General features: G+C 42.5%; 93 protein-coding genes, 1 rRNA gene and 2 pseudogenes (2 of these 96 running past the window's edge). 17 read left to right on the top strand and 79 right to left on the bottom strand.

Annotated features, from left to right (window positions below):
* The 8 genes from aspS to purF all read right to left on the bottom strand — a co-directional run.
* On the bottom strand, positions 1-433 hold the beginning of the coding sequence (gene aspS / locus AC04Q4_RS00490; protein WP_022426749.1) for an aspartate--tRNA(Asn) ligase. The gene continues 899 nt to the left of window position 1, outside the view; 433 of the gene's 1332 nt are visible here — the first part of the coding sequence; it begins with the start codon at positions 431-433; the stop codon falls past the left edge of the window.
* Positions 434-564: 131 nt separating this feature from the next.
* Positions 565-1119, bottom strand: coding sequence for an ANTAR domain-containing protein (locus tag AC04Q4_RS00485; RefSeq protein ID WP_476388270.1), 555 nt, complete (start codon positions 1117-1119; stop codon positions 565-567).
* Between the two features lie 38 nt (positions 1120-1157).
* On the bottom strand, positions 1158-2480 hold the full coding sequence (gene glnA / locus AC04Q4_RS00480; RefSeq protein ID WP_476388269.1) for a type I glutamate--ammonia ligase: 1323 nt from the start codon (positions 2478-2480) through the stop codon (positions 1158-1160).
* Between the two features lie 228 nt (positions 2481-2708).
* Positions 2709-4196: a glutamate synthase subunit beta gene (locus AC04Q4_RS00475; RefSeq protein WP_288245409.1), complete on the bottom strand. Its 1488-nt coding sequence runs from the start codon at positions 4194-4196 to the stop codon at positions 2709-2711.
* Positions 4197-4209: 13 nt separating this feature from the next.
* Complete coding sequence (gltB, locus tag AC04Q4_RS00470) at positions 4210-8763, bottom strand: glutamate synthase large subunit (protein ID WP_476388268.1); 4554 nt, start codon at positions 8761-8763, stop codon at positions 4210-4212.
* Complete coding sequence (locus tag AC04Q4_RS00465) at positions 8760-10388, bottom strand: CTP synthase (RefSeq protein WP_476388267.1); 1629 nt, start codon at positions 10386-10388, stop codon at positions 8760-8762. Before AC04Q4_RS00465 ends, gltB begins: the two co-directional genes overlap by 4 nt.
* 321 nt (positions 10389-10709) lie before the next feature.
* The gene (locus AC04Q4_RS00460) at positions 10710-10943 is read right to left on the bottom strand and encodes an HPr family phosphocarrier protein (protein ID WP_456298181.1); all 234 of its coding nucleotides are present in this window, start codon (positions 10941-10943) and stop codon (positions 10710-10712) included.
* Positions 10944-11221: 278 nt separating this feature from the next.
* On the bottom strand, positions 11222-12616 hold the full coding sequence (gene purF, locus AC04Q4_RS00455; protein ID WP_119239956.1) for an amidophosphoribosyltransferase: 1395 nt from the start codon (positions 12614-12616) through the stop codon (positions 11222-11224).
* A 391-nt stretch (positions 12617-13007) separates the two neighbouring features.
* Here purF and AC04Q4_RS00450 point away from each other — a divergent pair, with 391 nt between their 5' ends.
* Positions 13008-15110, top strand: coding sequence for a glutamine synthetase III family protein (locus tag AC04Q4_RS00450; protein WP_173737607.1), 2103 nt, complete (start codon positions 13008-13010; stop codon positions 15108-15110).
* A gap of 302 nt (positions 15111-15412) precedes the next feature.
* Positions 15413-17137, top strand: a complete 1725-nt coding sequence (locus tag AC04Q4_RS00445; RefSeq protein WP_476388266.1) for an ammonium transporter — start codon at positions 15413-15415, stop codon at positions 17135-17137.
* A gap of 106 nt (positions 17138-17243) precedes the next feature.
* Here the strand turns inward: AC04Q4_RS00445 and AC04Q4_RS00440 are convergent, their stop codons facing one another.
* The 5 genes from AC04Q4_RS00440 to AC04Q4_RS00420 all read right to left on the bottom strand — a co-directional run bounded on the left by AC04Q4_RS00440 (position 17244) and on the right by AC04Q4_RS00420 (position 22474).
* Complete coding sequence (locus AC04Q4_RS00440) at positions 17244-17894, bottom strand: trimeric intracellular cation channel family protein (RefSeq protein ID WP_044961278.1); 651 nt, start codon at positions 17892-17894, stop codon at positions 17244-17246.
* 232 nt (positions 17895-18126) lie between these two features.
* Positions 18127-18993, bottom strand: coding sequence for an ABC transporter permease subunit (locus tag AC04Q4_RS00435; protein ID WP_476388265.1), 867 nt, complete (start codon positions 18991-18993; stop codon positions 18127-18129).
* Positions 18990-19958 carry an ABC transporter permease subunit gene (locus tag AC04Q4_RS00430; RefSeq protein ID WP_476388264.1) on the bottom strand — a complete coding sequence of 323 codons (969 nt, stop codon included), beginning with the start codon at positions 19956-19958 and terminating at the stop codon, positions 18990-18992. The genes AC04Q4_RS00435 and AC04Q4_RS00430 overlap by 4 nt, the downstream gene beginning before the upstream one ends.
* Positions 19959-20062: 104 nt before the next feature.
* Positions 20063-21415: a hypothetical protein gene (locus tag AC04Q4_RS00425; RefSeq protein WP_195454973.1), complete on the bottom strand. Its 1353-nt coding sequence runs from the start codon at positions 21413-21415 to the stop codon at positions 20063-20065.
* 45 nt (positions 21416-21460) lie between these two features.
* Positions 21461-22474 carry a LacI family DNA-binding transcriptional regulator gene (locus AC04Q4_RS00420; protein WP_195454976.1) on the bottom strand — a complete coding sequence of 338 codons (1014 nt, stop codon included), beginning with the start codon at positions 22472-22474 and terminating at the stop codon, positions 21461-21463.
* A 437-nt stretch (positions 22475-22911) separates the two neighbouring features.
* Here AC04Q4_RS00420 and AC04Q4_RS00415 point away from each other — a divergent pair, with 437 nt between their 5' ends.
* Positions 22912-25347 (top strand): GH36-type glycosyl hydrolase domain-containing protein, encoded by a 2436-nt coding sequence (locus AC04Q4_RS00415; RefSeq protein ID WP_476388263.1) that lies wholly within the window; start codon positions 22912-22914, stop codon positions 25345-25347.
* 141 nt (positions 25348-25488) lie between these two features.
* Here the strand turns inward: AC04Q4_RS00415 and AC04Q4_RS00410 are convergent, their stop codons facing one another.
* The 8 genes from AC04Q4_RS00410 to AC04Q4_RS00375 form a co-directional block, all read right to left on the bottom strand.
* The gene (locus AC04Q4_RS00410; protein WP_195454981.1) at positions 25489-26001 is read right to left on the bottom strand and encodes a transcription repressor NadR; all 513 of its coding nucleotides are present in this window, start codon (positions 25999-26001) and stop codon (positions 25489-25491) included.
* A gap of 192 nt (positions 26002-26193) precedes the next feature.
* Positions 26194-27048: a carboxylating nicotinate-nucleotide diphosphorylase gene (gene nadC / locus AC04Q4_RS00405; protein ID WP_118625355.1), complete on the bottom strand. Its 855-nt coding sequence runs from the start codon at positions 27046-27048 to the stop codon at positions 26194-26196.
* A gap of 103 nt (positions 27049-27151) precedes the next feature.
* Positions 27152-28411, bottom strand: a complete 1260-nt coding sequence (locus AC04Q4_RS00400; protein ID WP_476388262.1) for an FAD-binding protein — start codon at positions 28409-28411, stop codon at positions 27152-27154.
* 24 nt (positions 28412-28435) lie between these two features.
* Positions 28436-29341, bottom strand: coding sequence for a quinolinate synthase NadA (gene nadA, locus AC04Q4_RS00395; protein ID WP_476388261.1), 906 nt, complete (start codon positions 29339-29341; stop codon positions 28436-28438).
* A gap of 254 nt (positions 29342-29595) precedes the next feature.
* A complete protein-coding gene (locus tag AC04Q4_RS00390; RefSeq protein ID WP_476388260.1) occupies positions 29596-30516 on the bottom strand; it encodes a TIM barrel protein in 921 nt (306 codons plus the stop codon).
* Positions 30513-32621: a glycoside-pentoside-hexuronide (GPH):cation symporter gene (locus tag AC04Q4_RS00385; RefSeq protein WP_476388259.1), complete on the bottom strand. Its 2109-nt coding sequence runs from the start codon at positions 32619-32621 to the stop codon at positions 30513-30515. The genes AC04Q4_RS00390 and AC04Q4_RS00385 overlap by 4 nt, the downstream gene beginning before the upstream one ends.
* 45 nt (positions 32622-32666) lie before the next feature.
* A complete protein-coding gene (locus AC04Q4_RS00380; protein WP_173737600.1) occupies positions 32667-33500 on the bottom strand; it encodes a sugar phosphate isomerase/epimerase family protein in 834 nt (277 codons plus the stop codon).
* A gap of 201 nt (positions 33501-33701) precedes the next feature.
* A complete protein-coding gene (locus AC04Q4_RS00375) occupies positions 33702-34706 on the bottom strand; it encodes a Gfo/Idh/MocA family oxidoreductase (protein ID WP_476388258.1) in 1005 nt (334 codons plus the stop codon).
* Positions 34707-35139: 433 nt separating this feature from the next.
* On the opposite strand from AC04Q4_RS00375, the gene AC04Q4_RS00370 reads away from it, so the two are divergent.
* The gene (locus tag AC04Q4_RS00370) at positions 35140-36423 is read left to right on the top strand and encodes an O-acetylhomoserine aminocarboxypropyltransferase/cysteine synthase family protein (protein ID WP_173737599.1); all 1284 of its coding nucleotides are present in this window, start codon (positions 35140-35142) and stop codon (positions 36421-36423) included.
* A gap of 107 nt (positions 36424-36530) precedes the next feature.
* Here AC04Q4_RS00370 and AC04Q4_RS00365 read toward each other — a convergent pair whose 3' ends face one another.
* The 3 genes from AC04Q4_RS00365 to AC04Q4_RS00355 all read right to left on the bottom strand — a co-directional run bounded on the left by AC04Q4_RS00365 (position 36531) and on the right by AC04Q4_RS00355 (position 38717).
* Complete coding sequence (locus AC04Q4_RS00365; RefSeq protein WP_476388257.1) at positions 36531-36824, bottom strand: phage holin family protein; 294 nt, start codon at positions 36822-36824, stop codon at positions 36531-36533.
* A gap of 150 nt (positions 36825-36974) precedes the next feature.
* Positions 36975-37985, bottom strand: coding sequence for a GGGtGRT protein (locus AC04Q4_RS00360; RefSeq protein WP_015525727.1), 1011 nt, complete (start codon positions 37983-37985; stop codon positions 36975-36977).
* A 39-nt stretch (positions 37986-38024) separates the two neighbouring features.
* Positions 38025-38717: an iron-sulfur cluster assembly scaffold protein gene (locus tag AC04Q4_RS00355; protein ID WP_118071121.1), complete on the bottom strand. Its 693-nt coding sequence runs from the start codon at positions 38715-38717 to the stop codon at positions 38025-38027.
* A gap of 247 nt (positions 38718-38964) precedes the next feature.
* Here AC04Q4_RS00355 and AC04Q4_RS00350 point away from each other — a divergent pair, with 247 nt between their 5' ends.
* Entirely contained in the window at positions 38965-39702 is a 738-nt protein-coding gene (locus AC04Q4_RS00350; protein WP_173737597.1) for a TraX family protein, read from the top strand.
* Between the two features lie 167 nt (positions 39703-39869).
* Here AC04Q4_RS00350 and AC04Q4_RS00345 read toward each other — a convergent pair whose 3' ends face one another.
* The 7 genes from AC04Q4_RS00345 to AC04Q4_RS00315 all read right to left on the bottom strand — a co-directional run bounded on the left by AC04Q4_RS00345 (position 39870) and on the right by AC04Q4_RS00315 (position 47278).
* On the bottom strand, positions 39870-40538 hold the full coding sequence (locus AC04Q4_RS00345; RefSeq protein ID WP_173737596.1) for an LbetaH domain-containing protein: 669 nt from the start codon (positions 40536-40538) through the stop codon (positions 39870-39872).
* Positions 40535-42583 carry a DNA topoisomerase gene (locus AC04Q4_RS00340; RefSeq protein WP_476388256.1) on the bottom strand — a complete coding sequence of 683 codons (2049 nt, stop codon included), beginning with the start codon at positions 42581-42583 and terminating at the stop codon, positions 40535-40537. The genes AC04Q4_RS00345 and AC04Q4_RS00340 overlap by 4 nt, the downstream gene beginning before the upstream one ends.
* A gap of 1 nt (position 42584) precedes the next feature.
* Complete coding sequence (locus tag AC04Q4_RS00335) at positions 42585-43340, bottom strand: formate/nitrite transporter family protein (RefSeq protein WP_173737594.1); 756 nt, start codon at positions 43338-43340, stop codon at positions 42585-42587.
* A gap of 210 nt (positions 43341-43550) precedes the next feature.
* Positions 43551-43787, bottom strand: coding sequence for a putative Se/S carrier protein (locus tag AC04Q4_RS00330; RefSeq protein WP_173737593.1), 237 nt, complete (start codon positions 43785-43787; stop codon positions 43551-43553).
* A 164-nt stretch (positions 43788-43951) separates the two neighbouring features.
* The gene (gene asd, locus AC04Q4_RS00325) at positions 43952-45037 is read right to left on the bottom strand and encodes an aspartate-semialdehyde dehydrogenase (protein ID WP_173737592.1); all 1086 of its coding nucleotides are present in this window, start codon (positions 45035-45037) and stop codon (positions 43952-43954) included.
* A gap of 93 nt (positions 45038-45130) precedes the next feature.
* Complete coding sequence (gene argH, locus AC04Q4_RS00320) at positions 45131-46510, bottom strand: argininosuccinate lyase (RefSeq protein ID WP_476388255.1); 1380 nt, start codon at positions 46508-46510, stop codon at positions 45131-45133.
* A gap of 117 nt (positions 46511-46627) precedes the next feature.
* Positions 46628-47278, bottom strand: a complete 651-nt coding sequence (locus AC04Q4_RS00315; RefSeq protein ID WP_173737590.1) for an epoxyqueuosine reductase QueH — start codon at positions 47276-47278, stop codon at positions 46628-46630.
* A 212-nt stretch (positions 47279-47490) separates the two neighbouring features.
* Between AC04Q4_RS00315 and AC04Q4_RS00310 the strand changes: the two genes are divergently transcribed.
* Together AC04Q4_RS00310 and AC04Q4_RS00305 are read left to right on the top strand one after the other, a co-directional pair.
* Positions 47491-48258: an ATP-binding cassette domain-containing protein gene (locus AC04Q4_RS00310; protein WP_476388254.1), complete on the top strand. Its 768-nt coding sequence runs from the start codon at positions 47491-47493 to the stop codon at positions 48256-48258.
* Positions 48251-49045, top strand: a complete 795-nt coding sequence (locus AC04Q4_RS00305; RefSeq protein ID WP_173737588.1) for an ABC transporter permease — start codon at positions 48251-48253, stop codon at positions 49043-49045. Before AC04Q4_RS00310 ends, AC04Q4_RS00305 begins: the two co-directional genes overlap by 8 nt.
* A gap of 65 nt (positions 49046-49110) precedes the next feature.
* Here the strand turns inward: AC04Q4_RS00305 and AC04Q4_RS00300 are convergent, their stop codons facing one another.
* Positions 49111-49764: a DUF3786 domain-containing protein gene (locus tag AC04Q4_RS00300; RefSeq protein ID WP_173737587.1), complete on the bottom strand. Its 654-nt coding sequence runs from the start codon at positions 49762-49764 to the stop codon at positions 49111-49113.
* A 327-nt stretch (positions 49765-50091) separates the two neighbouring features.
* Here AC04Q4_RS00300 and AC04Q4_RS00295 point away from each other — a divergent pair, with 327 nt between their 5' ends.
* Positions 50092-51231: a glucose-1-phosphate adenylyltransferase gene (locus tag AC04Q4_RS00295; RefSeq protein ID WP_119239971.1), complete on the top strand. Its 1140-nt coding sequence runs from the start codon at positions 50092-50094 to the stop codon at positions 51229-51231.
* Between the two features lies 1 nt (position 51232).
* On the top strand, positions 51233-52354 hold the full coding sequence (glgD, locus tag AC04Q4_RS00290; RefSeq protein ID WP_476388253.1) for a glucose-1-phosphate adenylyltransferase subunit GlgD: 1122 nt from the start codon (positions 51233-51235) through the stop codon (positions 52352-52354).
* An 86-nt stretch (positions 52355-52440) separates the two neighbouring features.
* Here the strand turns inward: glgD and AC04Q4_RS00285 are convergent, their stop codons facing one another.
* Positions 52441-53151 (bottom strand): hypothetical protein, encoded by a 711-nt coding sequence (locus AC04Q4_RS00285; RefSeq protein ID WP_476388252.1) that lies wholly within the window; start codon positions 53149-53151, stop codon positions 52441-52443.
* 170 nt (positions 53152-53321) lie between these two features.
* Complete coding sequence (locus AC04Q4_RS00280; protein WP_476388251.1) at positions 53322-54320, bottom strand: acyltransferase family protein; 999 nt, start codon at positions 54318-54320, stop codon at positions 53322-53324.
* Positions 54321-54554: 234 nt separating this feature from the next.
* Here AC04Q4_RS00280 and AC04Q4_RS00275 point away from each other — a divergent pair, with 234 nt between their 5' ends.
* From AC04Q4_RS00275 to rfbD, 4 genes are all read left to right on the top strand, one after another.
* Positions 54555-55736 (top strand): methyltransferase domain-containing protein, encoded by a 1182-nt coding sequence (locus AC04Q4_RS00275; protein WP_476388250.1) that lies wholly within the window; start codon positions 54555-54557, stop codon positions 55734-55736.
* A 123-nt stretch (positions 55737-55859) separates the two neighbouring features.
* Entirely contained in the window at positions 55860-56756 is an 897-nt protein-coding gene (rfbA, locus tag AC04Q4_RS00270; protein ID WP_173737582.1) for a glucose-1-phosphate thymidylyltransferase RfbA, read from the top strand.
* Between the two features lie 28 nt (positions 56757-56784).
* Positions 56785-57819, top strand: coding sequence for a dTDP-glucose 4,6-dehydratase (gene rfbB, locus AC04Q4_RS00265; protein WP_015525710.1), 1035 nt, complete (start codon positions 56785-56787; stop codon positions 57817-57819).
* Positions 57816-58748 (top strand): dTDP-4-dehydrorhamnose reductase, encoded by a 933-nt coding sequence (gene rfbD / locus AC04Q4_RS00260; RefSeq protein WP_476388249.1) that lies wholly within the window; start codon positions 57816-57818, stop codon positions 58746-58748. Before rfbB ends, rfbD begins: the two co-directional genes overlap by 4 nt.
* 138 nt (positions 58749-58886) lie before the next feature.
* Here the strand turns inward: rfbD and AC04Q4_RS00255 are convergent, their stop codons facing one another.
* Together AC04Q4_RS00255 and AC04Q4_RS00250 are read right to left on the bottom strand one after the other, a co-directional pair.
* Positions 58887-60500 (bottom strand): LCP family glycopolymer transferase, encoded by a 1614-nt coding sequence (locus tag AC04Q4_RS00255; protein WP_476388248.1) that lies wholly within the window; start codon positions 60498-60500, stop codon positions 58887-58889.
* A 116-nt stretch (positions 60501-60616) separates the two neighbouring features.
* Positions 60617-62062, bottom strand: coding sequence for a hypothetical protein (locus tag AC04Q4_RS00250; protein ID WP_476388247.1), 1446 nt, complete (start codon positions 62060-62062; stop codon positions 60617-60619).
* 179 nt (positions 62063-62241) lie between these two features.
* Here AC04Q4_RS00250 and AC04Q4_RS00245 point away from each other — a divergent pair, with 179 nt between their 5' ends.
* The 3 genes from AC04Q4_RS00245 to AC04Q4_RS00235 are packed head-to-tail and all read left to right on the top strand — an operon-like array spanning position 62242 to position 65336.
* Entirely contained in the window at positions 62242-63741 is a 1500-nt protein-coding gene (locus AC04Q4_RS00245) for a hypothetical protein (RefSeq protein WP_476388246.1), read from the top strand.
* 51 nt (positions 63742-63792) lie between these two features.
* Positions 63793-64698 (top strand): winged helix-turn-helix domain-containing protein, encoded by a 906-nt coding sequence (locus tag AC04Q4_RS00240; RefSeq protein ID WP_173737577.1) that lies wholly within the window; start codon positions 63793-63795, stop codon positions 64696-64698.
* Positions 64698-65336, top strand: a complete 639-nt coding sequence (locus AC04Q4_RS00235; protein WP_173737576.1) for a hypothetical protein — start codon at positions 64698-64700, stop codon at positions 65334-65336. Before AC04Q4_RS00240 ends, AC04Q4_RS00235 begins: the two co-directional genes overlap by 1 nt.
* A 47-nt stretch (positions 65337-65383) precedes the next feature.
* Here AC04Q4_RS00235 and AC04Q4_RS00230 read toward each other — a convergent pair.
* From AC04Q4_RS00230 to AC04Q4_RS00075, 32 genes and pseudogenes are all read right to left on the bottom strand, one after another.
* Positions 65384-65771: pseudogene (locus AC04Q4_RS00230) on the bottom strand (PD-(D/E)XK nuclease domain-containing protein); the annotation flags it as partial.
* A 58-nt stretch (positions 65772-65829) separates the two neighbouring features.
* A complete protein-coding gene (locus tag AC04Q4_RS00225) occupies positions 65830-65979 on the bottom strand; it encodes an AAA family ATPase (RefSeq protein ID WP_476388245.1) in 150 nt (49 codons plus the stop codon).
* A gap of 111 nt (positions 65980-66090) precedes the next feature.
* Entirely contained in the window at positions 66091-67929 is a 1839-nt protein-coding gene (glmS, locus tag AC04Q4_RS00220) for a glutamine--fructose-6-phosphate transaminase (isomerizing) (RefSeq protein ID WP_195455045.1), read from the bottom strand.
* A gap of 64 nt (positions 67930-67993) precedes the next feature.
* On the bottom strand, positions 67994-69382 hold the full coding sequence (gene glmM / locus AC04Q4_RS00215) for a phosphoglucosamine mutase (RefSeq protein ID WP_476388244.1): 1389 nt from the start codon (positions 69380-69382) through the stop codon (positions 67994-67996).
* 1 nt (position 69383) lies between these two features.
* Complete coding sequence (locus AC04Q4_RS00210; protein WP_476388243.1) at positions 69384-69935, bottom strand: VanZ family protein; 552 nt, start codon at positions 69933-69935, stop codon at positions 69384-69386.
* 19 nt (positions 69936-69954) lie between these two features.
* The gene (locus tag AC04Q4_RS00205; protein WP_476388242.1) at positions 69955-71193 is read right to left on the bottom strand and encodes a nucleotide sugar dehydrogenase; all 1239 of its coding nucleotides are present in this window, start codon (positions 71191-71193) and stop codon (positions 69955-69957) included.
* 22 nt (positions 71194-71215) lie between these two features.
* Positions 71216-72412 (bottom strand): polysaccharide biosynthesis C-terminal domain-containing protein, encoded by a 1197-nt coding sequence (locus AC04Q4_RS00200; RefSeq protein WP_173737570.1) that lies wholly within the window; start codon positions 72410-72412, stop codon positions 71216-71218.
* Between the two features lie 50 nt (positions 72413-72462).
* A complete protein-coding gene (gene wecB / locus AC04Q4_RS00195; RefSeq protein ID WP_173737641.1) occupies positions 72463-73641 on the bottom strand; it encodes a non-hydrolyzing UDP-N-acetylglucosamine 2-epimerase in 1179 nt (392 codons plus the stop codon).
* 64 nt (positions 73642-73705) lie between these two features.
* Complete coding sequence (locus AC04Q4_RS00190; RefSeq protein WP_476388241.1) at positions 73706-75100, bottom strand: hypothetical protein; 1395 nt, start codon at positions 75098-75100, stop codon at positions 73706-73708.
* 13 nt (positions 75101-75113) lie between these two features.
* Positions 75114-75644 (bottom strand): hypothetical protein, encoded by a 531-nt coding sequence (locus tag AC04Q4_RS00185; protein WP_476388240.1) that lies wholly within the window; start codon positions 75642-75644, stop codon positions 75114-75116.
* A gap of 30 nt (positions 75645-75674) precedes the next feature.
* Positions 75675-76712, bottom strand: coding sequence for a polysaccharide biosynthesis protein (locus AC04Q4_RS00180; RefSeq protein WP_476388239.1), 1038 nt, complete (start codon positions 76710-76712; stop codon positions 75675-75677).
* Positions 76712-77986 carry an oligosaccharide flippase family protein gene (locus tag AC04Q4_RS00175; RefSeq protein WP_476388238.1) on the bottom strand — a complete coding sequence of 425 codons (1275 nt, stop codon included), beginning with the start codon at positions 77984-77986 and terminating at the stop codon, positions 76712-76714. The genes AC04Q4_RS00180 and AC04Q4_RS00175 overlap by 1 nt, the downstream gene beginning before the upstream one ends.
* Complete coding sequence (locus tag AC04Q4_RS00170; RefSeq protein ID WP_021860377.1) at positions 77987-79102, bottom strand: hypothetical protein; 1116 nt, start codon at positions 79100-79102, stop codon at positions 77987-77989.
* Positions 79103-79128: 26 nt separating this feature from the next.
* Positions 79129-80250: a glycosyltransferase gene (locus tag AC04Q4_RS00165; protein ID WP_476388237.1), complete on the bottom strand. Its 1122-nt coding sequence runs from the start codon at positions 80248-80250 to the stop codon at positions 79129-79131.
* Between the two features lie 79 nt (positions 80251-80329).
* Positions 80330-81547 carry a glycosyltransferase gene (locus AC04Q4_RS00160; protein WP_476388236.1) on the bottom strand — a complete coding sequence of 406 codons (1218 nt, stop codon included), beginning with the start codon at positions 81545-81547 and terminating at the stop codon, positions 80330-80332.
* Between the two features lie 24 nt (positions 81548-81571).
* Complete coding sequence (locus AC04Q4_RS00155) at positions 81572-82195, bottom strand: sugar transferase (protein WP_476388235.1); 624 nt, start codon at positions 82193-82195, stop codon at positions 81572-81574.
* 23 nt (positions 82196-82218) lie between these two features.
* The gene (locus tag AC04Q4_RS00150) at positions 82219-83310 is read right to left on the bottom strand and encodes an ATP-binding protein (protein WP_476388234.1); all 1092 of its coding nucleotides are present in this window, start codon (positions 83308-83310) and stop codon (positions 82219-82221) included.
* Between the two features lie 33 nt (positions 83311-83343).
* Positions 83344-84627 (bottom strand): DegT/DnrJ/EryC1/StrS family aminotransferase, encoded by a 1284-nt coding sequence (locus AC04Q4_RS00145; protein ID WP_476388233.1) that lies wholly within the window; start codon positions 84625-84627, stop codon positions 83344-83346.
* A gap of 30 nt (positions 84628-84657) precedes the next feature.
* Positions 84658-86601, bottom strand: a complete 1944-nt coding sequence (locus AC04Q4_RS00140; RefSeq protein WP_476388232.1) for an SDR family NAD(P)-dependent oxidoreductase — start codon at positions 86599-86601, stop codon at positions 84658-84660.
* Between the two features lie 60 nt (positions 86602-86661).
* Positions 86662-87171 carry an LbetaH domain-containing protein gene (locus tag AC04Q4_RS00135; RefSeq protein ID WP_476388231.1) on the bottom strand — a complete coding sequence of 170 codons (510 nt, stop codon included), beginning with the start codon at positions 87169-87171 and terminating at the stop codon, positions 86662-86664.
* A 56-nt stretch (positions 87172-87227) separates the two neighbouring features.
* The gene (locus tag AC04Q4_RS00130; protein ID WP_173737557.1) at positions 87228-87791 is read right to left on the bottom strand and encodes a GNAT family N-acetyltransferase; all 564 of its coding nucleotides are present in this window, start codon (positions 87789-87791) and stop codon (positions 87228-87230) included.
* Entirely contained in the window at positions 87775-88863 is a 1089-nt protein-coding gene (locus AC04Q4_RS00125) for a hypothetical protein (RefSeq protein WP_173737556.1), read from the bottom strand. The genes AC04Q4_RS00130 and AC04Q4_RS00125 overlap by 17 nt, the downstream gene beginning before the upstream one ends.
* Positions 88864-88865: 2 nt before the next feature.
* On the bottom strand, positions 88866-89723 hold the full coding sequence (locus AC04Q4_RS00120) for an SDR family oxidoreductase (RefSeq protein WP_173737555.1): 858 nt from the start codon (positions 89721-89723) through the stop codon (positions 88866-88868).
* Between the two features lie 12 nt (positions 89724-89735).
* Entirely contained in the window at positions 89736-90887 is a 1152-nt protein-coding gene (locus AC04Q4_RS00115; protein WP_173737554.1) for a radical SAM protein, read from the bottom strand.
* Between the two features lie 295 nt (positions 90888-91182).
* Positions 91183-91560 (bottom strand): annotated as a pseudogene (locus AC04Q4_RS00110) (sugar transferase); the annotation flags it as partial.
* Positions 91561-91692: 132 nt separating this feature from the next.
* Positions 91693-92976, bottom strand: a complete 1284-nt coding sequence (locus AC04Q4_RS00105) for a DegT/DnrJ/EryC1/StrS family aminotransferase (RefSeq protein ID WP_173737553.1) — start codon at positions 92974-92976, stop codon at positions 91693-91695.
* Positions 92977-93026: 50 nt separating this feature from the next.
* The gene (locus tag AC04Q4_RS00100) at positions 93027-95075 is read right to left on the bottom strand and encodes a polysaccharide biosynthesis protein (protein WP_173737639.1); all 2049 of its coding nucleotides are present in this window, start codon (positions 95073-95075) and stop codon (positions 93027-93029) included.
* A 265-nt stretch (positions 95076-95340) separates the two neighbouring features.
* The gene (locus AC04Q4_RS00095; protein ID WP_173737552.1) at positions 95341-96759 is read right to left on the bottom strand and encodes a sugar transferase; all 1419 of its coding nucleotides are present in this window, start codon (positions 96757-96759) and stop codon (positions 95341-95343) included.
* A 99-nt stretch (positions 96760-96858) separates the two neighbouring features.
* On the bottom strand, positions 96859-97653 hold the full coding sequence (locus AC04Q4_RS00090) for an immunoglobulin-like domain-containing protein (protein WP_173737551.1): 795 nt from the start codon (positions 97651-97653) through the stop codon (positions 96859-96861).
* 52 nt (positions 97654-97705) lie between these two features.
* Positions 97706-98440 carry a Wzz/FepE/Etk N-terminal domain-containing protein gene (locus AC04Q4_RS00085; RefSeq protein ID WP_476388230.1) on the bottom strand — a complete coding sequence of 245 codons (735 nt, stop codon included), beginning with the start codon at positions 98438-98440 and terminating at the stop codon, positions 97706-97708.
* Positions 98441-98452: 12 nt separating this feature from the next.
* Positions 98453-99169 (bottom strand): CpsB/CapC family capsule biosynthesis tyrosine phosphatase, encoded by a 717-nt coding sequence (locus AC04Q4_RS00080; RefSeq protein ID WP_173737549.1) that lies wholly within the window; start codon positions 99167-99169, stop codon positions 98453-98455.
* A 36-nt stretch (positions 99170-99205) separates the two neighbouring features.
* Positions 99206-99937 (bottom strand): polysaccharide biosynthesis tyrosine autokinase, encoded by a 732-nt coding sequence (locus AC04Q4_RS00075; protein ID WP_173737548.1) that lies wholly within the window; start codon positions 99935-99937, stop codon positions 99206-99208.
* 331 nt (positions 99938-100268) lie between these two features.
* Here AC04Q4_RS00075 and AC04Q4_RS00070 point away from each other — a divergent pair, with 331 nt between their 5' ends.
* Positions 100269-101147, top strand: a complete 879-nt coding sequence (locus AC04Q4_RS00070; protein ID WP_173737547.1) for a homocysteine S-methyltransferase family protein — start codon at positions 100269-100271, stop codon at positions 101145-101147.
* A gap of 145 nt (positions 101148-101292) precedes the next feature.
* On the opposite strand, the gene ptsP is transcribed toward AC04Q4_RS00070, so the two are convergent.
* The 11 genes from ptsP to AC04Q4_RS00015 form a co-directional block, all read right to left on the bottom strand.
* Entirely contained in the window at positions 101293-102945 is a 1653-nt protein-coding gene (gene ptsP / locus AC04Q4_RS00065) for a phosphoenolpyruvate--protein phosphotransferase (protein WP_173737546.1), read from the bottom strand.
* 30 nt (positions 102946-102975) lie between these two features.
* Positions 102976-104016 (bottom strand): polyamine ABC transporter substrate-binding protein, encoded by a 1041-nt coding sequence (locus AC04Q4_RS00060; protein ID WP_173737545.1) that lies wholly within the window; start codon positions 104014-104016, stop codon positions 102976-102978.
* Between the two features lie 34 nt (positions 104017-104050).
* Positions 104051-105904, bottom strand: a complete 1854-nt coding sequence (locus tag AC04Q4_RS00055) for an extracellular solute-binding protein (RefSeq protein ID WP_173737544.1) — start codon at positions 105902-105904, stop codon at positions 104051-104053.
* A gap of 12 nt (positions 105905-105916) precedes the next feature.
* Positions 105917-106735: an ABC transporter permease gene (locus tag AC04Q4_RS00050; protein ID WP_173737543.1), complete on the bottom strand. Its 819-nt coding sequence runs from the start codon at positions 106733-106735 to the stop codon at positions 105917-105919.
* Positions 106735-107781, bottom strand: coding sequence for a spermidine/putrescine ABC transporter ATP-binding protein (gene potA / locus AC04Q4_RS00045; RefSeq protein WP_119240823.1), 1047 nt, complete (start codon positions 107779-107781; stop codon positions 106735-106737). The genes AC04Q4_RS00050 and potA overlap by 1 nt, the downstream gene beginning before the upstream one ends.
* Positions 107778-108563, bottom strand: coding sequence for an ABC transporter permease (locus AC04Q4_RS00040; protein ID WP_173737542.1), 786 nt, complete (start codon positions 108561-108563; stop codon positions 107778-107780). Before AC04Q4_RS00040 ends, potA begins: the two co-directional genes overlap by 4 nt.
* Positions 108560-109414 (bottom strand): ABC transporter permease, encoded by an 855-nt coding sequence (locus AC04Q4_RS00035; RefSeq protein WP_173737541.1) that lies wholly within the window; start codon positions 109412-109414, stop codon positions 108560-108562. The genes AC04Q4_RS00040 and AC04Q4_RS00035 overlap by 4 nt, the downstream gene beginning before the upstream one ends.
* Positions 109407-110669 (bottom strand): ABC transporter ATP-binding protein, encoded by a 1263-nt coding sequence (locus AC04Q4_RS00030; RefSeq protein WP_173737540.1) that lies wholly within the window; start codon positions 110667-110669, stop codon positions 109407-109409. The genes AC04Q4_RS00035 and AC04Q4_RS00030 overlap by 8 nt, the downstream gene beginning before the upstream one ends.
* Before the next feature lie 67 nt (positions 110670-110736).
* A complete protein-coding gene (locus AC04Q4_RS00025; protein ID WP_173737539.1) occupies positions 110737-112047 on the bottom strand; it encodes a peptidase dimerization domain-containing protein in 1311 nt (436 codons plus the stop codon).
* Positions 112048-112088: 41 nt separating this feature from the next.
* Positions 112089-112916 carry an HAD family hydrolase gene (locus tag AC04Q4_RS00020; RefSeq protein WP_173737538.1) on the bottom strand — a complete coding sequence of 276 codons (828 nt, stop codon included), beginning with the start codon at positions 112914-112916 and terminating at the stop codon, positions 112089-112091.
* Between the two features lie 197 nt (positions 112917-113113).
* Positions 113114-115343, bottom strand: a 23S ribosomal RNA gene (locus tag AC04Q4_RS00015); it runs 658 nt beyond the window's last position.

Raw genomic sequence — 115343 nt, 5'->3', positions numbered from 1 at the left:
TCTTGAATTTTGCACGCTCCTGCACATTACGCAGGGCGATAGGACGATAATTCAGCTTTGCCTCCAGGGAAGTGTTCAGCTTCCATTTGTCGATAGCCAGTGGAAGAGGCTCTGCAGGTGAGGAAAGGATCTCCACATGGCTGATGCGGAGCTCTCTTCCGTGAGGCGCTCTTTCTTCCTCATGAAGAGTTCCTGTGAGACGCACACACATTGCCTCCTTCAGATCATGAATGGAAACATTTGTCTTGTCATTCTCATATACAGTCTGAAAAAGCCCTTCTTTTTTTCGAAGTATCACAAATGCCACATCACCCATATTACGGATGCTGTGTATTGCACCTTCCACTGTTGCTTCCTGGTCTTTCATGCTCTCGGAAAGAAGCACATCCCAGGCACATTCTCTAGTCTTACAGATTCCATCCATAAATTCCATTCCCTCATCCTCCAATTCAAAGTAGTTTCACCGAATCAGGAAATCCCCTGCGGAATTTTCCCCGATCCGGTGTGATATCAGGCATTCAGAGCAGATCATTTCTGTCCGCTCTGTTGTTTTTTTGTTGTTTTTTACACAGAATCATATAAAAGCATCAGAACCATCTGGGCTGTCTCAACCATATTGGTTCCGGAATCCATACTGCATTTCTGGATATAGCGGTATGCGTCATCCTCACTCAGATGATTTCTTTCCATTAAAAGCATCTTTGCATTTGAAATATAATTCTGCTCTTTCCATGAACGCTGCTTCGGCTTTTTCTTATCTTTTTTCCAGCGCCTTTCTATCTGGGAAAGCATCATGCTCACCGTATTTACCAGATCTCCGGCCTTCAGAGGCATTCCCACACATAAAACGGAGGTTGGTGCCTCGCTGATCACTCCCTGGGAGGCCATAAGCAGCATTTCAAAATAATCCGGCATATAGTCCAGAAGATCACGGTAATACATATCCTGAAGGTGATAACCGCAAAGCAGAACACCGCCATCAAGCTCCGAGATACTGGCAAGGGCATTTGCACCCGAATTACATACCGCCGTTACCGTGAATCCATATCTGTTAAGGACTGTGCGGATCTTTTTTGCATCTTCTATTTTCGGTAATGCAATCACGATACTCGTGTTCATAAGCCGCCACTCTCTTTCGTCCTATTATGCCTCGTTCATCAGATCCGATACAGATACTCCTCGATCTCCCAATCGGAAATCTCCTGGGAATAACGCAGCCATTCTTTTCTCTTAGCCTGTGCATACTGTTTGCAGAAAGTCTCCCCAAGGATTTCCTTCATCCAGCTGCTGTCCTCAAACAGCGTGATCGCTTCCCGCAGGTTCTCCGGTAAATTCTCGATACCCTGTTCCTTCTGATCCGACTCTGAAAGAGAACGATCAGAAGCTTTTGTAGGATAGATCTTCTTCTGGATTCCATCCATGCCCGCTGCCAGGCATACCGCAAAAACAAGGTACGGGTTGGATGCAGCATCCGGACTTCGAAGCTCGATCCTGGTATCAGCACCATTAACTCTCGGGATCCTTACAAGTGAATTCTGGTTATTTCTCGTCCAGGTCAGTTCTGTCGGTGCATCAAATCCAGGCACAAGACGTTTGTAGGAATTTACAAGCGGATTTGTGACAAGAGCCATCTCCCGGCTATGTGCCAGAAGACCTCCGATAAAGAAACATGCTTCTTCACTGAGTTTGGACGGATCATCCTGATCCACGAAAATATTTTTTCCATTTTTAAACAGTGAAAAATGGATATGCATGGCTGAACCGTTTACTTCCCGTCTTGGCTTCGGCATAAATGTCGCATGAAGTCCATGACGTTTGGCTACAGTTCTTACTGCCATCTTAAAGGTCATAACTTCGTCTGCCATCTCACGTGCTTCCCCGTAATGAAGGGCGATCTCATGCTGTGCAGGTGCTGTCTCATGATGAGAGGATTCCACCTCAAATCCCATATCCTCAAGAGTCAGTACCATGTCACGTCTTGCATTTTCGCCTAAATCCACCGGACTTACATCCAGATATCCGGCCTTTTCGTGAGAAACCGTTGTAGGCATTCCGTTATCATCAATATGAAACAGGAAAAACTCGCATTCCGGGTCAACATAGCAGGTGTAGCCTGCCTCTTCTGCTGCCTGCGCTGTTTTTTTCAGAATGTATCTGGAACTCATCTCATGCTCTGATCCGTCTGCACGGCGCATATCGCAGATCAGTCTTGCAACCTTTCCCTGCTGAGGACGCCATGGGAGAATTGAAAAGGTATCATAGTCCGGATACAGGATCAGATCCGGCTCCTTCTCTCCCACAATGCCCGCAATATGAGAGCCATATACAACGCACTGGTTATCCAGGGCTCTTGGAAGCTCTCTTGCTGTGATCGCAATATTTTTCAGAGTTCCAAACATATCCGTAAACTGGAGGCGGATGAACTCTACGTCTTCCTCCTCTGCCATTGCAAGAATCTCTTCTCTGGTATAATTCCCCATAGTATTCTCTCCTTTATTTCCTCATCACACAAAATAATTACCCTCAAAATCAGAAAAAGGGTGCACTTCAGAGAGCTTCCGCTCCTGAAGAACACCCTTGTTCATGGACGTAATTATAGCAATCGGTCAATTCTTTGTCAACCATTTTTTAAAAGGGGCAAAAGTTCAAAAGCTTTATCGCGGAAACACGAACAGTTTTTTGACCTTTTGCCCCTGGTATCTGTTATTTTACTGTAAATATGAATAGCTCATCAATGATTCGTCAACTGCCTTCGCAGCCTCACGTCCCTCATGAATCGCCCATACAACAAGAGACTGTCCACGGTGCATATCACCTGCTGTGAATACACGGTCTACACTTGTTGCATACTGCTCCGGTTTTGTTTCCACATTGGTTCTTGGTGTAAGTGCTACACGGAAAGCATCTGTCACATATTTCTCGCTGCCAAGGAAACCGGCCGCAATAAGAACCAGATCTGCCGGAATTACTTCCTCGCTGCCTTCAATCGGTACCATGTTAAATCTTCCGGTCTTTTCATCCTTTACACTTTTCAGCTTTACGATCTTGGCCTTGCAGACATTTCCTTTTTTGTCCTTGATAAACTCGGTAACGGTTGTCTGATAGATCCGAGGATCATGGCCAAATACTGCAATAGCCTCTTCCTGGCCGTAATCGGTTTTCAGGACCTTCGGCCACTCCGGCCATGGATTGGAAGGAGTTCTTGCTGCAGGAGGCTGCGGCATCATCTCAAGCTGTGTTACAGATTTTGCGCCAAGACGGATGGAGGTTCCCACGCAGTCATTACCGGTATCTCCGCCACCGATAACCAGAACATTTTTGCCCTTTGCAAGCTCATATGGGAATTTTGCAAAATCTGTATCCAGAAGACTTTTTGTTACCTGCTTCAGGAAATCCACTGCAAAGTAAATTCCCTTGGCATCTCTTCCCGGAACATTGATATCTCTCGGATGAGAAGCTCCGCAGCAGAGAAGAACACGGTCATAATCCTTCAGAAGCTGTTCTGCAGTAATGTCAACACCAACATTGATATTGGTAACAAATTTCACGCCTTCCTCTTCCATCAGCTTCAGTCTGCGGTCAATGACCTTTTTCTCCAGCTTCATGTTCGGAATGCCGTAGCGGAGAAGTCCTCCGATACGGTCGTTTCTCTCAAATACTGTTACGCTGTGACCACGGCGGTTCAGCTGCTGCGCTGCTGCCAGTCCGGAAGGACCACTTCCGATAACTGCGATTGTCTTTCCTGTGCGGACAGGCGGAATCTGCGGCTTTACCCATCCCTCTGCATAGGCTGTCTCAATAATAGCTTTCTCATTCTCCTTTGTGCTGACCGGCTCTCCGTTCAGGTTACAGGTACATGCAGCCTCACAAAGTGCTGGACACACTCTGGATGTAAACTCCGGAAAACTATGTGTCTTGTTCAGACGAAGGAATGCCTGCTTCCAGTTTCCTGTGTACACAAGATCATTTGTCTCAGGAACCAGATTGTGCAGCGGACAGCCGGAAGCCATTCCGCCAATCATCATACCTGCCTGGCAGAAGGGGACGCCGCAGGCCATACAGCGTGCTCCCTGAAGTTTCTGTTTTTCTTTATTTAACGGAACTCGAAATTCGTTGAAATTCTGAATACGTTCCTTTGGCGGCAGAACCTTTGCCGTTTCTCTTTCATAATCTAAAAATCCAGTTGGCTTTCCCATTTCCTCATCCTCCTTAATGTTTCACGCCGATGCTCTCATAGAACGCTTCCATCTGTGCCTGCTGGCTGGTCAGACCTTTTTCTTCCAGCTTTGCACTTAATGTGATCATTCTCTTGTACTCATCCGGAATGAGTTTTTTGAAGTGAGGCAGATAGGAATCAAAATCAGCCAGCACCTTCTTACCGATCTCGGAGCCTGTTGCTTCCACATGAGCCTCGATAAGATCACGAAGCTCTTTTTTATCATATTTATTATTCACTTTTTCAATGGAGATCATTGCTTTATTGAGGTTCTTGTAAAGAACGTTATCCACATCAAGAACATAAGCGATACCGCCGCTCATACCTGCTGCAAAGTTCTTTCCTGTTTTTCCAAGAACTACCACACGGCCACCTGTCATGTACTCGCAGCCATGCTCGCCAACGCCCTCAACAACTGCAACCGCACCGGAGTTACGTACTGCAAAACGCTCACCTGCAACACCATTGATAAATGCAGTTCCACTGGTTGCACCATAGAGTGCTACGTTTCCGACGATGATGTTCTCTTCAGCCTTGTATCCGGCCTTCTCCGGAACCTTAACGATCAGCTTACCGCCGGAAAGTCCCTTTCCGAAATAGTCGTTGCTGTCACCGGTCAGTTTCAGTGTCAGTCCCTTCGGGATAAAGGCGCCGAAGCTCTGTCCGCCTGCACCTGTACAGTTTACAGTTACAGTATCCTCCGCAAGTCCGTCCTTATGGTTTCTTGTGATCTCAGATCCGAGAATGGTACCAAATGCACGATCTGTATTAGTAACGTTTACATCAACAGAAACCTTCTCACCCTTCTGGATCGCCGGTGCACATTTTCTGACCAGAACTTTTTCATCCAGAGTTTTCTCAAGATTGAAATTATATACAGCCTTCGGATCAAAGGTTACTTTACCCTTTCCTGCATATGGGTTGTTCAGGATGGCACTTAAATCAACCTTACCCTTATGCGGCTCCTGCACACTGTCAGAAACTGTAAGAAGGTCTGTACGGCCTACCATCTCATCAATGGTGGCAACACCAAGGCGTGCCATGTACTCTCTCAGCTCCTGTGCGATAAAGCGCATGAAGTTCTCCACATACTCCGGTTTTCCGCGGAATCTCTTACGAAGCTCCGGATTCTGGGTAGCCACACCAACCGGACAGGTATCCAGGTTGCAGACTCTCATCATCACGCAGCCCATAGTTACAAGCGGTGCTGTTGCAAAACCGAATTCCTCTGCACCGAGAAGTGCTGCAATGGCAACGTCCCGACCGCTCATCAGCTTACCGTCTGTCTCGATACGTACACGGTTACGAAGTCCGTTCATGATCAGTGTCTGATGTGTTTCTGCAAGTCCAAGCTCCCATGGAAGTCCTGCATTATGGATGGAGCTTCTTGGCGCTGCTCCTGTACCTCCGTCATATCCGGAGATCAGAACAGTCTGTGCTCCGGCCTTTGCAACACCGGCGGCTACAGTACCAACACCAGCCTCAGAAACCAGCTTTACGGAAATATCCGCATATTTATTTGCATTTTTCAGGTCATAGATCAGCTCTGCAAGATCCTCGATAGAGTAGATATCATGATGAGGCGGCGGAGAGATCAGGCTGACTCCCGGTGTAGAATGACGGGTTTTTGCGATCCACGGATATACCTTCTTTGCAGGAAGATGTCCACCTTCACCAGGCTTTGCACCCTGTGCCATCTTGATCTGGATCTCTTTTGCAGAAACCAGGTAACGGCTGGTAACACCGAAACGTCCGCTTGCTACCTGTTTGATCGCAGAGCAGCGGTCATTGTCTGTTCCTGCGGAATCCAGACGCTCATCACTTTCACCACCCTCACCTGTATTTGATTTTCCATGGAGATGGTTCATTGCAATAGCCAGAGTCTCATGAGCTTCCTGGGAAATGGAACCGTAGGACATGGCACCTGTCTTAAATCGTTTTACAATGTCGTCAACACTCTCAACCTGGTCGATGGGAAGAGGCTCTTTTGCAAACTTGAAGTCCAGAAGTCCTCTTAAGTTCCCATGACCTTCTTCGTCTACCAGTTTTGTATATTCTTTGAACATCTCATAGCTGCCCTGTTTTGTGGACTGCTGAAGAAGATGGATAGTACGTGGATTGTATCTGTGCTCCTCGCCCTGACTTCTCATCTTGTGAGCACCTACGCTGTCTAAAGTAAGGTCTGTGGCAAGTCCCAGCGGGTCAAATGCCTCAGAGTGGAGTTTTTCTACGTTATCCTCGATATCTTCCAGTGTGATTCCGCCTACACGGCTTACTGTTCCTGTAAAGTAGCGGTCGATCACATCCTGGGAAATTCCGATTGCCTCAAAGATCTGAGATCCCTGATAGGACTGGATGGTGGAAATGCCCATCTTGGAAGCGATCTTTACGATACCGCTGATAACCGCATGATTGTAATCATCAACCGCTGCATAGTAATCTTTGTCCAACATATGGGTATCGATGAGTTCATGGATGGTATCCAGTGCCAGGTATGGATTGACAGCACTTGCGCCATAACCAAGAAGTGTTGCGAAATGATGAACTTCTCTTGGCTCACCGGATTCCAGGATCAGGGCAAGGGACGTGCTCTTCTTTGTTTTTACAAGATGCTGATGTACTGCGGAAACCGCCAGCAGGGACGGGATCGGCATATGGTTCTCATCAACACCGCGGTCAGAAAGGACCAGGATGTTTGCTCCCTCACGGAAGGCTTTGTCAACCTCTACGAACAGACGGTCAATGGCACGTTCAAGCTTTGTGCTCTTATAATATAATGTAGAAATTGTTACAACCTTGAAGCCGTCCTTTTTCATATTCTTGATCTTCAGCATATCGGTGTTGGTCAGGATCGGATTGTTGATCTTCAGCACCTGACAGTTCTCCGGCTTCTGGATCAGAAGATTTCCGTCTTTTCCTACATATACACTTGTGGAAGTAACGATTTCCTCACGGATCGCATCGATCGGCGGGTTTGTTACCTGTGCGAAAAGCTGTTTAAAGTAGTCGAACAGCGGATAATGTTCCTTGGAAAATACTGCAAGCGGAGTATCATGTCCCATGGCTCCGATGCTTTCTGAGCCGTTTAATGCCATGTTGCGGATGGAAGTACGGTACTGCTCATAAGTATATCCGAATGCTTTCTGAAGGCGTGCTCTCTCCTCCGGTGTGTACTCGACAACTCTCTGGTTCGGGATCTTGATATCATGAAGCTGTACCAGATTGCTGTCCAGCCACTCACCATAAGGCTGTTTTTTCGCATATTTTTCTTTGAGCTCATTGTCGTCAATGACACGACCCTGAACGGTATCAACCAGAAGCATTTTTCCCGGATGAAGACGTTCTTTTAATACGATCTTCTCTTCATCTACAGGAAGAACACCAACCTCTGAGGAAAGAATCATATAACCATCAGAGGTGATATAGTATCTGGATGGACGAAGACCGTTTCTGTCAAGAACTGCTCCCATCACATCACCATCTGAGAACAGAATGGACGCAGGACCGTCCCATGGCTCCATCATGGTCGCATAGTACTGATAAAAATCTCTCTTCTCCTGAGAGATCGTATCGTTGTTTGCCCATGGCTCCGGAATTGTAATCATCACTGCAAGTGGAAGATCCATTCCACTCATAACTAGGAATTCCAGGGTATTGTCAAGCATTGCGGAGTCAGAGCCATTGCGGTTAACTACAGGAAGAACCTTGTGCAGCTCATCCTTCAGATACGGAGACTCCATGTTTTCCTCACGGGCAAGCATCTTATCGGCATTGCCACGGATCGTGTTGATCTCACCGTTATGTACAATGAAACGGTTCGGATGTGCTCTCTCCCAGCTCGGGTTCGTGTTGGTACTGAAACGGGAATGTACCACTGCAATGGCAGACTCGTAATCCTGGCTCTGAAGATCACCAAAAAAGGTGCGGAGCTGTCCTACCAGGAACATACCTTTGTATACGATGGTACGGCTGTTCATGGAAACCACGTAGGTATTGTCATTACTCTGTTCAAATTCACGGCGTGCGATGTAAAGCATACGGTCAAAGGCAAGGCCCTTTTCCACATCCTCCGGCTTCTTAACGAATGCCTGCATGATGCACGGCATGCACTCTTTCGCTTTATGGCCGAGTACCTCCGGAAAAACCGGCACTGTACGCCATCCCAGAAGCTCCAGTCCCTCTTTTTCCACGATGATCTCGAACATCTTCTTTGCCTGGGCACGTTTGATCTCCTGCTGCGGGAAAAAGAGCTGGGCTACACCGTATTCTCTCTCACCACCAATGTCAAAGCCCTCTTTTTTACAGACCCTCTTAAAAAATTTATGGGAAATCTGAAGAAGGATACCGACACCATCACCGGTTTTTCCTTCTGCATCCTTACCAGCACGATGCTCAAGATTCTCTACGATCTTAAGAGCATTGGCAACTGTATCATGTGTTTTCTTTCCTTTTATATTAACAACGGCTCCGATACCGCAGTTGTCATGTTCGAATTCAGGGCGGTAGAGGCCCTGCTGCTGATTTGCTACTTCTCTCATTTTTCTCATCCTTTCATTGCAGCTTCTTCTGCCGTCTTTTTATCAACTGCCGCCTGCACAAATCCACGGAACAGAGGATGTGCATGGTTTGGTCTGGATTTAAATTCCGGATGTCCCTGTGTTCCCACAAAGAACGGATGTCCGGCAATTTCGATCATCTCAACAATATGAGCATCCGGGGATGTTCCCACAATGGACATTCCCTTTTCGTCCAGTTCCTTACGGAATGCGTTGTTTACCTCATAACGATGTCTGTGGCGTTCCTGGATCTCTTTCTTTCCAAAAAGCTCATAGGATCTGGAGCCTTCGGCAAGCACACACGGATAGCTTCCAAGACGAAGGGTTCCTCCAAGATCTTCCACATCCTCCTGATCCGGCATCAGGGCAATGACCGGATGCGTTGTTTCCGGTGCCAGCTCAATACTGTTGGCATCTTCATACCCAAGCACATGGCGGGCAAATTCCACAATAGCCATCTGCATTCCCAGGCAGATTCCAAGGTACGGGATCTTATGAACTCTTGCATACTGCGCCGCAAGGATCATTCCTTCTGTACCACGGTTTCCGAATCCTCCCGGAACCAGAATACCATCTACGGAATGAAGGGTCTGATCCAGGTTCTTCTCATTGAGTTCTTCAGAATCTACCCACACGATATCAACCTTTGCACGGCAGGAGATTCCTCCATGCTTCAGTGCTTCCACAACACTTAAGTATGCATCATGAAGCTGTGTATATTTACCAACCATGGCAATCTTCACCGTTTTATCAGGGTGACGGAGATTTTCCACCATATTCTCCCAGTCTGTAAGATCCGGTTTGCGGTTCTCAAGTCTTAAGCTCTGCAGTACCACGTCTGCAAGCTTTTCTCTCTCCATTGCAAGAGGCGCTTCATATAAATATTCCACATCCAGATTCTGAAGCACATTGCTTACAGGCACATTACAGAACAGGGCGATCTTTCCACGGATATCCTCGGTAAGAGGATACTCGCTTCTGCATACCAGGACATCCGGCTGGATTCCCATTCCCTGAAGCTCTTTTACACTGGCCTGGGTCGGTTTGGTCTTCATCTCTCCGGAAGCACGGAGATATGGGATCAGAGTTACATGGATAAGGACTGCATTGTCATGCCCCACATCATGCTGGAACTGACGGATGGATTCCAGGAACGGCTGGCTCTCAATATCACCGACTGTACCGCCAACCTCGATGATGGCAATTCTGTCTTCGTCTGCGGATTTTGCTCTGTAAAAACGACTCTTGATCTCATTGGTAATGTGCGGGATCACCTGAACGGTACCTCCGCCAAAATCACCGTGACGCTCTTTCTGAAGAACAGACCAGTAAATCTTACCGGTTGTCACATTGGAATTCTTGTCAAGGCTTTCATCAATGAAACGTTCATAATGTCCAAGGTCAAGATCAGTCTCTGTACCGTCATCGGTTACAAAAACCTCTCCATGCTGAATGGGGTTCATAGTTCCCGGGTCAATATTAATGTAGGGATCAAATTTCTGCATGGTCACCTGATACCCTCTGGCTTTCAGAAGGCGCCCAAGAGACGCTGCGGTAATTCCTTTTCCCAGACCGGAAACAACTCCACCCGTTACAAAAACATACTTTACTGCCATCTTCGATTTCCTCCTCCATTTTGTGTTCCACAACAAAAAGGCGTCCGGAACAGGTTCCAAGGGGCGAGAATTCCCCTGTGGTATCCGTTCCTGACGCCTTTGTCAGTTATCTTTCATATAAAATATGGTTTACTATAAACTATTTTTTTTTATTTGTCAATAACTGATTTTTCATATAATCTGCGGAATTTCTTCCTATGAAATGGTTACAAATAAAAAACAGACGCCTGCCGAGGATTTCCATCTGATTTCCTGTCTCTGCAGCCACGTCTGTCTTTTCTTTTTATGTCTTTTATATCTTGTCTGTCTCTGCACTGTCTGTCAGGCAACTGCATATTTCTGAAGGAAACAATTAAACTCATGGTCCTCACCATGACAGGTTACTGTAAGAACCTTGGTCAGATCCATGCTGAGTATCCCAAGGATAGATTTTGCATCAATTAAAATTCTGTTATATGAAATATCTACATCAAAATCACATTTACTTGCAGCCTTAACAAATTCTTTAACATCCTCTGTCGCATTCAATCTAATTTTTTTAGACATAAATATCATCCTCTCTTTTATCTCGGTAAAAACCGGCATTATTCCGGCCTCGCTGTTTTCCTGTATTTTCCAGACCAGCGGCCTTTTCTCATCTGGTTGTCCCACATTATGTCTCATATTGTCAGATTTGTCAAGTTGATATTTTTTATCGTTTTGGACATTTTTCCTATAGAAACCCGAATTTTATATGATAAAATCCGGGTTTCTTAGATATTTATTGTGCAGTTTTCATATTTTCATTTTTCAATCCATCATTTTTAACTGTGAGATTAATTCCATATAGTTCATTAATCCTGTTTGATTTCTTCTGGTATCTCCATCGGATAATTACCATCAAAGCATGCTTTGCACAGCGGAAGTCCACCCGCCATGCCTTCCAGATAATCAATCTGCATGTAGCCAAGAGAATCCGCACCGATCATCTTGCGAATCTCTTCCGTGCTATGCTGTGCCGCGATCAGCTGATCATTGGACGGCACATCCGTACCGAAATAACAGGGATGTAAAAATGGCGGGGAGCTGATACGTACATGTACTTCTTTGGCTCCGGCTTCTTTCAGCATGTGGATCAGATTGGCAATGGTAGTTCCACGGACAATGGAATCATCCACCAGAACGATTCTCTTACCCTTCACCACTGATTCCAGAACGCTCAGCTTCAGATGAACGCTTGACTCTCTCTCCTGCTGTGTAGGCTTAATGAAAGTTCTTCCAATGTAACTGTTTTTATAGAATGCAAAGCCAAACGGAATCCCGGATTCCTCCGAATAGCCTTTTGCTGCCGGAAGTCCGGATTCCGGTACACCGGTTACCAGATCCGCTTCCACCGGATAGGACTTTGCAAGAGATTTTCCTCCACGAATCCTTGCATCATAGATTTTTACGCCATCCATGGTGCTGTCCAGTCTTGCAAAATAAATATATTCAAAAACACAATGAGCATGCTTTTTCTGTTCAGCCAGTTTGCTAGATTTCAGTCCGTCCCTGGTGATCGTGACAATCTCACCCGGTTCAATATCACGGATAAATTCCGCTCCTACAGATGTCAGTGCACAGCTCTCAGATGCCAGAACATAAGCATTGTCTCTCTTTCCAAGACAAAGTGGTTTCAGTCCGTACGGGTCACGGGCACCGATCAGCTTCCTCGGGCTCATGATCACAAGCGCATATCCGCCCCTGATCTTCTCTACTGTTTTATGTACTGCTTCCTCTACTGTTGCAGAATGAACACGCTCTCTTGCAATATGGAAAGCAATAACCTCTGAATCTGTCGTTGTATGGAAGATCGCTCCTGTCTGGATCAGTTCCCATTTCAGAGCTTCTGTATTAACCAGATTTCCGTTATGCGCCAATGCCAGACTTCCCTTAATATAAGAAAGTACCAGCGGCTGTGCATTCTCCGCAACAGACTCTCCGGTGGTGGAATAACGAACATGTCCGATTCCGATGTCACCATTCATATTATGTACAACATCTTTTCGTAAAACTTCGCTTACCAGTCCGAGATCTTTATGAAACTGTACGTTTCCTCTTTCTCCGTCCGTCCTTGAAACGGCCATTCCGCAGGACTCCTGTCCCCTGTGCTGCAGCGAAGTAAGACCATAATAAATAGATGGTGCAATATTCCCTCCATCCAGATCATAAATCCCGAATACGCCACATTCTTCCTTTACTCCTGACATATTTTCCTCCATCTGTTTTTCCGTATTGTGTATCTTTGTAACTGGTCAAAAAGCTTCTTTTTCCATGATCACTTATGGCGATCACTGACTTTTCGAATGTATAACTACGATATCAGATTATAATAAAAGGACAAGATTTGTCAACCCTGCCTATTTTCCGACAGTCCGATCGCCCTGATCGATTTTTTAGATTTTTTTTAAAAAAGCTCTTGACAATCTTTAATTTTGGTGTATACTGCAACACATAAAGCAAAGGCGCTTTGGATACGAGAGGTATCTGAAGCGCTTTTTTTGTTTTTTTCGGCCCGTAATACCGGTCATTCCGGCAGCGGTCCTTATAAGATAATTAAAAATTATAATGAATGAGTGAAATCGAAAGGAGTGTACCTATATGGCACAGAGTATCCCGGAAATGTATGGCAGTCTTGTATTCAATGACAAAGTGATGCGAAGCAAACTGCCAAAGGACATGTACAAAGCATTAAAGAAAACAATTGAAAACGGAACTCATCTGGAGCTGGATGTTGCAAATTCCGTAGCAGTTGCAATGAAAGAATGGGCTACCGAAAACGGTGCAACACATTACACACACTGGTTTCAGCCGATGACAAACGTAACAGCAGAAAAACATGACAGCTTCATCTCCCCTACAGGTGATGGACAGGTGATCATGGATTTCTCCGGTAAAGAGCTGGTAAAAGGTGAGCCGGATGCATCCAGTTTCCCGTCAGGTGGTCTTCGTGCTACTTTCGAAGCAAGAGGATATACAGCATGGGATCCTACTTCACCAGCATTCATCAAAGATAAGACACTTTACATTCCTACAGCATTCTGTTCCTACAGCGGAGAGGCACTTGATAAGAAAACTCCTCTTCTCCGTTCCATGGATGAACTTAACAAAGAAGCAGTTCGTATTCTTCACATCCTTGGAAACAAAGAGGTTCGTCATATCAACACAACAGTAGGACCTGAGCAAGAGTACTTCCTGGTTGACAAGGATCTCTATAAAAAGAGAAAAGACCTGATTTTCTGCGGACGTACACTTCTGGGAGCTTCCGCACCAAAAGGACAGGAGATGGAGGATCATTACTTCGGAGCTCTGAAACCTCGTGTTGCTGCTTACATGCATGATCTTGACGAAGAGCTCTGGAAGCTTGGCATTCCGGCCAAAACAAAGCATAACGAGGTTGCTCCTGCACAGCACGAGCTGGCTCCTGTATTTGATACCACAAATGTTGCTGTCGACCACAACCAGCTGACCATGGAAATTATGAAAAAAGTTGCTGACAAGCACAACATGGTCTGCCTCCTTCACGAGAAACCATTTGAGGGAATCAACGGAAGCGGTAAACACAACAACTGGTCCATGAGCACAGACACAGGTGTAAACCTTCTTGATCCTGGAAAAACACCGGCAGAGAATACACAGTTCCTGGTATTTTTGGTAGCTGTTATTAAAGCCGTTGACGATTACGCTGATCTTCTCCGTGTATCCGTTGCAAGTGCCGGAAACGATCATCGTCTCGGAGCAAACGAGGCACCGCCTGCGATCGTATCCATCTTCCTCGGAGACGAGCTGACAGACATACTGAAATCCATTGAAAATGATACCTTCTTCAACAACAAGCATGCAGTACAGATGGATATCGGAGCAAAGGTACTTCCTCACTTCACAAAGGATACCACAGACAGAAACCGTACTTCACCGTTTGCATTTACAGGAAACAAATTTGAGTTCCGTATGCTTGGTTCCGCGGCATCTGTTGCAAACCCGAACATCGTACTAAACACTGCTGTTGCAGAGGTTCTTGCTGAATTCAGCGCAGCTCTTAAGGATGTTCCGGAAGAAGAAATGGAAAGCGCAGTACATGCACTTCTTAAGAAAACCATTGAAGAGCATAAACGCATCATCTTTAACGGAAACGGCTATACAGACGAGTGGGTTGAAGAGGCTGAGAAACGCGGTCTCTACAACCTGAAAACAACTCCTGATGCTCTTCCTCATTTCATTGCCGAGAAGAACATTGAGCTGTTTACAAAGCATGGCATCTTTACAAAGGAAGAACTCTTCTCCCGTTACGAGATCTGGCTTGAAAACTATTATAAGACCATCAACATCGAGTCCAACACTCTTGCTGAGATGATCCAGAAACAGGTAATTCCTTCTGTATATACATATGTTGAAAAGCTTGCAGATACTGCAGCTGCAAAGAAATCTGTAGTAGCTGACGTTTCTGTAGCAAGCGAAGTTGCTCTGATCTCCAAACTGAGTACACTTGCAGACACCATGGCAACGGATCTGGAAACTCTGAAAGCAGATACAGCAAAAGCTCTTGCTTCTTCTGACGATGTACTTGCATGCTCTAAGGCTTATCAGGGAACTGTTCTGGAAGACATGGAAGCTTTAAGAAAATCCGCTGATGAGGCAGAGGCTCTGATCCCGGATGAGTTACTTCCATATCCGACTTATGACGAGCTGTTATTCTCTATCTGACAACTGATATCAGATAACAATTTCATACGGTAAATACAGGGGATATCCCTTATGAACTCTACTTCATAATTCATTATCGATTTCCTCATCCATTAATCACACGATACAGATATCCCCTGTTTTACATATACTTATTTTGATTTCGTAAAGGCGCGGAAGAGAATTTCCTCTCTCCTGCGCTTTTTCGTTATACTGATACTGGATAAATTCTGTCTGTTTTTCTCCTGTCCGGTATTATAAAAATCCTTTCTGTATATATCTTATATAATAGGAAAGAAAAAATTGGGAAAGGGAGTGTTACTATGTATTCTTCAGCAAACACATTATGGGTCCTCGTCGGTGCCGCACTGGTCTTCTTCATGCAGGCTGGCTTTGCAATGGTTGAAACAGGATTCACAAGAGCAAAAAACGCAGGTAATATCATCATGAAAAACCTGATGGATTTCTGTATCGGAACTCCGGTCTTCTGGCTGGTTGGATTCGGCATCATGTTCGGTGCAGGAAACGGTTTCTTCGGTAAGATCGGAGGAATCGCCTCAGAGGCAAACTACGGAAACGCAATGCTTCCGGATGGAGTTCCTTTCTGGGCATTTCTCATCTTCCAGACAGTATTCTGTGCTACCTCTGCAACTATCGTATCCGGTGCCATGGCAGAACGTACCAAATTCATTTCCTACTGTATCTACAGCTTACTGATCAGCCTCGTTGTATACCCTGTATCCGGCCACTGGATCTGGGGCGGCGGATTTATCAGCCAGATGGGATTTCATGATTTCGCAGGTTCCTGTGCCGTTCATATGGTAGGTGGTGTTGCTGCACTAATCGGTGCCATCATCCTCGGACCTCGTATCGGAAAATATTCCAAATCCGGTAAATCCAGAGCGATCCCGGGACATAACCTTACTGTTGGTGCACTTGGTGTATTTATCCTCTGGTTCTGCTGGTTCGGTTTCAACGGTGCATCCACTGTCAGCATGGAAGGCGATGCCATTGTAAGCGCCGGAAAAATCTTCGTAACAACAAACCTTGCAGCTGCCGTTGCAACTGTAACGGTTATGCTGATCACATGGATCCGCTACAAAAAGCCGGATGTTTCCATGTCACTCAACGGTTCTCTTGCAGGACTGGTAGCCATCACAGCAGGCTGCGATACCGTATCTCCTACATCTGCAGCTATCATCGGAATCATTTCCGGATTCATTGTAGTATTTGGTATTGAATTCATTGACAAAGTTCTCAAAATTGATGACCCGGTTGGTGCTGTTGGTGTTCACGGTCTCAACGGTGCTTTCGGAACTCTTGCTGTAGGTCTTTTCTCTGACGGTGCAGGTACCGAGTGGAAAGGTCTCCTCACAGGCGGTGGTTTCCACGGCTTCAGTGTTCAGTTTATTGGTATGGCTATTACTATCGCATGGGTTGCTGTTACTATGACAATTATCTTTCAGGTGATCAAACACACCATCGGTCTTCGCGTTTCCGCTGAGGAAGAGATTGCAGGTCTGGATGTGAAAGAGCATGGCCTTGCAAGTGCATACGATGGATTCTTTGTACAGGATACCATGACAAAGGCTCCGACTCCAATGGGAACTTCCGTAAAAGCCCCTGTTGTAAAACACGCTCCTTCTGCTCCTGCTGAATCTGTTCCTGAGATTCCGGCAGACGGCGTACACAAACTGACAAAAGTTGTTATCATCACACGTCAGAACAAGCTGGATGAATTTATGCAGGCCATGAACGAGATCGGCGTAACCGGTATCACTATCACAAATGTTATGGGATGTGGTGTTCAGAAGGGTGCTCCAACCTACTATCGTGGTGTTGAGGTTGACATGAACCTCCGTCCGAAGGTTAAGATCGAAATCGTTGTAAGTCTCGTACCTGTTCAGAAGGTTATTGATACTGCAAAGGCAGTTCTTCATACCGGCCAGATCGGTGATGGTAAAGTCTTCGTTTACGACATCGAAAACGTAGTAAAGATCCGTACCGGCGAGGAAGGCTTCCTGGCTCTGCAGGATACAGACGCATGATCCTCTTATAATCAAAACAGATAAAATCTTTCTACGCAATATAAACCAAATAAAAGCCAGAAAAGATCCGGAACAATTCCTTAAATGTTCCGGATCTTTTCATATATTATTCTCTTCTCAATCTCGGCAGATTCCACCGATAATGCGCTGCCAGATACCGGATCAGGATCACCACTACCGTTCCGATCACCATAGCCGGCACTCCACCCCACAGCCTGTATATCCAAACACAGGCAATGGCACCTACAATAGATGCACAGGCATAAATATGGCGCACAAAAATATATGGCGGTACTCCTGCCATCATATCACGGATCAGACCGCCGCCAACTCCTGTGACAGTCCCAAGAAACACAAGAAAAAAAGTTCTTCCCATATATCCCTGTGAAATCCCCTTATCAACACCCATAACAGTAAACACGCCAAGTCCAACCGTATCCATCACCAGCATCACCTTATCATAGACCAGCCGGTTCCCGCCTTCCAGAAGCTCCTGTTTCCAGTACATCACTGCAAAAACAATACAGGACGTCACTGTTGCCACAATGGTATACAGCGGATCCTGAAACATTCCCGGCGGCACGATTCCCAGGATAATATCCCTGGTAGCTCCTCCTCCCACTGCAGTCACCACTCCAAGAACGCAGACCCCGAAAATATCCATTCCCCGCTGCGCTCCCACCATAGCTCCGGAAGCAGCAAACGCAATAGTTCCTGCCATCTCCAGCATAAATGTAAACATACTCTGATAATCCATTTCCCCCTCCACACATATCCGGCTGTATTCCATGTTATCTTAGTACTTCTGACTACAACCGGTTTTTCACCTCATCCCCTTATTTCCACAGGGTGCAAGAAGGAACCCTGGCACGCAGGATTCCTTCTCTTATTTTTATAATCACTTTTCTTATTCTAACAGAAATTCATCATTCTGTACATCTTTTCTTTTTCATATTTTACAGATTTCACACTTATCATACGCGCCGATTTTAACCTTTTACTCCACCGAGAGCCACACCTGCAACAATATACTTGGACAGGATCAGATAAACCACGATCAACGGGATAATTGTAACAAACAGTCCCACATAAACTACGCCATAATCTGTACGGAACTGATTGGAACTTAACAGCTGTACAAACATTGGCAACGTCTTCTTAGAATCAGAAGTCAGCATGATAGTCGGTGTAAACAGGTTGTTCCACTGTGCGATAAACTGGAAGATCGCCTGTGTTGCAACTGCAGGTTTCATGATCGGCATGATGATCCGGTTAAAGGTATGAAGCTCACCGGAACCATCAATCCTGGCCGCCTCGATCATCTCAATAGAAAGAGTACTTTCCATATACTGCTTCATAAAAAATACCACCGCCGGCGTTGCGATCGTCGGGATAATCAGTGGAATGTATGTATCCACCAGCTTCAGATCCAGCATAAAACGATAAAAACCGATAATGGATATCTGGCTCGGTACCATCATGATCGCCATGATAAACGCCCATGCAAGTTTTTTCAGCTTAAAATCATAAACAAAGATTCCATAAGCTGTCAGAGAAGAAAAATATACCGAAAGGATCGTTCCCGGAACTGTGATGGTAAGGGAGTTCAGCGCTGCTCTCTGCAGAGTGATCTGCATACCATTCTGCTTAATCATCAGGTTCTTCCAGTTCTCCAGAAAATGGGTGGAAGGGATCAGTGAAATTCCGGATTTGATGGCATCGGAACTTCTTGTCGCATTCATTACCAGGAGGAGGAACGGTCCCAGTGCAATGACGCAGAACAGGATACAGATGATTGTCCTGACCTGTGTTCTGTGCTTCAGGGAAGCACTGTAGCTGTCTTTTGTTTTACTCATCTCTTTCCACCTGCCTTTCTGGCCTTCTTCATCCTTCTATCATCCTTGTCACTCATAGATGCAAAAAGGATCAAGCTGACGATCAGCGTTACTGCAAAAAGTATAACAGAAACTGCTGCCGCCTTACCAACGTCACTGTTGTAGAGACGCATGATATACATAGCCATTGTAGTTGTCTTATCATCCGGAAGTCCTACAAGACCGGTCTCCGGTACATTAAACAGTGCCGGGATATCGTACATCTGCAGACCACCGATAGCAGATGTTACCAGTGTATAAAGCATGATCGGCTTCAGAAGCGGAAGTGTGATATAACGGAATTTCTCAAATCCGGTCGCCCCGTCAATATCTGCCGCCTCAAATAATCCCGGATCAATTCCAAGCACACCGGAAATCAGAAGCAATGTAGTATTTCCAAACCACATCCACCACAGGATTCCGGAGATCAGTCCGCGGCTTCCTGCTACGCTGGACATGAAATCGAAATTTTTCGCGATCACTCCCCAGTCCTTAAGAGTCTGGGTGATCGGTCCGTACTGGGAAAACAATGCTTTAAACAATACGGAAACAGATGCCGCTGTGATAATACTTGGAAGGTATACAATAACTTTCACTGCACCGGTTCCCTTAACTTTTACCTTCTGGTCTGTCAGCCATACTGCCAGAAGAAGAGATACCAGGATCTGCGGAACAAAGTTGAAGCCCCACATGATCAGTGTGTTTTTCAGGTAACTGAGGGCATAGGGCCGTTCACCTGCTGCAAGGCCAAGTACATTGAGGAAATTCTGGATTCCGGCAAAATCCACGAACTCTCTTCCGTTCCGCTTATAATAGGAAAGGGTACTGTAATAAAATGTATTTATCAGCGGCCAGAGCTGGAACAACAGATATGTGATAAAGAACGGCGCTATGAAAAAATACCCGTATTTGCCGTAGCTGATTTTTTTCTTTTTCTTCTTATCCATAATTTCCCCTGTCAAATGTGCCGCCCCTTCTTTTTCAGAAGAAGCGGCACCGCTTAATTATCTCTCAATTCAGTTACAATCAGATATCGTCCCTGTTCCTTTATTTACTCAGTTTTCAGGTAAGAGTATGTGTCATGGATGGAAGCTTTCAGATCAGAGATTGCTGTATCCAGATCCTTCTCGCCTGTTGCATAAGCTTTTGTCTGAGTATCCAGAAGTGACAGGATCTGCTGGTCTTCTGCTTTTACCATAGAAGCATCAAGTCCGTCTGCCAGTGGGAGGAAGAACTCCATGAAATTCTGTCCTGCATCTTTATAGAGGAATCCGTTTCCGTCTGCAGATGCACCACTCTCGATAATCTTGTTGATTGCTTCTGTGTTGTTTACATAGTCAGAATTCAGCGCATTGATCGCTACCATTCCATCCGTATCACAGGTAAAGTATTTCATGATCTTTGCTGCAAGGTCAGGATCAGAGCACTCAGTTGTAGCTGCAAGGCCTGTGCCGCCCCAGTAGCACTTATTCTGTGCAGGAACAAGAATCGTATTCTCTTTCCATGTGTCACTTAAGCACCAGTATGTGAACCACGGGCATCCCATGTATGCAAGTGCTGCATTGCTGGATTCTCCGTCACCGTCCATGTTTGCATACCAGTCAGCACTCCACTGGTCTGTATTGTAAGTAAGGTCATCATCATAAAGTTTCTTAGCTGTTTCCAGATATGTTGTGATATTGTCATCCAGTGTGATCACATCATTATCATCATAGAAGCCCTGGCTTCTGGAGTTTGTAAGAGAACGTTTCAGCTCATCATAGCCTGAGAACAGTTTACATTTTCCACCGGAAGCATCGTTTACTTCTTTTGCTGTTGCAAGGATGGTATCCAGATCTTTAAATTTCTCTGCGATAGCTGCCGGATCTGTTGTTCCAAGATATTTCTCTGCCAGATCTGCACGAACCTGATAGCATCCAGGAGTTGCCTGCCAGAACAGTGCTCTTACGTTGCCGTCCGCATCAGTTCCAAGATCCAGATCGTATTTGTACATATTCTTGTAATCATCTTCTGTGATTCCAAGATCTGCAACGGATTTAACCCAGTCACTGTTTACATATTTCTGCACATAGTCAACCTCAAGACCCATAAGATCCGGATACAGCTCATTGCTGGTATCGTCAAGCATCGGATCAAGTTTTCCCTGATAATAATCAGATCCACCTGTATTTACAAATACGATCCTCTTATAGTCATCCGGATAAGCTTCCTTGAATGGCCCATCAAGGATTTTCTTGATATCATCGTTCCATCCCCAGATAACGAACGCATCTTCTGCACTGGAATCACCGGTGATCTCATTATCCGGAGTCTCTGCTTCCTCTGCAAATGCCGGAACTGCACTTACTGTCATACCTGCCATCATTGCTGCTGCCAGTACAAGGCTCATCATTTTTTTCTTCATGCTGCTACCTCCCTATTATTCATCTTCTCTTTTTAATCGCACTGATCACTGATTGATATTTTTCACGGATGCTCCTCTGAAAAGCGTTCCCTCTATCACGTATCGATCAATCAGTGTTGTTTTCGGATGTTCCACCAGATCGATCAGCTTATCTGCTGCTATTTTTCCGATTGCTTCCGTATCCTGACAAAGCGTTGTAAGCTTCGGATCCAGGATCCTAGCAACCATGATCCCATCGTAACCAGCGATGGAAATATCTGCCGGTATCCGCATCCCTCTGTCTCGGATCTCGTTGATTCCACCAAGTGCCGAATAATCATCCGGATAAAGAATACAAGTAGGCGGTGTTTCGAGATTCAGTAATTTCGCCGTTTCCTCGGCCGCCCGGTCAGCATCTCTGTACGGAATCTCCCTGATATATTCTTCCGGAGGTTCTACTCCGAAACTCTGGAGTGTCCTGTAAAAAGATGTCACACGGTTTCTTGTAACGGAAGAATCTTCTCCGTGGATATAAGCGATCCGTCTGTGCCCCTGTTCATATACATAGGTCACAAGCTTCTCGATTCCACTTATATTATTAGAAACAACTGCAATCCTTCCATCAAAAACATGGTCAATGGTAACGACCGGTATGTCTGAACGTACAAGTTCCTGAACCTCATCAGAATAGAAGTTCACACAGGCGATGATCACTCCGTCTACCCCCCGGTAACGACAGTGTTCATAATAACTCATCTTCCTCCCCGAAACTCTTCCGTTGGTAAAGGTAATGTCGTACCCCCTTTCCTCTGCTTCCCGTTTGAAGCTCTCCAACACATGGTTGAAATAATCGTGCGTCAATCCGCTTAATGCTTCATCCACAAACAGTACTCCGAGATTATAGCTTCTCTTAGTCTTTAATGCTCTGGCTGATGAGTTGGGAAAATAGCCCATCTCTGCAGCTGTCTTTAATATGAACTTCCTTGTCTCTTCGCCAATGTCTGTGTACCCGTTTAAAGCTTTACTGACTGTTGCTACCGAGACATTGCACCGTTTGGAAATTTCTTTCATGGAAACCATAGGCATGTCTCTCTTTCTTGCTTTTTCCTAAATCGTTTTCGTAGCTTTATTGTACGTTTATTTGTACAAAAAATCAAGCTATTTTTTCGTTTTTTTAGATATATTTCATTTTTCATTAGTAATGTACGAAAATATCCTTGTGCATTTTTATACTTTTTAATCCCGAACCGTTTCGGATAGCGAAATTTTTCGCGAAATTTAGTTTTTCACAATAGTGCTTCTGCTTTTCTACGTTTCGAATCACGAAAAGTTGATTTCGTTTACGAAAAATCGGTTGATTTTCTTATATTTATTCGCTATACTGAGTATGTCAATGGAAATTATCAATTTCAATCATCTAATATTCTAAACTTATACGTTTTCGTAGCATAATTTTCTTGCTTTTCATTTTCCCAAATCAATAATAACCGGTAATTCATTTTCAAAGGAGGATTTATATGAAATTCGGACATTTCGACGATGAAGCCCGCGAGTACGTCATCACCACTCCACGCACCCCACTGCCATGGATCAACTATCTTGGATCCCAGGACTTTTTCAGCCTGATTTCCAACACCGGCGGAGGCTATAGCTTCTATAAAGATGCCAAGCTACTCCGCATCACCCGCTACCGTTACAATGATATCCCAAACGATTCAAACGGAAAATATTACTATATTAACGATAACGGAACCATCTGGAATCCTGGATTTATGCCGTCCCGCACAAAGCTTGATTCCTATGAATGCAGACACGGAATGGGATATACCCGCTTCAAGAGCAATAAGAACGGACTTGGAGCAGAGCTTCTGGCGTTTGTACCTGTAGATGCCGCCTGTGAGGTCAATCTTCTCACGCTGGAGAACACCTCCTCTGAGGAAAAGAATTTCTCTCTTTTCTCTTATGTGGAGTTCTGTCTCTGGAATGCCATGGATGATATGACCAACTTCCAACGAAACTTAAGCATTGGCGAAGTCGAGATCGAAGGAAGCACCATTTATCACAAAACCGAATACCGCGAGCGCCGCAACCATTACAGCTTCTTTACCGTAAACACACCTGTTGACGGTTACGATACCAGCCGTGATGACTTCCTGGGGCTTGGAAACAGCAATGCAGTTCCGGATGCTGTCCGCGACTGTAAATGCCGCAATTCCGTTGCAAGCGGATGGTATCCGGCTGCAGTCCACCAGATCAATCTCACCCTGAAGCCAGGAGAAAAGAAATCTCTCGTATTCCTGCTTGGATACTGCGAAAATCCGTCAGACAACAAATGGGAAAAGCCTGGTGTGATCCGAAAAGGCGGCGCACATGAGCTGATCCGGAAATTCCACACTGAGGAGCGGGCTCTTGAGGCCTTTGCCCGGCTGAACCAGTACTGGACGGAGCTTCTCTCCCGATATACTGTACAGAGCAGCAATCCTCATATCAACCGTATGGCCAATATCTGGAACCAGTATCAGTGTATGGTAACATTTAATATGTCCCGTTCTGCCTCTTACTATGAATCCGGAATCGGCCGTGGCATGGGATTCCGTGATTCCTGCCAGGATCTTCTCGGCTTCGTTCATCTGATCCCGGCAAGAGCAAGAGAACGAATCCTGGATATCGCTTCAACACAGTTTGCAGACGGAAGTGCTTATCATCAGTACCAGCCGCTCACCAAGAAGGGTAATCTGGATATCGGAAGCGGTTTCAACGATGATCCGCTGTGGCTGATCGCTGCAGTTGCTGCTTATCTGAAAGAGACAGGTGATACCTCCATCCTGGATGCACAGGTTCCGTTTGACTGCAAACCAGGTACTGAGGAGCCGCTGTTTGAGCATCTCCGTCGTTCCTTCCGGTACACAGCAGACCATCTTGGCCCACACAAGCTTCCGCTGATCGGACGTGCTGACTGGAATGACTGCCTGAACCTGAACTGTTTCTCCTCTGAACCAGGAGAACCTTTCCAGACAACAGGCCCGTCCGAGGGACCGGTCGCAGAATCTGTATTTATTGCAGGTATGTTTGTAAAATACGGAAAAGAATTTGCAAAGATCAGCAAGATCTACGGCAATGACCAGCTTTCCGAAACAGTATCAAAAGAAGTACAGAATATGTACCAGGCAATTCTGGATGCAGGCTGGGACGGAGAATGGTTTCTCCGTGCATACGATGCAAATTCCGAAAAAGTCGGTTCCTCTGAATGTAAGGAGGGTCAGATCTTTATTGAACCACAGGGATTCTGCGTTATGGCAGGTGTCGGTGTAGAAGAAGGCCTTGCCAAAAAAGCTCTCGATTCTGTAAAAGAACGTCTTGACACCAAATACGGTGTTATGATCCTCCAGCCGGCTTACAGCCAATATTATCTGAACCTTGGTGAGATCAGCTCCTACCCGCCAGGATATAAAGAAAATGCAGGTATCTTCTGCCATAACAATCCATGGGTTTCCATTGCAGAAACGGTGATCGGCCGCGGAAACCGCGCATATGAGATCTACAGCAAGACCTGCCCATCCTGCATTGAAGATATCAGCGAGATCCACCGCACAGAGCCTTACGTTTACTCCCAGATGGTAGCCGGTGCTGATGCAGCCCGCCACGGAGAAGCCAAGAACAGCTGGCTTACCGGTACTGCTGCCTGGACTTTCGTAAATCTTTCCCAGGCAATCCTTGGAATCTGTCCGGATTATGAAGGCTTACGCATTGATCCATGCGTCCCGGAAAGCTTCGGCGACTTTACAATTACCAGAACTTTCCGCGATGCTGTATACCACATCGAAATTAAAAATCCGTCCAACATCCAGAAGGGCGTTACCCATCTGAACGTAGACGGAACCGAGGTTTCCGGAAATGTGATTCCTTATGAAAAAGACAAAAAAGAATATTTTGTAACAGCTTATATGGGATAAATTCCATCAATAATAAAATAATCTTTTCAGACGCAGCCTGGCTATGGCATACCAGGCTGCGTTTTTTCACATACATAAAAAAGCTCCCACACACTGCTGTATTTGGGCCATATGTGAAAGCTCTTATATCTGTATTCTTATTTATTCTGCTTCGATCAGAAAGCCTCGTCTTTTCAGCATATCCTGGATCATATCCAGAATCTCTTCTGACTCGGCCTCTACTTTATGATAGTGATAATCAGACGTAATATTTTTCAAAGGACTGGACTTTCCATTTCGGATGTCCTCCATAAAGTTCTCAACCTGGCGTCTGGATCTGATATTCAGTTCTGCCTCAATATGTCCGTAAACTCTGTGATTCACCATTACATTGATCACTTTTCCGCCAAGATCCACAATCCCGCAGAGCTCATTCTCCAGATCTGCATCTGTATGATGCACTTTGAATATCCGGCTCACAGTATGAGGAGCATTGAAAATATATCCCCTGTTGGTGGATATCACGTCGTTCCCTTCTGCGCGTATCAGCGCAATATCCTGCACGATCACCTGTCTGCTGACCTGAAATGTTCTGGCCAGAGCACTTCCCGAGACCGGCCGGTCACTGTTTTTAATTTGATCCATGATCGCTGTCCTGCGTTCTGAACCAGTCATTTAAGTTCCCCTTTCCTGGCTGTACCTGTACTTTTTATTCCGATATCTGTCTCCTTCATTCTCGCGATATCTCCCACCCGGTTCAGATATTACCTGTTATGCCTCTGCTTCCGACAATTCTCGCTTCTTTTTTTCTGATATTCCGGATATTTCCTGTCACAGCACTCGGTATTTTGCAAAATTCCGTGATCTTCAGGAAAGCGGATGAAGATTCTTAAGTGAAATATCAAGAATCGGTGCGGAATGTGTTAATGCACCACTTGATACATAGTCTACACCAACATCCCTGATCTTTGCAATATTTTCTTTTGTAACATTTCCGGAACATTCTGTTTTCGCTCTTCCGTCAATGAGTTTTACTGCTTCTTTCATCATTTCCGGAGTCATGTTGTCAAGCATGATGATATCTGCTCCAGCTTCAACAGCTTCTTTTACCTGAGCAAGAGTTTCCACCTCAACTTCGATCTTGCGGACAAAAGGAGCGTACTCCTGTGCCATTTTTACAGCATTTGCAACGCTTCCTGCCGCTCCGATGTGATTGTCTTTCAGCAGAACTCCATCAGAAAGATTATATCTGTGGTTCTGTCCGCCGCCTACGCGAACTGCATATTTCTCAAAAATACGCATATTCGGCGTTGTTTTTCTGGTATCCAGTAAAGTGATCCCTGTTCCCTCAAGAAGAGACGCAACCGAATGTGTGTAAGTTGCGATTCCGCTCATTCTCTGCAGATAATTCAGTGCTACACGCTCGCCGGAAAGAAGCACGCGGATATCTCCGGTAACTTTTCCCATTTTCTGACCTTTTTTTACTTCATCACCGTCTTTACAGAACAGCTCTACTTTTGTATCAGCATCCAGAAGCGTAAATACACGGCTGAAGATTTCCAGTCCCGCAATGATTCCATCCTCTTTACAGATCAGGTCTACCTCTCCCGGAACTGCTTCTTTCATAACAGAGTTTGTAGTAACATCTTCGCTTGAAATATCTTCTTTTAAAGCCTCCAGGATCAGATGATCTACCTGGAGTGTCATTGTAATTTTATTCATTTTACAATACCTTCTCTTTCTTAATTATCATAGCAGCCCCGTTCTCTGAAACAAGGCTGCTCCCGTCTTTCATAATATGGATATTTAATATTGCAGGCTGCATTCACGCCGCACCTGCAGCACTTTTCTTTTCTGCGGATATTGCTTTCGCCGCGCGTTTTGCAAACACAAGGCTTTCCAGCAGGGAATTACTTGCCAACCTGTTCGCTCCATGTACACCGTTGCAGCTGGTCTCTCCCACTGCATAAAGCCGGTCCATACTGGTCTTGCTGTCAGAATCCACCCAGATTCCTCCCATGAAATAATGCTGAGCAGGAACAACAGGGATAGATTCCTTTGTCACATCATAACCTTCTTCCAGACATCTCTGATAAATATTCGGAAAATGATTCAGGATCGTATCTTTATCAATATTCTCCATGGAAAGCCATACGTGATCTGTTCCTTCTTTTTTCATTTCTTCCCGGATTGCATTTGTTACTACATCTCTTGGAAGAAGTTCATTGACAAACCGCTCTTTTTTACTGTTATAAAGTACTGCACCTTCTCCGCGGACTGATTCTGAAATCAGAAATCTTCGGCCTGGTTTCTTGGAATACAGCGTTGTCGGATGGATCTGCACATAATCCAGATGTTCCAGACGCACATTATGTTTTTTCGCAATATCAAGGGCATCACCTGTGAGATGTGGATAGTTGGTGGAATGCTCATATCTTCCTCCGATTCCACCGCTTGCCAGAATCGTATCCTGTGCATAAATTTCTACCTGAATCTCTCCGCCTGGCTGGATTTCCTCCTGGATTTTCACAGCATTTCCAGCTTCCATTGCTTTCAGACGATCTCTGTTACCTTCCGCGGAAACAGCCTTTAAGCCTGCACATTTGTCATTTTCCACAAGAATATCCTGCATGGTAGTATATTCCAGAATTGTTACATTATCAAGCTTCAGCACCTGCTGGAGAAGCTTTTCGGAAATTTCTTTTCCTGTGATATCTTCATGATAAAGAATCCTCGGCCTGGAATGTGCACCTTCTCTTGTATAGGCAAAATCATCTCCATCCATCTTGAAATCCACACCATATCCAACAAGGTCATTAATGATGTCCCTGGAGCCTCGGATCATAATGTCTACGGATTCTTTTCTGTTTTCGTAATGTCCTGCCTTCATGGTATCTTCAAAATAACTGTCGTAATCATTTTCATCACGGAGCACGCAGATTCCACCCTGTGCCAGGAAAGAATCGCTACTTCTCATATCCTCTTTTGTGATGATCACGATCTTTTTATCCCGCGGAAGTTTCAGCGCACTGAACATTCCTGCAACACCTGTTCCGACGATCACTACATCTGTTTTAATTTTCATTGCATTTCGCCTCTCTGTCTCTGTTTATTTTGCCAGTTCCAGCATCCGTTCCAGCGGTTTCTTTGCTTTTTCACGAGTCTCATCTGTTACATGCACTTCATTCTCTCCTGTTTTCAGAACATGGAGAACTTTTTCCAGAAGTACTTTTTTCATGTTTTTGCAGACCGGAACCGTTTCTGTGAAGTAGAATTTTTTATCCGGGCAGATGGTTTCCAGCTTGTACTGAACGCCGCATTCTGTGCAGATGATAAATTCTTTGTTATCGCTTTCCTGCGCATATTTAATGATCCCGGATGTGCTTCCGATATAATCAGCCTGTGTTAAAACTGTCTGCGGACATTCCGGATGAGCCAGAACCAGTGCATCCGGATGGTCCTCTTTCGCTTTTTTTACTTCTTCCGGATCCAGAAATTCGTGGACAATGCAGAATCCTTCATTATAAATAAAATTCTTCTCAGGAACCTGCTCTGCAATAAAGTGTGCAAGATTTCTGTCCGGAATAAAAAAGATATTTTTGTTCGGAAGTGCCTTCACGATCTTTACTGCATTTGCGGAAGTAACACATACATCTGAAAGCTCTTTCAGTGCTGCTGTGGAATTGATGTAACAGACAACTGCTACATCATCATATTCTTCACGCACTTTACGGATGCCTTCCTCTGTTGCCATATGGGCCATCGGACAGTCTGCATCCATTGCAGGCATCAGAACGGTTTTGTCCGGACTTAATATCTTTGCGCTTTCTCCCATAAATCCTACGCCGCAGAACACGATGATCTTCTCTTTCGCGCTGGCTGCGATCTTGCTCAGATAAAAAGAATCTCCTATATAATCAGCTACATCCTGTACTTCCGGACGCACGTAGTAGTGCGCAAGGATGATGGCATCTTTTTCTTTTTTTAATTTCTGGATTTCTTCTGCAACTGTCATTATCTTTCACCTTTCCTGCAGGATTTTTTTGAATTCCTGCTTTTGCTTTCTGGTCTTTATTATGCAGATACTTCTGATCTGCTTTTTTATTATCATGTAGCTTTTTCAAAACATCTTACACATAATACCACAGTCCTTTACATGTGACAAGACAGTTGTTTGATATATGTAAAGTTTTTGTAAAAAAGGCAGCAAAAAACACGGTTTCCACAATGAAACTTTCATCCTGGAAACCGTGTTCCTGCACGCATTCATTATTTACCCAGCAGTTCTCTTTCAATCCGCTCTCTTGCTTCCGGTGCCTGTTTATCCATCTTCTCAGGGAATCCAAACATGGAAACGCAGGCAATACTATCGCCGCCGGCTTTCGGCGCATCTGGTTTCAGCTGCTTGTTGGCGAAATCCATTTCTCTCAATGTCTCAAAAATCCCGTCAAAATCCACATCTCCTTCGCCCATAGCCAAATGCTGATGTACAGTCACATCTGCTTTTCCACGTCCATTAAGCCACGGTGGATTCAGAATATATCTGCAGTCCATAGTCTGGTTAAAAGTATCTGCAAAGAGCACATGTGTCAGCTCATCGCCTGCATATTTCAGCATGGAACGCACATCACCTTTTCCTTCATCATAGAAGAATCCATGCGGAGAAGAATATACGTATCCAAGGTTTGGAGAACGGAACGATTTCACCATATCACAAGTCTCATTATTCAGCTCGCAAAAATCATACGGATGGGACTGGATTTCTACGCGGATGCCCTCACGCTCAATCAGCGGAAGCAGCTCTTCCATGGATTTAAACCACATACCATTGCAGATCTCCTGCTGGTTCGGATCACCGGAAAGCTCTGTATTGATAACTTTTACGCCCATATCTCCTGCGATCTGTATCATACGCTTCCAGTTTGCAACCGCAAACTGCCTCTGTTCCTCTGTCGGACCGGACCAACGGTATACTACGATAAAAGAAGAAATCTCTACACCGGTTTCCCTCAAAGCCTGTCTGTATTCCTGCTCACACTCTTTCGAAAACAGCGGATGCTTATAGAATGGATTGATTCTCGGATGAGGAGACTGTTCAATATATTTGTACCCCCAATCTGCAACCTGATGAACCATACGGTTGATATCCATCTGCTTTGCAAGAACATCTACGTCAAATGCGATCTTCATGATGCATTCCCTCCTTTTTCCTCTTCTTTATTTCGGATATAATCCAGGATCAGACCGGCAGCTCCGGCCGCTCCTGTTTTGGATACATTGATCACCATATCATAATAATGGGGATCGTCTCTGCGGATTCCGGTAAACTTCTCATAGTATTCATTTCGGATCTGATCACGTTTTTTCAGCTCTCCAAGAGACTGACCTTTATAATATTCCTGTCCCTCTTTTTCCCGGTAATCATCATCTGCATAAACGAAAAAGCTGTATGTATGCGGCTCTCCACGAAGCACATAGTTGGCACATCTTCCCAGAAATACACCTGGCCTTCTCTCAGAAAGCTCACGGATGATCCGACTCTGCACTTCAAACATCTGAACACCTGTATAATCTGCTGCCGCACCTGCCGATGAATGTCCATACGGGGAAAACGTAAGCTCACAATCCTCATAATTGTAAGAATCCAGATACTGCTTTACGCTTTCCAGATCTGCTTTCTCCATACCGAACTTTTCTGCCATAAGACAGATGATCTGGCGGTCATAAACCTTGCAGTCCAGTGCTTTTGCAACATCCTCGGCAATCTTTCTTCCACTGCTGCCATACAGTCTTCCGATTGCCACGTTGATCCGGTTTCCGGAAGCTTCCGGTAATGGCATGGACTGGATCTCGCCCTGTACAGATGCAGTTTTTTCTCCAGCTTCTCTCTGGATCAGCTCTCTCATCATCCTGTCATAAACTTTATCCAACTGATAGCAGGCTGCGATTACAAACATCACCACCCAGATTGCTATCGGAACATACAGATAAAATCCCTTGATCACACGGATGGCTTCAGCCGACTGCTCCGCTGCTGTTGCCTTTGTTCCATCAAAATATGCTGCCGAAAGAATTCCTCCCATAATAGCAGAAGTCAGTCCTGAACCTGCTTTCTGGCCCATGCTCATAGACGAGAACATCAGACCCTCCACACGCTTGCCGGTTTTCCACTGGCCATACTCAATGGCATCACTTGGAAGAGAATACTGCACGCCATAAAACGGTGCGATTCCGATTCCTCTCATAATACAGGTTACAACGCCAAGAGAAACGCTGGTAATGTTCATCAGAAACAGAAGCTGTCCTGCAACCCCCAGGATACAGCCGGCACAGATGAGATTTCTTTTTCCATAGCGCGGAAGCACCTTCGGCAGAAGGGCAATTCCTGCCACAGTTGCCAGTTTCTCAGCTGCGGAAAGAGGCATGACGAGGTCTACATTTCCAAGTACATACTGGCAGTAATAGGTAAGGTCCGTTCCGATAATGATCTGATATGCGGTATAAAAGATCATCAGCCCCAGAGCAATGAGAAAATACCGGTTGGTAACAGTTGCTTTAAATGCTTCCGCAAAAGGAATATCTTCCTTTTCCTGTTTTGCTGCTGAAACACGCTCTGTACAGACCATGTAAGTATTCACAAGTACACCGACAGAAATGATCGCATAGCCAGCAGTTACCAGGATCCAGGCCATCTGCTGATTGCCTGTAATATTTGCCACGATATTGATCAGCGGCAGCGTAAACGCAGTAATGATCATACTTGCCGTAATAGACAATACCATGCGGATGTTACAGATCACATCACGCTCACGGCGGTCACGGCTCATCAGAGAGCCCAGTGCATGGAACGGCTGGCTGATAGCAGTGTATACAACCGTATTCATGATATTATAAGTAACAAAAGCATAAATGATCTTTCCCATATTTCCTATCGGCGGCATAGTGAACAGAAGCACCGCTGCCAGCGCATATGGAACTGCAAGTCTTAAAATCCAGATCCTTGCCTTTCCATACCTGGAATGGGTCCGGTCGATAACAGTTCCCATCAGCACATCGGAAAATCCGTCAAAAATACGAGACAAAAGCATGATCATTCCTACTGCACCTGCTGATATTCCAACAACATTAGTATAAAAATAAATCAGCAGAGTTGTAGTCATGGTATACATCAAGGTCAGTGCCGGATCGCCAAAGCAATATGCCAGTTTTTCCGACAACGGAACCTTGATGAATTCATTCAAGTCTTTCCCTTTCTGCTTATAATTCAACAATTCAGGGATTCCCTTACCAGCCATAGTATCTACCTCCTATCGGTTTAAGGTCGGACCTTTCTGAATGAATTATCCGAAATATTTCTGTACAAAATCTCTGGTGACTTCTGCAGCTTTTTTCACATTATCCTCATGGCTCATTGCGTAGTACTCCGGACGGAACTCTTCGATAGTGCATACACCGTCAAAACCAATCTCCTTCAGTGCTGCTGCGATTCCCGCATGATCTACAACACCTTCACCCGGCCACAGTCTCTTATCGTCTCCGCAGGAGCCAAGAGGAAGATCCTCACAGTCATTTAAATGGTATGCAAAAATCTTCCTGCCATCTGCTGCTTTTAAATCTTCCAGGCGTGAACACATCTCATGGAAATGGAAAGTGTCCACAGTAACGCCTACATTATCTCTGTCCACTGCTTTTACTACATCATAAGCTGTCCCAAACTGGTTGATGGAGCAGTTCGGTGCACCACAGAACTCCAGGGAGATCTTCATATCAGAGCCCACTTTGTCAGAAAGGTATCGAAGACGCGCAACTGCTTCTTCTTTAATCTCACTTACAGATTTATCTTTTACATCAAAACTCGGAACTGTGATCAGCATTTTCATTCCGATAGCTTCGGAAACCTTCAGGATAAAATCAACTTCGTCGTCAATCTCTTTTTCCCCTGCCTCATCTCTCTGGTTAAAGAAGATCAGAGTGTTATATGCCCATGGTTTCAGATGATGGTTCTTAAACCAGTCTGCCAGTTCCTCCAGTGTATGCTCTTTAAGATAATCCTTTACACAGTCAAAGCGGATCTCAATATAATCAAAGCCATATTTCTCACACATCTCCAGGTCTGCCATAAGAGACTGTCCTTTACATTCCAGTGCAGTTGCTTCATTAAATCCTAATTTCATCTTCAATACCCTCCATATATTTTTACTTTTCAGTCGATTATTCTGATCGATCTCACCGGAGGATTTCCGCTGCAGCTTCTGTAAAACTGTAGCGGAATCGGACTCTGCCGGTGACTGCCGCCGCAGGCGCATTGGGAAAGCCTGCGACAATAAGCTGGTATGATAACTCACACTTGATGAGGTGGAGTTCGTAATATATATTTATTTATAAAATTCCGGCTTCTCAACTGCTGTGACGATCTTCTCGATCTGACCGGTTTCCTGCGCTTTTACAAGAGCATCTGCAGTGATCGCTGCCAGGTATCCATCCCATGCATTCGGTCCTGTGATTACTCCTGCCTCTGCGTTGTCAACCCAGTCCTGAACTTCTTTATCATAAGCGTCTTTAAATCTTACGAAGCAGTCTGTGTCAATGGCACTGGATACTGCTGCATTTTTACGGATAGACGGATAAGCCGGCTGTGCCATTTTCAGCGCGCCATCCTCACATACAACTTCACAGTTGATGTCATATCCGAACTTGCAGTTTACAAATACTTCCACATCAATGCACACGCCTTTTTTTGTACGGAGCATCATGATCTGCGGATCTTTCAGCTCGGAGTGAGAATATTTTGTCACTCTTGGCATTACTACCTGTGCGGATTCATACTCGTCATCTACAAGCCAGTGAAGAACATCGATCTCATGTATTGCGGTATCGTGCACAGCCATCGGTGTATTATAATTGGTTCCTACCTCCGGATTTCTGTGTGTACAGTGAAGGATCAGCGGCTCACCGTATTCACCGGTTGCAAGTGCTTCCTTGATCTGCTGATATCCCTTATCATAACGTCTCATAAATCCGAGCTGGATAAGATGTTTGCCGGCTGCCTCCTCTGCCTTTACCACTTTCAGACAATCCTCAGCAGTTGTACATAATGGTTTCTCACAGAAAATCCTCTTGCCGGCCTCGATTGCCTGAATAAGGGAATCTACATGTGCAAAGCCCGGAGATACGATAAATACTGCATCTACGCTCTCTGCATTGATAAGCTCCTTACTGTCTGCATAAACTTTTGCTCCACAGATCTGGGCTGCTTTCCTTGCGCTTTCCTCAAATACATCTGAGACAGCTACCACTTCCGCTCCCTGGATTTTCTCTGTCAGTCTTCTGATATGATCTCTTCCCATTCCACCGCATCCGATAACTCCAACTCTTAACATTTTAAATTCCTCCGTTCATTTTATTATTCTGTTTGTTTTTCGTTTCTGTTCTTGATGATGTTATATTATCATTTTGTGCACGTGAACGCAATATCCTTTTTATACAAATTTTCTGATTCAATTTTATGCGTTTTCACAATTCGTTACTTGATTTACAATTTTCTGTTGATTTTTCAAGAGTTTTTAGATGTTTTTTAATTATACAGCTAACAGCAAGTGCTATCTTCCCTGTTCTTTGTGTTAATTATGTAACGTTTTGATGTGTGCACCAGAACGCGCTTTTTTCTTTTCCCTTATACCCCACTATAGTTTACGGAGAATATTGTTGTGTTTTCACACATAAAGAGTTATAATCGTAGATAGATTTATAAAAAATGAACAAGAGCATTTCATTTTCTACGGAAATAAGATGTTTCAGAAAGGAATTACCCCTATGAGCGATTATAATTTAGAAACCAAATGTATCCATTCCGGCTACACTCCTTCCAAAGGTGAGCCGTGTGCACTTCCAGTTTACCAGAGCACTACCTATAAGTATGATACAACAGATGAGATGGGACAGTTATTTGACCTGAAAGCAGATGGATATTTCTACACCCGTCTCCAGAATCCAACCAATGATGCAGTCGCTGCGAAGATTGCCGATCTGGAAGGCGGTGTTGCTGCGATCCTTACTTCTTCCGGACAGGCAGCTAACTTCTATGCAGTATTTAACATCTGTGAAGCAGGCGACCATGTTGTTGCTGCTTCCACAATTTACGGTGGAACGTTCAATCTTCTTGCTGTTACCTTTAAGAAGCTGGGAATTGACTGCACATTCGTTGATACAGATGCCAGCGAGGAAGAGATCGCAGCTGCATTTAAGCCGAATACAAAGGTTCTTTTTGCAGAGACTATTGCCAACCCTGCTCTTGTTGTTCTTGATATTGAGAAATTTGCACGCGTTGCACACCAGAACGGCGTGCCGCTTATTGTGGACAACACTTTTGCTACGCCGGTAAACTGCCGCCCGTTCGAGTGGGGTGCTGATATCGTTACTCACTCTACTACCAAATATATGGACGGACATGCTGTTCAGGTTGGCGGTGCCATTGTTGACAGCGGAAACTTTGACTGGGATGCTTACGGACATAAGTATCATGGTCTGACAGAGCCGGATGAATCCTACCACGGTGTAATATACACCAAACAGTTTGGTAAAAAAGCCTATATCACCAAGGCTACATCTCAGCTGATGCGTGATCTCGGCTCTATTCCGTCTCCAATGAACTGTTTTCTTCTGAATCTTGGACTGGAGACACTTCCGCTCCGTATGGAACGTCACTGTTCCAATGCACAGAAGATCGCTGAGTACCTGAATGCCCATAAAAAAGTTTCCCACGTAAACTATGCCGGTCTTCCAGATGACAAATATCATGCACTGGCACAGAAATATATGAAAAATGGCCAAACCTGCGGCGTTATCTCCTTTGAGCTGACCGGCGGCCGTGATGCAGCAGTCCGTTTTATGGACAGCCTGAAGCTTGCCACAATTGCTACCCATGTTGCCGCTTCTATTACCATGGTCCTTCATCCGGCCAGCCATACACACCGCCAGATGAACGACGAACAGCTGGTTGAGGCAGGAGTTTCTCCTGGAATGATCCGTCTTTCCATTGGTATTGAAAACGCGGAGGATATCATCAAAGATCTGGATCAGGCACTTGAGAATGCCTGATAAAACATATTCAGGGAAGTGTCCGGAATTCCGGATACTTCCCTGTTGTTTCTGATATAGACTCTGTTTATTTTTCTTTTTTTCAGCTTTCTCTTTATCATATACAGTTATTCATCTTTTTCCAACTGTTTGATCAGCTGATTTACATATGTAGAAAGTCCTGCTACCAGGATTCCCTGAGTTACAGATGTAAATACCGCCATGGCAATGTCCTGGCCACCTGTGCAGGAACAGGTGGCAAATACATAGATCCCACATATAAGAATCCCCGCACCTCCCAGTATCAACGGAATATATTTGTCCTTCACAGCCTGGGCTTCCTTCAGTGCGATTCCCATAAAATACAAAGCAACTGCTGTGATCAGCAATTCCGGTTTAATATAATTCACAAATGCTTCCATAAATAACCTGACACTGCAGCTTTGTTTTATTTTATGAACTCTTCTGAAATTTGTTTCACAAATTCTTCAAAATTGCATCACTTTTTGCATAAAAAAAGGCTGCAAACCCTTGAGTTTACAGCCTTTTCCACTATTTTTCGTTATCCGAAATCAGAACTTGCCAGCGTCAGCAGCTTCCTGTACGGAAACAGCTACAGCAACTGTCATACCAACCATCGGGTTGTTTCCAGCGCCGATGAGACCCATCATCTCTACGTGAGCCGGTACGGAAGAAGATCCTGCGAACTGAGCGTCAGAATGCATACGTCCAAGTGTATCAGTCATACCGTAGGAAGCAGGACCTGCTGCCATGTTATCCGGGTGAAGTGTACGTCCTGTACCACCGCCGGAAGCAACTGAGAAGTATTTTTTACCTTTCTCGTTGCACTCTTTTTTGTATGTTCCTGCTACCGGATGCTGGAAACGAGTCGGGTTTGTGGAGTTTCCAGTGATGGAAACGTCAACGCCCTCTTTCCACATGATAGCAACACCCTCTGGAACGCTGTTTGCGCCGTAGCAGTTAACTTTTGCACGAAGTCCCTCTGAATAGGATTTACGGAATACTTCTTTAACCTCGTTCTTATATGGATCATACTCTGTCTCTACATATGTAAAGCCGTTGATACGGGAGATGATCTGAGCAGCATCTTTACCAAGACCGTTCAGGATAACACGAAGAGGTTTTTTACGAACTTTGTTTGCTTTCTCAGCGATACCGATAGCACCCTCAGCTGCTGCAAAAGACTCATGTCCTGCAAGGAAGCAGAAGCAATCTGTCTCTTCCTCAAGAAGCATTTTTCCAAGGTTTCCATGTCCAAGACCTACTTTACGTGTGTCTGCAACAGATCCCGGAATACAGAATGCCTGAAGTCCTTCTCCGATTGCTGCTGCTGCATCAGCTGCTCTTCTGCAGCCTTTTTTGATTGCGATTGCTGCACCTACTGTATAAGCCCAGCAAGCGTTCTCGAAGCAGATCGGCTGAATGCCTTTGATCTGATCGTAAACGTTCAGACCTGCGTCTTTAGTGATTTTCTCAGCTTCTTCGATAGAAGCGATTCCATAGCTGTTTAAAACAGAATTGATCTTGTCAATTCGTCTCTCATATGATTCAAATAAAGCCATTTCCTGTAACCTCCTGATTTTTTCACCTTACGAATGTAATTACTCTTTTCTTGGGTCGATGATCTTAACAGCATCTGCAACACGGCCGTACTGACCTTTTGCTTTCTCCCATGCTGTGTTCGGGTCATCACCTTTCTTAATGAAGTCAGTCATTTTTCCAAGGCTTACGAACTGATATCCGATGATCTCATCGTCCTCATCAAGAGCGATACCTGTAACATAACCCTCAGCCATTTCAAGGTAACGAGGTCCTTTTTTCAGAGTTCCATACATTGTACCAACCTGAGAACGAAGTCCTTTTCCAAGATCCTCAAGACCAGCGCCTACTGCAAGTCCGTCCTCAGAGAATGCAGACTGGGAACGTCCGTATACGATCTGAAGGAAAAGCTCTCTCATAGCTGTATTGATTGCATCACATACAAGGTCTGTGTTCAGTGCCTCCATTACTGTAAGGCCCGGAAGGATCTCTGCTGCCATAGCTGCAGAATGAGTCATTCCTGAACATCCGATTGTCTCAACAAGTGCCTCCTGAATGATTCCCTCTTTTACGTTAAGGGACAGCTTACAGGCACCCTGCTGCGGAGCACACCAGCCTACACCGTGTGTAAATCCGGAGATATCCTTTACTTCTTTTGCCTGAACCCATTTTGCTTCTTCCGGGATCGGAGCGGCACCATGATGTACGCCCTGTGCCACTGGACACATTTCTTCTACTTCGCGTGAATAAATCATTTTAAAACTCCTTTCAAGTATAGATTGACCGATGTTATTGAGAAAAAAAGTTCGATAACACCCTATGGGTATTTTCTCACAAAACCTTTGTTTCGTCCAGTCATATTTGATAATTTTTTGCCATAAAAGGTATATTATTGGAAGTTATCTCTTCAGGTATTATATACCTAACTGTCAAATATTTCTGGCAACTGTTCTATATCTGTGATAATATATTAGCAAGTCTGACCTTGGAGGTGTATTTTTTATGAATGTGTCAGCAGAATCTGTTTTTCCAGAAAAATACCGGATTCTCAGCGGAAGCACGCTGAAAGTGATCGCTGTTGTTACTATGCTGATCGATCATATTGGCGCAGTTCTTTTAAGTATGTATCAACCTGCCCTTAAAACTCTTTTTACACTTTTCGGAAGAGAATACAGTGTGTATCTGATTTTTCGTGATATCGGCCGGGTGGCATTTCCAATCTTCTGTTTTCTCCTTCTGGAGGGATTTCTGCATACCCATGACCGTTTCCGGTATGGCATGAATCTTTTTATTTTTTCACTGATTTCTGAAATCCCGTGGAACCTGATGTTCACCAACACTCTGCGTTATGAAAAACAGAATGTGTTTTTCACTCTTTTCCTTGGGTATCTGGCATTTTGTGCAATCGAACATTTTCAGGCTAAACAAACAATGCAGCTCTTCTGTATCCTGGGACTGCTTGCTGTTTCTGTTTTTCTGAAAGCAGATTACGGATGGCGGGGATATATTTTTCTGCTGATCATGTATTATATGAGAAACGATAAACCGGGACAGGCGATCCTGGGAAGCTGCTGGCTCTATTATGAATGGAGGGCCTGTTTCGCTTTTCTGTCCATTAACATGTACAATGGAGAAAGAGGATTTATCCGCGGAAAAGCGGCGAAATACTTCTTCTACTGGTTTTATCCGGTCCATATTATAGGACTGGTGGTGATCAGGCGGATTTTGTTTTTGTCATAGTGTTAATTTCTTTTCGGGGAATTTTTGTTCTTGACAGAATGGGAATGGGGCCTTTTTCCAGGGAGACACTATGCCGATAGAATTTAAACTGAACAAAAAAACGGCCCGCTTTGCGGGCCTGTTCTCTGTTTACGAATCACTTCAGTAAAAAAGAAATCTTCTTTTACTTACTTTTTCTTAATAATCTCTTTGGCATTCTTATAAATAGAATCTGCCGGAACGCATCCTCTTACCGGTGACAGGGGATAGATATTGGAATTTCTTCCGATCACAGTTCCCGGATTGAGTACAGAACCGCAGCCAACCTCAACATGATCTCCAAGCATTGCTCCGAACTTTTTAAGTCCGGTCTCGATCTTCTCATCTCCGTCTTTCACAACAACAAGTTTCTTGTCGGATTTTACGTTAGAACAGATTGATCCGGCTCCCATATGGGATTTGTATCCAAGTACTGCATCTCCAACATAGTTGTAATGCGGAACCTGTACCTTATTAAACAGTACTACATTCTTAAGCTCAGTGGAATTACCAACTACTGCGCCCTCGCCAACAATGGCCTTGCCGCGGATAAACGCACAGTGGCGCACCTCAGCGTCTTTACCGATGATCGCCGGACCTGTGATGCTTGCTGTCGGTGCAACAGCAGCTGATTTTGCGATCCAGATATTCTCGCCTTTTTCCTCATACTCAGCCGGGTCAAGAGTTTTTCCCAGTTTAATGATAAAATCTCCGATCTCCGGAAGAACTTCCCACGGATAGGTCTTTCCCTCAAAAAGCTCTGCAGCGATGGTCTCGCCCAGATCTAGCATATTGCTGATGGTAAAATCTTTCATCATGATTTTTTTCCTCCCTGTCCGGAAGCCCGCTCCTGCTTCCTGTAATTTACAGCGGCCGCATCAAAAAACTGCCGCAGGTTATACTGATAATTGCTGGCCTCAACCTGCCGGGTCCTTACCCGCACAAAATGTTCCAGCTTATCCATATATTCCTGTTCCGTAATACTCCCCTCTGCCACATAGGTGAGCCCCTTTTCCCAGCTTGCAGTAAGCTCCGGATTCAGAAGCTGCCGGATAGAGCAGTTTACCACATCAAAAATCATTTCCCCAAGAAGCGTTGGAGTGATCACCTGAGTCTTTTTATTCAGTGCCAGATATTTGATGTTAAAAAGCTTCTTCAGAATCTCAGCACGGGTAGCACTGGTGCCGATCCCGCTGCCCTTGATCTGAGCACGAAGCTCTTCATCCTCGATCAGCTGACCTGCATTTTCCATGGCAAGGATCATGGAACCGGAATTGTATCTCTTGGGCGGTGAAGTCTCACCCTCTTTGATACTTAAGCCGTTCACAGGAAGTATATCACCCTTTTTCAGCTTCTGCAACGCATCCAGAAGCACGGTATCACAGGAAACCTCTTCTTCCTCTCCATTACCGTCTTTCTCACCGTCAGAAACTTTTTTCCGGGCAAAAGAATTCGCGGCAACTCTTAAATACCCCTCTTCCTTCAGAACCTTAAAGGATGAGAAGAATGCCTCACCGTCCAGCTTCGTCACAAGACTCACCTTCTGATAAACGGCCGGCGGATAAAAAATACACAAAAATCTCCGTACAATAGTCTCGTACACACGCTGTCCAGTAAGAGACACGCTTCCAAGCGCGTTCAATCCCTGACCGGTAGGAATGATCGCGTAATGGTCTGTGATCTGCTTGTCATTCACATATCTGGTTTTTGCAATGCTTTTCCAGGATTCCATCCCAAAAACCTCTGCTGCCGCAGCACCGGCCTGCTGATAATTTCGAAGACCGGAAATATTCTTGTATATCTCCTTGGCCACTGCCGTGGAAAGAACTCTGGCATCCGTTCTAGGATAAGTCACCAGCTTTTTCTCATAAAGCTCCTGTACGATCCGGAGTGTCTCGTCCGGACTGATCTTAAACAGCTTTGAGCACACATTCTGAAGCTCCGCCAGGTTAAAAAGAAGCGGCGGATTTTTGTTTTCTTTTTTTCGTTCCACCTTTTCCACAATACAGGAAAGGGGCTGGTTCACCATCAGCTGATCGATCAGCATCTGTGCATGCTCTTTTTTCCTGAAGCCGTTCTCTTTATAAAGATACGGGGACTGAAAATACCGGCTACCTTCCACAGCTCTCCACTCTCCGTCAAAATTCTCTCCCGCAAGAGCAATGCTGCTTAAGACACGGTAAAACGGTGTCTTCACAAAGACACGGATCTCCCGTTCTCTTCGCACCACCATTCCAAGAACACAGGTCATCACACGGCCAACTGCGATCGCCTGATATTTGGAATGGAGATAATTCGTTACACTGTTTCCATAGCGCAGAGTCAGCACTCTGGAAAAATTAATCCCCATAAGGTAATCTTCTTTTGCGCGGAGATAGGCAGACGCTGCCAGATTATCATACTCTGAGATATCTTTTGCTTCCCGGATTCCTCGAAGGATTTCCTCTTCTGTCTGGGAATCGATCCACACTCTTTTCTGGACTTTCCCACTTACACCTGCCATCTGCGCCACCAGCCGATAGATATATTCTCCCTCACGCCCTGAATCAGTACACACATAAATGGTCTCTATATCAGGTCGGTTCAGCAGTCCTTTTACGATTTCGAACTGTTTTCTGACCCCGGGAATCACTTCATATTTAAATTCGCGCGGCAAAAAAGGCAGGGTATCAAAACTCCACCTTTTATACTTGATATCATATTTTTCGGGATAGCTCATGGTAACCAGGTGTCCAACACACCAGGTCACTACAGAATCGCTGGATTCCAGATATCCGTCTTTTCTCTGACCGTTAATCTTCAAAGCCTTCGCAAATTCCTGTGCCACGCTGGGCTTCTCTGCTATGTATAAAGCCTTTGCCATACTATTTATCTGCACTCATCTTTCTAAGCGGCCATGCAAGAAGCACAGCTCCGCCAACTATATTTCCTAATGTTACGATCACCATACTCTTAAGCATGGCACCGACAGACAATCCGGGAACCATACAATACGCAACTGTAAAGATGCCCATATTTGCAATACAGTGCTCAAATCCGCTGACAACGAAACCTGAAATACAGATCACGATCATCAGAAACTTGCCTGACTCACTCTTAAGCTTAATGCCGCAAAGCACTGCAAGACAGACAAAGAAATTACAAAGCACTGCACGGAAAAACATCTGTCCTGCCGGAATACTTAGTTTTCCGTTTATAAAGCCGGCAAAATAATCTGCAGTACCGGACGCTCCGGCACCTACAAAAATCCATGCCAGAATCAGGCATCCCACAAAATTGCCGATATAACTGATTCCCCATACCTTGCCAACGTCTTTCCATGATACGCTCTTGTCATACGCACCAAACGCCATTACCAGATTGTTACCTGTAAAAAGCTCTCCGCCTACCATCACGATCAGAAGTACCGCGATGGAGAACACGATGGCTCCAAGGAATTTCCCCCATTCCGGGAATGTCTTGGAAAATACATTTCCCACAACATTACTGTAGATCATCGCCACATCAATAAAAAATCCGGCCATGATCGCCCGCATAAAGTATTTTCCAAAGTTGCTGTTCAGGAGATTGATCTTACCTTTCGCAGCGGTTGACAGTTTCTCTACATCCTCCCTGTTCATAAATAGCACCTCCACATTTTTTTAGCAAGCGTGGCACTTTGCTGCTGCTTCTTTGTTCACAGCAGCACGCTTTACGGAAATCTGCTTTTCATATTGTAACACTTTATCAAATAGTTCACAACAAAAATGAGAAAATTTCCGAAAAATCATGTATTGTTACACACAACAAACACTATCTCCGTCAGGCGGATATTCTCACTCTGCATTCAGTTAAGTCAGAACCCGGTAGATTCCGTCCCATGCAAGCTCTTTTTCCTGCAAAAAAATCTCTGTCTCTTCCTCAGACTGCTTCTCGCATTTCCAGGCAAGCCCGCATTCGGCACTGATCTCAGACGGGATCGGAATCAGCCTTCCCGAAAATCCCGACTCCTTAGACGTTTTTTCCATCTTCATAGCTGCTGTTGTGGTAGAAAAGGTAATTACCGTTCGAATTTCTTTCTTACGCATTTACTTCTGCTCCTTAATATACGCTCCTGTCGCACGGACACTTCACAGGCATTCTCTTTGCAGACCCCTTCAGAAGTTTCCTCTGAGACGCAAAAACAGGACACCGAAAAGCTCCGATATCCCGTTCTGCTGATACTTTTTATTTCATATGAAGATTTACCTGATTATTTAGCCTGGATATATCCCTTAGCTTTCAGAGTCTCTGCACAGAGAACAGCTCCGCCTGCAGCTCCTCTTACTGTGTTATGGGAAAGTCCGATGAACTTGTAATCGTAAACAGTATCTTCACGAAGACGTCCTACAGATACTCCCATTCCGTTCTCATAGTTTACATCCATCTGTACCTGCGGACGGTTATCCTCCTCAAGATACTGGATAAACTGCTTCGGAGCACTTGGAAGGTTAAGCTCCTGCGGAGCTCCCTTAAACTCAACAAGTTTCTGGATCAGCTGCTCTTTTGTTGGTTTCTTGCGGAATTTAACAAAAACAGCTGCTGTATGTCCATTGAGAACCGGAACACGTACACACTGACATGTAATAACAGGTGTGGTAGCCGGAACGATCACGCCGTCCTCGATCTTACCCCAGAGTCTTAACGGCTCTTTCTCACTCTTCTCTTCCTCACCACCGATATACGGGATAATATTGTGCTCCATCTCCGGCCAGTCTTTGAATGTTTTTCCTGCTCCGGAAATAGCCTGGTATGTAGTAGCTACTACTTCATATGGCTCGAATTCTTTCCATGCGGTAAGTACCGGTGCGTAGCTCTGGATAGAGCAGTTCGGCTTAACAGCTACGAATCCGCGAGTTGTTCCAAGACGTTTCTTCTGGAACTCGATAACATCGAAATGCTCCGGGTTGATTTCCGGAACTACCATCGGAACATCCGGTGTCCAGCGGTGTGCACTGTTGTTGGAAACAACCGGTGTCTCTGTCTTGGCATACTCTTCTTCGATAGCCTTGATCTCATCTTTCGTCATATCAACTGCGGAAAACACAAAGTCAACAGTAGCTGCAACCTTCTCTACCTCGTGGATATCCATAACTACCAGCTTCTTCACTGCCTCCGGCATCGGAGTATCCATTTTCCATCTGCCGCCTACAGCCTCCTCGTAGGTCTTGCCTGCACTTCTGGGGCTTGCTGCCACAGTAACCACCTCAAACCACGGATGATTCTCCAGAAGAGAAATAAATCTCTGACCAACCATTCCAGTTGCACCTAAAATACCGACTTTAAGCTTTTCACTCATAATAAAACTCTCCTCATCTTGTGTCCCTCTATGGCACACATTTGTCTTTTCCGTAAATACTATACCAATTTTTCCAAAAATGCAAGCATTATCTTAATTTTTTTTAAGATAATCTTTATTCTGAGCGATCACCTGTTCCATCACATCCGGTCCAGGTGCACCTAATGTTACACGTTTCTCCACACAGGTCTTCATGCTGATAGCTTCGTAGATATCCTCTTCAAACACAGGGCTGATCTCCTTGTACTCAGAGAGCGGAAGCTCATCCAGGGAGATTCCTCTGTCCAGGCAAAGGAGAACCAATCTTCCTACAATACCATGAGCATCACGGAACGGAACTCCGTGATTTACCAGATAATCTGCTGCGTCTGTAGCGTTTGTAAAGCCTCTCTTTGCACTTGCCTCCATGTTCGCCTTGTTAAACTGCATAGTAGAAACCATGCCTGTAAACAGAGCGATACAGCCCTTTACAGTGTCAATAGCATCAAAAGTAAGCTCTTTGTCTTCCTGCATGTCTTTGTTGTATGCAAGCGGAATTCCCTTCATGGTTGTAAGGATAGATGTCAGCGCACCGTAGACACGGCCTGTTTTCCCGCGGACAAGCTCTGCGATATCCGGGTTCTTTTTCTGCGGCATGATACTGCTGCCAGTGCTGTATGCATCATCGATTTCAACGAAACGGTACTCATTGGAGTTCCACAGAATGATCTCCTCGGAAAAACGGCTCAGGTGCATCATAATGGTAGAAAACGCACTGAGAAGCTCGATCACGTAATCTCGGTCAGATACGGAATCCATGCTGTTTCTGGTCGGTGCATCAAAGCCAAGAAGCTCTGCAGTATAGGCACGGTCCAGCGGATAAGTAGTTCCTGCCAGTGCTCCTGCTCCAAGAGGACAGGTATTCATTCTCTTACGGATATCGAACAGTCTGTCTCTGTCTCTTCGGAACATCTCAAAATAAGCACCCACATGGTGAGCCAGAGTTACCGGCTGTGCCTTCTGAAGATGAGTAAATCCGGGCATATAGGTGTGCACGTTCTCTTCCATGATCTTCTGCAGGGCAAGAAGAAGGTCTTTCAGCTCTTTATCTGTCTCATCGATCTCATCCCTGACATAAAGCTTCATATCAAGAGCTACCTGGTCATTACGGCTTCTTCCTGTGTGAAGCTTCTTTCCTGCATCTCCGATACGATCGATCAGGTTTGCCTCCACAAAGCTGTGGATATCCTCATATTCAGATGTGATCTCAAGCTTGCCTGCCTCCACATCTGCCAGGATTCCGTCCAGTCCCTCTGTGATCTGATTCTTTTCTTCTTCTGTCAGAATCCCCTGTTTCGCAAGCATGGCTACATGTGCCTTGCTTCCGCGGATATCCTGTCTGTAAAATTTCCGGTCAAAGGAAATCGATGCGTTAAAATTATAAACCAGCTTGTCCGTTTCTTTTGTAAAACGGCCTCCCCATAACTGTGCCATATTATTCTTCCTCACTTTTCTTTTTTGCTGCAGAAAATATTTTGTCGGGCAAAAATTCTTCTGCACTTCTCTGTGTTAGTGTACCATACTTTCATAAAAATGCAAAGATTTTCATACTTATACATTTTCTGCGTTTCTCTGCCTGTCCCGCTCCTGGGCTTCTCTTTTTGAAAAAACACATCCGCAGTAGTTCTGCCTGTATAATTCGTGCTCATGGGATAATTCAATGGAACGCTTATAGCCGTTCTTCTTCTTGAAATCAGACGGCAGGTGAGTGACTTTATAAATCCCTGACAGCTCCTCACCGATCTCGTTGATCTTTTCTGCATTTTTCAAAGGACTGATACTAAGAGTGGTGGTAAAATAATCATAACCGCCGTCCCTGGCAATTTTCGCCGCCTCTTCCATACGCAGACGATAGCACTTAAAGCAGCGTTCCCCTCCCTCTGGCACATCCTCCAGACCTTTTGCCATATCATAGAATTCCTTCGGATCATAATGTCCTTCCACCAGAGACACCGGATGGGTAAACTCCATCTCTCCGATCAGCCGGCGGATCTCTGCCACCCTGTGAGCATATTCTTCTTCAGGCGCAATATTGGGATTGTAAAAAAATATGGTGATCTCAAAATACTGTGACAGGTATTCCATCACATAACTGCTGCACGGCGCACAGCAGGCGTGAAGAAAAAGTCTGGGGGTTCTGCCTTCTTTCCGAACATTTTCGATCAGCTTATCCAGCTCTTTCTGATAATTTCTTTTATTCAAAATCGGATCTCCTTTCCGTCCATCGTATTCATTACTGTTTGCTGCATGACCAGCAATACTCTGAATATATTACCTGTAAACTGTAATCATCATTTTCTATATTGCCGAATCTATCCCCGGCACCACGGAACATTCTCTTATCCGTGCGCCTTCTTATGATTCAGACATATGATAATATTATACCATCAAATATGAAACGGAGGCAAATATTCATGGATCCTGTCTTAAAAGTACGGGATGTGTGTCTTTCCTATCACACCTTATCCGGCGAGACACCCGCCCTTTCCCATATATCCTTTGACCTGATGCCTGGTGAATTCCTGTCCATTGTAGGACCTTCCGGCTGTGGAAAATCCACCCTTCTTAACCTTATCGCCGGCCTGATCGAACCTGAATGCGGCTCCATCACTCTAAAGGGAAAAACAGTTTCTTCCGGCAGTACGTCTATTGGATACATGCTCCAGAAGGACCATCTTCTGGAATGGCGCAGCATCTATAAAAACATCCTCCTTGGCCTTGAGATCCGTGGAGAACTCACCCCTGAAAAGCTTGCACACGCAGAAGAGCTTCTTCACACCTACGGTCTTGACCGCTTTCGGGATGCCAGACCTTCCCAGCTTTCCGGCGGTATGCGCCAGCGCGCAGCACTGATCCGCACCCTTGTGCTGGAGCCTGAACTTTTACTTTTGGATGAGCCCTTTTCTGCGCTGGATTACCAGACACGGCTGAATGTCAGTGACGACATCGGAAAAATCCTCAAAAGCTCAGGCAAGCCTGCCATTCTGGTGACGCATGATATCTCTGAGGCTATCAGCATGGCTGACCAGGTGCTGGTTCTTTCCGCCCGTCCTGCCACAGTTCAAAAAGTAGTGGATATCCATCTTTCTGTGGAAAAACGTACCCCTCTGACTTCCCGGAATGCTCCTGATTTCAAAAAATATTTCAATCTTATATGGAAGGAGCTGAACAAAAATGCCTGAAATTTCCACCCGACAGAAACAATATCTATCCCAGAAGAAAAAAGAAAAACACCTGATTTTTGCAGCGCGCATCCTTATCTTTGTCCTGTTTATGGGACTCTGGGAAGTGTCCGCCGCACGCGGATGGATCGACTCTTTTATTTTCAGCAGTCCATCCCTGATTGCAAAAACCTTCCTCACCATGTGCAGGGATCAGTCGCTTTTTTTCCATATTGCAGTTACGCTGACAGAGACTCTTGTCAGTTTCTTTTTTGTTGTGCTCCTGGGTGTGGGAACCGCAGTCCTTCTCTGGTGCTCTCCACGGACTTCCCTGGTTCTGGAACCTTATCTTGTGGTTCTCAACAGTCTGCCGAAATCAGCTCTTGCGCCGCTTCTTATTGTATGGCTCGGTGCCAATGAACGTACCATCGTTGTAGCCGGTATATCCGTTGCCATCTTTGGCTCCATCATCAATCTGTATTCCGGTTTCTGCCAGGCTGATCCGGATAAACTGAAACTGATCGAAACTCTTGGCGGACATAAAAAAGAGAAGCTGACAAAAATCGTTCTGCCAGCTTCTGTTCCTCTGATCTTAAGTGTTATGAAGGTAAATATCGGCCTTTGTCTGGTTGGCGTGATCATCGGCGAATTCATCGGTGCCAGAAGAGGCCTTGGATATCTTATTATCTACGGCAGCCAGACCTTTAAGCTCACCTGGGTGCTGATGTCCATTGTGATCCTGTGCATCATTGCTATGGGTCTGTACGCAGTGCTGAACCTTGTAGAAAAGAGTGTTCAAAAGAAATAATGAACCTCTTATTGTCACTGGTTAAAACAGCCAAAAGCAGCTTTGCCTCGCTTTTGGCTGTTATCTTAATGCATGTGGAAATTTTTTCCCCGGAGAGGCAAGCCTGCAATCTCTGCCAGACGTTTGATTCCTACGTCAGCAATGGATACTGCACTTTCCACGTGATTGAAATCCGTTGCACTGTAATCAAAGAGAATGTTTCCTTCTGCTTCAAACTCCTCATCACGATCCCAGAAAAAGAACCGCAGTGGAATGCACTGGAACGCTTTGATCTCATAGCCCACATCTCCCTGAGGAAGTCCTTTTCCTCCAAGTTTTATAAAAGCTTCCCGCAGCTCCTTCGCATGGCCGGAAAATGTTGCACTGAACACATCCGTCTCACCGATCTTGTATGCTGGTGCAAAAGGCCTGGCATTGCGAAGATCTGCAAAAGGAACCCACCTGTCCATAAAAAAAGCGCCTTCTTTTGCGTAGCCAAGGAGTGTATAAATATTTAGCATCTCCGTTGTGCCCGGCTCCTGATCCCCATCCAGGCTGCAGATACTTCCATCCTTTTCACTGATCCCATATTTTCGTCCAAAATGCTCTATCGTCAGATATCCTTTTTCTTCTTTCAGCTCAGGAACCCGTCTTAACAGATCCTTCCGATCCATCTGCATAAATTTATCCGCCCATTCCATGCAGAGCTTCACATAGTTGGAAATTTTTTCTTCCTGCATCACATTTCCTCCCGAAGTATTTTGCTATATTTTACGTTATTTTTTTCAGAATACACTTTTTCCCTCTTATGCGCAAGCATATCCGGACCTGAATGTTTCTGATTTTTTCTCCGGCATTGTGGACTGACTTTGTATGTTTCGTTCTTATCCGACAAATCATGCCATGAATTTTACTTATCTGCTAAAAATTTCAACACAAAAATAACGTTTTTTTGCACAAAAAACTAGATTTTCATTTCAAAAAGGTGTATAATATGAACAAAGTTTATCGTTTTGATGGTTAAATTTTTCCTGGCGGTAAACAAGAAATGAAAGTGAGGATTCGCCATGAAACAAAACAGTATGTTAGCAATGATCCTGGCCGGTGGAAGAGGAAGTCGTCTTCACGAGTTGACGAATAAAGTTGCCAAGCCAGCCGTTGGTTATGGCGGTAAATACCGTATCGTGGATTTTCCGCTCAGTAACTGTGCCAACAGCGGCATTGATGTCGTAGGTGTACTGACACAGTATGAATCAGTTTTACTGAACAGCTATGTAGCAGCCGGTGGCCGCTGGGGCCTTGATGCCAAGGACAGCGGAGTTTATGTACTTCCTCCACGTGAAAAGGCTGATGCCGGTCTGGATGTATACCGTGGAACAGCTGATGCGATCTCTCAGAATATTGATTTCATCGACTCACAGAACCCGGAATACCTTCTGATCCTTTCCGGTGACCACATCTATAAGATGAATTATGCAAAGATGCTTGATGACCATATCCAGCATAAGGCAGATGCGACTATTGCAGTTATCGAGGTTCCCATGAAGGAAGCCAGCCGTTTCGGTATCATGAACACCGGTGAAGATGACCGCATCGTGGAATTTGAAGAGAAACCGGAACACCCGAAGAGCAATCTTGCCTCCATGGGTATCTACATATTCAACTGGAAGCTTCTGCGCAAGCTCCTGCTGGCAGATATCAAAAATCCAGATTCCAATCACGATTTCGGTAAAGACATCATCCCTACACTCCTTGCACAGGACAAGGCACTCTACGCCTACAAGTTCAAAGGCTACTGGAAGGATGTAGGAACCATTGATTCCCTCTGGGAAGCAAACATGGATCTTCTCAGTCCTAACAGTGAACTGGATCTTAACGATCCTACCTGGAAGATCTACACTGAGGATGCTACATCTCTTCCACAGTATATCTGTGATACCGCTGTGATCAACACTGCTTTCATCACTCAGGGCTGTGTTGTGGAGGGTGAGATCACCAACTCCGTACTTTTCACAGGCGTCAAGGTCGGTCCTGGTGCCAAGATCATCGACAGTGTCCTGATGCCGGGTGTTGTTGTCGAGGCAGGTGCCGTTGTCCAGCGTGCTCTCGTTGCAGGCGGAGTCGTGATCGGTGCCAACGCTCGTGTCGGTTCCAAAGACAGTGAGCACATCGAACTTGTATCAAAACGTGTAAAGGGGGCTGAGTAATATGTTTAAAGCATTTGGAATCGTGAATTCCTCAGAAAGAAATATCCATGTGGAGGGGCTTCAGGACTACCGTGCGATCGGCGCCTTTTCATTTCTCGGAAGATATCGTGTCATCGACTTCCCGATCTCAAATATGACCAACAGCGGGATTGAGTACATTCAGGTCTATGTAAAGAACAAACCCCGTTCTCTTGTGGAACATCTCGGAACCGGACGTCACTACAACATCAACTCCAAGAGCGGTAATCTCCAGATCCTCTTTTCAGAGCATTCCGGAGTCAACGATATCTATAACACCGATATCGACAACTACTACTCCAATCTGGAGTGCATCGAAGCAGTTCATTATCCGTATGTTGTTATCGCTCCGAATTACATGATCTACACCACCGACTACTCCAAGCTGATCGATGCCCATATCGAATCCGGCGCGGATGTGACCATGCTTTATCATTCCGTTGATAATGCCAAGGAGAACCATCTGAACTGCCACATCCTGAACCTGAACCGTCAGAAGGGTGTTCTCTCCATTGAGCACAACCACGGCAATGCAAAGAACCGCAACATTTTCATGGATACCTACGTAATGAGCAAGGAGCTTTTCATCAGCCTCATCCATAAGGCAAAAGAGATTTCCTCTCTTTATACCCTTGCAGACGTGATCAATGCCGGTTGCAGAGACGGTGAGCTGGATGTGCGTGGTATATCTCATCGCGGATATTTTGCATCGATCACTAATTTCAAGAGCTATCACGATGCAAATATGGATCTGATCGACTACAAAACTGCAACGGATCTTTTCCATGATAACTGGCCGATCTATACACGCACCAACAACTCCTGTCCGACCCATTATTTTGACACAGCTAATGTTTCCAACTCCGTTATCTCCAACGGCTCCATGATCGAGGGAACTGTAGAGAATTCCATTGTCGGACGTGGCTGTACCATCAAAAAGGGCGCTGTTATCAAGAACTGTGTCGTTCTTGCGGACTGCACCATCGGTGAGAATGTCCATATCGAAAATCTGGTCGTAGACAAGCATGTCAAGATCACACATGCCAAGGAGATCATCAGTCCTGCTGATGAGCCTGGCTACATCAAACGTAACGATACACTGTAATATTCATATATAATAAGGCCTCCGGTTCCTGTGTTACGAACCGGAGGCCTTATTTATCTCTGTACTCAGCTAAGCATATGGATCCGTCATTTCAGAACAGACTGGATCCATTTCAACGCATTATCCTTATTCTTCACATTACCCGGAAGGCAGATGCACACCGGATCATATCTCAGGCCAAATTCCTGAGCAACACTACTGTTGCCGTCAAGCTCCAGATGCTGATCATCCACAGCGCCCAGAGACTCAAACACCTCATCTCCAAACGTTTCCCTGAGATCTGCATACATTCCGCTGTCTTTCTCATGTTCATAGAGTTCCTTCGGCATGATCAGGACATCAACGGTAGCACTCTGGATTTCCGTCACATATGCGATCCTGGCATAGTAATCAAAATCCTCTCCTGTCTCGTCCGTCATCAGATTCTGCGCCACACTGACTTCTGCATATTTATCCTCTGTTCCCAGTGTCTTCAGAGCATCCTCTTCCACCTTCTCAGAGTCAAAATTCCCTGCATTCACCACTGCAATGGAAAGCACCGTCTTCATCTGTGCGTGACGATAAATATTCACTCCCAGACAGACTCCGCCAATGGCAAGAAGCACGCACAGCATATGTATCTTATAATACATCCAGATATACTGAATCTTCTTCCCTGTTCCCATTCCCTTCAGTTTCTCTTTTTCGATCCGGCGGCGTTCCTTCTTCGTCAGATCAGTTTCGTTGGGTATCTCCGGATTCAGTACACTCTCATCGTGTCCGTCACTGCCGGCCTCCGCTCTGTTTTGTAAATCCATAAAAATCTCCTTTGTCTTTCATGTCTCAGTATTTTTTACCCTGAAGCAGGATATTCCAGTCGTTTTCCCCGCATCCTCCGGGTGGGTGCTGTGACTTATCAATAAAGGATATTTTAGCATATTTTGGTACAAAATCACAGCGCATAAATATGAAAATACCATAAACTCTTCTATTTCCGACAGATCCTCATTCCATATCCATACATTACCGCCACAGCAGTCACAAGAATACAGACCATCACCGGTCTCATCCACAGATATAAAAGATTTTTCTCAATTCCAGCTGCCACAGCCACATCCTTCAGGATATCAGCCACGCAGAGATGAAACAGATAAATAAAAAATGCATATTTCTGACCGATGGCTGCCGGAAGCTCGGGCACTTTCCAATCCTTTCCCATGATCGCAATGAGAAAAAGACCAACAGCCATAAGTACGGAGCCCAGAAACAATTCCAGTTTGCCAAAATACCGATATTCCAGCAGACTTATGATCCCGCCGACAGCTGCCATGCCATACAAAAGAAACACTTTTTTTCCTGCAAAACAGGCTTCCAGCTTTTCCTGATATCTGTGTATCAGATGTCCCCACATAAAAAACGGAAATCCGGTAAACAGATAGTTGCGAAACTGCATAACACGGAAATGCTTTTCCGGGAACAGGAAGGTCGAAAATTCCTCCATTCCGAAATGGATCAGAATAAGCACCGGTATCAGAACATATACCTGCTTACAAATCCGGAATCTTGCTGCCAGGGCAAAAAGAAGATAACAATAGAGCAGTGCCGGGAGAAACCACAGATGCCATTTCACCTGAGAGCTGTTATTATATAGAAGAAACTGGCGGATATGCTCCCCTGAAATCAGTGCTTCCAGCCATTCCTTCTGGCTTGCTCCGTCGATGTGGTTCTGAATCAGCTCCCACAGACAGCAGACCGGAAATGCCACAAACATCAGCTTCAGAACATGCCGGATCTTTTTTCCGGTTCTTATAAATTCCGTATCATCGCCACGGAAACAAAAATATCCGGATACCATAAAAAACACAGGTACTGCAAATCTGGCAAGTACATTGGCTATAATTCCGGCATTTCCCGGAAAATGGACGTGAAGAAGCACAACTGCATAAGCACAGATCGCCTTTACCATATCCAGAGTACGGTTTCGCATAAAAATTACTCCTTTTTATATCGAACGCTTATCCCGGAAATATGATTCCGGGGTTCCCTTTTTTTCGAAACGATATACTAACAAACCAGCAGAATTTTGTCAATGCTGTTTTTCTCCTGTACGGTTTACTCTTATACGTTTTACTCTTGTACGGCTTCTGGATCTGAATTATAATTCTTTTATGACTTCTATGACAGGATGTTTGTTATTTTCTCAGAAAGGATTCTATTTTTTATGAAAAAAGACGGCTACTACTCTTCCGGCGAATTTGCACGCATGGCTCATGTTACCCTGCGCACAGTCCGCTATTATGATAAACAGGATATCCTGAAACCTTCTCTGGTCACAGAATCCGGTGCACGTTTTTATACAGATGAGGATTTTGCAAGGCTCCAGCAGATCCTGCTTCTGAAATACCTTGGTTTTTCCCTGGATGATATCCGTGAAATGACGATCGGCGATTCTGACTACCATTTCATGCTCAATTCCCTGAATATCCAGCTCAGACTTGTGCGCGACCGGATTGAGCAGATGCAGCTTGTGGAAAAAGCCATCCAGGATACAGCGCAGGCAATCCAGGAACAGCACACCATCGACTGGAGTCAGATGCTGAACCTGATCCACCTTACAGGCATGGAAAAAAGCCTCAAGAACCAGTATCAGAATGCCACCAATATTTCCTCCAGGATCAACCTCCACAGCCTTTATTCACAAAACAAACAGGGCTGGTTTCCATGGATTTTTCAGCAGTGCCACATTAAACCGAGACTTCGTATCCTGGAACTGGGCTGCGGTGACGGAACTCTCTGGACTGACAATCTGGCTCTGATCCCGGAAGATATTTCCATTACACTTTCCGATATTTCCAGCGGGATGCTCCGAGATGCCAGACGTGCCATCGGTTCTTCTGATACCCGCTTTGCTTTCCGGGCTTTTGACTGCAAAAAGATTCCTTACAAAGATGAAAGCTTTGATCTGGTGATTGCCAATCATGTGCTTTTTTACTGTGATGATATTCCTGCCGTTCTGAAAGAGGTATGCCGCGTGCTTTCCCCTGGAGGACATTTTCTCTGCAGTGCCTACGGGAAAGCCCATATGCAGGAAGTCAGCCAGCTTGTAGAAGATTTTGACGACCGTATCGTTCTCTCCGCTGATAAACTTTATGAACGTTTCGGAAGAGAAAACGGCAGGAAAATCCTGGAGCCTTTTTTCCCGGATGCAAAATGGCTCTCCTATGAAGATTTTCTCCTGGTCCAGGATGCGGAGCCGCTGATTTCCTATGTTCTCTCCTGTCATGGCAATCAGAATCAGTATATTCTTGACCATTACAAAGAATTCCGAGCCTTTGCTACAAAAAAAACTGCCAAAGGTTTCCGCATTACCAAGGATGCCGGCGTATTTCTTTGTGAAAAATAGACAAAAATAAAAAACATGAAAAAAGTCTCTTGAAAGTGACCTTACGTCATCTTTTATAATGAGGTCACAGTAAAAAGTGCAGGTACGTCAATGCTGCACATCACAATGTAAAGGAGAAACGATATGAAAGGAATTATTTTAGCAGGCGGCTCTGGAACACGTCTTTACCCGCTTACCATGGTAACATCCAAACAGCTTCTGCCGATCTTCGACAAACCGATGATCTACTATCCGATGTCCGTTCTTATGAACGCAGGCATCCGTGATATCCTGATCATTTCCACACCTCAGGATACACCAAGATTTGAGGAGCTTCTTGGAGATGGACATCAGTTCGGCGTAAACCTTACTTATGCTGTACAGCCAAGCCCGGACGGACTGGCTCAGGCTTTCATCATCGGTGAGGAATTCATCGGCAATGACACAGTATGCATGGTTCTTGGCGACAACATTTTTGCAGGACACGGCCTTAAAAAACGCCTGAAAGCAGCTGTTGACAATGCTGAATCAGGCAAGGGTGCTACTGTTTTCGGATACTATGTAGATGATCCGGAGCGTTTCGGAATCGTAGAATTTGACCGGAACGGAAAAGCTGTTTCCATTGAAGAGAAACCGGCACAGCCGAAAAGCAACTACTGCGTAACAGGTCTTTACTTCTACGACAACAAAGTTGTTGAGTATGCAAAGAATCTGAAACCAAGTGCAAGAGGCGAGCTTGAGATCACAGACTTGAACCGCATTTATCTTGAGAAAGGTCAGCTGAATGTTGAGCTTCTGGGACAGGGATTTACATGGCTGGATACCGGTACACATGAAAGCCTTGTTGAGGCAACTAACTTCGTAAAAACCATGGAGCAGCATCAGCACCGTAAGATCGCGTGCCTTGAGGAGATCGCATACTTAAATGGCTGGATCACAAAGGATGATGTTCTCAAGGTTTATGAAATCCTCAAGAAAAACCAGTATGGACAGTATCTGAAGGATGTTCTGGATGGCAAATATCTGGACGCACTTCACTGAATAATATTATAAAAGGAGATTTTTTCACATGACAATTATCGTTACCGGCGGTGCCGGATTTATCGGAAGCAATTTTATTTTTCATATGATGGAGGCTCATCCTGACTATCGCATCGTATGCCTGGACTGCCTGACTTATGCAGGAAATCTTTCCACTCTTGCACCGGTTATGGACAAACCGAATTTCCGCTTCGTAAAGGAAAGCATCACAGACCGTGATGCGGTTTACAAACTCTTCGAAGAAGAGCATCCGGACATCGTAGTAAACTTCGCAGCTGAGAGCCACGTAGACCGTTCCATCGAGAACCCGGAAGTATTCCTTGACACAAACATCAAAGGTACTGCTGTTCTTATGGATGCCTGCCGTAAATACGGTATCCAGCGTTATCATCAGGTTTCCACTGATGAGGTTTACGGAGATCTTCCGCTTGACAGACCGGACCTTTTCTTTACAGAGGAAACTCCGATCCACACAAGCAGCCCGTACAGCTCTTCCAAAGCCGGTGCTGACCTTCTTGTTCTTGCTTACCACAGAACATACGGCCTGCCTGTAACCATCAGTCGCTGCTCCAACAACTATGGTCCGTATCACTTCCCGGAAAAGCTGATTCCTCTTATGATTGCCAATGCACTGAATGACAAGCCTCTTCCTGTTTACGGAAAAGGTGAGAACGTCCGTGACTGGCTCTATGTTGAAGACCACTGCCGCGCTATTGACCTGATCATCCACAAAGGACGCGTAGGTGAGGTTTACAACGTAGGCGGACATAATGAGATGAAAAATATCGACATCGTTAAACTGATCTGCAAAGAGCTCGGCAAACCTGAGAGCCTGATTACACATGTAGCTGACCGTAAAGGCCATGATATGCGTTACGCTATCGATCCGACCAAGATCCACAACGAGCTTGGATGGCTCCCTGAAACAAAATTCGCAGACGGTATCAAAAAGACGATCAAATGGTACCTTGATAATAAAGAGTGGTGGGAAACTATCATCTCCGGCGAGTACCAGAACTACTACGAAAAAATGTATGGAAACCGTGAGGAGGTTAAAGCATGAAATTTTTCGTAACAGGCGTTGGCGGCCAGCTTGGCCATGACGTAATGAATGAACTCTCCAAACGTGGCCATGAAGGTGTAGGAAGTGACATCGCTCCTTCCTACAGCGGCATTGCTGACGGTACACCAGTTACTGCCATGCCGTATGTACAGCTTGATATCACAGATAAAGATGCTGTCGCAAAAGTGATCCGCGAAGTGAGGCCGGACGCTGTGGTACACTGTGCCGCATGGACAGCTGTAGACGCTGCCGAGGATGAGGAGAACCGCGAAAAAGTACGTCTTGTCAATGTTGTGGGAACCCAGAACATTGCAGATATCTGCAAAGAGCTTGGCATTAAGATGATGTACATTTCCACTGACTATGTTTTCGATGGTCAGGGAACTGCTCCATGGGATCCTGACTGCAAGGACTACGCCCCACAGAACGTATACGGCCAGACTAAACTGGACGGCGAGCTTGCTGTATCCGGCACTGTAGATAAATTCTTTATCGTGCGTATTGCCTGGGTATTCGGCAAAAATGGCAAGAACTTCATCCGTACCATGGTAAACCTCGGAAAAACTCATGACAAACTTACTGTTGTCAGCGACCAGATCGGTACACCAACCTATACCTTCGACCTTGCCCGCCTTCTGGTAGACATGCTGGAAACAGAAAAATATGGCTACTATCACGCAACCAACGAAGGCGGCTACATCAGCTGGTATGATTTCACAAAAGAAATCTTCCGCCAGGCTGCTGCCCTCGGCCACAAAGAATACGAGAAAGTAGAAGTTTCTCCTGTCACAACTGCAGAATACGGCGTATCCAAAGCAGTCAGACCATTTAACAGCCGCCTGGATAAGTCCAAACTTATGAAAAACGGCTTCCAGCCCCTTCCTACATGGCAGGACGCACTGGAGAGATATCTGAAAGAAATTCTGTAATACGTATACAATAATATAAATACAGCCCGGGAAATTATTTGTGCTTCCCGGGCTGTTGTATTATTGTTATCTAATTTATCTAATTTTATGATTTCTTTAATGCAGCCTTATACTATTGCCATCCAAGCTACATTTATATTACTGCTGCACAGTACCATCTGCCGGCTGTGTCTCTGCACTGCCGTCCTGTGTGGCATTGGCTGTTTCTCCCTGAGCAGCAGCTGTGCTGCCTTCTGCTGTTGCCTGCACATCATTATCTGCTGCAGATGTAGCTGCATCAGCCTCTTCCTGAGAAACAGACTCTCCATTACGAACCTTCTTCATCATCTCTTCAGCCTTCTGAACTGTAGACTCATCCGGAATCATAACATAAGCTTTCTGACTCATGGAGTACGGCTTCTGTGTATCACCGCTGCCATCTACACTGTAGCTTACAATATTCCAGGAACCGCCATTATTCAGCTGCTGCTGAAGCAGTCTCGCGATCTCCTCATAAGAGATATTTGTCTCAAAGCATCCCTGAATGCTGGAAAGAACAGACGAATAATTTTTCAGAAGCTCCGGTGAAAGAGCCTTGTTGATCACGCCCTTGATAACAGCCATCTGGTTCTTACCTCGCTGACGGTCTCCCTCAGTAAAAGCATAACGCTCACGGCTGAACACCAGTGCCTGCTCACCATTCAGTAAGTTCTCCCCCTGGTTAAAATGATATCCTGTCTCATTCTTGGAATCAAAATCATAATCAGAATAAACAGTAACACCGCCCAGTGCATCGATCAGCTGCTCAAAACCTGCAAAGTTGATCCTGAAATAATAATTGATATCCTCATTATAAAGCATTCCAAGAGTATCCATACATACATTGATGCCATAGATACCAGCATGTGTCAGCTTATCCCTCTGTCCTCCTGAAATAGAAAGCGGAACAAAATAATCACGAGGTGTGGAAACAAGCAATACCTGTCTTGTATTTGTATTCACAGTTGCAATAATATTGGAATCACTTCGGCTCTTCGCCACAAGACCACTTCGGCTGTCAATACCACTGATAAAGATCGTATACACAGAACCATCATTGGTATTCTGTGCTGTCTCATTCTCAGTCTCCTGCGGTTCGATAGTTGTCTCCACCTTCTTCACTGTCAGCTCTTTGATTCTTGAAGAAACATCGGAATATCCATCCATCTCTTCAATAACGCTTAAATATGCACTGTTCAGTACGATCGCACCTGTCTGGCCATTCAGAAGCCCGTCTACAAGCTCTGTAAGTCCTGTATACTCCTGAACCTGAACACTCTTGCCAACCTCAGAATCAACTTCCTGGATCGCCTTATCAGAGTTCTCTCTGTCAAGATCTGTCAGCACACCATACACATAATCTGCTGTAGCGGCAACAGAATCCGCAGCATCATCTGCACGGACATAAATACCAACCTCAGTCACCTCAGTATTTACACCGGAAATCCCTGCAAGTGCGGAATGTGTCTTATAAATATACATACTTCCAAGAATGAACACAGCCGCAAAAACAGCTGCCAGCATCACACCTACAACAAACCTTATCTTACCATCAGTACTCCAGACAAGAGCCCCAACGATCAAAACCAGCACCAGCATAAACAAACCAATACCAGCCAGGAACTTGGTCGGGACTACTTTCATATTCAGGAGCATAACTGCAAACACGATCGCAGCGATCAAAACCACCAGCGTCACGATCATCCCTGGGATATGCTTACCCATTTTTCTCATATGCAAACCTCCATTTTTGTCTTAGTGTTTAAGTTAAACATCTTCATTATTTTACGCTTTTTTTGAGGTAAAAGCAAGGAATATTAATATTGTAATTATTCGCTGCAAATCTTTGACTACGGTACCCAGTTTTTAAATGATGCCCAGTTGTCTTTCGCAGCTGCTTTCATCTTTTCTGCTTCTTTCTTACATAAAGCATCTCCATACTCTGCTGCATTTTCATAACATACTGCTGAATATGTATAAAGGACAAATTCTTTTGCAGACTGTTCTTCCTTCTGCAATTTATCAAGTTCCCTGTATTTTTGTTTCTCGTATACTTCATCTGCAAACTCTCTCAGAAGCAAAGCTGCGCCCTTATAGCATTCTTCCTTCACTGACTTTCTGCTTACTCCATGCCGTAATGCACTCATATAAATATCTGTGCCTCTAAGGCAGGCAATTCCTATCGTTCTTTCTGTTATATTAACACCTCCGCAAGACTCCAAAAATTCATCTATAGAACTACTGTAAGTCTTACCCAATTTCAAAAGAATACTTCCATTTGCGTTATCATTTATCGAAAGATTTCTTTCTTTTAAAGTCACATTTCTAAAACTTTCCAGATCATATACTTCCATATCAGTATATAGCCATCGATCTATCTCTTTAAAATGTTCATTATCAATCCATTGTACACAAAAATTCTTTGCTTCAGATAATGCATTTTCTGGACTAACAATTTCATCCATTTGCAGATCACTCAGATATAAATTCCATAACAGATTAAATGCCTCTTCTGTTTCATCAACCTCCTCTTCTTCATTTGTTTCCTCTTCAGCTATTACTTCTGTTCTCTCTTCAGTTTTTCCCTTTTGTTTCTGTTCAGCTTTGTAACTATCGGCATTATCTTTATTCGCCATATTATCGCCTTGTTCTATTGTTTCAGATGCATCTAAATTATTAAATCCTACTATTGCCACATTTAGACCAACTACAAAAACAGCTAGTCCTATCGCCCTGCGCACAATTCTTTTTACCCTATTTTGAAATGCAAATAAATCCTGGATACATTCCCAAGATGCTGCTTTTCTTTCTTTTTGACATTCTATTTCATATTGTGTGAAACCTATATCCTCCTGAAAAATTCCTTTCCTAATTTTCTCATTTTTAAAATGGATAATTATTTCACAGTTTAATATTCTGTTTTTCCATTTACCAATACTTTTTTTAGAAATTTTTTCTATTATATGCTCAATCTTTTTTAGTATAAATATCCCCAACAACAATATAGCTAAACTCTTCCAAATATTCTTTACTAATACATCTGCTAACAGTTGAAATCCGCCTACCGGCAGAACAGCAATCCACTCCAAATATGTAGATTTCCAATCTTTCTCATCTGATTTTTTATTTTCTTTTGCTTTTTTTCTAAGTGTCTTTATTTTTCTGTTAATCTTATTAATTTTTACAGCTTTAAGTTCCTCTAGATCATTTTGTTCTATTTTATTATCATGACAATCTGTGCATGGATTTTTATATTCTTTTTCATCTATCTCTCTTTTTCCATTAACAGCTGCCATATTCTTCCTTCTTTATCTATATTTAGAAATCTCTCATTCCAAGCTGACATATATGAATATGATAGCACAATATTCCTCTTTTATCAATTAACATCTCATAAAATTGAACTGAAATTGAACTGTTCATTGCCAATTCTAATTTATTATGTTATAATAAAGTAAATTTGGAGGTGAAAAAAATGGCATCTATTCAATCCACTCAGAAATATATGAACATTATGGCAGCAGCGTTACAGATCGTCACTAAAATCCCCCAAACGTTCAACGAGATATTCGCATCTCAGGATTATGAAGAAATTTCAACTTTTGTAACAACAACCCTAGATGCCTATTGGAATGATTATAATTACTCACTTCTGCATAATATTGATGATTTTTTACAAACTATCCACGAAGAAAAAGATTCAAACCGTCAGCAAATCATGGCCATCTCATTTTGCTTGTGGTTAGATTTCCGAATCACTTATACCAGAGATGAAAATAATATTGCCGGAAAACGTGCATATTTTTCACTTGCTAGTCTTGTATCAATATCCAAGGATGATTATGCAGTTGTAGATTCTCTGAACACTAACTATAATAAGACGGGAATCTGGATCAATCCCAAGTTTCCAATTGCAACACCGCATATCATTCGTAATGAAGAACTTTTTGAAAAAAATATTTCCAATAGAGACATTTTTGAAGGTATAAATGGCTTGCTTAAACATTGCAGCTATGTCTCATATGACAATAAAAACATTATAAAAAACATAATTATATCTGATACTTTTTTAACTGAAAAAGACGACTGTTCCTTTTCCATTGGGTTTTCTCCAATATCTGATCGTAAAGATCTATTACAACTTGAAGATCAGCCAATAGAACGCAACGGTATAAAATATAATGGAGAACTCGTCAAGCCACTGAACCACGCTGAAGAACTACTAGAACGGCTTAAAAATGACTGGAATTTAGCCGGAGATATGAATGTCGATATTTTTTTCACACCAGAACTGTTAGGAACTTCTCTTTCCGAGAAAAATGATGGCGAATATAATTCCTTTCTATGGGAATGTTCCAATTTGAGATTAGCATCTGGCAAAAATGTTCCATTGTTAACTATCCTCCCCAGCTACTGGTCAGATAATTATAATCGTTCCACTATTGTCAGTTTAGACGGGCAGATTATCGGTCATCAGGAAAAGCATATTCCTTTCGTTGATAAAAAAAACCACAAAATGGAAGCTCTCGCGGAAATCCAAGAATGGTCTACTGTACTGATCCATATTCCGAATGTCCATAGAATCGCTATTGTAATATGCGCAGAATTTTTATCTGATCAGGATCGAATCCAAAAATTTCTATGTGGAAGTTTGGGTGCAACGCTACTGATCGTACCTTCTTATTCCAGAGGTGAACAGGATTTTATCAATGCTTTACCTGCTTTAAAATGTTACGGAACTACCATTATATGGGGTAACTGCTGTGGAGCAGTTGCTTCCAACGAAAAAGCTATTGGTGGATGTGGAATTGCAGGTACAACACAAACCATCACTTTTGGCAGTAAATGTAGCTGTAACTTCTCATGCCAAAATATAAAGGCTTGTGTTTTTAAAGTTAAAATCCCTCTGGATTTCGAACTTTCAAAAACAACCGAATCTTTTACAAAAGAAAATATAACTCATAATATCCAATGAAAGATTCGAATAAATTTATATCATCAATCACTTAAAAAGGAGGAAAATTTTATGCGCAAAGAAATCTGGATGCATACCCAAACAAATCTATCAGAATCTTTGGAGAAACAAGAATACACTACTCTAATCCAATATGCCTCTGATAATAAGGAATATGTTATAAACGAATGGTATAATTCCGATAATTCTTCACTTAGCCAAATCCTTCGTTACGGAAACTCACAATTGAATTATTTTGAACATCACTTACCAACGGCATCAAAAGAGGATGCTATTTTTCAATTAGGAACTTTAATGGGCGTCATAAAAACATTCAAAGATTTTCTACATGAAAAACAGCAAGAAAATCTGACAGCCCAAATTTACCAAAAACAGGTTTTATCTGTTAAGCATTTAAAAGATATTATTTTGCTATTAGAAGCCCATGGAATTATGAGTCATTCAGAAATATGCAAAAATTTAGATTTAAAAGAATCTACCTTATCGGAAATAATGAAAAAAGCAGCTTCTACTAATCTTATAATATCCAGTAAAGCTGGCAAATATAAATTATATAGATTAAGCGATAATGGCAGATATTTAAGCCGACAATTACGAGCCAAAACAACAGTATCTACAAATAGAGATGAATTATTAAAACAACTGAAATTCCACCTAAAAGCATCAGCATCTGAAAATTCCTTTAAAGATACTATAAAAAAACTATTGGAATACAATGACCCCAATATCAAAAATGAAATTACAAACATAAAAATTGCTCCTGGCAACACCATTACCGTTCTTCATACTCCTGATAAAACAATACAAAAAGAGCGCTACGAAATAACTGGTATCCCGATAAACAGTAAAGAAGACAACGGTGGTGATGTGACCTTAATGGCTCGAAAAATAAAATATGATTTTGATGCACTGGACGATATAAAAAATATTATTTATGAAGAAAAGGATTTAGCATAATGAAAAATGTAAGAGAAATGATTCAAATTAAATGCAGTAACGCAACTGGTAATATCTATGATATATATTATGCTTTATATATGGATTTTTTATCAGAATCACAGCTTGATAACCCTGCTTCTATTTTGCAGGAATTATTAGAAGAGGTATCTCGGTATAAATTTGAAGATGATAAAAATTACAAATATATCGCTGAGACAGATATCGAAGAAACTCAGAACCACTATTTTTCTTTATTAAGTGCATATATCCATAGCCTCACACTAGATAATTTAAATGAACAAGATTTTTATTCTAAAATTTATAATGTGGTATTTAAATCTGATATATTTCCACAGGACATAAAATCTCAGTCCATTTTATTATATTTTTTGGCTGAAAAAATCCCTGAAATTCCATATTTTCAGGCAACCAACCTATTAAAAATGCCTGCGGAGGAATACAAAGCAACTATCCAACGTTTAAATCCTCAAATCGAAAAAATCATAAATATTTTAAACCGAAGATTTGCAACCCGGACAGAAGAAGCCTCGCAAATATATGAAATAATATCTTCTATCGAGGATAAAAAAGATAAAATCGTCCTTCTCGCTGTATATACTAATATTATTCAGCGGAATATAAATAATAGACAGTAATATATGTAAGTGCCCCAAACAATTTTGAGGCACTTACACATTTTTAATTATAATCTGGTATATTTAGAAATATTCTCAACAACCACTCTACATCTATTTTTACAGAAAGCAATTCCATATGCCAGAATCTTATTTCGGCTATCATTACGCAGATGCTCATCATATCTTCGTTCTTTTATCTGATTCATAGCCCTCTCACATGCCTTCTCCAAACCGGCAAATGTCTGTACATACTTCAGTTCAATAATGATCCCTGCATCCGTATACCTCCGGTTCCATCAAAATATCTGCAAAACCATCTCCAAACTCCACATTGGACTGAACCAGCCAGTTTGGATCACTTCGTAAAAGTCCCAGAAGAATTCCATGGTAAAAAATCTCTTTCTCACCATCTCGTGCTTTTTTATCAAAAATACTGATCGTCTTCCCAAGAATGCTTCTCTGCCCACCAGCTCTGTCAGATGATATCTCGCATCCTCAAATGTAAACCCGTCTACATTCTGCAATGAGAGAAATAACACAGGAACCTTCCCCCACTGCTCAAGAAGCTGTTCATCAGCCTTGTCTTATCAACATAATAAAATCCAGCCTGCCGGATCTCCTGGAAGTTCTCAATTCCTACCGACAGCTTCCATCTTCTCATAGCCCGTGCTCCACTCCTCTCTCAAATAGCAGATTTATTTCAGATTAGCACAACACGATCTCTTTGTCTATGGATTTATTTTGACAAGCTCGAACAAGCCATCCTGTCCTCTTACTCTACCGTAACACTCTTAGCCAGATTCCTGGGTTTATCTACATCCAGTCCCTTATTCACACTCACATAATATCCCAGCAGCTGTAACGGAATTACAGCCAGAGATGTTGCAAAATGCGGATCTGTTTTTGGAATATAAACAGTAAAATCTGCAGTATCTTCAATATTATAATTTCCAAAAGTTGTCAGACCCATAAGATAAGCACCACGGCTCTTGCACTCTACCATATTGCTCACTGTCTTCTCATAAAGCTCCGGCTGTGTCAGAACACCGATCACAAGTGTACCATCTTCGATCAGGGAAATCGTGCCATGCTTCAGCTCACCTGCAGCATAAGCCTCTGAATGAATATAACTGATTTCCTTCATCTTCAGGCTACCCTCAAGACTGATGGCATAATCAATACCACGCCCAATAAAGAAAACATCCTTCGCATTAGCCTGCTTGGCTGCAAACCACTGAATACGCTCCTTATCCTCTATGATCTTCTGAATCTTATCCGGAATTGTCTGGAGCTCTTTTACATAAGAATCACACTGTTCCACTGTAATCTCTCCCCTGACCTTTGCAAACTGCAAAGCCAGCACATATGCTGCGATCAGCTGAGTACTGTATGCCTTAGTCGTAGCAACAGAAATCTCCGGACCTGCAAGAGTATAAAATACATTGTCCGCTTCTCTGGCAATAGAAGAACCCACAACATTTACGATCGCCAGTGTACGGATTCCTTTTTCCCTGCATTCTCGAAGCGCAGCAAGACTGTCAGCAGTCTCACCGGACTGACTGATGATCACTGCAAGTCCATTCGGATCCAGAAGCGGCTTACGGTAACGGAACTCTGATGCCAGTTCCACACGAACCGGAAGACCGGCCATATCTTCAATCACATACTGCGCAGCCATTCCCACATGATAAGCAGAGCCGCAGGCCACAATATAAATCTGGCTGATACTTCGGATCACCTCTTCTTCCAGTCCGATTTCAGCAAGGTCCAGCTTGCCATCACGGATAACGGAATTCAATGTATCTGCAACTGCCTTCGGCTGCTCATGAATCTCTTTCATCATGAAATGTTCAAATCCTGCCTTCTCCGCAGCCTCTGCATCCCACTCAATAACTTTTGGCTCCTTCTCGATCTCCTCGCCGTCCAGATTATAAAATGTGATTTCTCCTTTCTTCACGCAAGCCAGTTCCTGATTACCAATATAGTAAACATTTCTTGTATATTTCAAAATTGCAGGAACATCCGAAGCAATATAAGACTCTCCATCTTCCACACCAAGAATCATCGGGCTGTCTTTTCGCGCTGCAAAAATCTCTTCCGGATAATCACGGAACATCAATGCCAGCGCATAAGAACCTCTGATGCGTACCATGGCATGACGAACTGCTTCAACCGGAGATTCCCCATATTTTTTGTAATAGTAAGCTACAAGATTCACTGCAACTTCTGTATCCGTAGAAGAATAAAAAGAATATCCCTTACGCAAAAGCTTCTCTTTCAGCTCCTGATAGTTCTCAATGATCCCGTTATGTACAGCAATCACATTTCCATCATTACTGATATGAGGATGCGCATTCCGCTCAGAAGGCTCACCATGAGTTGCCCATCTGGTATGTCCGATTCCACACATACCCGGAACAGATTCCCCGCCGTTTGTTTTTTCCGCAAGAATCCTAAGACGCCCCTTCGCCTTGATCACCTCAGTATCCTTTTCCCCGTCACGAACTGCAATACCCGCCGAATCATAGCCTCTATATTCCAGTTTAGAAAGACCATCCAGAAGAATTGGTGCTGCCTGCTGCTTTCCTGTAAATCCAACAATTCCACACATAACTTTATACTCCTCTTATCACCCATGTACTCTAAATTCATTTCTCTTCAGAAATAATCATATTTTATTCGGCTGCATGTCCCTTTCTACGGACAACATCCACAACCTGATCCACATATTTTCTGCAAAGTTCCTCACTCTCAGCTTCAACCATCACACGGAGCAGCGGCTCTGTACCGGACTCCCTCACCAGGATCCTGCCTGCATCACCCAATTCATCTGCGACCCGCTGCACTGCTGCCTGCACATCTTCATCAGCCTGGGCAGCCACCTTATCAAGAACTCGTACATTCTCCAGCACCTGCGGATAAATCTTCAGTTCCGCAGTAAGCTCGCTGAGTTTTTTCTTCTTTGCCATTATAACTTCCATCATTTTCAGGCTTGTAAGAATACCATCACCCGTCGATGCATACTTGGAAAAAATAATATGGCCGGACTGCTCCCCTCCAAGACGGCACCCGTTCTGCATCATATATTCATAAACATATTTGTCGCCAACAGCAGTTTTCGCATACCCGATATCAGCTTCATCAAAAGCTCTGTACAGCCCGAAATTGGACATCACAGTAGTAACAACTGTATTTGTCAGAAGTTTTCCCCTCTCCTTCATATAACGGCCATAAACATAAAGGATGGCATCACCGCTGACAACATTTCCCTTCTCGTCCACACAAAGACAGCGATCCGCATCTCCATCATAGGCAAAACCAACATCCAGGTCATTATCAGCTACAAGTTTCTGCAGTCCTTCAATATGAGTAGAACCTGCATTGTTATTAATATTCGTTCCATCTGGCTGGGCATTGATCACATATGTCTCTGCACCCAATGCGTCAAAAACAGCTTTTGCTATATTCCAGGCACTTCCATTTGCACAATCCAGACCAACCTTCATTCCCTTAAAAGAATACACTCCAAGAGAAATCAGATAACCAATGTAACGGTTTCGCCCTGCTGCATAATCTACGGTTCTGCCAATCTCTTTCCCTTTTACAGCCGGAATCTCGTGCCATTTCTGACCAAAAAGCTGCAGTCTGTCATCCAGATAATCCTCAACCAGTGCAATGGTCTCTTCTTCCATTTTTTCACCCTGACCATTGATCAGCTTGATTCCATTATCATAGTAAGGATTATGACTGGCTGAAATCATAATGCCACAGTCAAAACCATCTGTACGGGCCACATAAGCTACAGATGGCGTAGTTGTAACATGAAGAAGATACGCATCAGCACCAGAAGCCACCAGGCCGCCAACCAGCGAATATTCAAACATATAGCTGGAACGACGTGTATCCTTACCGATCACGATCCGCGCAGCTGCCGTCTCCCCGGCTCTTCTTCGAAGCTCATTATAGTACCATCCCAGAAAACGCCCGATCTTAAACGCATGATCAGCCGTTAAAGAAACCCCTGCTTCCCCGCGGAAGCCATCTGTTCCGAAGTATTTTCCCATTTTAGTTCTCTCCTTCGTGTATATTAATATTTTTCTGGCAAAACCATGAAATCAGTAAAACACCTAACATACATCCTAATCCATTATGAACAATATCATCAAATTCAAATAATCCCCTACAGGTAATCAGCTGCAAGATTTCAATCACTGATGATGTTCCAAAACCGATCAGCAAGCCTTCTTTCCATCCAATTTTTCTTCCCAATGCCACCGGAATCAAACATCCATAAGGCAATAGCAACAAGCAATTCAAAATATTTTCCTTAAGCATCTCTCTGTCATGATACAGAAAAACCGCTTTCCAGGACCAGAAAAGATGCAGTTCATATTGTGGCTGTGCATATGGAATCCGCGTAAAAACCGTAGATTCCAGTACTGTCCATAAATATATGAATAGAAAAATTCCTGCAAGACATTGAGAAAAATGAATTCTGTCTTTTTTGTATAATCGAAACAAATTTCCTACAAGCAAAATTAATAATATGAAAAACCAAAAGAAGCCTTTTGCTCCCCAATTTGGATTCTGTGTGACGATTATCCTGTATATTCTCATTTAATTTATAACTTATCTTTTAATCTCTAAAAAAAATATCTCGTGTATACACTTTGTCTTTTACATCATTCAAACAAATATCATATCTGTTTGCAATAATTGCATGACTTTGCTTTTTAAATTCTTCCAAATTGTTTACAACCCGACTGCCAAAAAAAGTACTTCCATCTTCCAATGTTGGCTCATAAATAATAACTGACGCACCTTTGGCTTTAACACGTTTCATAACTCCCTGTATAGAAGACTGTCGGAAATTATCTGAATTTGATTTCATAGTAAGACGATATACACCAATTACAACCTCTTTTTCCATAGAAGCATCATATGTATTTTCGTCTCCATAAGCATAATATCCTGCTTTCTGCAAAACACGATCCGCTATAAAATCTTTTCGTGTTCTATTAGATTCAACGATAGCAGACATCATATTCTGCGGAACATCTTCATAATTAGCCAGAAGCTGCTTGGTATCTTTCGGCAAACAATAACCACCATATCCAAATGACGGATTGTTATAATGAGAACCAATTCTTGGATCAAGACACACACCATTAATGATCTGCTGTGTATTCAATCCTTTCATTTCAGCATAAGTGTCAAGCTCATTGAAATAGGAAACTCTGAGAGCCAGATATGTATTAGCAAACAACTTCACTGCTTCGGCCTCTGTAAATCCCATAATCAAAGTATCAATATTTTCTTTAATAGCACCTTCCTGTAATAATCCAGCAAACGTGTTTGCAGCTTTTACAAGTCTAGCATTCTCAAGATCTGTTCCCACAATAATTCTTGATGGATACAGATTATCATATAATGCTTTTGACTCTCGTAAAAATTCTGGGCTGAAAATAATATTATCACAGTGGAATTTTTTTCTAATGCTTGCGGTATACCCTACTGGAATTGTAGATTTAATTACCATAATTGCATCTGGGTTATATTCAATAACCAACTTAATCACAGCTTCTACTGCTGATGTATCAAAAAAATTTTTCTTGCTATCATAATTTGTAGGTGCAGCAATAACTACAAAATCCGCATTCTTATACGCAGCCTCTGCATCCAACGTAGCTGTCAGCTTTAACTCTTTTTCCTTTAGGTATTTTTCAATATACTCATCCTGAATCGGACTAATCCTTTTATTAATTTTCTCTACTTTTTCCGGAACAATATCTACTGCCATTACCTCATGATTTTGAGATAATAATGTGGCAATAGAAAGTCCCACATATCCAGTTCCTGCTACTGCTATTTTCATTTTACTTCTACCTCCCCAAATACTATACTTCTTCAAAAAATGTATCCGGTCTTTCTGGATTAAAAATCTCATTACATGTCATAACAGTCACAAGATTTTCCGTTTCACTCAAGTTGATAATATTATGTGTCCAGCCTGGAATCATATGTATAGCCTCAATTTTATCTCCGCTTACTTCAAATTCCACCTTTTCTCCTGTATTAATATTGCGTTCCTGAATTAAGCCATGTCCTGCCACAACAATGAAAAGTTCCCATTTAGAATTATGCCAATGCTGTCCTTTTGTAATTCCCGGCCTGCTGATATTAATTGACACCTGACCGCAATCCTGAGTATGCACTAATTCTGTAAAACTACCACGATCATCCACATTCATTTTTAATACATATTTAAATTTTTCTGTTGGAAGATATGTTAAATACAAACTGTACAATTTCTTTGCAAAAGAGCCTTCTGGCATCTTAGGCATCATAAGTGTCGTTGGCTGTTCTTTAAACTGCTGCAATAAGTCCACGATTTCTCCCAATGTAACTTTATGTGTTACTGGAACGCAACAATATTTTCCATCAGCTTTTATAACCGTTTCCACACCATCAAATTCGCAGTGCTTCTCCTTGCCTTCTATCAGATCAAACATACCTTCTACTAAATCATCAATATACAGCAATTCCAATTCTGTGCTACTATCATTTACAGTAAATTCTTCATCATTTGCTACCGCCCAACAGAAAGTTGATACTGCAGAATTATATTTCGGTCTGGAATGTCCCATCAAATTAGGGAAACGGTATACGGCAACCTTAGCTCCTGTTTCATTTGCATAATCAAAAAACAATTCCTCGCCTGCTTTTTTTGAACGTCCATACTCTGAGTTTCCAAAACGTCCTGCAAGTGTAGCCTGTATTGATGAAGAAAGCATAATTGTTGCTTTATTATTGTACTTCTTTAATGTATTCAGTAAATCAGAAGCAAATCCAAAATTCCCTTTCATAAAATCTTCCGGATTTTCAGGACGATTTACTCCCGCCAGATTAAATACAAAATCAGCCTTCTGACAATACTGATCTAATTCTTCTGGCGTTGAATCAAGATCATACTCATAAATATTTTCTACTGAGATATTCGGTCTTGTCCTATTTTTGTTATCCCGGATATTTTTTAAATTATTTACTAAGGCAGTCCCTACCATGCCTTTCGCACCTGTTATCAAAATATTCATACAACTCACATCCTTATTCCATTTGTTATAGAATCAGCGCAACATTCCACTTACACTTCTTTTCTCCAAACCATTTTATTAACAACACCAGTATAGCTCTGAATAATTTTTACAACTTTTGAACTAACATTTTCTTCAATATAATCTGGAACTGGAACACCATAATCTCCTGCTCTGTTCATTTCAACTGCAGTATCAACAGACTGTAACAATCCTTTTTCGTCAATTCCTGAAAGAATAAAACATGCTTTATCTAATGCTTCCGGACGTTCTGTTGATGTGCGGATACATACAGCCGGGAATGGATGTCCAACTGATGTAAAAAAGCTACTCTCTTCCGGTAATGTTCCCGAATCTGACACTACTGCAAACGCATTCATCTGCAGACAGTTATAATCGTGGAACCCAAGTGGTTCATGCTGAATTACTCTCGAATCAAGTTTAAATCCAGTGGATTCAATTCTCTTTTTGCTTCTTGGATGGCATGAATATAAAATTGGCATATCATACTTCTCAGCCATCTTATTGATTGCATTAAATAAAGATAAGAAATTCTTTTCTGTATCAATATTTTCCTCACGATGTGCTGACAGCAAAATATATTTCCCTTTTTCCAAGCCAAGTCTGCTATGAATGTCTGATGCTTCAATCTCTGCCAGATTATTATGCAATACCTCTGCCATAGGCGAACCAGTTACATAAGTACGCTCTTTTGGCAAACCACAATCCGCTAAATATCTGCGTGCGTGTTCAGAATATGCCATGTTCACATCAGAAATAATATCTACAATACGTCTGTTTGTCTCTTCAGGCAAACACTCATCTTTACAACGATTACCTGCCTCCATATGAAAAATCGGAATATGCAATCTCTTCGCACCAATTACTGACAGACAGCTATTCGTATCTCCAAGAACCAGCACCGCATCCGGTTTAATCTCCACCATCAGCTTATAACTCTGTGCAATAATATTTCCACAGGTTTCTCCAAGATCTGCTCCGACAGCGTTCAGATATACTTCCGGATTTTCCAACTTTAAGTCCTTAAAAAATACACCATTTAAATTATAATCATAATTCTGTCCGGTATGCGCAAGAATCACATCAAAATACTTACGAGTTTTATTAATCACAGCAGCCAAGCGGATAATTTCCGGTCTGGTTCCTACAATAATTAACAATTTTAATTTTCCATTTTCTTTCCATTTCACATTATCATATGTTCCCATTGCCATTTGCACTCTCTTTCTTTGAATATTCTATCAATATACGTTATTCACTTCATTATAGTAATCATGTGATACTTGCAGATTCTTTACTTGTTGAATCTATCATAATTACTTCTGGAACTTTTTTACCTTCATCTATATCTCTATTATAGCGATCAAGAAGTTTTTTTACCTTTACTGGATTTCCAACATCAACTAATACATAAATCATATTATCCGTCTGTTCAGCTTTTGCATATTCCTCCACCTGCGTGTCATATCCATGCATATACTGACCATTAGAAGATAATTTTACTTCTATAACCGTTATATCCTGTCCTCGGCTAATTTTGAAGTCCACCGGTCCTCTACCCTCATCAGCTTCACAACTTAGGCTTAAATTATTTGCCTGAATATAGGCTATACCAGATAAGTGAATCACTCGCTGCACAATTTTTTCACGCTTCTGAGTTCCGGCACTTAATATGACTTCCCAGCCTCTATTATATTCTACCCAATTTTTGAAAAAATTTAAAATCTCAAGTGAAGCAGCTTTGCTGTCAATTTCCCTGCTTTTATGTTTTGACAACCATGATATTCCACTTTTCTCTATTCTCTGCCATAATTTAGCAAGAAAATAATCAATCTGTTCTTCCGGATTGTATGCATCCAGTTTTTCCTCTCGATACGCTTCGATAACCTGCTTACACTTTTCTGAATCCTTAAATATTTTCTCCCGCAAATAATATTTGCGATCAGTTGCAGCCCATTGTGTCCAGTGTTCTGCTACCTCATTATTCATCATAGCACGAATTGTATTATTCTCTACAATGACTGAATCTATTTCTTCCCATGATTTTGCTACCGGCAATTTATGCAATATTTCTGTCGGAAGCAAGAGTACCTCATATCCTTTTGCCGGGTTGCATAATAATCCATTATTAAACAACTTATCCGGATAATTATCTATTGTAATTCCAAGTTGTTGGTTCACTCTCTCCGTATATGCCTGTATGTCTGGTAAAATCAATGTTGCAATCATGTCGCTTAAACGATCAGGTCCAACATTGTCCTGGAACAATGGTAATAGTTGAAAAAACTCCGGATCTTCAATTCCAGCCTTAACTATATCATACGCTGTTTCCAATACCATTTTTGATATTTTAGGTCCAAATCCTGATCCGGGTGCTTTTTCTCCAAAACCCAGACAAATGCCATTTACTTCTGAAAATTTGAATATGTCAAATGCAGCCCGGAAATATGTATCTTTTAAACTTTTCTGTTCCGCACGATCCAACAATTTTATGATTTTCCGAAAAAAATCATTGATTCTATCATAAGAGCCTTCAAATTCTGGAGTAGTTGTTTCTTTCAATCTCTGGATATTAATAAAAAAAGCATTATCCTTATCCAGAACTGGATCAAATACACCTATGTTCTCCAATACTTCTCCTATTTTCAAATAATCTGATAACAGCATTTTTCAAAACACCTCATCTCTGCCACAACATGTCCCAGCCTTTGTTAAAGTATTTTAATCTAAACTCATCGCAGGCAGTTTTGTACTGGCTCATTATAATTACAGCATCACTATATGAACTTCTTCCTTTTCCATTCGCCTGTCCATCATCAGCTTCCTGTAATAAATCCAAATACTGTGTAGAATCTTCCGATGCCATTATCTGTTTCAGAGGAGAAAGTACACGATTGACCTGACTCGTTTTAAATGCATTCGTTAAAGCATCCGGCTGTTTTTTAGCCAGTGATGAAAATTCCGCATATAACCCACCTAACAACTTTGCAAGCAAGTTAAATTGCTCTTCATCTGTAGCTTCCATATCCTCCTTTTCATCAAGTGCTTTAACAATCACATCTACATCATCTCTTATTCGATTTGCTAATGTAGCACATTTCGATATTCCCGGAGTTTTTTGCAATTCATAAACATGTCCCTTCTCCAACAATTCCAGATTATCATATATACGTTCTACATTCGCATCAAAATTTGAATTTTCGCTCATCATGCACTCCCCCTTCCGTCATATAATTTATTACTATTCCATCTTTGCAAGTTCAGCCTGAATATATGCCAAAGAAGCAATCTTTTCTTTTGTTTCTTCCAAATTTAATCTCTTAGTATTATTAGAATTAAACTCTGTCAGAGTATTTCTCTTCTCATCGCCGTCTTTGAAGTATTTATCATAATTCAGACCTCGATTGTCGGCCGGAACACGATAGAAATTACCCATATCAACAGCTTTCGCACATTCTTCATTTGTAAGAAGAGTTTCATACATCTTCTCTCCATGACGAATACCAATTACCTTAATATCCCCTTTCTTTCCACCAAACAGCTCGCACACTGCTTCTGCCTGTGTCTGAATTGTACAAGCTGGAGCTTTCTGAATCAGAAGATCTCCATTCTCGCCATGCTCAAATGCAAACAATACAAGATCAACAGCTTCCTCCAAGCTCATAATAAAACGTGTCATAGATGGCTCTGTCAATGTAATCGGATTTCCTTGCTTGATCTGATCAATCCAAAGTGGAATAACTGAACCACGACTGCACATAACATTTCCATAACGGGTACAACAAATCTTTGTTTTTCCAGACATTCTGGATTTTGCAACTGCAACTTTTTCTTCAATTGCTTTTGTAATTCCCATTGCATTAATCGGATACGCTGCCTTATCTGTTGATAAACAAATAACAGACTCAACCCCTTCCTCAATCGCTGCTGTAAGCACATTCTCTGTTCCAATGACATTTGTACGAACTGCCTCCATCGGGAAGAATTCACATGATGGCACCTGCTTTAAAGCTGCTGCATGAAAGATATAATCTACACCTGGCATTGCAGCTCTTACAGACTGTAAATCACGAACATCTCCAATATAAAACTTGATTTTATCTGCTACTTCTGGCATTCTCGCCTGGAAATCGTGTCGCATGTCATCCTGCTTCTTTTCGTCTCGTGAAAAAATACGAATCTCTCCAATATCTGTTTTAAGGAATCGATTCAAAACAGCATTTCCAAATGAACCAGTTCCGCCAGTTATCATTAATGTTTTGTTAGTAAATGTACTCATTATTCTACACTCCTTATTTTTTTATCATAATTTTTACACATAACTATATAACCCAACAGCATCAGCAAATACACTATTGTATATCCTGTATTCATAAATTTTAAATATGTAGTTACTTCAAAGTTAAACATGCTACATACCACATAACTTACTCCTGCTGATACAATTAATAAAATATTCAAAAATAATTCAAAATTCTGTTTTTTAAATACCGTATACACTCCCGCAAAAGATGTTGCCACTAACCTAACTGCATACATCACACATAAACATCGAATATATTCTCCTGCCACTCTATAGCCCTGTCCAAAAACAATCTCAGAAAGTCTAGGCGCTATAACATAAAGTGTTCCAAATCCCATAATAGATACTGCAGATAGCACTATTATTACTGACATTAGCGTCCTTAATACTGGTTTCTTATTTGCAACATTTTCACTAATTCTTTGGTAGCAAACTTTACTAACATTAGACGTAATAAAAACTATAGGGATATCTAATATTCTTACTCCGGCTGAATAGTATCCTAATATCTTTGCTGAAAAAAGTGCCGTAATTGAAATTGTTACAAGTGAAGCCGAAAAACTATTTATAAACTGAGCTGGTACTAGAAAAAGTATTTGTCTTTTCCCTTTTACCAATACAATTTCTTTAAATTTCTTTAAATTAATACGTGGACGTTCTTTCAATTCTTTCAGATAATTTCTCATCTGAATATTTAGTCCAAACAACGGTGAAACTGCATATCCCATAGATAAAGAAAATACTCCTAAAGAAAGAAAACCTGCCCCTACTTGAATAACAGCCCTAATAGCTTCCCTGATGATTGCAATTATAGAAATCGTTTTGTACTCTTTATACCGATTTAAATAACTAATGAATAAAAATCTAAGTCCATTAGTAAATACTAATACTGGAACAACGTAAATGATGATCCCATATTTATTAAAAATATTATTATCTGATACTTGATATCCAAATATAATTACAATTGCGTATATTAATGAAATCAAAATATTGATAATTATACATGCATCCGTTATATACTGAGCTTCTTTTTCATTTGGTTCAGATACAATTAACATGTCTAATTTCAATGACGCCACTGGAATAATCATAGTTGCAAGTGAAATCAAATAAGTATAGATACCCAACGTTTCAGCAGGAAATACACGTGTCAAAATTGGCTGTACAACAATATTTATCATCTGTGCTAATACAGTCCCCAATCCCATATGTAATATGCCAACCCATATACTATTTTTTTTACTCATTTATTCTATTTCCTCGTTTATTTCCGTATTGCTCTCTATCAAAGATTCATTATTTCCTGATAAAATAATTTTCCATACAACTAACGCAACTAATATTTCTGGTCTTATCAGACTGCTTTCCATCATTGCTACCAAAAAAAGTCCTACAAGTAATGATATGTATCTACTATTTCTACTTGTTACCATTTTCTTCATAGCAAAATGCGTAGAAATCGCTACGAAAATATAAATAAAAATTCCATACTGAAATAGCAACATATAATAGAAGTTATCTACCGTTGCAGTAGTTCCTCCTAGCAGAAAACACTTTATTCCAGAACTATTAATCATTCTTGAAAATGTACTAATTCTAAAACTTAGCAGCGCATCAAATACCATAAATTTATCAATAATAAAAACACTAACTAAATTTAGTATAAATAACATATCTATAATCGCAATCGAACACTTTCCAAATATTCTTAAAGCATTTTCCATATTTCTTTTTTCAAAGAAAAGGTACATACCTTCTAATGCAACGAATGCCAGCAATGCTAACAGTGACGTTCTACTATTAGTATAATAAAAAACAACTCCTGTCATTAAAAAAGCAAAAATAACAACAATCCCTTTTAATTTTTTTCTTGAAACAAGTAATAGATATATTGCTGAAGAATAAAATAAAGCCGCAACATTGGGATTTTCAAATCCTAATGTATATCTAAGTCTTCCCATTGTAGAAACGTAGCTTGTGTTATTTACAATATGCAGTGCCATAAGCACTATCATAACTAGTACCAAGAAAACATTTATTCTAAATGCACTTTTTACAATTGTTTCTAACGAATAACTAGCACATATAGCAAATAGTACAATTACAACAAAGTTAAGTGCCATACTTCCATTTAACATTAAGGATACCATCGCAAGTGCCATTGCAAAAAAAGCTTTCTTATCAACTATAAATTTCCCTTTTAAAATCCAGCCAGCAAGTAATAAGCAGATTGCTCCTACACGAAATATTGTTTTCATTGTGTCCATAGCCAATGCATTATAGAGCATGTAGTTCATTCCCAATAAAAACAATGGTATATCTAAAAAAGCAAATTGTTCCCATGCATTTTTTCTTATCGTCATATAAACTGCCTCCAAAACCCAAAGAGCTATAAGTCAAATGCTTTTTTGTATTCCTGCCTGATTTCTTTTAAATTAACTTTATTATTTATATATTTCTCAACAGCTTTTATTTGCTTCTTATTATCATCAGGTTTTTGATCTATAACACTTTGGATAGCTTCTACGAATTTTTCTCTATTGTCCAACGGAATTGCCCATCCTGCTTTTGCTTCATTAATATCCGACCATGGAGTTTGATCACTGATTATTACTGCTGTTCCAACCGATAATGCTTCCGCAATTACATGTCCATAGTTTTCACTAAACGTAGGAAATAAAAATGCATTATATAAGCTAAATATTTCGTGAACTTTTTCATGGCTTACCAATCCACAATAATTAACTGTTATATTTTGAGGCAATTCATGTATCTTTTGATTACATTGTTTCCAATATTCCTCATCTTCTATCGGTCCATAAATATCAAATACAACCTTTCCTTTAATATCTTTCATATACTCAATTGCACTAATCAAATTTTTCTTTGGATGTATTCTTGAAACAAATACAAATTTTCCCTCACCACTTTTTTTGAGTTCATGTATATATTGCTTTTCCGGAATTGAAGGGATATTCGTCAGAAAATGAATTTTTTCGCTATCAGCTTTTAAATATTTTATAATTGCTGCTGATTCTTCTTCACTCGTAGATTGATACGCTATATTCCTCACCAGATTTTTCATTTTTAAATATGCAATATATGGTATCTTCTTATATTTCTTTTTTAATGCTCCAGCACACAGTTCTCCCCTAGGTGCTAACACAACCTTTAAAGAATACTGTTTTGCCAGTTCTAAACAAGGTAAAACACAGCTTTGGAATAATCCCTGAAGATACAGCACATCTGGTTTTATTTCCAATATTACTTTTTCAAATTCAGATTTTTTATAACTTTCATCGCTTACATATTTAACATAACAGTTATCTCTCTTCGTCCAAATTCCAGAATCAATTCCCTCATACGGTACACTTTCATCTTTATCATGATTTTTAGTGACTATATAGCATTCATCTTCCCGAAAAAGAGAGCAAAAATTATTTACGCTCACAGGAGGACCTCCGTACTTTTGCCCTGGAAAAAATCCTCCCATTACTATTAATATTTTCATTTTGATACCTCACCAAACATATTATTGTATTCAAATATCAACATACTTGAAACATCTCCAGCACTACCAAGCTCAAACATTATTTCCATCCAATTGATTTGTTGATATTCTTGTATATCATATTTGCTGTATAATTTTCCATTAAATATTTTGTTTCATTCGTTTTCATTTCGTTCAAATCTGCCTCTAACGCTTTCTTAACCAATTCAGAAAACGCTTCAGTATCATTACTTTCACACCACCATCCAAAACCACCTTGAGAAATTACTTCACCAATATCTGTATTTGGATCAGTAGCTGCAAGTACTGGAAGTTTTGCCTGCATATAGCTTAATAAGCGACTTGGAAAATTAGGAATGGTAAATCTATGGTCTAAGAAAATAAGTCCCACATCACAAGCCGCAACCATTCGATCATAATCATCTTTTGGCAATTTACTCATTAGCTTCATATTCTCTGGCTTTTCAGTATTAAAAAATTCTTGCAATTTTTCAAATTCAGTACCACCCCCGACTATCAAGAAATACGCATCACTGTTTTTTTTCTGTTTTTTAAGACATTCCATGATAAAAGGTATTCCTTGTGGTTTTCCTAAATTTCCACCATAAACAAATACTGTCTTGTCTAACGGAATATTATATTTTCTTCTCAATTCATTTCTTTCTTCAATAGAAATGCTCATATCCTGTGGTTCAATACAATTTGGACAAATTTCAAGCTTGCTCGAATTAATTTCTGGATTGTGTTTAATCACATAATCTACATTTGCCTGACTCATGCAACCAATTCTGTCGGAATAACAATAAAGCTGCTTTTCTTGTTTTCTAAAATATTTATACAGTATACTCTTTACCCCTGTCTTACTCATCATTCCAAGATCAACTGCATTTTGTGGAAAAATATCTTTCAACATCAAGTAACTAACCGCATTATCTCTTTTTTTAATATATTGAATCACTTTAGCAAAAGAAATTGGAGGAGTTGCATAAAGCACCATATCGAACTTCACAGAAGACCAATATTTCTTAATAGCAGTTATAACCTGATATTCGATTTCAATTAGAGTTATTCCCTTTCTAACAGAATTAACATTAAAGTATCCACCAATTTTTACCTGTAAAATGTCACATCCAGTTTCCTTTAATACAGAAGTTTCAATCCCATATTTTGATTCTACCGGTGTAACAACATATACATGATGTCCATCTTTCACATAATTTCTAAGAATATCAGCATAAAAGTCATGTACATTAATTGTTTTATATTTTATAAAACTCAAAAATAATATATTTTTCATAGTTCTACTCTTTCTTAATTACATTCATTTCTTTTCCGCTTTAGCTTTTCGGATTTCGTCTAAACGTCCTTCATCAACACTATCAACATTTACATCTGATCTCTTAAATACATAAGCAACCGTCATAAAAATAATCTTTACATCAAAAGCAAAAGATATATTTTTGACATATTCGACGTCAAGTGCCAGCCGTTTATCCCAATCCAAATTATTTCTACCATTAACCTGTGCCCAACCTGTTAAGCCAGGTCTAACATCATGCCGATGCTTTTCCTCTTCCGTATACCAAGGTAAATAGTACACTCTTAAAGGCCTTGGTCCCACAATCGACATATCACCATTTAATATGTTAATCAACTCCGGTAGCTCATCCAAAGATGTGGCACGCAAAATACGTCCATACTTATTCAATCGGATAGAATCCGGAAGTAGATTCCCATTTGAATCTTTTCGATTATCCATGCTTCTGAACTTTATTAATTTAAAAACCTTCTCACCTTTTCCAGGACGCTCCTGCGTAAAGAACGGATTTCCCTGCATAAAAATCGCCCCTAAAATAATAAGAACAAGAAGTAATGGAGAAAGAACAATCAATGCGCATAAACTTAACGTAAAATCAATTACCCTTTTAAAACATTTTGCATACATATATGTAACCCTTTATCTTCCACTTATTTAATATTGAAGTAAACCTTGGGATCATCAAAGATTTCTTCGCTTTCCAAAATAATAGGTTCAACATCAACATCTCTGAGAAATATGTAGGGTTTATCGTAATGATGATACTGATCTCTTACCACATTATTGCAGTTTCCATCTTCCATGATTCTGATTGTATCCTCAATCAGATCAAATCCAACATGAGCCATAACACCAGCATATGCCATATGGCGAATATTGATTTCCGTAACCTTCATTTCTCCATTTTTATCTTCTTTTAAATCAAATGATAAAATTCCATGTGCTGGTACATCTAATTTTTTCTCCAAATATTTGATACAATCGTCACAGAATTTATTAATTCTATCTTCATTAAGGAAACGTGCAAAATGCGTATTTCCAGTAACATGCGATGGAGCTGTATTTGCCATAACATATTCAGCACATTCCAGTGCAGCTCCTTTTACATATTCGCCATCGTAATAAAGCATTTCATTTGCCAGATGTCTTCCTGTAAGGAATTCGCTTACTGTAAATTTAGGAATATTCGCATTTATAAATAACCAACTTCTATAGCTGCTAATGTCATCCAAACGCAAAGAGCCTAACCCGCCAGTTCCTTCTGTTGCACGAATCCAACATGGAAATCCTATTTCATTTTCAACATCCTCAAATCGTGGGTTTTCCTGAGTAACTTTAATTGTTTTCGGTATAAAATCTGTACCTTCCAGAAGATCAGCTATTATAGACTTGTCCCTCAATGATTCCGATAACAGCTTACTTCCCATAAACACTGGGCATGGGAATCTGCCTTCTCTTTCGTAATAAGCTCCCCATTCTACAATTTCACTTTCCGGCTGAACGAAAGCATAATCAATATGTTTAGCCTCTACAAGTTTTTCAATCCATGTAAAATATTCCGAATCAGTGCATCGTGGACAAATATAGTATTCATCCAAAAGGCCTTTCATAAAAAAGCCCATAGCTTTCTTTTCAATATCACACCCTATAATTTTATAATCCGGATGATTTTCTCTAATAATTCCTGTAATTGAACGTGGTGTAAGTCCACCTATCCCTGTAACTAATACCGTTTTTCCCATAACTATTTTTCCTTTCATTCTCTGTATAAAATGTTATTCAAAACATTTTTTTATTACTTCAATAATTCTATCCTGCTGCTCTGCAGTCATCTTATTATCACTTGGCAGGCATAATCCTCTTGTAAAAATATCCATTCCTACATCAGCTACACCATCTGCAATATACGCATTTGATCTGGCACGTCCATTTCCATCTCTTACTACAAACGGATTCAAACGATAAATTGGCTGCATATGCATTGGTTTCCAAATTGGTCTTCCCTCTGCATTAATAGATGCAATTGCTTCCAGAATTTCAGTTGGGCAAGTTTTTCTCACTTCTTTTACATAGCAAACATCCTGCTCGCCACGAACCTGTTTACACATTGCATCTTCGTCAATGATCAAGCAGGAAAGCCAATAGTTTGGTTCTGAATTTTCCAGATCCATTGGGTTCATAGATACTGGCAAATCTTTTAATCCTTCTTTATATCTTTCATAGATTGCTTTTTTCTGTGCAATATGTTCATTCAGATATGGGAACTGTCCACGAACTACACCAGCTACTACATTGCTCATACGGTAGTTGTATCCCAGTTCTTCATGCTGATACCATGCTGCATTTTCTCTTGCCTGCGTAGACCATTTACGAACTTTGTTTGCAGCTTCTTCATCATCAGTCAAGAAACATCCACCTGCACTTCCGGTGATAATCTTGTTTCCATTAAAGGAAATCGTATTATACTTTCCAAATGTACCGGTCTGTACTCCCTTGTATGTAGCTCCCATAGATTCCGCAGCATCTTCTACCAGAATTGCATTATGTTTCTTGATAACAGCATTTAATTCGTCTACTTTTCCTGGTGTTCCATAAAGGTGAGCAACAACTACTACCTTCGTATCCGGATAAATTTCAAATGCTTTTTCAAGTGCCACTGGGTCCATATTCCATGTGTCATATTCCGTGTCAATGAATACCGGTTCACCACCTTCGTAAACAACAGGATTTACAGTGGCATCAAAAGTCATATCTGAACAAAAAACTTTCTTTCCTTCCAATGCACCATGTCCAACTTTTGGCATACCATATGCTTCAATACCAGCTAATTTCATAGCAAGATGCAATGATGCTGTTCCGGCAGATAATGCAACTGCATATTTACATCCGATATATTCACATGCCATTCTTTCAACTTCGTTGATATTTTTCCCAACTGTTGACATCCAGTTTGTTTCATATGCTTCTTTCACATATTCAATCTCCGGACCATGCATAGTCGGGCTGCTTAACCATACTTTAGACTCAAACTTCTCAAATTTATTACTTTCTTTAAACATGACTCCTACCTCTTTTCATCCATTTTTATATTAAGCAATTTCTTTATTTACTTCTTCTGGTGTTTTGAATGTTGGAACAACCGATCTTAATGCTTCTTTTGCAATCAGATCATCCCCTGTGTCACAGGCGTTTCTAAGCACGTCAATTTTTCTATATATTTCTTCTTTGTTTAATGCTGTATCTCTTTCAATAAAGATCAGGCTATTGTCTGTTTTATCCAATTCCTCTGTTTTAACTAGCAATTCCTCATATAACTTTTCTCCCGGTCTTAATCCGGTTTCAACAATTTCAATTCCCTGTACACCAGACAGTCGAATCATGTTCTCTGCCAGATCCATAATCTTTACTGGCTGTCCCATGTCAAGAACAAACAGTTCTCCATTATTGGCAATCGCACCACTCTGAAGAACAAGCTGTGATGCTTCCGGAATTGTCATAAAATATCTGATGATTCGCTTATCTGTAACTGTAACCGGTCCGCCATTAGCGATCTGGCGTTTAAATAACGGAATAACTGATCCGGCACTGCCAAGTACATTTCCAAATCGTGTTGCACTGTATTTTACTTTTCCGTGTGTGCTTGCACTCTGGACAATCATCTCGCACATTCTCTTAGTTGCACCCATAACATTTGTCGGATTAACCGCTTTATCCGTGGATACCATCATAAAGCGTTCCGCACCATACTCCTCACAAAGCTCCACCAGATTCTGTGTTCCAAATACATTGTTGTAAATGGCTTCTACACAGTTATGCTCCATCAATGGGACATGCTTGTGAGCAGCTACATTGATAATGATCTGTGGATGATATTTTTCAAATACTCTTTCAAGAGCCTTTCTATGAGTGATGGAACAAATTTCAATCTGCAAATCCAGTTTATTTCCATATGCTATCTTCAATTCCTGCTGAACATCATATGCACCATTTTCATAAATATCTAAGATAATGATCTTCTTCGGATTCATCTTGGCCAACTGTCTGCACAGCTCTGACCCAATAGAACCGCCACCGCCTGTGATCAGTACGATTTTATCTTTGTAATATGCATTGGTACGTTCATCCGAAACAACCAGCGGTTTTCTAAATAAAAGTTCTTCTATATCAAACTCTCGCAGATGACGCTTTCCTCCTGCCGCATACATAGTCGGATAATCGTAAACTTTTAATTTGTATCCTGCATTCTTGTAATATTCATAAAGAGCTTTTTTCTTATCTGCGTCCATTGATGGGATTGCAAAAATTATTTCCTGTACTTCAAATTCGCCTAACTTCTTAAAAGTTGCTTCTGTTTCAGACCAAACCGGAATTCCATGTATATCTCGTCCAACTTTTTCCTTATTAATATCAATAAAACATCTTGGTACATACGCTGCTTCTGAATTATTCAAAAGTTCTTCTGCCAAACTCACACCAACTCGTCCAGCACCAATAATTGCAACTTTAATCTTCTGTACTTCTTTTTCATTTCCAGCTTCAATACCTGAAAATATATGTAATAATATAGAAAGAATTTTTCCTCGTGTTGTCTCCTGGTTTCCACATTTGTATGCATAGCGATACATCATGCGAAGTGCTAATGCTCCTAATAAATTCAAGCTAACCAATGAAAGTAATCTTGCAAATGTAATTTTTTGAACTGGAAGCAGGAGTTCCAGACATAGATACGCCACAAAAGCGATAGAGTCAGTAAACAGCAAGCGGATATAACACTGAATCCCACCATATCTCCATACTTGCCCGTAAATTTTACCTATTAGACGTGCTGTGAAAATACACAGAACAGAAAGACCTACTTGCTGGAAGATCCCAACAGTTGATAATTTATCCATTCCCCCATATAACACTAGGAGTATAACTGCTACTAATGCATATACAATCAAATCATACCCGACAAGCGTCCAGCGTATGTTTGGCGTATTATTTTGTTTTGCCTGTTTCATATCCATCTTTATTTCATTTGTACTATTCATCGTGTACCCCCCCCACGAAAATCAGGGCGGTTTCATCCTTCCTATAATTATTAATCCTCATCATTCCTTTGTTAATGATGTAAACAGAACACTTCCTTGTTCTGTGCTTGTGTTCATTGCAACCATACTTGTTGATTTCACAATTGTTCCTGATTTTAATGTACAGCCATCTCCAACAAGGCAATATGGCTCTACTACACTATTGGCACCAATGACCGTTGCCTGCCCAATAGTACTTTCACAGCCAACAACAGCTCTTGGTTCAACAATACAGCCCGGCATTAAATTAGCTGATGGAGAAATCGTAGAATCCATATGAAATAAAACTGGAATATTGTAAAGTGTCTCCAACTTTTTATTCCACTCAAGTCTTTCTGTTCCATCGTCACATGCAGCTATTGCACAGTTATATTCCGGATAAAAACTTTCCACATCCTCCAGTTTTCCAATAGCTTCTTCTCTGTCATTATCTACAAAGGAGATTTCCTCAAAGCAACCCATTGACTCTGCTATTTCCTTTACATAATCTCCATATCTTTCTGAGGCAACAATCAATAATTTCTTTTCCATATGCATCACTCCCTATATATTCACTTGTTATTACCCATATTTTTCTATAAAGCCACTTACTTTATTTGTGTTACTTTTTTAATCAGAAAGGTTCTATCATAACCATAATATTGAGTTTGAAAAATCGGTTTCATACCATAAGCCATGTAGACTTTTAGCGCAATGGTATTCGCTGGGTGTACTGTGGCAACTAATGTATATTCAGATATATCTCCTAAATAACTACACACATGTTCTATCAACTTTTTGGCATAGTTTTTTCCTCTGCATTCCTTCCGTACCATCGTCCACCCAAGCTCATATAATTCTCCATTGGTTGTATAAACTGATTGTAGAATTTCTTGTAAAGCCAAGCTATTTTTCAAGCTCAAATCAATAGCCTGCAACCCCAATATTTTATCATTCTGCATTATCGCAACCACAATACCATTGCTAAGAATTACTGGTAATTCAGTGTCAATATCCTCAATTATGAAGAAATCCTCTCGTTCAAGATTATTATGCTGTTCAACAACAAAATCTTTAATATTATCAAAATCTGAAATTCCCATTTTCTTTATAGATATTTCATCAGAATCATTGTTACTATTAAACTGTAATTTACTATTTTCCTTCTGCACCGCTTGCACTACATCCTTCAAAATTCATTTTTTTCATTTCATCTTTTACAGCCATAGAAGATACTCTCAAAAGGTATTCATTTATACTTTGGCTTCCGCTTTCTTCAATTAAACGCTCCCATAGATGTCTAATCTCTTTTACTCGTCTTTCATCAAAATCAATTTCCCCACCTAATGTAGTTGCATTTCTGTTATCCAGACTAACACCTCTGATCAGACGTAATTCTCCATTGGAAAGTTTAGTAGCAAAAAAACCTTTTCCAATCCACTCCTGCTGTTCAACTGTCAAAGTGTCTATAGAATCAATCGCAAAAACTGTAGTATTTTTACATATAGCGTTCTCTTGACAGTAATATTTCAAACGAATTAAAAAATCTTTAACAGACTCATCCACAACTTCACGACGCAATATATCTTTCTTGTTTTTCATAACACACAGTCTACGTGTCTTAATTCCCTCGTTGTCCATTGATTCCATTTTTTTGACCCATGCGTTTTCATATGCATCGCTGAAATCCAATTCATCGTCCTGCCAAAATGTCATCGCCCAGATTTCACCTGAAAAATTCGTCCCATTAATACTGTGATCGTTAATAATTGAATCCCCAGCCTTTGTAAGCTCACCATAATAATCGTGTCTTGACAATGCACCAGAACGTGCCCCCATTATCCTGTCATTCATAGTATTAATGTATAATCTCATAGAATTGAGATATATTTCTTTTTGTTCTGAATTTTCCAGCATGTAAATCCGTTTATACAAATCATCTAGTTTTAGGCTTTCTTCAATAATTAACAGTTCATTTTTCAGATTTGCATATTCATCTTTTAAGTCCGCATATTCTCCATCCGTTTTTTCCTCATATTCATCTAAAATAAACTTATTGGAAAACTCACTTGTCAAAAATAAAACAGAAACATCTGCAACTAAAATAGCAATGCCCTGATCAATCGTCATACTATTCCACTTTGTCAAAATAAGTGGAATAATAAGCGTACTAATAATCTGACATACAAATACAACTGTCTGTATAGTCTGGGCTTTACTTTGCTTATCTTTTTGTGCGCTCATAATTAGTTAATTTCCTTTTTAACACTTGACTTCACTGAATCCACAAGTTTTGTAAGTTGATTCATAACTTCTTTTGTTTCATGTCCTGATAAATCTGCTGATTCCAGCAAATACATCATATAGCTACTGGTTATGCCGCCATCAATTTTTAAGGTAGTCTCATTCGCATATTCATTATCAATCAGTGAAAGCACAGCCTTTGCAACATCTTTAGCTTTTCCATATTGACTGACTGGCGTACATTTATTCGCTAATTCCACAATATTTCCCTCTACCACTGATTCACTTTGCGGAATCCATCCAGGCGCAACACAATTAACTCTAATATTCCGGTATGGTCCCAGATTATTTGCAAGGGATTTACTTAAATTTTCAATAGCAGCTTTACTAGCATTGTACGAAATAGTTGCAAAAGCTCCTTCAAAAGCCGCACTGCTGGTAACATTAACTATGCAACCATTTTCAACAATGTTGTCTTTTAAACCAATTACAATTGCCGCAATGGCCGTTACATTTGCATTCATGACTCTTGAAAATTCCATATAGTCAAAATCAAAAAATTCATGTCTTAATCCTTTGTCCGCAGTTTCCGCTAACGTCGCATAACAATTTACAATGGCTGTATATTCCCTATTTGAAACCTGTGAAATAAAAGTATTTACAGTTTCGCCAGATGAGTAATTAATCTGAACAAATTCTAATTCGGAAGATATACCATTGTCCTCAACGAATTTTTCTCTATTAATAGAATCTCCTTCATATCCTGCAACAACATAGTATCCTTCATTAATTAATAAAAGAATACTTTCTCTAGCAATTACACTGTTATCAAATCCCATTACTAATGCACTTTTTTTCATTAAATTTTCCTCCTATGGGTGTAAATATTTATATGGTTCACTTGTTCCAATTTCCTTTAACAACTTACGAACAGCATTGCACTTTACAACATTTTGACCATCAAGTTTTCCAGATTCATTTACAGTTTCTCCAAGGCAATACCCACCACAATGTAGTTGGGCCGGACATGACTTGCAATGTAACATTTCTGTTGATTTACGCATGTTTAAGCGTTGTATTTTCTCATAATCCAACTCAAATTCATTAGAACTTTCATTCCATTTTCCTGCAATAAATGGGGACATATGATATGCCTCTGCTCCCAATACAACCATATCGCACGCTGATATGTATCCGTCAGGAGTTAAATGCGGAGCTTCTAATGGTGTGCAACATCTACAATGATAAGGAGATTCTCCATCAAAATTGATTGACAAAAAGCTTCCCCAAAACATTCCTTTGCCCTTTGCATAGTAAAAAGCTTTTATATATTCTGATAAATACAAATCCATATCAAAATGGTACGCTTCTTTTTTCTTAATATCCTGACATACAGGAACTCGCCCAACAGTATAGAAAAGAGGATTAGTCCACACATACCTGATTCCCAATTCATAGAAATAATCAATCATTTCCATCTGTTTACTGATGTTCTTATCCGTAATAGTGACCCTTGCTCCTACCATAAGATTACGGTCATTCTTATTTTCAATAAGCCATCTTACATTATCTTCAAGAACTTCTGCTGATGTACGTCCATTGTATAGATGAGCATATTGTGGATTTAAAGGTCTGTTATAATCCTGAATCTCTTTCATTCCATCAAAGGACATCCACATGATGTTAAAATTTTCTAATGCCCAGTTACGAATTGCTTCAGTGAATACACCATTTGTCTGAATTTCTACAGTAACATCTGATCCCCTATTAGGATGATTTTTAGCATACTCTGTAATTCTCTTTAGCATTTCGAATTCTTGTGTAGGTTCTCCTGGACCATAAAATCTTATATGGCGACTTGGGTTATTATTGAAATACCAATCAATCCCATTTTTTGCGATTTCAAAATTTAAAGTCTGTTCAACAATACAGTTTCTTTCCTTTGCGTTGTAACAATACCGACAGCACAGGTTACATTTTGTTGTCAAAAAGAACGAAATCATTTTTTTGTTTGAATGTGGCATAATGCATCCTCCTTCATAACAGAATGAAATAGTTACTTGTTTTTAACAGTCTTAAAGGCTTCTCTAACACGACAACTAGCCTGTGAATGTTCTTTTTGAAGAGCATCCGCAGGCTAGGTCAAACCTCCTTATCATAATTTTTCAGCTTATAATGTGGGTCAAAATAAGCATCCAAGAAACCATTCAATTTTCATAGTTCCGCTACTCACCCGACACAACCATGCAGAAAAATCATCATAACCAGATTCGACTAAGCCAGCGAAACCCTTGTAAAATCAAGGTTTTTCTTGGTTGTCCCTATTATACCGCTATCTCCATTCAAAATATTGAAAGCCTCCGGTAACTCATCCAAACTTGTACTTCTAAGCCATTTTCCGAATTTGGTAAGTCTTACCTCATCAGGAAGTAATTCTCCATTTTCATCTCTTTCATCTGTCATAGTACGGAATTTGTACATTTTAAAAATTGTCTCTTTTCCATCTTTTCCGATTAAGCCCGGACGATCCTGTGTAAATAAAACAGGACTTCCAAGCTTTATTCTGACGATAGCCGCAACTCCCAAATAAATTGGGCTAAAACATACAATAGCTGCTGATGCACAGATTATATCTAATGCCCTTTTAACATACTTTTCGTAAAAATTCATTTTACGAGCCGGTACTGGCTTTATCATTTCTGCTTTGTATGTTTCTTTTTTTGCATGATTTTTCATAATATGTGATGTAACTGTAACGCCTGCCGTTATAGTTGCAGCAGTTATTCCAATTATCTTTTTCTTTGACACAATTTACACTCCCCAATATTTTTACTCAAAACAAGCCCGAATCACTTCAATAATCCTATCCTGCTGCTCCACGGTCATCTTGTTATCGCTTGGCAAACATAATCCTCTTGTAAAAATATCCATTCCTGCATCAGCAGCTTCACCTGCAATATAAGCATTCGATCTTGCCCGACCATTTCCGTCTCTGACAACAAATGGATTCAAACGATAAATCGGCTGCATATGCATTGGCTTCCAGATTGGACGCCCTTCTGCATTGATTGAAGAAATTGCTTCCAGAATTTCTGTTGGACAGGTTTTTCCTGGTTCTTTTACATAGCAAACATCCTGTTCGCCTCGTACCTGCTTGCACATCGCATCTTTATCAATGATCAGGCATGAAAGCCAGTAATTTGGTTCAGAATTTTCCAGATCCATTGGATTCATAGATACTGGCAATCCCTTGAATCCTTCTTTATATCTTTCGTAGATTGCTTTTTTCTGTGCAATATGTTCATTCAGATATGGAAGCTGTCCGCGTACAACTCCCGCAATTACATTACTCATTCGGTAGTTGTATCCTAATTCTTCATGCTGATACCATGCAGCATTTTCTCTGGCCTGGGTAGACCATTTACGTACTTTATTAGCTGATTCTTCATCATCTGTCAGGAAACAGCCTCCTGCACTTCCTGTGATGATCTTATTTCCATTAAATGAAATCGTATTATATTTTCCAAATGCTCCTGTCTGAATGCCCTTATATGTAGCTCCCATTGACTCTGCTGCATCTTCTACCAGAATGGCATTATGCTTCTTAATAATTGCATTTAATTCATCTACTTTTCCTGGTGTTCCATAAAGATGTGCTATAACTACAACTTTTGTATCCGGATAAATTTCAAAGGCTTTTTCAAGAGCTGCCGGATCCATATTCCAGGTATCATATTCTGTATCAATAAATACCGGTTCTCCTCCTTCATATACAACCGGATTAACTGTTGCATCAAAAGTCATATCAGAACAGAATACCTTTTTTCCTTCCAATGCACCATGTCCAACTTTCGGCATGCCATAAGCTTCCATGCCGGCCAGTTTCATAGCCAGATGAAGAGATGCAGTTCCTGCTGATAAAGCTACAGCATATTTACAACCAATAGTCTCACATACCATTCTTTCTACTTCATTGATATTTTTTCCTACTGTAGACATCCAGTTTGTCTCGTATGCTTCTTTCACATATTTAATTTCCGGTCCGTGCATTGTTGGACTGCTTAACCAGACTTTTGATTCAAATTTCTGAAATTTGTTATTTTCTTTGAACATGGTTCATTACCCCTTTATATGTGCTTTTAATTATGTATTTTTATTACTTCTCAATTCTTCTCCGCAGCCACAGCCGCCTCACTCATCAGTTCCTCATAAACCTTCTGATGTATCTTCAGATCAGAATCTGCGGAATGGTAAGTCGGTACTATCGCAGCCACAATTTCTCTTATCTTGTCGCTGTTTGCGTAACCATAGGCTGCCAGAATTTCCAGCTGTTTAAAGAATTCCTGTACGTCCATTTCGATTGGCTTGCCAATGTGTATCAGATCGTTCGGTGTTTTGGCCATTCCTTCTTCTGCCATGAGTTTTTCTTCGTAGAGCTTTTCGCCTGGGCGAAGGCCTGTGTATGTAATCTGGATGTCTACGTCTGGTGTGTAGCCGGAAAGCTTGATCAGGTTTCTGGCCAGGGTATCGATCTTTACAGGAGCTCCCATATCCAGGACAAAGATCTCACCGCCTTTTGCATAGGTTCCTGCCTGAAGTACAAGGCTTACTGCCTCTGGGATTGTCATAAAGTAACGGATAATATCCGGATGGGTCACTGTCACAGGGCCGCCTTTTTCAATCTGACGTTTGAACAGCGGAATAACACTTCCGTTACTTCCCAGAACGTTTCCGAATCGTACCGCAACAAACTCGGTTCCCTGTTTCCTGTCAGATGTGGAAATATCATTTACATAAGCTCTTCCTTCGTTATCACGCAAAGCTTCTTTTGTCCCGCTGATGTGTTCTCCAAGGTGTGGCAGCCAGTCTGCGTGTCCACTGTGGCTGATGGTATTCATGCTCTGTACAACCATCTCACAGAGACGTTTGCTTGCTCCCATAATATTGGTCGGATTAACTGCTTTGTCTGTACTGATCAGTACAAATCTCTGGCAGCCGTTCAGCATTGCTGCATAGGCTGTTTTATAGGTACCGATTACATTGTTTTTGATTGCCTCACATGGGCTGTTCTCCATCAGAGGTACATGCTTATGGGCTGCTGCATGGTATACAATCTCAGGTTTATATTTCTCGAATACCCAGTTGATTCGCTTGCTGTCACGAACCGAACCGATCAGAACTTTCAGATTCAGATTCGGATAATTTGCTTTCAGCTCCTGTTCAATGTCATAGGCGTTGTTTTCATAAATATCAAAGATTACCAGAAGCTCCGGCTCATGTCCTGCAATCTGCCTGCAAAGTTCGCTTCCGATGGAACCGCCTCCTCCGGTTACCAGGATTCTTTTTCCCTTCAGATACTGAAAGATCTCAGACATATTTACTTTGATAGTGTCTCGTCCAAGAAGATCTTCAACTGCAACTTTTTTCATCTTACTTAAAGATACTTCTCCGTTTACCAGCTGGTATACACCCGGAAGCTGTTTCAGCTCACAGCCTGTCTCTTTACAGATGTTCAAAATATCTCTTTTCTGATGTGGCGTTGCTGTTGGAATCGCAAGAAGGATCTGATTGATATGATATTTATCTACATTCAGAAAAATATCATCTCTTCCTCCAACAACAGGTACACCTTCCATATATCGTCCCCATTTATTCGGGTTATCATCGATGATGCATCTTACTCTCGCATTGGTTTCCTTCGCATTCTGAAGCTCTCTTACAATTGTTCTTCCTGCTTCTCCTGCTCCGATGATCATGACATTTTTACTGCGTTCTTCTTTTTCACTCTTCTCTCTTCTGTTTCTTTCCAGAAGAATAAAGCGGTAAGAAAATCGCACTCCTACAGTCAGGAAAAACTGCAGCATAATTCCAATGAGATAATAGGATGCCGGCATTCTTCCATAAATAGCTGTAATTCCTGCAATATGTAAAACACCGGTAATGACCGTTGCAAAAGTGATCTTGATTAGCTCATTAAAACTTGCAAATCTCCAGACGCTGTTATAAAGACGCAGGCATCCAAATGTAACCAGCATAATGATGGTATATATTGGGGCAAAACTTCTCCACGCCGAAAAATATCCGTCCGGGATTGATGAATATCGAAAATCAAATCTTATCAGCAGTGCCATAAAATAAGAAAAATTAACTGCAACAATATCATAAATAACAAGATAGATTGCAATTACTTTCCAGTGTTCTAATTTCTTCATAGTTCCTACGGTTTCTCGTACTGTTTCTGCATAATCTCTTATGTATTCTTCCTGCTCTTTATCTTCTGTCTGCTTCTCGTCCGGGTTTCGTTTCGCCAAGGCAAAAAGAAGAATCAGAAATGAAATAATGAGCACGATCGAAATGAATAGAATAATGTGCATTTCTTTATTTCCTCTTTTATATTTATAACTTATCTAATTTATTTATATCCCCGAACTGCTCCATCCGCAGTTCGGCTCATTATATTCAGTCTTAAAATTATTCCTACTTCGCGCCGCTTCCGCGGAATACAACCATTACTGTTTTAAACAGAATTTCCACGTCGAGCTTGAGGCTCCAATCGGAAATGTATCTGGTGTCGAGTTCTACTACTTCCTCGAAATCTGTGATGTCACTTCGTCCGCTTACCTGCCACATACCGGTGAGGCCTGGCTTGATGGCGAGACGTTTGCGGTGGTGGAGTTCGTATTTCTCCCACTCGTCCATTGTCGGTGGTCTTGTTCCTACAAGACTCATGTCTCCTTTCAGAATGTTCCAGAACTGCGGAAATTCATCCAGGGATGTCTTTCTGATAAAGTGCCCTACTCCTTTGATGATTCGTGGATCATCGTCCATTTTGAACATCATTCCGTCTTTTACATTGTTCTGCTTCATGAGCTCTTTCTTTCGCTCTTCGGCATCCATGTACATGGAACGGAATTTATAGATCTTGAACGGGCGTCCGTTCTTTCCCATGCGGACCTGTGAGAAAAATGCAGGACCGGGGGATTTGATCTTGATGGCCGGAACCAGGAAGATTGCTGCGATTCCTGTGAACAGACAGCCTACAAGGCCGCCTGCGATATCCATCGCTCTTTTTACAAACATCTGACGTGGTGTTACGATACGGATGCTGCTTGAAAGTACAGGATATCCGGCCAGTTCTTCCACGATCTGATTCTTGCCAAGTGATTTCATTGTTGCAAGCTGCATATGAATTACTACACCCATTGCAGAACAGTCCTTAACGATCTGTTCCGGGATGTCGATTGCTTTCGGTACTGCAAAAAATACTTCGTCTACCCAGTTCTTATGGATATATTCGATAATATCATCCTGTCCTGCAACTACCGGTATTCCGTTTATGGAATTTGATTTCTTGTCACAGTCCATAAGTGCGATTCCTGCCAGATGATAATTTCCGTAGTTATTCTTACGGATATTCTCTACAACACTCTTCGCATTGCTGCTGACAGTGACAATCAGAAGGGATCTCTTCTCACCTTCTTCATATCTTCTGTCTTTCAGAAATTTCTTAAGAATCTGTCTGCAGCAATAGCTGAATCCAATATAAAGTACATATGTAATCAGCAGGATCATTCTTGAATAGTCACTGCCGATCCTGGAGAGAAACATATATGCCAAAACCAGAAGACATACAAGCGTACACTGCTCAAATGTCTTCTTCAGCTCTACCAGAGTTCCTCTTCTCAGTACACCGCTGAAGCTCTCATTAAAAAATGTGACCATCAGCTGTATGAAGATCATTACGATTGCTACATTTCTGTAAAGCTCTGTGTGATATGGCTGGTTTATCCCGTTCCGAACCCAGTAGGCCAGAATAAACGCCAGCTGCAGACACAGCATATCACATATGGTAAAGTCCGCATGTTTTACCCAACTGCTGTTTTCTTTTTGGTACATATTCTTTTCTACGCCTTCCCTCACTTACATTTATCTTTTGCCTTTATTGATTTCCCTCTCCGATATTTTCTGTATCTGTCGGAGAGGGTATCTGGATTTTTATTTCACTACAACCGTGAGAATTGCTCCGTTTGAGCTGTTTCCCTGGTTGTCTACTACATAATATGTAAGCTCATAGGTTCCCGGTGTTGCGGTATTTACATCTCCGGTGATCTGGATCTTTTTGAAAAGATCACTTCTTGTCTCTGTATCATCCTGAATATCCTTGACATAGCTTAATTTATCCAGAGCTGTACCTACCGGTACTTCCACATAATATGTGGTCAGATACAGCTTGGGAGCCTGAGGGGAAAGCTGTGCAATTTTGTCTTCCTCTGTTTTCTGAGCCTGTTCCTCAGGAGTAAGATCTCCTTCTGTGGAGTCTGTAGCATCATCTGAAGAATCTGTGCTGTCTTCCTCTGAAGTATCCTCTGTATCGGAATCTGCATCCGGCTTCTCTGCCTGATCTGCATTATCAGTAAGATCTTCATTATCCACAAGTCCAAGATCAGGATTCTCTGCACTTCCGTCCTCAGCTTCCATTGTGAATTCTTTCTTGGTTACGTTGTTGCTCTTGTCCTTGGCAACAAAAATGACTGTGATCTGCTTGCCATCATTCTTCGGATACATGGTCTCTACAGTGAGAGAGTCTGTAACATCACCATCTTTATTATCCTGAGCTCTTACATCTTTAAGAAGATCTTCTGTCGTCATACCTGATGTATATTTGGTATCTTTATCTTCTGAAAATGTGATCTTCGGTCCCTCATTGTCCTCTGAACCTTTGATATATATCACGCCTGCTCCAAGACCTATACAAACGATCACAAGTAAAACAATTAAAATTTTTTTCATAGTTCTGCTTCTCCCGCACCTTTCCCAACGCCTGTTTCAGTTGTTGTTATTTTTATGCGTGACGTTTCTTTTTCTTCTTGGATTTCTTTCCTAATTTGGATACATAGGGAATTGTTCCCAGTACACTTAATCCAAGATATTTCTCTACATCTTCCGGTGTCTTCACTGTGTCATTGGTAAGATATACGATAATGACAATAGCTGCTGCCAGAAGAATTCCAAACATTCCGCCCAGCATGCCGTTCTTTGCAGCACTTGGACTTGACGGAGAATCCGGAATATTTGCAGTCTCTACTACGTTTACAGCTTTGATATCCATAACCTGCTGGATATGCTTGGATGCGATATCTCTGACTGCATTGGCAATCTCTGCCGCAGTATACGGATCCGTATCTGTAATCGTAATAGATACTACTCGTGTATCTGTCGGTGTGTCTACAGACAGCTTACTGAGAAGCTGCTCATGTGTCATATCCAGGCCAAGCTGCGCGATCACGCCCTCTGTAACTGTACGGCTTTTGATAAGCTCTACATAATCCTTGGTCAGTGATGTACTGGTCTGGATATCCTGATTGGTCAGTGTGCTGCTGTCCTGCTTGGACAGGACAACGATCTTGGTTGTGGATTCATACTTCGGTGTGATCAGAAGCATGGTTCCCATAACAGCTACCAGGCAGAAAACAATACCGGATAAAATGATGATACCCAGTTTGCTCAGCAGTAGATGAAATACTTCTCCAAGATCGATCTCTACTTCGTCATTGTTGTTTACAGTCTGATTTTCCATTTCTACTCTCCATTACCCTGTGATTTTCCGGGGATTTCTGATAAAGATCTTCTTTACATATTCGCTCCCCATTGTCTTTTCCATTTTTGCGACACATTTGCCGATTTCCGGAATTCGTTCTGTCTTTCTGTGGCCATCTGATCCTACAAAATCCAAAAGGCCCTGTTTCATGACTTTCTTCGCAAATGTTCTGGCACCAAAGCCATCCTGTCCGCTGATGGTGTCCGCATTGACCTGGATGTATGCTCCCATCTGCTTCAGTTCCGTAAGAAAGCCAATATCATTACGTGTCGCCTTGTAACGTTCCACATGAGCGATGATCGGAATATATCCATTCATCAGAAGACTTCTGACCCGTTCTTCGATATATTTCTTCTCATCTCCGTTACTGAATTCCACAAGCACATATCTGGACCCAGCCATCGTAAGCCTTCGCCCTTTTTTAAGACATTCTACCATGTCCATGCTGGAATGAAGCTCACACCCCAGATAAAGACGCATGCCTTCTTCTCCAATATTCATGGCTGCTCTTCTCAGCTGCATAAACTGCCGGGTTACAATATTCAGATGCGGTTCGAACATATCATACCGAAAATGCGGTGTCAGGATTACATGCCGCACTCCCTCATTATATTCCTTGTTCAGCATCCACAGGGATTCCTCCGTGTTTCTTGCGCCGTCATCTACCCCGGGGAGAATATGACAATGAATATCATAAAGTCCCTTCATTAAAATAACCTGCTCATTTCTGTTCTGATGCTCTGTTTACTTGCTGCTCTCGCCATAGTCTCCATAGGAACCGTACTTGCCATATTTACCATATTTGCCATATTTGCCGTACTTTCCGTAATGGCCGTAAGTACCTGCCTTGCTGTAGTCTACCTTGTTAAGGATCGTTCCGAGGATCGGACAGTTACTCTTGGCAAGCTGATCCTTTACTTCCTGTACAAAACGATAACTGATGGTGCCTGCCTCAATAACGATCACAGATCCGTCACAGGAATCTGCTATAATGGCACTGTCGATAATGATTCCAAGCGGCGGTGTATCTACGATAACATAATCATATACGTCTCTTACCACACGGATCATGTCCTTAAATAATCTGTTTCCCAGAAGCTCTGCCGGGTTAGGCGGAACAATACCGGAAAAAATAATGTGAAACTTAGGGAGGGTGGTAGCACAGATCACGTCAGAAAGCTTGGCCTGCTTGGACAGATAATGTGCAAGTCCCATGACTTCCTGATCAACAGATACCCGCCCCATCATAACAGATTTACGGAGATCCGCATCAATAAGCAGAACGGACTTGCCGCTCTCAGCAAGAGATGCAGCCAGATTGAATGCCACACTACTCTTACCTTCATTCGGAGTACAGCTGGTAAGTGCAATGACCTTCTTATCGGCTCCGCAAAACTGGATATTGGTACGAAGTGCCTTATAAGCCTCATCCATCTGATGATCAAACTTCCAATCACTCAGTTTAACTTTAATCATAATTTTTCTTCACCTTTACCTTTATCTTCTATCTGATGACAGCCCTGCCCTCCAGGCATGTCTAATCATTATTATACAATCCACCATCCTATTGTGCAAGTTCTTTATTCGACGTAAAACACGTCAAATATGTACATTTTACCCAATTTCTTTGCTATTTTATCCCTGATAGATCAAAACAGGATAGATTATTCCGCTTTCCTGTGTTAAAATAAACCCACGGCAATGAGTGCAGCTGTTACAGGAGGAGCCATATTTGCTGCTGGCCGCATCGCGGTCCAGCACCCCATTTTGCCAACCGTGATTGGCTGCCATAAGGAGGATATAAGACATGACGAAACAGGATTTTCAGAAGCTGGCAGAGAACCATATCCTGCTGTTGGATGGTGCCACAGGCTCCAACCTGATGAAAGCAGGAATGCCAAGAGGGGTCTGCACTGAGAGCTGGGTTATTGAGCACAAGGATGTGATCCAGGCTCTCCAGAAGGGCTACATTGAAGCAGGAAGCAATATTATCTATGCGCCGACTTTCGGCGGAAACCGTGTGAATCTTACCATGCATGGACTTGAGGGTCAGATTGAAGAGATCAACCACACTCTGGCCGGCTATACCAGAGAGATCGCACCTGCGGGTGTTTATGTTGCAGGTGATATCACCACTACCGGCAAGATGATGGCACCGGCCGGTGATATGACCTATGAGAAAGCTTTTGAGACTTATCAGGAACAGATCGGTTTTCTCCGCGATGCCGGTGTTGACCTGATCGTTGCTGAGACTATGATCAATATTGAGGAGACACTGGCTGCTGTAGATGCCTGCCAGAGTGTCTGCGACCTTCCGATCATCTGCACAGTAACTGTGGAAGCTGACGGAAGTATTTTCAGCGGCGGCAATGCAGTGGAGGCTGCCATGTCTCTTGAGGCTGCAGGTGCTTCTGCTGTTGGTATCAACTGCTCTGTCGGACCTGACCAGCTGGTATCTGTTGTACGCAATATTAAAGAAAATGTTTCCATTCCGGTTATCGCCAAACCGAATGCCGGAATGCCGCAGATCGATGATCAGGGCAATGCTGTTTACAGTATGACACCTGCTGATTTTGCAGGTTATATGAAGGTACTTGTGGATAACGGTGCTTCTGTTGTTGGCGGATGCTGCGGTACCACTCCTGAGTTTATCGCAGAGACTGCACATGTGCTTGGACTTAAATAAAGAATACATATGATATAAAAACAAAAAATCCTGAGATCATCTATATATAAATAGATTTCTCAGGATTCTTTATTTTATTCATAAGTCAGGCGGATATTCGCAATTCCTGGTCTGCTTTCCATATTTCTGCTCACCGGAAAAATACTTATTTATCTTCTCTGCTTTCTTCCGTCCTGTTCACCTCATCTGCATATGCAGAACGTATCGCCTTCCTTACAGGCAGGACACATGCGGGCACAACAGAAAGTCCATCTATTCCCATCTGGATAAACTCCTCTGTAAGATTGGAATCTGCTGCCAGTTCTCCGCATATGTACACATTGCAGCCGGATCTGTGCCCTGCCTCTGTTACCATACGGATCATTTTTACCAGTGCAGGGTGATGGTCGTTATATTTATGTTTCAGAAGAAGATTCTGTCTGTCCATAGCCAGTGTGTACTGAGTCAGGTCATTGGTTCCAAGGCTCAGGAAATCCACACGTTTTCCAAGTTCTTCGCTGATCATTACAGCTGCCGGTGTCTCGATCATGATACCTGTTCGGATATTTTTATACGGGATATTTTTTTCATCAAGGCCTTTCTTAACCTCCCGGATTAGTTCTTCGATCTCGTCAAGCTCTTCCTCTGATGTGATCATCGGATACATCAGACTGATATTTCCATAAGCACTGGCGCGGTAAATAGCACGAAGCTGTGCTTTGAACATTTTTTTCCGGTCAAGGCAGAGACGGATTCCTCGATTTCCCATCATAGGATTTACTTCATCCGGAATAGCCATATAGTCTGCCTGGCGGTCTGCTCCCAGATCTACGGTACGGATTACTGCCGGACGGCCTTCCATATCTTCTGCAACTTTCTTGTAGGCGCGGAAAAGCTCATTCTCTCTCGGATAATTCTCTCTTCCAAGATACTGGAACTCACTGCGGAGAAGTCCGATTCCTGCTGCTCCGTAATAGAGCACTGTGTTCAGGTCATCCAGATTTCCGATATTAGCCAGAAGCCTGATCTCTTTTCCATCTGCTGTGACATCTTTCTGATTTCGAAGTCTCAGCAATTCTTCCCGCTCTTCTGTATCTGCCTGATGACGGATCTCATATTCCTTCAGGAGTTCCGGCTCCGGATCAATATACAGTGTTCCTGTATAGCCATCCACAATGGCCTGATGTCCGTCCCATTCCTTCCGGATCTCCACTTCCACCAGTGTGGGAATCGCCATGGATTTCGCCATAATGGAAACATGGGAAATAATGGAGCCCTGGTGCATGGCTACTGCCAGGAGGCTTGATTTGTTCATCTCCAGAAGTTCATTCGGAGAAAGCTGCTCTGATGCAAGGATCACCGGTTCGTCTCCCAGATTGATCCGCGCATGGGAACCTCCCATTGCACCGATCAGAAGTTCAGATACCTCACGGATGTTCTCAATCTGTTCCTTAACTGCCTCATCTTCCAAATTACGGAATACATTGGCAAGCTCATCCCTTGTAGTCTGGACAGCATAAGCTGCACTGACCTTCTCTGTTGTGATCATGCTCTCCACTGCCCGCTGAAAACTGCCTGCGCCAAGAAGCCTGAGCTGACGTTTCAGTGTCAGCTCCTGCTCCTTTGGAAGCGGGTAGCCATTTTTATACATGTGCTGGATCTGCTCTCTTACCGCTGTTCTTGCGTGATCCAGACGATCCAGCTCTTTTTTTACATTGTCCACCATGGACTGGCGGATCTGATATTCGCCTCTGTGATAATACAGTATTTTTCCTATGGCGATTCCGGCAAAGGCGGATGTGCCCTTATATATTTCCACCTTAAAAACCCCCTTACTGCTCTTTATGCTTTAATCGCAGGCAGCTTTGAATTCTGTCCAGATCTTGTTGTATTCCTGCTCTGCTTCCTGGCTTACATTCTCAATGCTTTCACCTTTTGTCACATCATCCGGAACAACCAGATTCTCATCTACAAGATCATCTGCCGCCTTATTTGTATTATAGTATCCAACAGAATTGATGCATTTGGCTGTTACTTCCGGCTGAAGAAGATAGTTGATAAACTCATTGGCTGCCTCAGCATTCGGTGCCTCGCTTGGGATAAAGGTTCCAAGGATTCCGAATCCAAGTCCCTCTTCCGGATAAACAACCTTGAGATCCGGGTTATCCTTCAATGCCTGTGTAACCTGTGAAGTGTAAAGGAATGCCACACTTGCCTCTCCGTTGAGCAGTGCATTCTGTGTATTGTCATCCTGAATCAGGCGGATATTCGGTGCCAGCTCCTGAAGCTTCTCTCCTGTCCTGGCGATCACGTCAACATCATCTTCATTCATGCTCTCACCCATGGAAAGCTGTGTAATTCCACAAATAACGCGATAAGCTCCAATAATGGCAACACTGTCCTCAAGAGACGGATCCCAGAGATCCTTGTATCCCTTGATATCAATATCTACCTGGTCCGGATCATAAACGATCAGCGGGATTCCTGCACCGTACGGTACCGTATACTCATCGTCCGGGTCATAGAACTGTCCCTGGAAAAGCGGATTGATGTTTCCCCAGTTGGTAATTGCATCTTTGTCAAGCTTCTGAACAAGGCCTTCCTTCACTGCACTTTCAATAATGTAGTCATCCGCAATTACCACATCATAATCACCCCCCTTTGCCTGGGAAAGCTTCTCAAGCATAGTCTCATCTGTATCAAAGTTAGAGTAAACAACCTTAGTGCCTGTTTCTTTTTCGAAGTCATCCAGCACTTCCTGCGGAACCATTCCGTCCCAGGTATAAAGTACCAGTTCATCTTTATCTTTCGCACTGACGCTGACACCTGTTGCCATAGCTGCCGTAAGTGCTGCACATAACATAACTGCTGCTGCTTTTTTCGCTCTCATAGAACCTCCTTAATTCTGTCACACTGACGTTGTCTTATTTTGCTTTTACCTTCGTCCAAAGCTCTGCAAATTTCTGCTTGATCTTTGGCTTCTGGTATCCGAAGATCTCATTCTTCGGATTGTCGATCTTCGGAATATAGGAATCGATTCCCTCGTAAGTTCCGTTCTTCATCTCCTCGAATGCACTCTTCACAGTAGAAGTATATCCTACTTCTTCAGTATTTGAAAGTGCATTTTCGTCATCCAGCATAAAATTAATGAACTCGTGTGCCAGATCTACCTCGCTGCAGTCCTTTGTGATGACCATTGCATCATACCAGGTGTTTGTTCCCTGCTGCGGAGTATAATAGTCAAGATCCTGATTTTCGCTGATAATATAAGAGGCATCTCCGGAATATACAACTGCCATCGCCTTGTTTCCTGAAATCATATTGTCGATCACATCATCTCCTGCATAGATCGGATCCATGGTATCTCTCTGATCGATCAACCAGTCATAAGCTTCCTGGATCTCATCCAGATCCTTGGTATTCATGGAATATCCCAGTGCTTTCAGAGCGATCATAAAGGAATCCCTCTCAGAATCATACATGTAAAGATTTCCTTTGTATTTTTCATCCTTAAGAATATTCCAGCCTTCCTTATCCAGGTCTTCCTGAGATACTACATTCTTATTATAAAGGATTCCTACAGTTCCCCAGAAATACGGGCAGGAATAACGGTTTCCCGGATCATAGTCCTTGTTCTTCACTTCCGGAAGAAGATTTTTCTTATTTGGGATCTTTTTCCAGTCAATAGCCTGCAGATATTCTTCTTTGATCAGACGCTCGATCATATAATCGGACGGAACCAGAACATCATAGGTCTCACCGCTGGCAAGCTTGGTATACATCATCTCGTTGGATTCGAAGGTTTCATACACAACAGTGCAGTTATATTCTTTTTCGAACTTATCCAGCAGGCTCAGGTCCATATATTCACCGGCATTGTAAACTCGCAGTATATGGCTTCCCTGGCTTACGATCGTCCACTTTCCCATAACGATCACAAAAATCACTGCTGTCACTGCTGCCACGATCCTTCTTGTACGTGGCTTCATCTTTTTTGCAGCGGAAGCCTGGAGCTTTGGAAGCACCAGATTTCCCAAAAGCAGCACCACCACAATGACTACGATAACGATGGTAGACAGAGCATTGATGGTCGGATTGATACGCTTCGTCATATTATATACAACAATGGAGATATTTTTTACTCCGTTTCCTGAAACAAAGTAGGAAATTACGAAATCGTCAAAGGACATGGTAAATGCCAGCAGCGCCCCCGCAAAAATCCCCTCTTTGATCATTGGCACGATAACTTTCGTCAGAGCCTGATATGGAGTTGCTCCAAGATCCATTGCAGCGTTGGCAAGATTCGGGTCCAGGCTTCGCACTTTCGGATATACACTCGTGATAACATACGGCGTACAGAACGCGATATGCGCCAGAAGCATGGTCAGATAACCTTTCGTCATTCCCAGAGAAGAAAACAGAAGCATCAGGCCGATAGCTGTTACTATCTCGGGATTCAGTATTGGAAAATTATTAATTGTGAGAACCAGCTCCTTGAGCACTTTTCTGGATTTCGAAAGGCCGATAGCCGTGATGGTTCCCAGTACTGTGGAAATGATCGTTGCCAGGATCGCAATAGACACGGAAACATATACTGCCTTGCTGATTTCCATATTATTTATCAGCTCACCATACCAGCGCAGGGAAAATCCTGTAAATCTTGTCAGCGACTTGGATGAGTTAAAGGAAAAGATCATCGTCACAAGGATGGGCAGGTAAAAAAACGCCAGGCACAGCACTACGTATAATTTTGAAAATATGGTATTTTTTCTTTTCATCTCCTGCCTCCTTTAATCGTCCTGTTTGTCCATCTTCTTCATCAGGCTCATAAAGATCAGGATGATCACAGCCAGGATCAGAGAGATGGCACTTCCGAAGTTCCAGTCGCCGACGGAGATAAACTGCGACTCGATCAGGTTACCGATGAGCATGTACTGGCCGCCGCCGAGAAGTTTCGGAATTACGAAAGTTGAGATGGACAAAAGGAATACCATCATAACACCATTGACAACACCCGGCATGGAAAGCTTCCAAGTTACTTTCCAGAAAGTCTGGAACGGATTTGCCCCAAGGTCATTCGCCGCCTCGATCAGTGACTTGTCCATTTTACTTAAAGATGTATGGATCGGAATGATCATAAACGGCATAAAGTTACAGACAAGACCTACGATAACGGAAAAATCTGTATACATCATGGTGATCGGTGAGATTCCCAGCATTTTCAGAAGATTGTTCACCAGACCATTATCAGAAAGAATGTTCATCCATGCATAAGTACGCAGAAGCATGTTGATCCACATGGGGATCGTAACCATCAGTATGAGAAAGCTCTGCACCTTTTCGGAATATTTTGAAATAATGTATGCTAGGGGATATCCGCATACAAGACAGATCAATGTTGTCAGGATGCCCAGGCGAAAAGATTTCAGGATCACACTTAAATAGGTAGTTTCCAGAAATTTCCCAAAATTCGCCCATGTGAAATGCAGGGTAAGTACCTCGTTTCCATCGGATGTAAAGGCATAAAGCACGATCAGGATCAGCGGTACAACGATCAGAATCGCTGCCCAGATGATGTACGGCTTAATGAGATGCTTAAACTGTTTCATTAGTATCCTCCCATTCTGCACATAACATGGATGTCCTCAGGACCGAATTTCAGTCCAACCTCACGTCCTACTGCTGCGTAATCCGTAGTGTGTACCATGTATGTGCGAAGCTCCGTCTCGATCAGTATCTCATAATGAACGCCCTTGAACGTAATGTTCCGTACGGTACCTCTGATCTTGGCCTGATCCGGCTCCACGATATCCAGATCCTCCGGACGAAGAACCACCTCAATGGCTTCGTTGTCCTCGAATCCTTTATCTACACATTCAAACCGGAAGCCATCAAATTCCACCAGGAAATCTTTGATCATAGTTCCTTCTATAATATTGGACTCTCCGATAAAGCCTGCCACAAAACGGTTCTCCGGCTCATTGTAGATATCTGTCGGGCTCCCGATCTGCTGAATTTCACCATTGTTCATGACAACTACGGTATCAGACATGGAAAGTGCCTCTTCCTGGTCATGGGTGACATAGATAAATGTGATTCCTACTTCTCTTTGGATTTTTTTCAGCTCGATCTGCATCTGCTTGCGGATTTTTGCATCCAGAGCACCAAGCGGCTCATCCAGAAGAAGGACTTTCGGCTCATTGACAAGTGCTCTCGCAATGGCAACTCGCTGCTGCTGGCCGCCGGAAAGAAGGGTGACATCTCTTTTTTCGAAGCCCTCCAGACCTACCATCTTCAGCATTCTTTTTACTTTCTGCTCGATCACGGATTTATCCACTTTTTTCAGGTTCAGGCCGAAACCGATGTTGTCCATAACATTGAGATGCGGAAACAGTGCGTATTTCTGGAATACAGTGTTGATTTCTCTCTTATATGGAGGAAGCTTGGATATCTCAATACCGTTAAAAAGCACCTCTCCGCCGCTTGGCTCCTCAAAGCCTGCGATAATTCTTAAGGTTGTTGTTTTTCCACAGCCGCTGGGTCCCAGAAGCGTAAGGAATTCGTTTTCGTGGATGTCCAGGTTGATACCACGAAGCACCTGCTGGTCATCAAAGTTTTTTGTGAGATTCTTTAACTCGATCAGTTTATTGCTCATCTCTTATTCCCCTTCCCGCGTTTTCCAAGGATCAGATACACAGCCAGCACAAGAAGGATCGCTCCCAGCATGATCGTGCAAAGTGCATTAATCTCCGGCGTAACGCCTGTTTTCATCTGTGTGTAAACTTTTATCGGCAGCGTGGATACACGCGGACCTGTAACAAAAATGCTGATCACCACATCATCCATGGACATGGCAAAGGCCAGCAGAGAGCCGGATATGACAGCCGGCATGATCAGCGGCAGGGTAATGTCCCAAAATGCCCTGAAAGAACCTGCACCAAGATCTCTGGCTGCCTCCTCAAGAGATGGGTCCATTCCCACAAGCCTTGCTTTTACTTCCATTAATATATAGGGTACACAGAAAACCGTGTGTCCGATGAGAAGTGTCAGCATTCCAAATGGCAGATGCAGCATGTAAAAAAACGCCATCAGCACCATTCCAAGGATTATCTCAGGGATCATCAGCGGCAGAATGGAAATATACTCCATCACTCCTTTTGTTTTCCAGTGGATCCTGGAAAGTCCTACAGCCCCCAGTGTTCCGATCACCGCAGATACCCCACAGCTGGATACCGCAAGGATCAGACTGTTTTTCAATGCCTGGATCATGTCTCTGTCCTGAAAAAGTTCCTGATACCATTTCATTGAAAATCCGGTGAACCGAACCGGAAGTCTTGCTTCATTAAAAGAAAATACAACTACCACTCCAATAGGCAGATACATGAGAAAAAACAGGATTCCCAGATATAAACCCGAAAGCTTTGAATTCTTTTTCATCCGATTCCCTCCAGTTCCTTTACATTAGTGATCTTACGATACACCACGATCATAAGTGTGGTAAGTACCATCAATACAACAGCAAGTGCCGCTGCAAACGGCCAGTTGTTTCCTCTTGTCATCTGCTCCTGTATCAGACTTCCAACCAGTACGATCTTGTTTCCGCCAAGGATATCTGCAATAAAGAACAGGCCCATGGATGGGATAAACGTGAGGATCACTCCGGAAAGAAGTCCTGGCAGTGTCAGCTTAAAGGTAACACTCCAGAATGCCTGCCATCTGCCGGCTCCAAGATCTCTGGCGGCTTCGATCAATGACCAGTCCAGCTTCTCCGCACTGGAATATACAGATAAAGCCATAAACGGCAGCAAAACATAAACCATGCCGATAACAATAGCAGGATAACTGTACAGAATCTTCAGTGGTTCCTGTATCAGCCCCAGTTTCATTAAAATATAGTTCAGAAGACCTTTTTTCTGGAGAATGATGATCCAGCCATAAAGCCGGATCAGGGAGTTCACCCAGAAAGGCAGCATCAGAAACAGCATGGCAAGCTTCTTTTTTCCCTCGGAAAGTTTCGCCATAAAATAGCCGAAAGGGTAACCGATCAGACAGATGATCAGTGTACTGGTGATGGCAAGGCGAAAAGATCCTGTAAAAGTCTGCAGGTATACAGGCTCCAGGATCTGTTTGTAATTATCCAGAGTAAATTTCCAGTTTACGCCGTATCCGCCGTCTGCTGTGGAAAAGCTTAAGGCGATCACATACAGGAGTGGCAGGGCTACGAAGATCAGGGTAAAAATGTACAATGGCAGGATCATCCATACGGAGCCTGCGCCACGCTTACGCATGGGTGCCTCCTGTTGTGCTTTGGTTATCTCTCTGAGCTTTCTGCGTGTTTGTTTCTGCGTTTGCTTCGGGTCTGTCTACAAGAACCGCATCGGAAGGCTTAAAACAGCAGCGTACTGTTTCACCTACATTTACGTTTGTGTCGATACCGTAGCGGCTTGCTATGATCTCCTGGCCTTCGGTTGTTTTCAATACTACACGAAGCTGACCGCCTGCGAACGTTTTTTCTGTTACTATGGCGGTGAGACCATAAATATTACCAGTTGAGTTTGTATTATCCATGTGCTTCTGTGTGCCTTCATGTGCATTTTTCTCTGCACATTCGTTTTCTTTTTCCTGTAGATTACCCTGTATGTTTTTTACGGTTTCTTCAAAGCGGATATTTTCACTTCGTACCGCGATCCTGACGGTTTCACCTGGCTGCGGCATATTTTCTTCTAATACTGGCAAAACCTGCACTTCTCCACTTTCTGTTATTATTGTGATCTGATGGTCTTTATTATCTGCCGGCTCTTTTACAACACCTTTCAGAATATTTGCATTACCTACAAAAGTCGCAACATAGCTGGTTTTCGGATGATTATATATTTCATCCGGTGTTCCGATCTGCTCAAAACGTCCGTGGTTCATCACTGCGATCGTGTCCGACATATTGATGGCTTCTTCCTGATCGTGGGTAATGTAAATAAATGTAATTCCAAGCTTCTTCTGCAGGTGCTTCAGCTCATGCTGCATGGCTCGCCTCAGCTGCAAATCCAGTGCCCCCAGCGGCTCGTCCAGAAGAAGGACTTCCGGGTTATTCACCAATGCCCTGGCAATCGCTACTCGCTGCCGCTGGCCGCCGGAAAGTTCCGATGGCTTTCTTTTTTCAAATCCTGTAAGCTGCACAAGTTCCAGCATTTCCTTTACTCTGCGGCTGATCTCAGCTTTTGGCGTTTTCTTTAATTTCAACCCATAACCGATATTGTCCGCCACATTCATATGTGGAAAAAGTGCGTAATTCTGGAACACTGTGTTCACGTTTCTGCGGTTAGGTTCCAGTCCTGTCACATCTTTCCCATTCAGAAAAACCTGCCCGGAATCCGGCTGTTCCAGCCCCGCGATAATGCGCAATGTAGTGGTTTTACCACAACCGGAAGATCCCAGCAGTGTAACAAATTCGCCTTTTTTTGCCGTAAGGCAGATGCCATCCAGGACGTCCTCCCCATCCTGGAAGCTCTTTTTTATGTTTTTGAGTTCTAATGAAATTTCGGACATTTAATTCTCCTTGTCTTTTTTTAAACGAACTTATGATAGCCTTCATGACTTACGAATATCCGCTTAATTACTCATTCTCAGAAAAATTATCCCGTATATACTGGCAATAGCTTTCTTTATTAAATACAGGTTTAAATTCCCGACAGATTTTCTTTGCTTCTTTTGCCTGATCACGGAGAAGGTGATATATTGTCAGAGCCAGAAGCTTAGCTGGTTTAATATATGCCAGTTCTTCATCTGTGATCTGGAAATCTGCTCCGTGAAGTTTTCCTTCAAATCCTCCGAATGTAAAATTCAGTACAGGGAATAGATGAGTCAGGTCTCCTACATCTGTGCAAGCATTGTTGAAATCCGAAGGCCTGGAGCATCGGTATGTAGCATCCAGAAGTTCCACAGATTCTTTCATAACTTCATCTGCACCCCTGTGAATGACCGGCATATATCCCTGCAAAGGCTCTCTTTTAATCTTACCGCCGAAAGCGTAGGCTGCACCATCATAAGCCCGGTCCATTTTTTCCTGAGTGGCGCGGATCGCTTCCAGGGATGCTGCACGGACTTTTGTCTCGATCACGGCCTCGTCCGGAACTGCATTGATCACATCACCGGCTTTGCGTATCACATTATGAAGACGCACATGATCTTCCTCCCGGAAAGTTTCACGCATCAAGCCCATCATCTGAATCGCACTTGAAGTAATACTTAATGCATTGACTCCATCCCAGGGATCAATGGCTGCATGCGCTGCTTTTCCTCTTACTGTAACGCGCTCTGCTGAAAATCCATTGCAGGCTGCATTTCCCAGATAAAAATCTTCTTCCACCGGCATCATATGCACATGAGTTGTCATAATAATGTCTGAATGATCAAATTCTCCCAGACGGATCAGCTCGCTTTTTCCAGATGCCGGAAAGCCGATTCCTTCTTTTCGAAGGCGTACACGTTTGTCTGCATCTATATATTCTTCCGCCGGAACGGCAAAAAAAGATACGGACCCAGACAGAGAGGCTTGAACCTCCTCATTGGTCAGTGCCAATGCTGCGCCGATCATGGCTGCAATCTGTGCGTGGTGTCCGCATGCATGTGCTGTCCCGTTTACGGGATCAGCCATCGGATGCGACTTGCATCCAATTGCGTCAAGTTCTCCGATAATAGTAATGTTTGGTCCGTCCTGTTCCATCCACTCTGCACGAACCCCTGTGCGTGCAAGTCCTCCATGTACGCGAAGTCCCAGACCACGCAAAAAAGCCGCTACGTGTGCGGCTGTTCTCTCTTCATAAAACCCCGGCTCCGGATGACTCTGGATATCCTTCGCAAGGGCTATGATTTCTTCTCTGTGTTCATCTATAATCTGAATGATTTTTTCTTCAATATGATTCATGTCTTATAACTTCCATTTTCCGCAGGTTAAGCTATATGATATCATAAAACAGTTGGTTTGGAAATAGATATTTTTTGGAGATATTTCGCTACTCCGTCGTTTTCATTGGATTCTATGATTCCGGTTGCCATATCTTTCAGTTCTTTTACTGCATTTTCCACTGCATAGGCTTCATCCGCTATTTCAAACATATCAATATCATTTTTTCCATCACCAAAAACAACTAATCTGTCACATTCCAGTTTTTGTTTTAGCTGCAAAGCAGCCTGCGCTTTGGATGCTTTTTGCGGCATGATTTCCAGCCACTGCTCGCCTGTATAGATATCTTGCTGATAAACAACGTGATATTTATTTTTGTATTTATGATAAAATGGTTCAAGCTTTTCCGACTTATCAATGCAGGTGATATAAAAAAGATTTCCATACATCAGTTCAGATTCTGTAGTTACAATATTCGTACGTTTGTCGCCCTTCCGGCTGTTCAAAAATGCCTTCATTCCACTTGTAGCCTTTGCCGGTATGTAAGAAAATTTTTCAATATCATTCTGATATGAATATATAATCGGATATATTTTGTGTGCAAAAAGATCTTTCAATACCTCATATATATCATCTTCAAAATAATTGGCAATGAGGATTTCTTCTGTTACATTATCTTTCACAAATGCCCCGTTGTATATAATTAGCGGAAAATGTGTGTTAAGACCTTCTGTTACTTTTTTCGATGTATTTAATGATCGGGCTGTTGCATAGGAAAAAAACAGGCCTGAAGAAGTTAAAGCATTGATTGTTTTTATTGTATATGGAGATAAAGTTTCATTTTTTCGTAAAAGAGTTCCGTCAAGATCTGATACGTATAATGTTTTCATAAATAAATCCTTTCGTTTTACTGTAGACAAAGAAACTTTTTTCAGTCGACAGGGAAATTGATGATAAATCATTTTTTTATTATAGCACAAAAAAAGTGGCTGTTTAAGCCACTTTTCACGATTGTATATTCAAAACTACATACATGGTTTGGTGATGATTGTTAATCGTATTTCGAATCAATTTTAACCTGCGTTTCTTGGTCAAGCCCTCACCCGATTAGTAACAGTCAGCTCCATGTGTTACCACACTTCCACCCCTGCCCTATCTACCTCGTCGTCTTCAAGGGGGTTTACTTCTTTAAGAATGGGATATCTCATCTTGAGGGGGGCTTCACGCTTAGATGCCTTCAGCGTTTATCCCTTCCGGACTTGGCTACCCGGCCATGGCTTTGGCAAGCCAACCGGTCCACCAGCGGTCCGTCCATCCCGGTCCTCTCGTACTAAGGACAGCTCCTCTCAGATATCCTACGCCCACGCCGGATAGGGACCGAACTGTCTCACGACGTTCTGAACCCAGCTCGCGTACCGCTTTAATGGGCGAACAGCCCAACCCTTGGGACCTACTACAGCCCCAGGATGCGATGAGCCGACATCGAGGTGCCAAACCACTCCGTCGATGTGAACTCTTGGGAGTGATAAGCCTGTTATCCCCAGGGTAGCTTTTATCCGTTGAGCGATGGCATTCCCACTTAATACCACCGGATCACTAAGCCCTACTTTCGTACCTGCTCCACCCGTCGGTGTCGCAGTCAAGCTCCCTTCTGCCTTTGCACTCTTCGAATGGTTTCCGTCCATTCTGAGGGAACCTTTGGGCGCCTCCGATACCCTTTCGGAGGCGACCGCCCCAGTCAAACTCCCCGCCTGGCATTGTCCCACCGCCGGATCACGGCGGCTGGTTAGAAGCCCAATATCACAAGGGTGGTATCCCAACAGCGGCTCCGCGGCAACTGACGTTACCGTTTCTCAGCCTCCCACCTATCCTGTACATGCAACACCGGACCCCAGTGCCAAACTGGAGTAAAGCTCCATGGGGTCTTTCCGTCCTGGCGCGGGTAGCCAGCATCTTCACTGGCACTTCAATTTCACCGGATGTATTGCCGAGACAGCGCTCAAATCATTACGCCTTTCGTGCGGGTCGGAACTTACCCGACAAGGAATTTCGCTACCTTAGGACCGTTATAGTTACGGCCGCCGTTTACTGGGGCTTAAATTCAAAGCTTCGACTTACGTCTAACCTCTCCTCTTAACCTTCCAGCACCGGGCAGGCGTCAGCCCATATACCTCACCTTTCGGTTTCGCATAGACCTGTGTTTTTGCTAAACAGTTGCTTGAGCCTATTCTCTGCGGCCTGCTCTCGCAGGCACCCCTTCTCCCTAAGTTACGGGGCCATTTTGCCGAGTTCCTTGGCAATACTTCTTCCGCCGGCCTTAGGATTCTCTCCTCATCCACCTGTGTCGGTTTACGGTACGGGTACAGTATAAACAATAGCGGCTTTTCTTGACGCATGGCTCACGGGCTTCGCTACTAAAATTCGCTCCACATCACGTCTTCCCATTGCATGGCGGATTTTCCTACCATACTGGTACCTCGCTTGTACCGGACTTTCCATTCCCGGCTCCCGCTCTCCTTACGTGTCCCCACAGTTCTGTTATACTGCAGTACAGGAATATCAACCTGTTGTCCATCGGCTACGGCTCTCGCCCTCACCTTAGGTCCCGACTCACCCAGGGCAGATCAGCTTTACCCTGGAAACCTTGGATATTCGGCCTAGAGGATTCCCACCTCTATCTCGCTACTCATTCCGGCATTCTCTCTTCTATACAGTCCACAGCTCCTTACGGTACTGCTTCTTCCCATATACAATGCTCCTCTACCAATCCTTTCGGATTCCTTAGTTTCGGTGGCGCGTTTCAGCCCCGGACATTTTCGGCGCAGGACCTCTCGACCAGTGAGCTATTACGCACTCTTTGAATGTATGGCTGCTTCTGAGCCAACATCCTGGTTGTCTTCGAAATCCCACATCCTTTTCCACTTAACGCGCACTTTGGGACCTTAACTGTAGGTCTGGGCTCTTTCCCTTTTGACCGCCCAACTTATCTCGTGCAGTCTGACTCCCGGTGATATCTACACGGCATTCGGAGTTTGATATTCTTCGGTAGGCTTTGACGCCCCCTAGGAAATTCAGTGCTCTACCTCCGCAAGACTCACACCGAGGCTAGCCCTAAAGCTATTTCGAGGAGAACCAGCTATCTCCGGGTTCGATTGGAATTTCTCCCCTATCCACACCTCATCCCCACCCTTTTCAACGGATGTGGGTTCGGTCCTCCACTACCTCTTACGGCAGCTTCAACCTGGACATGGATAGATCACCCGGTTTCGGGTCTACTCCTACTGACTCTGGCCCTCTTAAGACTTGGTTTCCCTACG

The sequence above is a fragment of the Blautia sp. HA8986 genome (genome assembly GCF_056504635.1).
This window is presented reverse-complemented; position numbering and strand designations above follow the sequence as displayed.

Bases quoted from the DNA above. Each gene is read 5' to 3' on its own strand.
- AC04Q4_RS00435 (WP_476388265.1), bottom strand. From the start codon at position 18,993: ATGAGTAAAACAAAAGACAGCTACAGTGCTTCCCTGAAGCACAGAACA.
- AC04Q4_RS00090 (WP_173737551.1), bottom strand. From the start codon at position 97,653: ATGAAAAAAATTTTAATTGTTTTACTTGTGATCGTTTGTATAGGTCTT.
- AC04Q4_RS00335 (WP_173737594.1), bottom strand. From the start codon at position 43,340: ATGAACAGGGAGGATGTAGAGAAACTGTCAACCGCTGCGAAAGGTAAG.
- AC04Q4_RS00040 (WP_173737542.1), bottom strand. From the start codon at position 108,563: ATGAAAAAGAATTCAAAGCTTTCGGGTTTATATCTGGGAATCCTGTTT.
- AC04Q4_RS00125 (WP_173737556.1), bottom strand. From the start codon at position 88,863: ATGAGCGCACAAAAAGATAAGCAAAGTAAAGCCCAGACTATACAGACA.
- AC04Q4_RS00060 (WP_173737545.1), bottom strand. From the start codon at position 104,016: ATGAGAGCGAAAAAAGCAGCAGCAGTTATGTTATGTGCAGCACTTACG.
- AC04Q4_RS00080 (WP_173737549.1), bottom strand. From the start codon at position 99,169: ATGAAGGGACTTTATGATATTCATTGTCATATTCTCCCCGGGGTAGAT.
- AC04Q4_RS00055 (WP_173737544.1), bottom strand. From the start codon at position 105,904: ATGAAAAGAAAAAATACCATATTTTCAAAATTATACGTAGTGCTGTGC.
- AC04Q4_RS00165 (WP_476388237.1), bottom strand. From the start codon at position 80,250: ATGAAAATATTAATAGTAATGGGAGGATTTTTTCCAGGGCAAAAGTAC.
- AC04Q4_RS00025 (WP_173737539.1), bottom strand. From the start codon at position 112,047: ATGAATCATATTGAAGAAAAAATCATTCAGATTATAGATGAACACAGA.
- rfbD (WP_476388249.1), top strand. From the start codon at position 57,816: ATGAAATTTTTCGTAACAGGCGTTGGCGGCCAGCTTGGCCATGACGTA.
- AC04Q4_RS00225 (WP_476388245.1), bottom strand. From the start codon at position 65,979: ATGAGAAGATGGAAGCTGTCGGTAGGAATTGAGAACTTCCAGGAGATC.
- rfbB (WP_015525710.1), top strand. From the start codon at position 56,785: ATGACAATTATCGTTACCGGCGGTGCCGGATTTATCGGAAGCAATTTT.
- AC04Q4_RS00285 (WP_476388252.1), bottom strand. From the start codon at position 53,151: ATGGATTTACAAAACAGAGCGGAGGCCGGCAGTGACGGACACGATGAG.
- AC04Q4_RS00145 (WP_476388233.1), bottom strand. From the start codon at position 84,627: ATGTTTAAAGAAAGTAATAAATTTGAGAAGTTTGAGTCTAAAGTATGG.
- gltB (WP_476388268.1), bottom strand. From the start codon at position 8,763: ATGAGAAAAATGAGAGAAGTAGCAAATCAGCAGCAGGGCCTCTACCGC.
- AC04Q4_RS00445 (WP_476388266.1), top strand. From the start codon at position 15,413: ATGTATTCTTCAGCAAACACATTATGGGTCCTCGTCGGTGCCGCACTG.
- AC04Q4_RS00420 (WP_195454976.1), bottom strand. From the start codon at position 22,474: ATGGTTTCCATGAAAGAAATTTCCAAACGGTGCAATGTCTCGGTAGCA.
- AC04Q4_RS00295 (WP_119239971.1), top strand. From the start codon at position 50,092: ATGAAACAAAACAGTATGTTAGCAATGATCCTGGCCGGTGGAAGAGGA.
- AC04Q4_RS00475 (WP_288245409.1), bottom strand. From the start codon at position 4,196: ATGGGAAAGCCAACTGGATTTTTAGATTATGAAAGAGAAACGGCAAAG.
- AC04Q4_RS00370 (WP_173737599.1), top strand. From the start codon at position 35,140: ATGAGCGATTATAATTTAGAAACCAAATGTATCCATTCCGGCTACACT.
- glnA (WP_476388269.1), bottom strand. From the start codon at position 2,480: ATGGGGAATTATACCAGAGAAGAGATTCTTGCAATGGCAGAGGAGGAA.
- glmS (WP_195455045.1), bottom strand. From the start codon at position 67,929: ATGTGTGGAATTGTTGGATTTACAGGAAAGCAGCAGGCAGCACCAATT.
- AC04Q4_RS00020 (WP_173737538.1), bottom strand. From the start codon at position 112,916: ATGAAAACATTATACGTATCAGATCTTGACGGAACTCTTTTACGAAAA.
- AC04Q4_RS00205 (WP_476388242.1), bottom strand. From the start codon at position 71,193: ATGAAAATAGCAGTAGCAGGAACTGGATATGTGGGACTTTCTATTGCC.
- AC04Q4_RS00380 (WP_173737600.1), bottom strand. From the start codon at position 33,500: ATGAAATTAGGATTTAATGAAGCAACTGCACTGGAATGTAAAGGACAG.
- nadA (WP_476388261.1), bottom strand. From the start codon at position 29,341: ATGACAGTTGCAGAAGAAATCCAGAAATTAAAAAAAGAAAAAGATGCC.
- AC04Q4_RS00210 (WP_476388243.1), bottom strand. From the start codon at position 69,935: ATGAGAATATACAGGATAATCGTCACACAGAATCCAAATTGGGGAGCA.
- AC04Q4_RS00360 (WP_015525727.1), bottom strand. From the start codon at position 37,985: ATGGCTTTATTTGAATCATATGAGAGACGAATTGACAAGATCAATTCT.
- AC04Q4_RS00190 (WP_476388241.1), bottom strand. From the start codon at position 75,100: ATGCTGTTATCAGATTATTTGAAAATAGGAGAAGTATTGGAGAACATA.
- AC04Q4_RS00310 (WP_476388254.1), top strand. From the start codon at position 47,491: ATGGATCCTGTCTTAAAAGTACGGGATGTGTGTCTTTCCTATCACACC.
- AC04Q4_RS00450 (WP_173737607.1), top strand. From the start codon at position 13,008: ATGGCACAGAGTATCCCGGAAATGTATGGCAGTCTTGTATTCAATGAC.
- AC04Q4_RS00095 (WP_173737552.1), bottom strand. From the start codon at position 96,759: ATGTACCAAAAAGAAAACAGCAGTTGGGTAAAACATGCGGACTTTACC.
- AC04Q4_RS00070 (WP_173737547.1), top strand. From the start codon at position 100,269: ATGACGAAACAGGATTTTCAGAAGCTGGCAGAGAACCATATCCTGCTG.
- AC04Q4_RS00410 (WP_195454981.1), bottom strand. From the start codon at position 26,001: ATGACTGGTTCAGAACGCAGGACAGCGATCATGGATCAAATTAAAAAC.
- AC04Q4_RS00120 (WP_173737555.1), bottom strand. From the start codon at position 89,723: ATGAAAAAAAGTGCATTAGTAATGGGATTTGATAACAGTGTAATTGCT.
- AC04Q4_RS00105 (WP_173737553.1), bottom strand. From the start codon at position 92,976: ATGTTCAAAGAAAATAACAAATTTCAGAAATTTGAATCAAAAGTCTGG.
- AC04Q4_RS00415 (WP_476388263.1), top strand. From the start codon at position 22,912: ATGAAATTCGGACATTTCGACGATGAAGCCCGCGAGTACGTCATCACC.
- AC04Q4_RS00375 (WP_476388258.1), bottom strand. From the start codon at position 34,706: ATGTTAAGAGTTGGAGTTATCGGATGCGGTGGAATGGGAAGAGATCAT.
- asd (WP_173737592.1), bottom strand. From the start codon at position 45,037: ATGAGTGAAAAGCTTAAAGTCGGTATTTTAGGTGCAACTGGAATGGTT.
- AC04Q4_RS00085 (WP_476388230.1), bottom strand. From the start codon at position 98,440: ATGGAAAATCAGACTGTAAACAACAATGACGAAGTAGAGATCGATCTT.
- AC04Q4_RS00075 (WP_173737548.1), bottom strand. From the start codon at position 99,937: ATGATTAAAGTTAAACTGAGTGATTGGAAGTTTGATCATCAGATGGAT.
- AC04Q4_RS00345 (WP_173737596.1), bottom strand. From the start codon at position 40,538: ATGATGAAAGATTTTACCATCAGCAATATGCTAGATCTGGGCGAGACC.
- AC04Q4_RS00175 (WP_476388238.1), bottom strand. From the start codon at position 77,986: ATGAGTAAAAAAAATAGTATATGGGTTGGCATATTACATATGGGATTG.
- AC04Q4_RS00115 (WP_173737554.1), bottom strand. From the start codon at position 90,887: ATGCCACATTCAAACAAAAAAATGATTTCGTTCTTTTTGACAACAAAA.
- AC04Q4_RS00400 (WP_476388262.1), bottom strand. From the start codon at position 28,411: ATGAAAATTAAAACAGATGTAGTGATCGTCGGAACAGGTGTTGCAGGA.
- AC04Q4_RS00255 (WP_476388248.1), bottom strand. From the start codon at position 60,500: ATGAGAAAAATGGGTAAGCATATCCCAGGGATGATCGTGACGCTGGTG.
- potA (WP_119240823.1), bottom strand. From the start codon at position 107,781: ATGAGCAATAAACTGATCGAGTTAAAGAATCTCACAAAAAACTTTGAT.
- nadC (WP_118625355.1), bottom strand. From the start codon at position 27,048: ATGAATAAAATTACAATGACACTCCAGGTAGATCATCTGATCCTGGAG.
- AC04Q4_RS00150 (WP_476388234.1), bottom strand. From the start codon at position 83,310: ATGGGAAAAACGGTATTAGTTACAGGGATAGGTGGACTTACACCACGT.
- AC04Q4_RS00355 (WP_118071121.1), bottom strand. From the start codon at position 38,717: ATGATTTATTCACGCGAAGTAGAAGAAATGTGTCCAGTGGCACAGGGC.
- AC04Q4_RS00235 (WP_173737576.1), top strand. From the start codon at position 64,698: ATGAAAAATGTAAGAGAAATGATTCAAATTAAATGCAGTAACGCAACT.
- AC04Q4_RS00350 (WP_173737597.1), top strand. From the start codon at position 38,965: ATGAATGTGTCAGCAGAATCTGTTTTTCCAGAAAAATACCGGATTCTC.
- AC04Q4_RS00385 (WP_476388259.1), bottom strand. From the start codon at position 32,621: ATGGCTGGTAAGGGAATCCCTGAATTGTTGAATTATAAGCAGAAAGGG.
- AC04Q4_RS00185 (WP_476388240.1), bottom strand. From the start codon at position 75,644: ATGATGAGCGAAAATTCAAATTTTGATGCGAATGTAGAACGTATATAT.
- argH (WP_476388255.1), bottom strand. From the start codon at position 46,510: ATGGCACAGTTATGGGGAGGCCGTTTTACAAAAGAAACGGACAAGCTG.
- AC04Q4_RS00430 (WP_476388264.1), bottom strand. From the start codon at position 19,958: ATGGATAAGAAGAAAAAGAAAAAAATCAGCTACGGCAAATACGGGTAT.
- AC04Q4_RS00100 (WP_173737639.1), bottom strand. From the start codon at position 95,075: ATGAAGAAATTAGAACACTGGAAAGTAATTGCAATCTATCTTGTTATT.
- AC04Q4_RS00160 (WP_476388236.1), bottom strand. From the start codon at position 81,547: ATGAAAAATATATTATTTTTGAGTTTTATAAAATATAAAACAATTAAT.
- AC04Q4_RS00240 (WP_173737577.1), top strand. From the start codon at position 63,793: ATGCGCAAAGAAATCTGGATGCATACCCAAACAAATCTATCAGAATCT.
- AC04Q4_RS00300 (WP_173737587.1), bottom strand. From the start codon at position 49,764: ATGCAGGAAGAAAAAATTTCCAACTATGTGAAGCTCTGCATGGAATGG.
- purF (WP_119239956.1), bottom strand. From the start codon at position 12,616: ATGTCAGGAGTAAAGGAAGAATGTGGCGTATTCGGGATTTATGATCTG.
- AC04Q4_RS00200 (WP_173737570.1), bottom strand. From the start codon at position 72,412: ATGAATATTTTGATAACAGGTGCGAAAGGCATGGTAGGGACTGCCTTA.
- AC04Q4_RS00140 (WP_476388232.1), bottom strand. From the start codon at position 86,601: ATGAATAGTACAAATGAAATAAAGATGGATATGAAACAGGCAAAACAA.
- AC04Q4_RS00245 (WP_476388246.1), top strand. From the start codon at position 62,242: ATGGCATCTATTCAATCCACTCAGAAATATATGAACATTATGGCAGCA.
- AC04Q4_RS00250 (WP_476388247.1), bottom strand. From the start codon at position 62,062: ATGGCAGCTGTTAATGGAAAAAGAGAGATAGATGAAAAAGAATATAAA.
- AC04Q4_RS00365 (WP_476388257.1), bottom strand. From the start codon at position 36,824: ATGGAAGCATTTGTGAATTATATTAAACCGGAATTGCTGATCACAGCA.
- wecB (WP_173737641.1), bottom strand. From the start codon at position 73,641: ATGGGAACATATGATAATGTGAAATGGAAAGAAAATGGAAAATTAAAA.
- AC04Q4_RS00440 (WP_044961278.1), bottom strand. From the start codon at position 17,894: ATGGATTATCAGAGTATGTTTACATTTATGCTGGAGATGGCAGGAACT.
- AC04Q4_RS00170 (WP_021860377.1), bottom strand. From the start codon at position 79,102: ATGACGATAAGAAAAAATGCATGGGAACAATTTGCTTTTTTAGATATA.
- AC04Q4_RS00460 (WP_456298181.1), bottom strand. From the start codon at position 10,943: ATGATATTTATGTCTAAAAAAATTAGATTGAATGCGACAGAGGATGTT.
- AC04Q4_RS00035 (WP_173737541.1), bottom strand. From the start codon at position 109,414: ATGCGTAAGCGTGGCGCAGGCTCCGTATGGATGATCCTGCCATTGTAC.
- glmM (WP_476388244.1), bottom strand. From the start codon at position 69,382: ATGGGAAAATACTTCGGAACAGATGGCTTCCGCGGGGAAGCAGGGGTT.
- AC04Q4_RS00030 (WP_173737540.1), bottom strand. From the start codon at position 110,669: ATGTCCGAAATTTCATTAGAACTCAAAAACATAAAAAAGAGCTTCCAG.
- glgD (WP_476388253.1), top strand. From the start codon at position 51,233: ATGTTTAAAGCATTTGGAATCGTGAATTCCTCAGAAAGAAATATCCAT.
- AC04Q4_RS00180 (WP_476388239.1), bottom strand. From the start codon at position 76,712: ATGAGTACATTTACTAACAAAACATTAATGATAACTGGCGGAACTGGT.
- AC04Q4_RS00275 (WP_476388250.1), top strand. From the start codon at position 54,555: ATGAAAAAAGACGGCTACTACTCTTCCGGCGAATTTGCACGCATGGCT.
- AC04Q4_RS00135 (WP_476388231.1), bottom strand. From the start codon at position 87,171: ATGGAAAAGAAATTATTGATTGTTGCCTCAGAAAGATATGGAGATTAT.
- AC04Q4_RS00280 (WP_476388251.1), bottom strand. From the start codon at position 54,320: ATGCGAAACCGTACTCTGGATATGGTAAAGGCGATCTGTGCTTATGCA.
- AC04Q4_RS00465 (WP_476388267.1), bottom strand. From the start codon at position 10,388: ATGGCAGTAAAGTATGTTTTTGTAACGGGTGGAGTTGTTTCCGGTCTG.
- AC04Q4_RS00485 (WP_476388270.1), bottom strand. From the start codon at position 1,119: ATGAACACGAGTATCGTGATTGCATTACCGAAAATAGAAGATGCAAAA.
- AC04Q4_RS00390 (WP_476388260.1), bottom strand. From the start codon at position 30,516: ATGAAGATCGCATTTGACGTAGATGTTCTTGCAAAGCAGATGGATATC.
- AC04Q4_RS00305 (WP_173737588.1), top strand. From the start codon at position 48,251: ATGCCTGAAATTTCCACCCGACAGAAACAATATCTATCCCAGAAGAAA.
- rfbA (WP_173737582.1), top strand. From the start codon at position 55,860: ATGAAAGGAATTATTTTAGCAGGCGGCTCTGGAACACGTCTTTACCCG.
- AC04Q4_RS00340 (WP_476388256.1), bottom strand. From the start codon at position 42,583: ATGGCAAAGGCTTTATACATAGCAGAGAAGCCCAGCGTGGCACAGGAA.
- AC04Q4_RS00425 (WP_195454973.1), bottom strand. From the start codon at position 21,415: ATGAAGAAAAAAATGATGAGCCTTGTACTGGCAGCAGCAATGATGGCA.
- AC04Q4_RS00050 (WP_173737543.1), bottom strand. From the start codon at position 106,735: ATGAAACAGTTTAAGCATCTCATTAAGCCGTACATCATCTGGGCAGCG.
- AC04Q4_RS00155 (WP_476388235.1), bottom strand. From the start codon at position 82,195: ATGTATGCAAAATGTTTTAAAAGGGTAATTGATTTTACGTTAAGTTTA.
- AC04Q4_RS00330 (WP_173737593.1), bottom strand. From the start codon at position 43,787: ATGCGTAAGAAAGAAATTCGAACGGTAATTACCTTTTCTACCACAACA.